The following is a 115,343-nucleotide window of genomic DNA, read 5'->3' as shown; positions in this document are numbered from 1 at the left end:
CTAGGAGTCACGACCGGCCGGGGGTTTTTAAGTGCTACGCCCCAAGAGCAGGTCAGCATCTAGGATCTCGGGGCATGTGATCGCGATCACAATAGGGAGTGACTTAAGGCATAGTGCCGGGTCCGTGGGAACGTTAACATTCGCAAGATAGTAGTGGAGTAGAGATGACACGCATTCGGAAATTCGCGGCTGTCGTGGCTAGTATCGCAGTGTTCGCGATGCCGGCGGCCACGCTCTCTCTCCACTGCGTGCTCATGACTCCCTTGGGGGGCAACCCACACCACCAGTGCCACATGATGGGAATGTACCCCTCCGCGGACCAGGTCAAGGCGGCGCCTTCCGTTCGCCCTTGCTGCGAGGTCTCAGCGGCCAGACCTGAATCGATCACTGTGCCGCAGGCATCGGTTGCCAGATCAGTTGCGCCAACGGCGTCGCAAGCGTTCTTGTCTGATCTTCCGGCTGCCCCCGTGGTCCACGGCTCTTTTGACTGGAATGTGAAATCGCCCGGTGGCCCTCCCCAAGCCGCTCTCTGCACTTTTCTAATCTAGTCCTCTCTCCAACCAAAGAAATTCCTTAGCAGCAAAGCGGCGGGTAGCTCCGAGGAAGTAAGCAAGAAAATTGCCCTCGGACCTTCCGCCGCTCCGAACCAACAACCAAATCAACCAAGCAGAGCTCTACGGGAGGAATTATGAAGACCGCGCGCCTCAATTCGCTAGTCGTTCAAATGATCGTCTTCCTGACGCTGTTGTCCCTTGCCCCTGCTTATTCCGCAGCCGCAGAGACGAATCCAACCCTGAGCAAGAAGGAGCTGAAGGTGCTGCTGAAAAGGGCCAAAACACCAGCAGAGCACCTGAGCATCGCGGCCTACTATCGGCAAGAGGCCCAGCAATTAAACGCCAGCTCAAAACAACATTCCGATTTGGCCGCGACTTACGCAAACAACCCACCCTTCCCAGCCCTGGAGGCGAAGCACGGGTTTGCGTTTGGCCAAGGCGTTAGCCACTGCCGCCATTGGGCCCAGGCAGACGCCGAGCAGGCAGAAAAGGCAACAAAACTGGCTGGGTTGCACGAAGACATGGCCAGAAAGGCCGAGCTGAAGGCAGCTAACTCGCAACCGCTAGCGCCTGTTGCGCGGGCAGCGACGACGTTTTCGAGCATGGGTAAATAGCTGAATGAAAACGATCGCCAACTGCGCTCCCAGACCGATAAACCGAGAAGGCCGTCTTTCCCGAGCGGAAGCAACGCTAAGGAAAGACGGCCCTTGGACAGAGAGAGAGAGAGAGATTCATGATGAGGAAAGTACTATCGCTGGTTGTTGGCTGCCTTTTGGTTGCCTTTGCGTACGGGCAACAGACACCAGTCCCGATGACTGTGCAGTCGCCCTCCACTGAAACGCCGACACAGACTGCGCAGCCGCCATCTGCCGATCTCGACGGCTTGATCCGTGAAGCCTTGCAGAAGAACCCCGGAGTTCAGAGCGCGCAGCGGCAAGTGGAAGCACTAAGGCACCGCGTGCCCCAGGCAAGGACGCTACCGGACCCCACGGTTTCGGTTGGCTGGGCAGGGAACATCACGCCCTTCAGCGTGCAGAATGGAGATTCATCCAGCAATCGGGCGATCACCGCCAGCCAGGGGATACCTTACCCCGGCAAGCTCAAATTACGCGGCGAGATTGCTGATCGTGAAGCCGAAGCAGCCCAGTGGGATTACGAGGCGGCCCGGCGCAAGCTAGTCGCCGATGTGAAGTCGGCTTACTACGACTACTTTGCCGCTTCCAAGGCGGTTGGGATCACACAGAAAAACAAAGATTTGCTGCAAAAACTGTCAAGCATTGCCGAAGCACGCTATCGCGTCGGCAAAGGTGTCCAGCAGGATGTTCTAAGGTCGCAAGTAGAAATATCACTTCTCCAGCAGCGACAGACCGTTTTCGAGCAGCAGCAGAGAACCGCTCAAGTCAGGTTGAATACGCTTCTGCTCCGTGATCCGGAGGCGCCGTTGCCTTCGCCGGCGTCGTTCGAGCCTGCCAAGCTCGCACACTCACTCGATGAACTCTACACTTTAGCCCGTGAACAAGACACGGGATTGCAGCGCGAACAACGAATGATCGAACGCAACCAGTATGCGGTCAATCTGGCCCAAAAGGACTATCGACCTGATTTTAACGTGGGCTACATGTACCAGCAGCGGCCGGACATGAAGGATATGCACGGGTTCACCGTGACAGCAAACATTCCGATTTATTACCGGACCAAACAGCGGGAAGCTGTTCGGGAGCAAACCGAGCAACTCGCCAGTTCGCAGCGGAGCAAGGAAAATCGGCAAACGGAATTGTCCTTCGCGGTCAAACAGCAGTACCTGTTGGCGAAATCGTCAGAGCAGTTGCTGGAGCTCTACTCGCAGGCAATTGTGCCGCAGTCCTCGCTGGCCCTGGAGTCCTCGATGGCTTCCTATCAGGTAGGCGCGGTCGATTTCCTCACCATTCTCACGAACTTCACGGTCGTACTGGACTACGAAGTGAGCTATTACCGCGAGTTGGCCAATTACCAGATGGCCCTGGCGAACCTAGAGCCGCTGGTCGGCGTGGAGCTAACGAAATGAAGGAGCAAAGAACCATGATTCGCAAGTTTGCAACGTATTTCGCACTGATCCTGGCGGTGGTAATCGTTTTCGGCATTCTGTTTCGTGGTCGCATCGGCACTTGGCTCCAGGACGACAAGGCGATGGCGTCCCGAACTGTCGACAAGCAGACGAGCACACTTCCGGAACGCACGGTTCTCTACTACTACGACGCCATGAACTCGAAGAACCACTATGACAAGCCAGGCAAGGCGCCGGACGGGATGGACCTGGTGCCGAAATATGCAGACGAGAGCAATGCTTCGCCCAGTAGCGGCAGCATGGCCAACATGCCGGGCATGGCCAGCACGCCAGGGACAGATAAGTCCACCCCGCCGGGAGAGCGCAAGGTTCTCTATTACTACGACGCCATGAACCCGACTTTCCAGTCGTCCAAGCCGGGCACCGCTACCGACGGTATGCCGCTGGTTCCCAGGTACGCCGATGAGGAAGAAGCGACGGCGAACATGCCGGTTGGCACCGTGAAACTGTCCCAAGGAAAGCAGCAGCTGATCGGTGTCCAGACGGCGACCGTGCAGCGTGAGTCGTTGTTCCGCACGGTTCGCGCCGTGGCGCAGTTGACCGCTGACGAAACCAAGTTGGCACACGTCCACGTGAAGGTCAACGGCTGGATTGAGCAGGTATATGTCGATTACGTAGGGAAGCTGGTCAAGAAGGGAGATCCACTATTTACGGTCTACAGTCCGGATCTCGTCGCTACCGAGCAGGAATACCTGATAGCTCGTCGTGGCAAACAGTACCTCGGGGATTCAAGCTTTCCGGAGGCCTCTCGGGGGGCAGAGTCGCTGTTGAGTTCCACCCGCGAGCGCCTCCGCCTGTGGGACATCAGCGACCAGCAAATCAAGGAACTCGATGAGACTGGGAAAATCACCCGAACGCTAACTTTCTATTCCCCAGTCACGGGCTTCGTGATGGATCGCAAAGCATTTCCCCAAACTGCGATTACGCCAGACATGGATCTCTATGTGATCGCCGATCTTTCCACTATTTGGGCCAACGCCCAGATTTACGAATACGAAGTGCCGTACGTCCACGTAGGTCAGATGGCGCAAATGGAGCTGAGCTACTATCCGGGCAAGAAATACAACGGACGTGTGACCTACATTCTTCCCACGTTGGATCCTCAAACCCGCACGGTCAAAGTACGGCTTGAATTTGCAAATCCTAATTTCGATTTGAAACCTGACATGTACTCAGAGGTCAATCTGAAGATCGACTACGGCACCCAGGTGGTTGTGCCGCAGAGCGCAGTGCTCGATTCCGGCGAGCGGCAGACCGTCTTCGTCGCCCTGCCAGACGGATACTTCGAGCCGCGCGAGATCAAAATCGGCGTGAAACTGGACGACAAGATAGCAGTGCTCTCCGGCCTGCGAGCGGGGGAAACCATCGTCACATCCGGCAATTTCCTGATCGACTCGGAGAGCCGGCTGAAAAGTGCCATGGGCGGAATGAAGCACTAAGCGACAAGGAGAATGAGAATGGCGAAACGCGCATGGATTGCGACAGCGGTATTAGTAGTGCTGGCAGGGCTTGTAGCCGCCGGTTATCGCTTGATGGCCAACCGCGAAGAAACGTTTTGTGGATTCTGCCACCGTTCGATTCACGCGAATACCAAGGTAATCGCTGAAATCGACGGGCGGCGCCGCACGGTTTGCTGCGCGCGTTGCGCGGTCAGTGAGGCCTACCAGGAGAAGAAGCCGTTACGTCTGATCGCAGTCACCGATTACGTCTCGGGCAACAGCCTCAACCCCGAACAGGCCTACTTCGTCGACGGCAGCCGCAAGGTGCTCTGCGCTCACGACGAAACGATGGTCGATCAGAGTAAGCACATGCAACAGATGACTTACGACCGTTGTTTTCCCGGGACCTACGCCTTTGCTCATCGAGACGATGCAGAAGCATTTGTACGAGAGAACGGTGGGACAGTTATGCAATTGCAGAAGCTACTCCAGGGAGTCAGTGCCCAATGATAAATCGAATCATAGATGCCTGTGCTCGTAATAAGTTCCTGGTCTTCCTCTTCACCGGCGTAGCAGCGATGATCGGGTGGTATTCCCTGAGCAACACCAAACTGGATGCGATCCCCGATTTGTCGGACACGCAGGTCATCATCTACAGCAGATGGGACCGCAGCCCCGACATCATGGAGGACCAAGTCACCTATCCCATCGTTTCCTCGCTGCTGGGACTGCCGAAAGTGAAAGACATCCGTGGCTTCTCTGACTTCGGTTACTCGTATGTGTATGTGATCTTCGAGGAGGGCACCGACCTCTATTGGGCGCGTTCCCGCACCCTGGAGTACCTTAGCGCCATTCTGCCGCGACTGCCGCAAGGCGTACAGACGGAGTTGGCGAAAGACTACACCTCCGTTGGTTGGATCTACGAGTATGCGCTCGTCGACAAGACGGGTAAATACAGCCTGGCGGACATGAAGACTTTTCAGGACTGGTATTTGCGCTATGCCCTGCAGGCCGTTCCGGGCGTGGCTGAAGTGGCGCCTTTGGGCGGCTTCGTCCGCCAATACCAGGTTAACGTCGATCCCAACAAGCTCTTGGGTTACAAGATCCCGATCAACAAAGTTGTGGACGCCATAAAGGGCAGCAACAACGATATCGGCGCACGGCTGGTCGAATTCACCGGCAGGGAATACATGGTCCGAGGCCGGGGCTATATCAAGTCGCTCAAAGACATCGAGAAATCGGTAGTGGGATACAACCCGGCTACCGGAACGCCCGTGCTCGTGCGGGACTTGGCGACAGTTACCCTCGGCCCGGAGTTGCGTCGGGGAGTCGCGGAACTGGACGGAGAGGGAGAGGTAGTCGGGGCGATAGTAATTATGAGATTCGGCGAGAACGCCCAGAAGGTCATTGAACGGGTGAAGGCGAAGCTGGAGGAGATGAAGGTTAGTCTGCCGCCAGGTCTGGAGATTGTTCCCACTTACGACCGTTCTGAGCTGATCGATCGCTCCATCGAGAACCTGAAGGGCACGTTAATCGAGGAACTTATCATTGTGAGCTTGGTCATCGTGATATTCCTCTGGCACCTTCCAAGTGCCATGGTCCCCATCATCACGATTCCTCTGGCTCTCCTATTCTCGTTTATTCCCATGCATGCTTTGGGTTTGACTGCGAACATCATGTCGCTGGGGGGGCTGGCGATTGCCATTGGTGCCATGGTCGACGCATCAATCGTGGTGGTGGAACAAACCCACAAAAAGCTGGAACACTGGCAAGCTGAAGGACGACCTGGCGACTACAAAGACGTAATCATCGGCGCCATCAAGGAAGTCGGAGGCCCAAGTTTCTTTGCCTTGCTGGTAATCGCGGTTTCTTTTCTGCCGGTATTCACCTTGGAAGCGCAAGAAGGGCGGCTCTTTAAGCCCCTGGCTTTCACCAAGAATTTTTCCATGGCAATCGCCGCAATTCTGGCGGTTACCCTGGTGCCTCCTATCTTGCTGCTATTCATCCGGCTGAAGAAATTCGAGTTTCGGCCGGCTTGGCTGGCAAAAGTGACCAACGCGATAGTGGTGGGCGAGATCCACAACGAGGAAAACCACCCCATCAGCCGGCCGTTGATGAAGATTTATCACCCCGTCATCGAGTTTGTGCTCGAGCACAGGTGGAAGACGATCGCGGCTGCAATCATCGCGATGGCGGTCACCATCCCAGTGTATTTCCGTCTGGGGTCTGAGTTCATGCCTCCACTCGATGAAGGTGTTCTCCTCTACATGCCCACGACGCTGCCGGGCATGTCGATTACCGAAGCCAGCCGGATTCTCCAAATGCAAGACAAAGTTCTCCGGAGCTTCCCAGAGGTAGACCGAGTATTTGGAAAGGCTGGACGGGCCGAGACCGCGACCGACCCGGCTCCTTTCTCCATGATGGAGACAGTGGTGGTCCTCAAATCCCAGACGGAATGGCCCAAGAAGAAGCGCTGGTATTCAAGCTGGGCACCAGAGTGGACGCAGAAGGCCTTGCGGCGCGCGTGGCCGGATCACAAAAACACTCAGGAACTCATTTACGGAACGGGCGGCCTAAACGAAGCCATGCAGTTCCCCGGTATCTCGAACGCTTGGACCATGCCGATCAAGGCCCGCAACGACATGCTTACGACCGGCGTCCGAACTCCTCTCGGCATCAAGATTCTCGGCTCCGATCTAGGCAAGATCCAGGAGATTGGGGAAAACATCGAGATGGCGCTGAAGGGCATACCGGGAACCACCAGCATTTTCGCAGAGCGTACAGCAGGTGGGTATTTCCTGGACTTTGATCTGAACCGGGACCAGCTTGCCCGTTACGGAATCACCGTTGGCGATGCCGAAGACGTGCTCATGTCGGCAATCGGCGGCGAAAACGTGACCACCACCGTAGAAGGGCGCGAACGATATCCGGTCAACGTTCGCTACCTGCGCGACTACCGCAGTGATCTTAGCGCCATGCAGCGTGTTCTGGTTGCCACGCCGGATGGCACCCAGGTCCCGCTGACCCAACTGGCTGACATCCGTACTCTCACCGGTCCCAGCATGATCCGGGACGAAAATGGCCGGCTGAGCGGATATGTGTATGTGGATGTGTCTGGGCGAGATATCGGAGGTTACGTACAAGATGCCAAGAAAGCAGTTCTGGCGAATGTGAAGCTTCCAGCGGGCTACCAGCTCGTCTGGAGCGGACAGTACGAGTTCATGCAGCGCGTCCGGGAGCGGCTCAAAATCGTGATCCCGATCACTCTCTTCATCGTGTTCCTGCTGCTCTACTTCAACACCGGCTCGATCGTGAAGACTTTCATCATTCTCCTGGCAGTTCCGTTCTCCGCGATTGGAGCCATCTGGCTGCTGTACCTGCTCGGATACAACATGAGCATTGCCGTTTGGGTGGGCTTGATCGCGTTGCTCGGTGTGGACGCCGAGACAGCGGTGTTTATGTTGCTCTATTTGGACATCGCCTACCATGACGCGCAAAAGAAAGGGCTGATGCGGAACTGGGATGATTTGCGCGAGGCCATTGTGCAGGGTGCGGTCAAGCGGCTGCGCCCCAAGATCATGACTGTGGCGTGCATGCTATTTGCTCTGCTGCCGATCCTGTGGTCCGTGGGAAGCGGAGCCGACGTGATGAAGCGTATTGCGGCGCCGCTCGTGGGCGGAATCTTGATCTCCTTCTTGATGGAACTTGTGGTTTATCCACCCATCTTTGCCATCTGGAAGTGGAACTTCGAGGTGAAGCCCGGGCTGAAGGCACAACCGGCGTTGGCGAGTGGAGAAACCAATGCCTAAGCCGTGTTCTGCTGTTGCCTGCCCTGCGCTATTGAAGAGGTTGGCTGGCGCCGCTATCTTCCTGCTCCTCACATCCGCATGGGGCTGGGCGCAGGAATCCGTTTCCCGGACATCAGCCGCTTCGGTTGACGAAGCCTTTTTGACTTTTCACCAGGTGATGAGCGTCACGGCAACCGACCTCCTTGCCAGCGCTCAGCGCCCAACCGAAGCAGTGCGCCCGCAGCTCGAGGCGTCGCTAAGTTCAGACCCTGAGTTCGTTTCGGCACTACGCCCAGAAGGAAAGACAGGACAGAACATTCAATTACAGAAGGCAGTCCAACGAGTGCAAGGGCTACGGCCGGTGCTGGAACCGATTCTGAGAGAAGAAGGAGTTCCTCAGCAAATGGCGGCGGTTGTCTTGGTGGAAAGCGGTGGGCAAAGCACCGCTCTATCTCCCAAAGGGGCGCGCGGTCTCTGGCAATTCATGCCGGTTACCGCACGTCGCTACGGCCTGGTCGTGACAGCCGCTCTGGACGAGCGACTCGATCCTTATAAATCAACTCGTGCGGCGGCGCGTTATTTGCGTGACCTACATACCCAGTTCGGCAACTGGCCTCTGGCTTTGGCGGCCTATAACGCAGGCGAGGACACCGTCCAGCGTGCGGTCGACCGTACCTCGACGCGTGACTTCAGTTCGATTGCCCGCGCGGGCATGCTGCCTCTTGAAACACGCAGCTATGTGCCTGCGGTGCTGAACGCGATTGGCTTCCTGGCAGGCAAGGGAATAGACCTCACACCGGCTATGGGGCAATCTGCAGGTCGTGCGGTGGTTTACACGCGAGCCGAAATGGAGAACTAAGAATGCGCGGACAACAAATTACGGCAAACAGTGACCTGTTCGCTCAGGCAAGGCCGGGTAACGAAACCGATATCAGAAATCAGTTGAGATGGAGAACTCATAGGGAGAACTCATTATGACTCATAGATCCAACGACAGACGCACAGAAAAGAGAGAACGATTTGCACACGGCCACGCTGGGCCGCGAATCAAGCCCAATCACATACTTGGCGTACTCGGCACACTCGTGGTTCTAGCGTTCATCTACCTGGCGTTTGCTGGCACGAATAAATCGAGCGCGGTCACCGCAGTGAAACCGGTTCCGGCAGGCGACTCATCGTCTGGCCAGATCCAGATCCCACTCACCGAAGTCAGCACCGGCGACCCAAAGTTCTACGAATACAAGGCGTCGAACCAGAAGACCGTTCGCTTCTTCGTGATCAAGAGTTCCGATGGTGTGTACCGGGCCGCAGCCGACGCCTGCGTCGTTTGCTTTCGGGAAAAGATGGGTTATCACCAACAGGGCAACGACATGGTCTGCAACAAGTGCCGCAAACACTTTCCGTCCGCTTTGGTCAACGAGGTCACAGGAGGCTGCAATCCGGACGGGATCCCGCGAACGATTCAGGGAGACAAGCTGCTGATCGCCACTAGCGAGTTGGAGGCCCGTGCCGAATTGTTCTAACCGAACAAGAGGCTTGGGGGACTTATGCGAATAAGCACGCTGGCTTTCGCCAATCTGAACCGACGCAAAGGCAAGGCCATGTTCCTGACCGTGGGCATTGCCATTGGCGTCGGCACCATTGTAGCGCTGTTGAGTTTGAGCAACTCCATCCAGGAAGAGATCGGGGCACAGTTGGACCGCTTCGGGGCGAATATCGTGATTGTGCCGGAATCGAACAGCCTGGCCTTGGACTATGGCGGGGTCTCTGTTCCGGGCGTCACCTTCGACGAGCATGAGCTGAGCAATGAAGATATCGAGAAGATCCGGCAGATTCCCTATCACAAACGTCTGAGTGTCATCGCTCCGAAGGTCTTGAGCGCAGCGGAAGTCGAGGGCCAGCAGGTACTCCTGGCAGGCGTCGACTTCAAGAATGAGCTCAAGCTGAGGCAATGGTGGCGCATCACGGGAAGAAACCCGGAGACGGAAGGAGACGTGCTCGTCGGCTACGAGGTGGCGCGGGCGCTCTCGATTGTCAAGCCCACGGAACAATCTCCTCAGAAAGGCGCCGAGATGGGCGAGCACCACTCCGCGGAAGAACAAATCCAGTTCAAGGTCGTCAAGGGAAGCCTGCAAATTGCTGGGCAGCCGCACAGCGTGGCAGGTGTGATTGGGGCCACGGGTGGACCGGAAGACCGGATGATTTTCGGGGAACTCCTGCACGTTCAGAAGCTGGTGAACAAGGTTGGCCAGCTGAATGTGATCGAGGTCAGCGCTTTGTGCAAAGGCTGTCCGGTCGAGGACATCGTCGGGCAGATTCGCGACAAACTTCCCCACGCCAAGGTCTCGGCCGTACAGCAGGCGGTGAAGGCGCGGACAGAGATGGTAGCGCGGCTTTCACGCTTTTCGGCAGCTGTCGCGGTTGTGGTTCTGATCATCGGAGCTTTGATGATCTTTACGACCATGATGGGTTCCGTCGTCGAGCGCACCAAGGAGATCGGCGTGCTGCGAGCAATTGGTTTTCGCCGGACTCACATCATCAAAGGCCTCATCCTGGAAGTGGCAACGATCAGCGCTGCCGGGGGCTTCTTTGGCTGGGCGGCAGGTCTGGCGGCAAGCTGGGTGGTCCTTCCCTATTTCAGTGAGACCGGGGTTGGGCGTGAGCTGAACCCAACCCTGCTGCTCGCGGCATTGTTCGGAGCCATGCTGATTGGCACGCTGAGCAGCATCTACCCGGCGGTTCGGGCAGCAAGGCTCGATCCGTCCGAGGCAGTGCGCTACATCTGAGGAGGATGCAAGTGGCATTCATTTCGATAGAAAACGTCAGCAAAACCTATAACGAGACCGAACTCGACTCAACTGTGCAGGTACTCACCGACATCAGCGTCGAGATCCAGGAAGGCGAGTTCATTGCGCTAATGGGTCCCTCAGGATCGGGCAAGAGCACACTCCTGACGACCATCGGCGCCATGAATCGCCCATCGACGGGCAAGGTCCTGGTCGACGGAATCGATGTGTACGGCCTGTCTGACGAGCGCCGTGCCGACTTTCGCATGGAATACTTGGGCTTTGTCTTTCAGCAGCATCACCTGATGCCGTATCTCACTGCTCTGGAGAACGCAATGCTCCCGCTAACAACCTCCCCCGTTCCCGCGAGAGAGAAGCGTGAGCGCGCCATGGTTGTGCTGGAGAGCGTGTCGCTGGGGAACAAGGCTTCGCGACTTCCCAACCAGCTGTCGGGCGGCGAACAGGGCCGGCTCGCGATCGCCCGGGCTTTGGTCAATCAGCCTCCGCTGCTGCTTGCGGATGAACCGACCGGAACGCTCGACAGCAAGACCGGGAGCGAAATCATGGAAGTCTTCATCGATCTCAATCGCCGGGGGCAGACGATTTTTATGGTTACACACAACCGGAACAACGCTGGCCTGGCCGACCGGGTGCTGGAAATCAGGGATGGTTCTCTGATGGGTTGTTGTGCGTCACGCCGAGACGGTACGAAGCCCATACAAACAGAGGGCCAGTTGCCAAGCGAAGTGGAACTCGTGGGGATGGATCAGCAAGATGTTTACCCATGAGGACCTCAAGGCTTCGTGGCCAATATCGGGCAAATCGAAGGAGAACTTCCCGTCGAGGAATTCGAAGCAGACATGAGTCCAGGTGAGAGGGAGATGGTAATGACTTACACCGAACAACGACCGCCGGTTTTGGTTGATCTTGTGAGGCAGTACACGGTCTGCTCGGAAGTGTGGCGGGAATATTTGATGATCGACGGGCAAGAAAGGCAGGCCGGATTTGACCTTGAACTCTCGGGAACTCACGAGTCGGCAACACAGCACATCGGGCGAGGGTGTCCAACGTGCCAGCTGATCTACAGTGCACTTCATTCCGTGACCGAGTGGGTCCTCCCTAAGCAAGCGCAGCCTTCGATGTACCAGATAGGGCCATATGCAGCGGCCCTCCGCTACTCGGCAGTGCGCGGCAGCGGCTCCAGCGCGACCCTCACCGTGAAGATCGATCTCGCTCTGAAGGTGAAAGTCGTTCAGCTGAGCGGTTTTGACCAGGCGGTAGGTCGGTGTGAAATGCGCGTTCTCCGCGAAACGAAAGAACTTTTGTTAAAACTCGGGGTCGGCGAACGCCAATGGAGTCTTGGGACACAGCAGTGGCGTGAGGGGATTCGGAGAGAACCCGAGCCAGGGCAATCCGGTGCGGCGTTTGCCTCGTCGGACTTGAATGCGTGGAAGTTATTGGAAGGTTTGCATTGCTTGCCGGGCCCAGGAGAAGGAAGGACTTGGCCAACTAGGAGTCCGCAAGAAAACGCCAGAGGCGCGGCAATCGAGAAGGGATGGGGGCTTTCATGATTTACACAGAACAACAATCGCCGGCCGGCGGTTCGCTAAATGATGAATCGCAGACTTTGGTTGATCTCGTCAAGCGGTACAAGGTCTGCTGGGAAGTGTGGCCGGAATCCTTGATGGTTGGCGGCAAACAGCAACAGGTGGGGTTTGAACTGGAGCTTTCTGGTACTCCCGAGCCTGACATTGATCACGTCGGCCCTGGTGGTCCCGCGTGCCGGCATGTTTATGCCGCTCTGCATGCCATATCCGATTGGATTCTTCCAAAGGACGAGCGGCCTTCGATGTACGAGATCGGGCCGTATGAGCAGGCACTTCGCTATTCGGCAGTACGCGGCAGCCGTCCCGATGTCACTCTGAGCGTGAAGATTGTTCACCGCCGAGGTTTTGACCAACCTGTAGACCAATGTGAAACGCGCTGCCTCAAGGAAATGAAAGAGCATCTGTCAGAGCTCGGAGCCTGCGAACGCCAATGGAGCTTCCGTAAGGCATCGCCGGCGTGAGCGGTAGTGGCCCTCGTCGAAGCCTATTTGCGCGTAAATGGATTGCACCAGGCGCAATTCAAGGATCCGGTATTCGGGTCCCTGGTGATGTTGGAGAAAGGACACCGAGGGCAGGTCGCTGCTCTCCGGAGAACTTAGATGTGGCGTTCACGGCATCACGTGTTAGGACGGAGACGAAAGCGGGTAGAGGCACTCACCCGCCAAGGCTGGCGCGTCTGGGGATTGATCGCTGGATTTTTGCTGGCGGTGTGGGGAGCCGCGGCATGGTTTGCAATCTCCCAGGAAAGAAAGGCGACCGCGTCAGACCATTTACCCGAGATCGTGCTCGAAGCAGGAGAGAATTTCCTATACGACCTGGCGCAGCTCCAGCCGGGCCAGACCCGCTTCTTCACCTACCCGATCAGATCTTCGGAGCGGTCCAAACTGCTTGTGAACCGGGACTCCAAGGGGGTGGTTCGAGCGGCATTTGCCTCTTGTACCACCTGCTATTCGTTCCGTAAACAGCACCACTTAAAAGAGGGGAACCTGATCTGTGGACAATGCCAAAGTGCGATGCGCATTGGCGATCGGAACGAGCGCATGACCGCCGACAAGAGTTGTGTTGCAGTCCCCGTCCCGTTCTCGGTGGAGAACAACAACGTTGTAGTGCGCCCCGATGCAATCACAAAAGGGTTCGAGATGTTCAGCAGTTCAGCCAAGGGCACACTTCAAAAAGACGGTGATTCGAGAGATTCACAGAGCCGCCCCTAACCGCAGGGTGGTTGGCTCCCAAACATTAACCGCAACTGCCAAGGAAGGTGGAAACCATGAAAGTGACGCGACGGTTCCTTTGCCCGAAGCGCTCAGTGGTAATCATGTTCGCAGTAGCGCTGGTCTTCCTGCATTCGGTGGACGCCGCAGCGCAGACCGGCTCAGATGACCTACGTGCCGAAGTCAAAGCGCTGTTAGAGCGCGTCCGTGCACTAGAAACCGAGGTACAAGCTCTCAAGGGCGCCTCCGCAGGGCCGACGCAATCTGCCATGAACGCTGCCCCTCCGGCTCCGCAGCTTCCTCCGCCCGGAACACCGGCGGACAGCAGCACTCAGCTGCCGGTATACGGCGGTGCCAGCGCCGCAGCCAAGGCACTCAATCCTGATATCGGAATCATCGGCAATTTTGTGGGGGCGGCGGGTCACAACTCGATCAATCCGCTTCCCGCACTCGCATTGCAGGAAAGTGAGATCTCGCTCCAATCCATTGTGGATCCGTACGCCCGGGCAGATTTCTTCCTGGCGATCGGGGAGAACGACATTGAAGTGGAGGAAGGCTATGTCACTTTCACTTCGGTACCTTGGGGTTTTGTTCCCAGAGTCGGGAGGATGCGGGCCGCATTCGGACGGGTGAACACCTTTCATAATCACACCCTTCCCTGGGTCGACAGGCCTTTGGTCGCATTCAACCTGATGGGTGGCTCACTCACGGAGGCTGATGTGGGCATCAAGGACACAGGCATTTCCATCAGCCGAATCCTGCCTGCGCCGAAGGGGATCTTTTTGGAGGGTACCGGCGAGGTCTTCCGGGGAGACTCTGGCAGTCTATTTCATTCCAGCCGCCGAACGGATGTCAGTGTAGTCGGCCATCTCAGGGGCTATCGAGATCTGACGGAGTCAACGAATATTGAACTGGGAGGGTCCTACACCCGTGGGCACAACGACTTGGGCAGCAACTTCATTACCCAGCTCTACGCGATGGATGCGACTCTCCGCTGGAAGCCCGTGCGAGGTCCCAGGCTACACTCCTTCGCAGCTCGTACGGAACTAGTCTGGAGCAACCGCGAGCAAGTGGCCGCAACACAGCGGGCCTTTGGTTTCTTCGCCTCGGCCGAGTATCAATTGGGGAGAAGGTGGTTCACGGGCGGTCGCTACGATTGGTCGGAGCGAGCCCAGAATGCCTTGCAGCAGGACAGTGGCGGTTCCTTGGTTTTGACCTATTGGCCGAGCGAGTTCAGCCAGATTCGTGGTCAGCTCCGCCGTACGCATTATGCTGAAGGGCAAACCGCAAATGAACTCTTGCTTCAGGTCCTCTTTACTATCGGAGCGCACGGGGCTCATCCGTTCTGATAACGGAGATTGCCTCCAATGAAGGCACAGCAAAGACAACGACGTCTGCGAATGCAAGTCGGTATTTGACTTGGCATCGCAACGGACATCGTCACGGGGCGGTTGGAAAAAAGAGGAGCGCGCATGAGAAGAATACTTGAGTGGCATCTTTGGTTTACGTTGCTTCTGGCTTTGTCGCTCGCCGGCGCGGCAGCAAGTCCCCTCTTCGCGCAGGCCACTTCCAAATTGAAGGTCCTCGCCTCCACCGCCGACCTTGCGGCACTTGCCGCGGAGGTCGGGGGTGAGCGTGCCGAGGTGCAATCCCTGGTCCGCGGTAATCAGCACCCGCACTTCGTGCAAGCGAAGCCCAGCTACCTGCTGAAATTGCGAAAGGCCGATCTCCTGATTATTGTTGGTCTGGAGCTGGAGAGCGGCTGGCTGACGCGGAGCCATCACACACCGTCTCTGGTCAGCCAGTCCGGCAACGCTCGAATTCAGCCAGGGGCTCCAGGCTATTTCGACGCTTCGCAGTATGCCGAGATTGTCGACATGCCATCCGGCCCTATCACGCCAAGCATTCAGCCTTTCGGCAATCCCCATTATTGGCTCGACCCGGAAAACGGTCGGAAGATCGCTCAAGCACTTGCCCACAAGCTAGGCGAGCTACGGCCAAGTGATGCTTCCTATTTTGACGATCGTTTTCGAGTGTTCAGCAAGCGGCTCTCGGACGCAGAAGAAATCTGGAACGCCGAAATGCGTCCCTACCGCGGATGCAAAGTGGTCACCTATTACCGGTCGTGGTCCAATTTTCTGAAGTACTTCCAACTTGTCTCGGTCGGCGAAATCGAGCCGCAGCCGGGCATCCCGCCCAGCCGGGACCATGCATCCGAACTCGTCAACCTCATGAAGAGTCAGAACGTGGGGATCATTCTAGTGGAGCCCTACTTTGAGCTAAAGACACCGAATAACATCGCTCGGAAGACCGGGGCGAAGGTGGTGGTCCTGCCTTCTTCGGTGGGAGGTGAAAAGGGAATCACCGACTACTTCCAGCTTTTTGACTACGATTTGGCGGTGCTGACCAAGGCTTTTCGCTCGAAATCATGAATCGGGCGTTGTTCCGTTTAGCCTTGATGCAATCCAGAGTTACGGAACGGACGACAAAAACGACACGCTACTTTTTCGCGTGCAACCATACGGATCGGGGAAAAATGATGTCAACCAATCGCGCCGATTTGAGCGAGGCCATGAAGGATCCGGTCTGTGGGATGTCCGTGAACCCCGCTACCGCGAAGCATGTACACACTCACGCCGGGGAGACCCATTATTTCTGCGGTGGACATTGCGAAGAGAAATTCAAAGCCAGTCCTGACAAATATCTCAACCCCGGCGCAAAGGCTCCGTCCGCAGGATTGACCATGCTGGCAATGCCGAGTCCCGAGAGTTCCGTAACTGGCGACGCCAACACCAAAGACCCTGTTTGTGGCATGGATGTCAACCCGGGCACAGCCCGGTATAAATCGGAGCACACTGGCAAGGCGTACTATTTCTGCAGCGCTCACTGCCTGGAGAAATTCCGCGCCACCCCGAACTCATATCTGGCGCCGCGTCCGATCGCTGCGCCCGGCACGCCGTTAGCACACATTGCAGCGGCTCCGGCGAAAGCTGCCCCGCAACCACCCGTCGGCAACTACATCTGCCCGATGTGTCCGGAAGTCCGGGAGACGAAGTCCGGGCCGTGTCCCAGTTGCGGCATGGCACTTGAACCCGAGCTGCCCGCACCGACCGCCCGTATTGAGTACACCTGCCCGATGCATCCCGAGATCGTCCGGCCAGGGCCGGGCTCGTGCCCGAGCTGCGGCATGGCACTCGAACCGCGCACTGCGGCGGCGGAAGAAGAGAGTCCGGAACTACGCGACATGACGCGGCGCTTTTGGGGCGGCGTCGCGCTAACCGTCCCGTTGCTGGTCATCGCCATGGCTGACATGTTGCCCGGCATGCCGGTCCAGCGCGCACTTCCCAACGGCTGGTTGCCGTGGATCGAACTGTTCCTGGCGACGCCAGTCGTGCTTTGGGGAGGCTGGCCATTCTTCCAGCGAGGCTGGGCATCCATCGTCAACCGTTCCACCAACATGTTCACGCTGATCGCGATGGGCACGGGGGTGGCCTACGGGTACAGCCTGATCGCGACCATCTTTCCGCGGATTTTTCCGCCATCGTTTCGCGAGATGAACGGCACGCCCGCTGTGTACTTTGAGGCAGCGGCTTCCATCACGACGTTAGTCCTTCTGGGACAGGTGCTCGAATTGCGCGCCCGCACCCGCACCGGAGCCGCGATTCGTGCCTTGCTCGATCTGAGCCCGAAGACTGCGCGCATCCTGCGTGACGGTGCAGAGCACGACATCCCGCTTGATCAAGTGAAACTGGGAGACCATCTGCGCGTGCGTCCGGGCGAGAAAGTTCCGGTGGACGGTGTGGTTCTGGAAGGCGCCAGTGCCATCGATGAGTCGATGATCACCGGTGAATCCATGCCGGTCGAGAAAGCCGCCGGCAGCCGGGTGATTGGCGCAACAGTGAATGGAACGGGCTCGTTCGTGATGCGAGCCGAGCGTGTGGGTAGTGAGACCTTACTAGCGCAAATCGTCCAAATGGTAGGCAAGGCGCAACGCAGCCGGGCCCCGATCCAACGAGTGGCGGACCGGGTAGCCACGTGGTTCGTGCCCGCTGTCATCGCAATCGCGGTCCTGACCTTCATTCTCTGGAGTCTATTCGGCCCCGAGCCGCGTCTGGCGCACGCGCTGGTGAATGCCGTGGCGGTGCTCATCATCGCCTGCCCGTGTGCTCTCGGACTGGCGACGCCCATGGCTATCGTGGTCGGCACCGGACGAGGGGCGCACACCGGCGTTCTCATCCGCAACGCCGAAGCGCTGGAAATTTTCGAGAAGGTGGATACGCTGGTCGTCGACAAAACCGGAACTCTGACCGCCGGCAAGCCGAGCGTCGAAGCGGTGGCGCCTGTCGCCGGACAGAATGACTCTGAGTTGGTGAGGCTGGTGGCAAGCCTGGAGCAGGGAAGCGAGCACCCGCTCGGAGCCGCCATCGTGGCAGCCGCCAAGGAGAATGGTCTTGCGCTTGCGAGCGTTGCGGAATTTCAGTCTCTGACTGGCAGCGGCGTCAGTGGCAAGGTCGACGGCAAAACCGTGATTGCCGGAAATGAAAAGCTGTTTCAAAGCTTGGGCCTTAGCCTCGGTTCACTGCAGCTAGAGGCCGATGAACTCCGCCGCAAAGGCCAGACCGTAATCTTTGCCGCCGTGGATGGGCGGCTCTCCGGCATAATCGGCATCGCGGACCCAATTAAGCCATCCACACCACAGGCGATCCGTGATCTCAGGGCCGAGGGTCTGCGCATCGTCATGCTGACCGGTGACAGCCGCGCCACCGCCGAAGCGGTGGCCCGGAAGCTTGGCATCTCAGAGTTTGAAGCCGAAGTCTTGCCGGACAAAAAATCCGAGGTTGTTCAGCGCTTGCAGAAAGAAGGCCGGATCGTTGCGATGGCGGGCGATGGGATCAACGACGCGCCCGCCCTGGCGCAGGCTGACGTCGGCATCGCCATGGGAACCGGTACCGACATAGCGATGGAAAGCGGCGGCGTCACTCTCGTCAAGGGAGACCTGGCCGGGATCGTACGCGCCCGCAAGCTGAGCCGGGCCACCATGCGCAATATTCGCCAGAACCTGTTTTTCGCGTTTATTTACAACTCGGTGGGTTTGCCGATTGCGGCTGGCGTGCTCTATCCGTTCTTTGGAATCCTGTTGAGCCCGATTCTTGCCGCCGCCGCAATGAGTCTCAGCTCAGTGTCCGTGATCACCAATTCGTTGCGACTGCGAAACGTGCATCTGTGATGACTGCAACTGCAGCAACCACAGCTTCTCTTTGTCGCACTAGGAGTCAAGATGCTTCAAAAATACAAAGAAATCTTCTATGGGATCCTGTTTGGCTTAGGCGCATGCACTATCGACACGGTAATGCACGCCCGGATGGAGAACACGAGTTTCTGGATTGAAATGCTCCAGCCGCAGCCAGCGATGATCTTCTATCGCGCCTTGTTCATCTTTTTTGGAGTCGCTCTTGGCTGGTTGCTCTGGCAGAAGAACAAGCGCGAGCGCGATTTTCGGCACTTGGCCGAAACTGTGGAGAAATTTCACCGAGACCTATGCGCGCCTGCCATCCTGATGCATACAAAGTTGCAGGTCCTGTTAACCAGACAAGATTTGCAACTTTCACGCGAAGCAGAAGAGGTTGTCCGCTTCGCCTATGAAAGGTCGCGGGAGATCCAGGCGCTCGCCAAAGAACGATTTCCGCCGCAAGGCCGTTCGTAGCCCATCCAGTCCCCGTTTTGCGTATCGAGGAGGGGAAGGGATAAAGTCATTTTCCAATGCCTTGCAGTCATTCACCAGTCACTGTTCCGATTCTGCGGAGCGAGATTAGGCTTACAGAGCCGGGGCGGTCCGCCCTGGCGAATCCGTCCTGTAGATTCAGGTTGCTATTCAAAGCGTCAGCGATCTTCCTACTTCCCGTTGAGCCAAGGTAGGGAAAAGCTTAGGGTCAACGGTGGGGATGGCTTTCACCTGCGCGTCTTTGAATGTTAACTGCAGCAACCATGGCCACTCTTCGGCGCTCCCGCAGACGTGCCCAAGTATTGCTCAGGATTAGCATCGAACTTCTCTTTGCACTTGGCGCCGCAGAAGTAATACGTTTGCCCCTTGTGCTCAGTTTGTCCAGCGGCGGTGGCCGTCTCTACGTCCATGCCGCACACAGGATCTTTCACAGCTGTTGTGCTATTCATCATGATTTCTCCTTCGAATGATGGCTCCGTTGGTAAAGGTGGTTCAAAAGTCGATTGGCCGGTTTCCCGCAGCTCATCATCCACTGCCCTGAAGACCCGTCACGCTCGCAAATGGTTCTAACCGAAATGGTTCTAACCGAAACTTTCTCACTAAGGAGATGCCAGAATCTGTTCAAAACAGCTCAGGGCGAGCATGCGTCCCATCAATTCCCCGGAGTGGAAAAAGTGTGCAGTCTTGACCAGTCGCGGTGTTGTGAATGGCGCTACCATTGGCCACTTTCCGAGGGAAGATCAATGACAATCGCTGAGCTCGAGGTGGCGACCACAAGTACCGCAATTCTAAGAAACGGCACTACGATGAAAGCGCTGGTCTATCACGGTCCCGGCAAGCGTGCATGGGAGGACAAGCCGCGCCCCACCATCCAGGATTCGGGCGATGCCATCGTGCGGATTACCACTTCGACAATTTGCGGAACCGATCTTCACATTCTGAAGGGAGATCTCCCAGTGGTGACCGATGGACGCATTCTTGGGCACGAAGGCATCGGTGTAATTGAACAAGTCGGACCCGGGGTCACAGACTTTCACGTTGGAGACAAAGTCATCATCTCGTGCGTCACTGCCTGCCTGAAATGCGACTTCTGCAGACGGGGCATGTATTCCCATTGTCGGCACGGCGGCTGGATTCTGGGCTACACCACAGACGGAACTCACGCCGAATACGTGCGCATCCCCTACGCCGATGGGAGTCTCTACAACTTTCCCGCCGACGGCGATGAAGAAGCCATGGTAATGGTAAGCGATATTTTGCCAACTGGTTTTGAGTGCGGTGTTCTGAACGGGCAAGTGAAACCCGGGGACACGGTTGCCATCGTGGGCGCCGGGCCTGTCGGGATCGCCGTTCTGCTGACGGCGCAATTTTATTCACCGGCAGCGATCTTTATGATCGACTTGGACGAAAACCGCCTAGCGGTCGCCAAGAAGCTGGGCGCAACCACTCTGATCAACAGCACGGATGGGCGCGCCGCCCATCGCGTGATGGAACTAACGCAGGGGGCCGGCGTCGACGTAGCCATTGAGGCGGTCGGAGTTCCTGCTACCTTCGATATCTGCCAGGCCATCGTTGCGGCCGGCGGGCGCATCGCGAACGTGGGCGTGCACGGCAAGCCAGTGGAACTGCACATGGAAAAACTCTGGGACCGTAACATTTCGCTCACCACACGGTTGGTGGACACGATCACGATACCGATGCTGCTGAAGGTCGTGGAGTCGGGCAAGCTGCAGCCCAGCAAGCTCGTGACTCATCGCTTCGCGATGAACGACATCATGAAAGCGTACGACACGTTTGGAAACGCAGCAAAAGAAAATGCCCTCAAGGTTGTTCTCACGAATGGGCCTCGTGGCTGAGACACGATCTAACCGAAAGGCTGCCATGGGCGATGGTTGCGAGGAATGAATGGGGATCGAAACCGCTCCCCTTCCTGGCCGCAATACTTGGATTTATGGCACTACCCTCTGTTTGGGTTGGCGGGTCGATTGGGTTTGGGCGTGCGATTTTTCTTCTGCCTGGAGAACCGTTGGATTGGCGCGCAGGAGACATAGGCACCCCCGTCTGCCTGAACAACGACACGTCTATTTTACCGTTTTCCTGGACAGCGTAAACATCCGAAAACCACAGCCCGCCATGCGCTGGACGGTTCTAAATCAGGGAGAGCCCGCATTGGGGCTGATGGCTCATGACATGAGCCATTCCGCACAGTATTGCTAAAGCGAGTGAGTGAATCTATTGGTGTCGCAAAAGGGTCGCTTGCCCGCCAAACCTGACGGCCTACCTACCCTCTTGAGGCAGGGCCGTCCCAAGACATGGGCTCGACGTGATAGCGGCGCTCGGCAACACGGACCAGTTCGGCATCGACAACGTCAGCAGCAAAATCTGGGTCCTGTCTTCAAATATTCCTTATCGAACTTCTACATCGGCGATCACCGGCTCCGTGAGCGACGATGCAGGCTTGGCTCTGTTCCGGATGAGTTGAAACGAGCCGTGGTTGCTGCAGTAGCGCTGATCTGGTCTTTATCAGCAATCGATTTGAGAACACCAAGGAGATGAAGCAATGACAAAACTGCTGTTCGTATCGATTCTCGCACTATCCCTACTGGGCTTTTACGGTTCACCACTGCAAGCCCAGAACGCCATGCCAAGTTCCGGCATGGATATGAAGAACATGAAAACGCAGATGGAGCAGCTGCGTGCGCAGATGGAACAGATGCAGACTCTGATGAAGGACAACATGGCGAAAATGGCTGCCGCTGATGCCGCCATGAAGAGCCACATGGAAACGGAACAAGCCAGCATGAAGGGGCAGATGGAACTGCAGCAGGCGATGCTTGACCAGTTGCAAGCCATGACGGATCACATGCAGACGATGACCGACCACATGGCCATGATGCCGGAGCCAATGGACATGCACAAGAAAAGCGGGGCGACGAAGAAGAAAGACAAAGGGATGGTGGACGATCAGAAGAAATGAGTCTGACAGTGTCCCGTATTCTCAAACAGCAATTCCGGAGGCGGTTCTGTGCACGGATATGGTATGGACGGGTGGAACATGAGTTGGATGTGGATGTTCGGGGTGGTGCTGATCATCGCTCTGGCCCTGATATTCCGGGCACGCAAGTGAAATCTGTGTGCTCCACATGTAACGTTTAGAAGCAGATGCGGCAGGTGAAAGAAGGGACACTATGATCTACCAGAAATCATCGAAGCACTCGCCACAGGAAGTTGAGCAAAGTCTCCACGAAGCCGCGCAGCGTCATAAATTTGGCGTTCTTCACGTTTTGGATCTTAAGAAGACTCTGCATGACAAGGGGATTGATCTGGCCAACGAAGTTCGAATCTACGATGTCTGCAACCCGCTGGCAGCATCGCAGGCCCTGCACCAGGACATGGCCACGGCGACGGTTCTGCCGTGCCGGATAGCAGTCTACAGCAATGCCGACGGCAGTACGATTGCCACGGTGAAACCGACGGATATTTTCGCTGCAACCGGCCTTCGGCATGCGGATACTCTGGCGCAGGACGTCGAACGAGAACTTCTCGCCATTATTGACGAAGCGGCAGCGTGAAAAAGTGGGGACCACCGCCCGAGGATTCTTTCGAAGAAGGTTCTCCCTTGGAGGGTCGCACCCTGCAGCTTCAGTCGCGACGCAACTGCGCGTTCGCGGCTAGAATTTAACGACGCGAGTCTGGCCATGAAACATCATGCGGAGGAGTTCGTGCCGGATCTAAGACAAGGATGCACGACAGGAAAACCCGGGGACGATACGGCGCCAGCCGATGCTCTGGTTCTCTTCGGAGCAATGGGAGACCTAGCCCATAAGAAGATCTTCCCCGCTCTTTATCATATGGTCCGGCATGGTCATCTGGATGTGCCCGTGATTGGCATAGCCAGGTCGGGGCGGACGGAAAAAGATCTCCAAGAGCGCGTGCGCGACAGCATCCAGCAGCAAGATGACAACATCGATCAGCAAGCTCTGGCTAAGCTGTTGAACTTGCTTCGCTATGTCAGCGGCGATTATGGGGAACCTGCGACCTTCGACCTATTGAAGAAAACGCTTGGCTCAGCCAGCCGCCCTGCACATTATCTGGCGATTCCACCGAGTCTTTTTACAAGTGTTGTCAAGTCTCTCGCAAAGTCGAACTGCATCAACAAAAATGCACGAGTCATTGTCGAGAAGCCCTTTGGACACGATCTTGCCTCGGCCCAGCAGTTGAATGCCGCACTTCATGCGGTGCTTCCGGAATCAAGAATCTTTCGTATCGACCACTACCTCGGTAAAGAGGCCGTTCTCAATCTTCTTTTCTTTCGCTTCGCCAATAGCTTCCTCGAACCGATTTGGAATCGGAATTACATCGAGAGTGTGCAGATCACAATGGCGGAGAAGTTTGGCATTGAGGGTCGGGGTAAGTTTTACGATGACACCGGCGCGGTCCGCGATGTAGTAGAAAACCACATGCTTCAGGTCGTAGCGTTTCTGGCCATGGAGGCCCCCACCGGGTTACATTGCGATGCGATCCGCGATGAACAGGCCAAAATATTCCGCACAATTCCACCGCTGGACCCAAAGCATCTGGTCCGAGGGCAGTTCAAGGGCTACACAAAAGAAAAAGGAGTCGGATCTGATTCCACGGTGGAGACGTTTGCCGCTGTGCGTCTGGAAATTCAGTCATGGCGCTGGTCGGGCGTGCCATTTCTGATTCGAGCCGGAAAGTGCCTCCCGGTTACCACCACCGAAGTGCTGGTCAAACTCAGGAAACCTCCGCTCGATAATTTGGCCGGCGAATCAAGTAATCATTTCCGCTTCCGTCTCGGTCCCGGTGAGCTTTCGATCAACCTCAGCGCCCGCGTGAAGCGTCCCGGCGAAGAACTGGTTTCCATGCCCGCGCAACTTTCGGCCGTCGAGGAACACACCGCCGACGAAGTTGATGCCTATGAGCGTCTTCTAGGAGACGCCATGCGTGGAGATGCGATGCTGTTCGTTCGGGAAGACGCGGTGGAAGCGGCTTGGGCCATTGTTGAGCCTATCCTCGCGAATGCCACAACTTTGCATCCATACGAGCCAGACTCGTGGGGACCTCCTGAGGCGGATCGTTTGGCTGTAGATGTGGGCGGCTGGCATAATCCCGAGGAATACAAAGAAAGCACAGTCCATGTCCCGAACCCAACGTAGGACCAATGCTACGTCCGATCACGGACCACGTTGGCTCCGACCAGCAGCCGACCAGTCCGCCAACCGTCCCAGCGTGCCAAAGTAATCAGCCACACATTTCTGAATGGCCTTGGTTGTGAGGTTGTGCGCAAGATCAAAGCCTGCCCTGGGGCTCAAGCGATCTCCACGTCGTTGCTATGAAATCAGGCACAATCCCGAGAGGCAACCGCCAAGCGGGCGCAACGGACCGGCCTATTTGCCACAGTGCGCAGACACCATCTTCATGCTGCTTACCTTCATCATGCCCATCATCGGCATTTTGTCGTCGGGTTTCATGGAATCCCCGGACATACTTTCCATCATGCCAGTCACTTTGACCTTGTGCCCCACATGCGGTTTCAGATCTTCTGAGCTCATCAGTTGAACACCGTCCGGATGCTCCTGGTTCGTCATCATGTACTTGCCGTCTTTTTCCGCGATGCAACCCGTCATGGACATCTTCTTACCAGACATTTGGTCTTTCTTCATCGAAGAATCATGGGACATGTCTGTTTGTGCCATCACTGACATCGAACTAGCCAGCACCAGCATAAGCATCAACTTCATTGAAGTATTCAAGTGTTTTCTCCCTTTTGTTTTGACTACTGCTGTTGATTGAGAGGCCTGCTTTTGATCTTTGTGCAGGCCTAGTTGGATTAGAAGTTACTGACTCTACGCAACCAGAATTCGATCTCGATTTCTCATCGAACTACATACAGGCGGGCAAAACCGAAGAATACCGTGTGAACATTCGGGTCGTCTGGTCAAAACCGCTCATTTCACAATCTTGCTTGTGACGTCCTCTCCCCGCCACCTAATCGAACGCGTCGGCTGCCTCAAACGACATCGTGTCCCGTTACGGCATCGCGCGCGATGGCCGGCGGCAATCCAGCCTCCTTAGGAAACCCTCCAAGATCTCTGAATCTGAGATGGAGATAGATGAGAAGACTCAAGATAGCCGCGAAGAAGCACCAAATCGAGACCAAGGCCATCACATGAACGAGGTACGCTGCGATGAATGACAACAACGCCAACACTCCAAACAGTTTCACGTATCCATGACTCGAGAAGAAACAACTGACGCACGTCGCCGCTAGGTAGAGCACCATCACGGGAATCAAGTAGAAATGTGGCGAAGCGTAGACGATATGCCTGCCCACGACTTCAGCGACTACCGGGCGGGTCACGATGAAATAGAGCAGGTAGAGGCCAACGGCGACCCCCGCGGCTTCGAACGCGAAGATTGCTTGCTTACGCCAGCGTACCGATTCCAGGATGCCCATAGCGAACGGCACGTACATCGGCCACAGTACGTGCGAGAATCCTGAATACAGATACGTCATCGCTTGCTTGAGCAGCGGCGCGTCATGGTGGAATGTCAGCCAGATGACGCCTTCGGTCAACTGCTGGAGCCCGAACAGCAACGGAATCATCGCGAAGGGTATCTCAGTTGTCCTCTGCGTTTTCTTGATGGCCGCTATGCCGACCGCGGAAAGTGAAGCACCGGCGATGAAACTAGCCGAGGCCGAAAAACACATTGGACACGATCCTTTCGTCGCACGTACGAGCGTCCATCCTACATCCAAGAAGCTGCAGGCGAGACGATAGCTGGGCCATGCGGCAGACGTTGGAACTCCATGGGAGAAGATCAATCGAGCAGAGCGTGCGAATTTGAACAGTGGGAACGTTAAGATTCCTGCGATTGTCTTGAACAGTGAGCAATTCTGAACAGTAACTCCATTTGTTGGAGCAGTATTGTGAAGGCTGTTCTGAGGCGGGGACAGCCCTTTAGGGGGCAGCCATGGGCTAGTGTCGGCGATCTGGCGACGTCCGGACCCTCACGCCCGCTTCAGTGTTTCCTATTTAGGCAAAGCGGACCGCCGCCTCAACTTGGCACACGGGTCGCGGAGGAACGCTGTGACCCTACACGAGCCCGCGATTTGGACCTACGCCTACCTCAGCCTGAGCATAGCCTTGTCCTTAGTGTGGGCTACATTGCACGTACTCCGTCACGACCTCAACGCCAGTATGTTGCGAGTAAGCGCCTGTACGGCATTGTTGGGGCTAACTGAGCCAATATTTGTCCCACGCTACTGGAATCCATTCACTATTCTGAATCTTGCACGCCGGACCGGTTTTGATCTGGAAAGTCTGCTGTTTTCATTTTCCATCGGCGGCATCGTGTTCGCCGCATACGAGCTCCTGTTTCACGTTAAACCCGTCGAAGTCATCGCGGCGGAGCACGAAAAAGGACGCCACCGACAGCACACTCTTGCCGTCCTTTCGGCACCGCTGCTGTTCGGAATACTCAGCGCCACGACACGATTGAATCCCATCTACTCGTCGGCAATCGCGCTCATTGTCGGATTCTTTGCCACCCTGTATTGCCGTCGAGATCTATGGTTGAAGATGATCGTCAGCGGCGTCCTCTTCTTCGGGGTCTACTTCTTAGTATTCGCTTTATTCAACGTTGTTTTTCGAGGATACGTCGAGGCGGTGTGGAACCTGAAAGCAATCTCAGGTGTTCGAGTGATCGGCGTACCCCTGGAAGAGCTGATGTTCGGTTTCACTTTCGGCCTGTATTGGTCGAGCGTTTACGAGCACCTGACATGGCACCGCCAGGGCGCGCTCTCGGCGGGGATGGTCAAACTCGAACGATCGCCTATATAGAAGGCCGGGAATCTGTCTCACAGGACACCCAGATGCGCGGACTCCTGGTCAGCAGAGCCCGAAATGTGACCGTGAGTAAGCAATGAATGGAGAAAGGATGTCTATGGGGCGACATGGGAGCTCTGGAACACATGAGGCTCGTGAAGTGACAGTCGGTAACTGTAACTTAAGAAGCGGCAAAACAATTGCAAAAACACGGGCTTACTCAATAGCGTTGGTTTGTTTGATCATGTTCGCCGCGTGGGGGCTTCCAGCCTACAGCCAACAAATGCCACAAAACACCACCGCCGCGGCACCAGGGAAGAACCAGGATAACCAGACCGACAAGGTGGGCATGGAGGAGGAAGAGGTGGCTCACCCATTCTTCACACACATGGGAGTGCCGGAAGGGGTGGGCGTCTACAATCTTCGGCTTGCTGGCCTAGCGACTCGCACCGACGGCCATACCGACGGCGATTTCGCTTTCCACTTCGAAACAGGATTGACGAAGTTCATCGGCCTTCACGTAAGAAATGACAGGTTCCTTACCAATACACGCACGGAAGCCATGTTCCAGTTTGCCGCGGTCAGGAGCAAGAACGGGATGAGCGGGTTTTCACCGCTGATCGAGTTTGAATTTCCGACGCGATCAGGCGGCGGTAAACGTATCAACACGCTTGTCGGCTTCTCGACGGCGCTCGCAAATTCACGGGTATCTTTTAATCAGGTGCTACATTACAACCCCCGAGAAGACATGGTCGACGGCAGCGCATCGTTCGTCTTCAAAGCCGGCTCCCGCTTTTACCCTGTGATGGAAGTTCTAACAGAGGCAGCGCGCGGCGAGCGACCCATCATAAGCCTGCTGCTCGGGTTGAAGGTGCGCGTGAACAAGTTCATGATGCTTGGCGTTGCTTTTCAAGTACCGACAACCACACGCAAGGACTTTTCCTCGCAAATGGTGTTTCAACCGGACATTGAATGGAGACGAGCGCGATGAAGTCGGGACCGGCTACAGCTTTCAAAGTTGCGACCTAAGAGGAGATGCAGCAATGGCGACACATACTGATGCTGTCTGCGGCGAGAAGATCGATGATCAAATGGCCACGTTACAAGCCACCTACCAGGGGGATCGTTGCTACTTCTGCTCCGAGGGCTGCAAAACGGTGTTTGATAAACACTCGTAGTAATGCGCGAGCTAAAACGCAGGAAGTTGAATCTCGTATGGCAGCGGTTTGCAGGCAGAGAAACCGGAACAGCATTTGTCGGAGTTGGTGAGGCTCGAATGAACCGACAAGCGAGCTCGCCCAAGGTGAGAAACATTGTCCAAATCGACTGTTCGGACAGAAGGAACATCAATGGAGAAAGCAAGTGGTATCGCCCTAGTTTCAGGATCCAATGGAACGATTGGCTCAGCCGTAATGCGGCGTTTCGTCGGTCGCTTTGACAGCATCGTCGGCTTCGACCTCAAGGCACCGAAAATACCAAGCCCCGGATGTGTAGGTATACCCGTCGAAATCACATCGGACGAGAGCGTGCAGGAAGGGCTCCGCACCGTGCGTGAACACCACGGAGATCACATCGCCTCGGTAATTCATCTCGCTGCGTACTACGACTTCCTCGGCGAGCCGAGCACGAAATACGACGAGATCACGGTGAATGGTACTGGACGCCTGCTGCGCGGACTGCGAGATCTCGGCTTCAAAGTCGAGCAGTTTGTGTTCTCGAGCACCATGCTCGTGCATCGCCCGGCTGAGCCGGGACAGTTCATCAATGAAGAATGGCCGCTGGGGCCAACATGGGCGTACCCGGAGTCGAAGGTTCGCACCGAGAAGCTCATCCATGAGAAGCGCGGAGAGATTCCTGCGGCGCTGTTGCGCATCGCCGGTGTATACGGCGATCGCTGTCATTCCATCCCACTGGCGCACCAGATTCAGCGGATTTACGAGCGCCAGTTGACCAGTCACGTTTACTCCGGCAGCACTTCGCACGGACAGTCCTTTATGCATATGGACGATTTAGTGGATGCCATCGATCTGGTGGTCGAGCACCGAGCCACGTTGCCGCCCGAACTGCCGATACTGCTGGGCGAACCGGAGCCCCTGAGCTACGACGAAATTCAGCATACGCTGGCGCGCCTGATCCATGGCGAAGACTGGGAGACACTCGAAGTTCCCGGCCCGCTTGCGCCGCTGGCAAAAGCGGGGGCCTGGGTGATGGAGAAACTACCTGGGGCCGATCCGTTCATTAAACCGTGGATGATTGACCGTGCGAACGACCACTACGCGCTTGACATCACGCGCGCCCGCACGCTGCTCGGCTGGGAGCCGAAGCGTTCGCTGCGCGAGACGCTGCCGAAGATGATCGCGGCACTCAAAGCAGACCCACTCGGCTGGTACCGCGAGAACAAACTGGAACCATCATCCGAAATGCAAGAGCAAGCTGCAACGCTGGTAAAGGGGTGAGTCTCATGTCGCCTGCCCACGCGCATCCAGAAGTCCACGAGCCACCCGCGCATCCCGGCTCAATGCCGGGCGGCGAGGCCACGCAGATGCACATGCAGAGTGCCCAGCCTGCGGCGGCCGGCGCGCAGATGGAGCATATGGCACCAACTTGGCCTCACTTTGCCAACATGGTTGTGGGACTGTGGCTGACCACGAGTATCTTCGCGCTCGGATACCGCAGTACGGCGCTCCAGGCGAGTGATGCGGTGAGCGGTGTGCTGATCATCATTCTGAGCATCCTCTCGCTGTCGCATCGCCCGTGGCTCAAGCTCTGGGCGCCGTGGACGAGCTCGCTCGTCGGCCTCTGGCTGCTCTTCGCACCGCTTGTCTTTTGGGCGCCGACGTCTGCGGTCTACTCCAACGACACGCTGGTCGGCGCGCTGGTGATCGTCTTTGCGATTCTGGTAGCGATGCCGGGGATGCGTATGGTGCCCGGTCCGGACGTGCCGCGCGGTTGGTCGTACAACCCATCGAGTTGGCCACAGCGCGCGCCGATTATCGTGCTCGCGCTCGTCGGGTTCTTCCTGTCGCGGCAAATGACTTCGTTCGAACTTCACTACATCACGTCGTTCCGCGACCCGTTCTTCGGACACGGGACGATGAGCGTCCTTACATCCGCCGTGTCGAGCGCCTTTCCAATCCCCGATGCCGGACTTGGGGCAGTCGCCTACATGGTCGAATTCCTCATGGGCTTCATGGGTGACAAGACCCGGTGGCGCACGATGCCGTGGATGGTTACGTTCTTCGGGATCCTCGTCGTGCCGCTGGGCGTTGTCAGCATCACGCTCATCATCCTGCAGCCGCTTGCCGTCGGGGCATGGTGCACACCTTGTCTCATCGCCGCCGCCGCGATGCTCATCATGATTTCGCTCACGCTCGACGAAGTTGCGGCAATGCTGCAATTCCTCGTCCAATCGCACCGGGAAGGTCAGTCGCTCTGGAAAGTATTCTGGTCGGGAGGCGCGCTGCGCGAGACACGTGAAGCTGGCACGATTACAGTCCATCCCGACGTGATGCATCCCATGGCAATGTTCTGGGGAGTGTCGCTACCGTGGAACTTACTCATCGGCGCGTCGCTGGGGCTGTGGCTGATGTTTGCGCCCTCCACACTTGGCAGTACTGGGAAGGCTGCCCACAGCGACCACCTTGTCGGCGCTCTTATCCTGACCGTCGCCGTAATCGCGCTCGCCGAAGTGGGTCGTGCCGCGCGCTTTGTCAACGTGCTTTTTGGCGCATGGATAATCGCTGCCCCGTGGCTACTGGCCGGTGCCACGACTGCCGCGACATGGAACGACATGGTTGCCGGTACCCTGGTGATACTGCTTAGTTTCCCACGCGGTCCCGTCATCGAGCGATACGGCAGCTTTGAAGGATACATACGATGATTCCCGATCCGCCCGCTGCGCCCAAGGTGCCTTTCAAGAAAACGGCAGCGGTGATAAGAGCCCGTCGCGCGAGAGTTTCATCGCCGCTGCCGGCTTCAAGTCTTAGCGAGGAGGGGCGGGACGACAAACCGGAGGGAGAAAAGTCATGGCATGGGTTACGGCAAACTGGTTCTGGGTGTTGATCTTCATCGCCTTTATCGCGATGCACATGTTCGGGCACGGTGGGCATAGTCGCCATAGTGGAGATAATCGTCAACGAAGCGAGGATGAAAAAGACGAAGCGCAAGGTCGCGTCGTGAACACGAGTTCAGGCGGGCATCAGCACTGATTGCGAGCGGACGTACGAAGTTAAGCGAATGACGAAAAGTAAAAATGAAACGTCTGATTGTTTTCGACCTCGATGGCACGCTTGCCGAAAGCAAATCGTCTCTTGATGTCGAAATGTCCGTCCTGCCGCATGACCTTCTCGGGATCGTCAAAGTGGCCGTGTTTCCTGGTGAAAACGACTATCCGGCTAGAGAAACAGGCGTTGTCTCCATCCAGGTGAGAGATCCCAATGAGACGAAACGGATTATCGAAACGATTACCGCTTGTTTGGCAGATCGCGACTGGGAAGGCGTGACCTTGTGAAAGGGATTTGATGAGTGAACTCACGCTGCAGCGCCTGGGAATAGTGATGGAGCCGGAGCCGGGCAATCCGATGGAGGTGGAAGGCGTGTTGAATCCGGCATCGGCGCGTGGTCGCGATGGGCAGCTCTATCTCTTTCCCCGGTGGGTGGCGCGGGGCAATTACTCGCGGATTGGCATCGCGCGCGTGCGCTTCAACGAGGCCGGTGATCCGGTGGGAGTCGAGCGACTCGGTATCGCGCTGGAGCCAGAAGCTGATTACGAATTACGGGCCGATGGCGGAGGTTGCGAGGATCCGCGCATCACTTTCATCGAGCCGCTCCAGCGGTATGTGATGACCTACACGGCGTTTTCATCACGGGGACCACGTATTGCGCTGGCCGTCTCGGAAGATCTGTTTCACTGGGAACGGTTGGGGCTGGTGACCTTCCAGCCGTATGAGGGTGTGGATTTCAACGATGTCGCCAACAAAGATGCATCGTTCTTTCCCGTCGCCATCCCCGATCCAGACGGACAACCTGCCATGGCGCTCATCCATCGTCCGCTCTTCCCAGGCACCGGGCCGGACGAAAAACTTCATAGCCGCGGTCCTCGCGTGGTGGATATCCTTCTGGAGAGCATCTGGATATCCTATAACTCTCTGATCAAGGAATGCTGCGAGAATCAGCTCTGTCGTCACCTCTGCCATTTCGATTCGCACCACCGGCTGGCCGCTCCTGTGTCGCCCTGGGAGCGGCTCAAGATCGGCGGTGGCACGCCGCCTGTCCTGACCCGGCACGGCTGGCTAATCTTTTACCATGGCGTGAGCGAAATGGCGGCGCCAAACAACGAACGCCAGTTGCGATACTCGGGAGGGGTGATGGTGCTCTCGGAGAAACATCCGAGCTTTATCCGTTATCGTTCCCCGGAGCCAGTGTTAACACCTGAGTTACCGCAGGAGCGACAAGGGACCATCGCCAACGTGGTGTTTCCCACCGCCATCGACCGGCGCGACGATATCGACTCACCCAATCGCTTCGACATTTATTACGGTATGGCGGACAACCGGATCGGTGTGGCACGGCTTGACCTGCCGGAACGCCTGCCCCCAGGAATACTCGCCGACCCTCCGGAAGCTAAGGTCTATGCGAAGCCCGGATGAGAGGGAAACGACTGTCGCCCGCGAGAAGCACGAACAACCGCGAAGCGGAAGGGAGTAAGAGCAATGCTGAATGTCAAAATCGTGAGCTGGTCACTGGGAATCTTTACCGCTATCAGCTTCGTCCTGTGCGTCATCTACGGATTGATCGTGCCGCCGAGCTTACACATGGCTCAATGCCTCGAAATGGTTCTACCTGCTTTCAAGTGGCTGACCTTCGGGGGCTTCTGCTTGGGGTTGATTGAGAGCTTTCTCTACGGCGTATATGCCGGACTTGTGTTCGTCCCCATCTATAACCTGCTCACCCGCCGGTGGGGTCTGCCGGCAAAGCAGTAGTCACACCTCGGCCCGCCCACATTTTTACTTGGCGCGTGCCTAGAGACGCTATAAAGGCAAACGGAAGGGTGCTGGCGTGATCAGTAAACATCTGTTTGTGCTTCTCGCATGCTTGTTCGTCGTCATGATCGGCCTGGGCATTACGGTGCCAGTACTGCCGTTCTACGTCGAGCGTCTCGCACTGGCAGAAGGTGTATCGCGCCAGTCGGTGGTGATGCACGTCGGCTTTTTGACTGGCGTGTACGCGGTGGGGCAACTCATCTTCGCGCCCGTATGGGGGCGCTTGTCAGATCGAACGGGAAGGAGACCGCTCATCTTGATCGGCATTGCGGGCTACGTCATCGCGCAGGTCCTTTTCGGCCTGGCCACATCGCTCTGGCTGCTCTACGCGGCACGCATTCTCGGTGGCATCTTGTCTTCGGCGACGCTGCCGGTCTCGGGAGCTTACGTTGCCGACATGACGACGGATGAGGAGCGCGGTCGAGGGATGGCGTGGTTGGGCACGGCGGTGAGTCTCGGCTTCGTCGTCGGTCCGGCGCTCGGCGGAATATTGTCTCGCAGAAACCTGCATTTCACCGCGCGCTACGGGCACTTCATGATTGATAGTTTCTCGGTCCCGTTCTTCGCGGCGGCCTTCCTGGGCGTGCTCACGCTTTTTGCGGCGATGCGGTGGCTGCCGGAGTCGCTGCCCGCACATCGGCCGCGAGTCGGGGGCGAAGAGACGAAGACGGACTGGCGAGGCCTAGCACGAAGTCTCGGTGCGCTCCTCGGTCTGGCGCTCGCCGTACAATTCGGGCTTGCGATCTTTGAAGGGACATTCGCGCTTTATGCGCAGGCGAAATTCAACTACGGTCCCACTGAAGTGGGGGCCGTGTTCGTGGTATGTGGATTGGTGATGACCGTTTTTCAAATCGGGGCGGTCGGTTTGCTAGCAGGACGTATCCGCGAGATTTACCAGATCGGAGCGGGCTTCGGCTTGATGGGAACTAGTCTTACGCTTCTGGTAATGGTACGCGCAAGGTTCTTTGTCTTTGCCTTTGTTGGGCTGCTCGCTTTGGGAACGGCGTTTGTTTCTCCGAACCTCGCGGCTTTGATCTCGAAGCGCGGGGGAAACAGCCGGGTAGGTACTGCGCTCGGCCTTCAAAATGCGGCCAACAGTCTCGGTCAGGCCAGCGGCCCCATATTGGGAGGCGCGCTGTTCGCCTGGCAGATGAACGCTCCATACCTTCTGACGGCGGCATTGTTGGCTGTGGTCGCCTTAGCCATCGCTTGGAAGGCATGGGATGGCAGGAGGCCACCGAATTTGTCCAATCATGCCCGGACTAGCCATGCTTAAGGTTACGAGCGGAGTCGGCAGGTTCATTCGCTATTTCTTCTTTGCCGTTCTCAATAGTGAGTGGCTGGCGGAATGTGATTGAGATGTTCCTTTGGCTTGTAGCTATTCGACGAAACGCTGCTTCCCGCACCTTGTTTCGTCGACCACAAGCGGTGGCCGCCGAGGAATGCGTTCCCATTCGCGCCCAAACGTGTTTTCGGTGGTAGTGTTTTGATTTTCTTCACATTTCAGCCGCCGAGCACGACGCAGTCCGCGTCCAAGGCCGTCTGAAAGTCCTGCACGATGCGAGCAACGTAGTGGCGCCATTTCTTTTTCCCCATGCGTTCGAGGCCTCTCAATCCCAGGTAATCTTCGTAGGTTTTGCCGTTTCTATAAGGGAGATGCGCTAGCTCCATCGGTTCTACGATGCCGTCCACGATCATCTTGTGCCCGCATACTCCGCGGCCGTCGACAAGAAACCGGTCATCAGTAAGAAGGAATTGAAGGTACTGCTCAAGACGGCAAAAGAGCCAATGGAGCACCAGAAGATCGCTGCGGTACGGCGCACGCTGCCTGGGAAGGATTCACTTGCCCTCCATCTCCTTCGCACGGAGGCTATGAAACTTGGCCGATTCGGCAGCTTCTGCCGCCAAGGCTTCCGCAGCTTTGATGTACTTTTCACAGTGGAGCCGCTCAGCCTTGACGTGGGGGTTTTCACCCATCTTTGGGTTCTCGACCGCACCCTTTTTGTATTCGGCCAACATTGCCTTGTGAGCTTCGATATCGGCGTGATATTCCGCTGCCTTCTTCTGGTAATGCTCTGCCATTGCGGAGTGATCCATGGCAGTTTGCGGAACCTTCATTTGCATTTTGTCGCTGGACTGATCCTCGGCTGAGCTTTTGCTCTGTAAGACTACGGCCATGCCAATCACCAGCAAAAGGGCCATCGCGCCGGTCAAAATTTTGGTTCTCGGTTTGCTTTTCATGGGTGTATCGAGCATTTTCATGTCCTCATGTGCTTGTCGCAATCGCAACTCGCATTGAAATTGCCTGCGCGTCAGAGTACCCCGCTGAGGTTCGACACTCCAATTCAAAAAACGAATAGGAGCAATAACCAGTTTCTTAAGCGCGGTGGCTCCCGATTAGATGGGAGCCTGCAAAGTTCTGTGTGTTTCCGCCTCCGCCTAGCATTTTCCGTCCGTGAGGGAAAGTAAGGCTAAAACAGCCCGACGAAACGGTCGAGATTAAGACTGCTACAAGGTGGGGAATCGGGAAAGCCTTTAAACGAGTTTGCGCATCTCATAGTGTCTGAGGTAGAGTTTCGAGAAGTGACCTCGCGAACCGCAACGTCGAGCGTACTCTTGGTTGTTCTCCTTGGCGGGATTTTTACTCCGACTGGGCTCTGCGTACTCATGTGTCAACGCCACGCCCAAACGGAAATTCAGACCCACTGCAGTGAGCCCTCGGGTGCTATGCCGGGAATGGTTCACGATCACTCCGCCATGAATCGTCCAGCGCTTCAGGCCATGAGTCTGGTGATGATGTCGCCATCGTGTCAGCCGAATTGTGTCACCGCCGAACGTCTCAACACGTTGAGAGAGGTTCTCCCACAGGTGACGGCAATCGAGAGCGGCCCCATGGTCCTGGATGCTACGGTCGAGCTTCTGGCGCCCGGTGCCGCAGCGTGGAGTTCGGATAGTGGTCCCCCCGCTCCTCCGCCTGCATATTCTGCTTCCTTCAACATCCTTCGCATCTGAGTTTCTCCATCTCCTTCTAGCTACGGCATAGCCAAAGCAGCGACTTGTGTCGATTGCCTGGCTGCGCATCTCTCTTTGATCCAATGTCCATTGAGTTCATGAGGGCAATTGGGTCCGCCAACGCTTGAAAAGGAAGAGCCATGAAGAACAGACGTGATTTCCTGAGAAACACTTTTGGCCTGGGTGCCGGTCTGGCAGCTGCACCTCGCCTGTTTGCAGCCTCTACGCAGGCGAGCGGAAAAAGCATGGATATGGAGCACATGGACCACGCTAGGCAGGGCAGCGGCCGGATCGTTTCCGTGGAGACGCCGGATGTTCCCGAACTTCCGTGGCGCATGGCCGGGGGGGCGAAAGAGTTTCACTTGATTGCCGAGCCTGTGAAGCAGGAACTGATGCCCGGAAAGATCGCAAACCTGTGGGGCTATAACGGCAGCGCTCCGGGACCCACCATTCAGGTGAACCAGGGTGATCGGGTGAGGATCATCGTGGACAACCATCTTCCTGAGCCCACCTCGATGCATTGGCACGGATTTGAGATTCCAATCGACATGGACGGCGCGCCGGGAAGTAGCCAGGATCCAATGCCCCCCGGCGGCCGTTTTGTTTATGAGTTCACTCTGCATCAGGCGGGAACTTTCTTTTATCACTCCCACATGGCGATGCAAGAAATGATGGGGATGATCGGGACCTTCATCATGCATCCCAAGAAGATTTACGATCCCCCGGTCGACAAAGATTTCGCGATCATCTTGCAAGAGTTCGCAATCCTCCCCAACAATCCCATTCCAAATTCCATGAACATGGAATTTAACTGGCTGACGTTCAACGGCAAGGCTGGTCCGGCCACCACTCCGCTGATTGTCCGGCACAACGATCGCGTTCGCCTTCGCTTCATCAACCTGGGAATGGACCATCATCCGATTCACCTGCACGGGCACACTTTCGTGGTAACCGGTACCGAAGGGGGACGACAGCCCAAGACCACTTGGGGTCCGAAGAACACCGTTCTCGTGGGAGTGGCCGAAGCCGCCGATGTCGAATTCATCGCCAATAACCCGGGCGACTGGATGATCCACTGCCACCTGCCCCACCACATGATGAACCAGATGTCGTCGGTGGTAGGCCCGATGACCCGAGGTAGCAACGGCATGCCCGCGGGCTTGGGCATGGAAGAGGGTATGGGCATTTTGCGCGGGGGACATGCCACTTCCGAGGACAAAGGTCCAAGTCTGGGTCGTGGAATGGGTGTGGGTTCCACGCGCGATCAGACGTTGGGTAACGCACCTCTCAGCGCGCAAAAGGCGGAGCACTCCATGGACAACATGCCGGGAATGCAACACGAAGGGATGCAGATGGTAGCGCCGGAAGTGGCGAAAGACGCTAACTCGGTTCCCGGATTTCCGCAGGATGCCTTCATGGAGGGGCCGGCAATGGCGATGGACAAGATGGTGGAGAAACCGGAGAACTACGGGCTTCGGCCCGGCTGGAGCGGATTCATGCAAGGGATGATGACCTTTTTGCGAGTGCTGCCGCCTGACATGTACGACAAGGTGATGGCGTTGCGCGAGCAGCAGAAGGGCAAGCCCGAGTCCATGCCCGGCATGGAGCACCCGCACCACGGATAACAGGCATGGAGGAGGAGAACGCAATGAATAGATATTTTTCGCGGACGTCACGGTCCCTGGTTTTCGGGACTTTGCTGGCAGCGGTAACGTTCGGGTTCGGTCAAGACCAGTCGATGCCAAACATGCCGATGCCAAATGCAACGGTGGCGAGTCCGCCGCAGCAAAAGGGAGCCGACCAAACCGGACTCACCTTGGGCGAGTTGGAGCAAATGGCTCTGAGTAGCAATCCCACTCTGGCCCAGGCTGCGGCCGAGATTCGTGCCGCCGAAGGACGGAAACTGCAAAGCGGACTCTATCCCAATCCCACGGTTGGGTATCAGGGTGAACAAATCCGAGGCGGAAACCAAGGTGGAGGGGAACAGGGTTTCTTTGTAAGCCAAGACATCGTCCTCGGCGGGAAGCTCGGACTGAGTCGCCGCGTGTTCGAGCAGGAAAAGAAGCAAGCAGAAGTCGAGGGAGAAGAGCAACGGCTGCGGGTGATCAACAGCGTGCGTTTGTTTTATTCCCAGGCGCTGGCCGCTCAAGAGATGGTGGATCTACGTCGCAAGCTCAGCCAGTTGGCCGCAGACGCGGTGAATACTTCCCATCAGCTTGGCAACGTTGGACAGGCGGATCAACCCGACGTCCTGCAAGCCGAGGTCGAAGGGGAGCAAGCGGAACTGGCGGTGGTCGCGGCGGAGCAAAAGCAGCTACGGGTGTGGCGCTCCCTGGCGGCGACAGTCGGAAAGCCAGTGATGCCTCTGACACAGCTTGCCGGAAATCTCGAAGACTTACCCGAGGACAATCCCGACCAGTGGCTGCAGGCGATCTTGCAGGATAGTCCAGCTGTCAAGATCGCGGAGTTGGGCGTGCTCCGGGCAGAGGCATCGCTAGCTCGGGCGAAGCGTGAACCGATCCCTGATCTGCAACTTCGGGGCGGGCTTCAGCAAAACCGCGAACTGGACGCGACTACAAACCGGCCGATCGGTTTGCAGGGATTTGCGGAGGTCGGCGTGCAAATTCCCATTTTCAACCGTAACCAGGGCAATGTGCAGGCTTCCCGGGCCGACATCGAACGTGCCCAGCGCGAAGTGGAACGCGTCCAGTTGGTTCTGCGGGAACGTGCGGCAGCATTGGTTCAGAACTACCTGACATCACGCGCGATGGTGGAGAAATACCGAAATCGGATGATCCCGCGTGCTCAGAAAGCTTACGACCTCTACGTGAAGAGCTATGGCGGAATGGCAGCTGCCTATCCGCAGGTGCTGATCTCGCAGCGGACATTGTTCCAGCTTCAGACCGACTACATCTCGGCCCTGGAAACTCTTTGGGGGAATTCGATCGCACTGAAAGGCTTTCTCTTGACCGATGGTTTGGAGGCACCCAGCCGTCCGGGGGAAATGGATCAGCCGGTGCGCGAACTCAATGTGCCTTCGTCCACGAATTCCATGCAGCCGCAATAAATACGTGAGGAGGAGCAATGCGAAGAAATCGACTTGTGGGGCTGTTGGTGCTCGTCGCCGCGATGCTGGTAATTGCGGCAGCGATATCTGCGGTGCGCCGCGGTTTCAGCGCCCGTGACCAGCCTTCGGCGCTGGAGAGCTACGTTGCCCGCACCGCGCGGAAGCTGGCTGTTCCGTCGAAGGCCATGAGAGAGAAAAATCCGTTCCCGCCGTCCCCGGAGTTAGTGACCGAAGCGAGAGCACATTTCGCCGATCACTGTGCCATCTGCCACGCCAATAACGGGAGCGGGAATACCGAGATCGGACGGAATTTGTATCCGAAGGCTCCTGACATGCGGTTGCCGCAGACGCAGAACCTGACCGATGGAGAGCTCTACTACACCATTCACAACGGTATCCGGCTCACCGGAATGCCGGCCTGGGGCACGGAAGAGAAAGACGACGCCAGCTGGAAGCTGGTGCATTTCATACGGCATCTGCCTCAGCTCACGCCAGCGGAGGAACGTGAAATGGAAGCGCTCAATCCGAAGGGTCCAGGAGAGAAACAGGAGGAAATGCAAGAAGAGCAGTTTTTGAATCAAGGCCCGCCCCGCAACCAGGCACCCAAAGCATCAACGCACCAAAATCATTGAGGAGAAAACTATGAAACGCACAGTCGCAGTCGTTACCTTGTTGTTCGCATTTTCGCTAATGGCTCTTGCCCATGAAAAGGAAAAGCATGTAATGGGCACGGTCACCAGCATTTCCGATACCTCTATTACTGTTAAAACTACGGTCAAGACATCCGTAACGGTAGATGTGAGTGACAAAACCAAGTTTGAGAAGAGTGGTGCCGCGGCCGTCCTGAAAGACCTAAAAGTTGGTGACAAGGTTGTAATCCATGCAGATGTCTCGGGCGATAAGCTGGTCGCGAACGAAGTGCATTTTGGAGTCATGAAAGGGAAACAACCCATGGATGGGATGAAGGGCATGGAAGGCATGGACCATAAGTGAGGGTGTGCGCGTAAGTCAGCACCGGAATAGCGATCAAGATGTCCACCAAACGACGACGTAGATGTCCTTCCCCAAAAACACGTCGAGCGTCTCGGTGGAGAGGGCAGACGGGTTCCTGAGAGACCGGCTGCGCTCGACACGGGCTGCAGAGCGAGAAATCTAAGGATTCCTCGCTTTGCGCCCGTGTTCGAAAGGTTATTTGGGCAACAAATGAAAACATCGTCGAACTCATACATTCCTGCACTTGGATATCGCTGGCTGACGCGGTTCTACGATCCGGTTGTCCGGCTCACTACCCGTGAAGCTATGTTCAAGGACGCGTTGCTTCGGGAAGCGAACATTCAAGATGGATACCGAGTCCTCGACTTGGGCTGCGGAACCGGTACTCTCGCCGTCTTCGCAAAGTACGCTCATCGAGGTGCTGAAGTGTTCGGGTTAGATGGAGATCCGGAAGTCTTGAAACTTGCAAGAGCGAAACTGGAAACGGCCGGGATCGAGGTGCAATTCGATCAGGGGCTGGCATCGGCACTGCCGTATGCTGATGAATCGTTCGACCGAGTTCTCTCAAGCTTGTTTTTTCATCACTTGCCGTCCGAGATGAAGTTGGAAGCGATGCGAGAGGTTCTGCGCGTCCTGCGTGCGGGCGGAGAATTTCATATCGCTGACTGGGGAAAGGCAACAAGTCTAGCCATGAGGGTCGCGTTTGTCGGCGTTCAGCTCCTCGATGGCTTCGCTACGACGACCGACAACGTAAGGGGGCTGCTGCCGGATCTCCTCGGGCTCGCAGGATTCGAAGAGGTACAAACCACAAACTCATACGTAACAATTCTCGGAACGTTATCGCTGTACCGGGCACGCAAGCCATCTACTTAGGAGAGAGAAATGTGGAGACTCTTGAATCTGGTGCTGTTACCGGTCGCCCTTGCGACTACCGGTTTTGCTGCTGGTCCTGATGAGGCCGCTGTCAAGGGCGTGATTCAGCAATTCCAGCAAGCAATCGAGCGCCGCGATGTCGGCGCAATTGAAACACTGGTTTCGCCTGATGTTGTTGTCTTGGAGAACGGTCATCGCAACGATGGTTGGAAGGACTTCCGTGATAATCACTTGGTTCCGGAGTTCAAGGAGCCCGCAGCCCCTTCGACATGGGAGTTTGTGAAAGTCGTCGCGGGTTCCGAGATGGCATGGGGCTATACCAAGCAGACGATCGACGTGGCCGGGAAAGATGGCAAGAACGCCGGTTACTTGGTTTGGTCCGCCTACGTCCTACAGAAAACCGGACCTACGTGGAAGGTGGCTTTGCTGGACTGGAGCGTAAGGCGCCTCGGTTCGGCTGACTAGCGGCATCTCTAATCTGCCAAGTAACGTTGTGTCCTTTGAGCGCAGCATTGAAAGAGAAGCACCGGACAAGCCGTGTTCACTCAGCCCATTGACCGCCTAGCCCGGAGGGGCTGGCAAGGGGCTGTTCATTGTGACATTCCACATTATACGGATAATGGCAAAGTAGAAAAGCGAGTAGAAAATCAAGGGATCGGACTGATGATGACTATTGACAATACCTGAGATCGAATGGCCTCCGAGGCAAAAAGGCCTGCGCAGCGGAGGCTTTCTGCAATTGTTACTCCCGCACCAATTCCTTCTCGGTCTCACCCGTCATGGTGACGAACTGAATCGCGCCGTTGCTATCCTCGAATACAAGAGCCGTAAGTCCGTGGTTTACGACCGCGGCTACGAGATGTCCATACGATTTGGGTATGTCGCCGCGAGTGGGAGTAGCAGCGTAACGAGGTATTTCTCCTTCGTTCATGCCGGTGACACTCACGAACCGAATCGTACCCTCCTTAGTCTTCAAAAATCAGACCTGTGCCGATCGAGTCTGGAATAGCCGTTACCAGCCGGCCATACGATTTCGGGACGACGCCTGGTGCGGGTGCTCCCGCATATGCGACGGTCGTGTGATGACTTCCGGCAAAATATCCGGCTAGCAATAAGAGTGCTCTGCCAAGGAAAATCCGCATTCGTTCGCGCATGTGCCGTATAACCTTTCTTGATCTCGGGAAAGGATTATGGTTCTACAAGGATCTTGTGCATCATGCCGAGATCTTCATGCAGCAGGATGTGGCAGTGAAACAAAAATGTGCCTGCGATCGTCGGATCGCGGAAATCCATGCGCACTTTGACGCTATGAAAAGGTCCTGTGCCTTCCCAGAAGGGAATTTCGATGGTGTCGCGCATGTCCTGGTTGGCCACTGGTTTTCCATCGATTTCCAGCATCTGGAAATGAATCTGGTGCATGTGGAAGGCATGGGTTTCAAGAGCGCGGTTTTCAATGGTCCAATCTTCGACCGCTCCTACTTTGGTGGTGATCACTGGCTTTTCGTTGGCTTCGAAGACCTTCTGCTTTTGTCCTTCCACAGTGATGTAGAACTGGATGGGGCCGTTGGTGCCGGCGAATTCTTCTGAGAAAAACAACTTCCGTTCCGCGGTGGGCTTCTGTGCGGCCAAATCTGCAAACTTGAGCTTGGCCGGCGAACTGAACCCTAGCGCCTTGGGCATATGCGAGAAATTCGCGTTGTTGGTTATTTGGATCGCGCCGAGCGACTGCTGGAGGTCGGCATTTCCGGTCGGGCCGGTCGAATAGTCCTTTAAAAAGACATATGCAGTAGACCCCACTGGAGGCGCCTGCACGATAAACTCAGCCCGGCCAGCTGGTGGGAGGACAATGGTGTCCTGAGTTCTGATCTGAGCCAGCGGATAGCCGTCGAGGGCAACGACTTGCAGCGGTTGCGGCTGGTTGTCGACGATCACCTGCAATGGCATGAAGTCCTGGATAGTGGCGTTGGCAACCCGCCAAAACTGTTTTTCGCCGGGCTTCATCTGAATAACAGGCTTCGCCCCACTGATGACGGGGGCGACTTGATAGTTAATTGTTAGCTCATACGGGCCGGGGACCCACGGGACTAGGAACTGCTGGCGGATAACGAAAACCCGTTCTGTGAGGCCTGCAACCTCGGGGTGAACCTTTTCCATTCCTTCGACGATCAAAGCGCCCGCAGCACCGCCGTTCACCTGGAATTCCGTGAACCCGTGGACGTGCGGGTGGTACCAGTACAACCCCGGCGGCTGCGTGGCAGGAATCGGAATCTTGTATTGGAAACCCGCGCTGCCGGGCTGAATCAGGGTGTTGATGACGTCGTCCTGATGGCATTTCGGAGAGATATTCATGCCGTGGTAGTGAACGTTGGTGGCATCGATGGTCATATCGCCGCCGTCTCCGCAGTTGGCATCGGGCGATTCCGGTATCGGCATGGTCATCTTCGTTTTGTTCCGGCCCCTGGCATTAGTCTTGGCGTTGGTCTTGGGCTTGGTCTGCCCAAAATCGTTCTGAATGCGGTTGAGGATTTTGAGATCCAGCTCGTCTCCAGGACTAACACGCAGAGTCGGGGCTTCAAAGACCTGATCGCCGGCAGTGTAGTTGTAGCAGTAGTGCGTAAAACTGTTGCCATCCACGGAGTGCGCCAGTGTCATTTGCGCGGAAAGCACACCGTTCTGCGAGGAAAGAGCGAGTGGGTCGTCGACCACCGTACCGGAAATGGGACGATCGGGGCATTGCGCCGCGAGCCTTAGAAAAGAACATCCGCAAACCACAAAAGCAAACAGCCACCTCGACACCGAGCGCATATCCAGCTCCTTCACCTTCAGGAAGATCAGTATAAAAACCTTCGCCGGCTCTACGTTTCTAAAAGGACCGTGGCGGATAAGTACCGATCGACAGCAGCCCCGAAGCGTTCTTATCCTCGAAGGGAGACTGCGGCACTTCACGCCACGAACAGACCTTGCCCTTGACCTTGAGTTTCATCCGTGCGATACCCGAGGGAAACTCCGCTACATAGATTCCGCTGCCGTTTCCAGTGGAGCTCATCAGCGCTGCTCCCGCGAGATACGAGAAATTCGAAGAGTGGCCACGGATCGGGTCGGAAGTGCAACCCTTGGTTAGCACGCCCGTGGTCTTGTGAAAGAACAACGCCGTGACCGAATCGCCCTGCGTATTGACCACGTAGAGTATGCTTTCGTCCGGACTCAGCATGACGTTGCTAGAACTGATGCTCGTAGTCGAAGTGTAAACCCTGGTCTTGGTCAGCTTGCCGGAGGAAATGTCCGACACTTCCACCACCATGGAAGTGGAGGTGTCGCCAAAAATCGCGAAGCGGCCATCGCTCGTAATGTCGATTGAATTCGGAAAGGTCGCGCCCTTCGAGCGCACGGTCCCAGTGGAGAGCTGTTTGTCGCCGTGAGAGACCGGAGGACCGTTGGCAATGTCGAAGGATTCGATGGTGCCGTCGGTGTAGGTGGCGACCAACATATTTCCGTGAGCGGCAAGTCCATTGATGCCGCCGTCCTCGGCACCCACAACCGAGACGCTGCTGACAAACATCAGGCCGCATCCCGACAGAACTCTGAAGGTCCCGATGGTGTTGGAGTCGGTGAAATCGGCGTACAGATACTGAGCGTTCGCCGCCAGACCAATACCGTTGCCCGTGCCCGCATCAGTGTCGGATCCGCTGGCACTCCCGCCCACGGACAAGGTGTTGATATCGATTCCCACGACGTCACCGCTCCCCGCCTCGGAGGCAAAGACGCAAGCCTGACTTGGGCTGTTGAGGACGATGATCCGGTTCGCCCCAAAATAACCGCCGCCGATGCCAGTTCCGGGGGTGGCGACCTCTCCCTTGCGCGTCAGTCCGCCGTTCGGACCCACCGCAAAAAAACTGACGCCGGTAAAAGGAAACGAAGAGTCGTCATTGGCAACTACGTAGGGAGTTGCACCGGCGGCTGTCCCGCTCACAGCGACAAGGCTCACAATGAGCAATGCGGCGCACAGCAAGGATTCTGGTAGTTTCTGCATGCGATGTACCTTCGGAGGGGGGCTTGATCTCTAGTTTTGCAGTAGACCACAGGCAGGATACGGGTTCAAGCGCTTTGTCTAAACTTATCGCGCCAAGGAACTACTATGCAAGTAGTTAGCGAAAAGTGGAAAGCAGGTTCCAAACTGGAGGCGTTGTGCTTTAATCCTCCCATTCTCTGGACTAGGTGTTATCAGGCACGCGGCGCAAACTCCTTCGTCTCTGAACCCGACACCTCGATGCACGGGTGTCGATGATGGTATTTTGCAACCAAACTTGGAACCAAAGCGGCCTTGTGCTTCGTTCGCGCCGGTCTTCAGGTTACCGTGACGGCCCTCACAGAGAACTCAGGTACTAGGGAGCGCGGCAGCAAGGTTTGGTCTCTAAGACTTGTACAAGTTGAGTGGCCGGTCGTCTGGTAACAAATCCTTGATCGCAGTCCCACTGGGCGTTCGGGTCGCTAATTTCGGAGTTCAAGATGGATCACACGACACACCAACCCCATGAAGAAGTGACCGACCTACATGCCGGTCACAAGATGTCCCAAGCTGACGCGAGTCACGACCGTCACGCCGGACACTCTGTCGCTATGTTTCGTGACAAGTTTTGGTTAAGCTTTGCTCTCACTATCCCAGTGGTCTTCTGGTCGACCGATGTCCAACACTGGCTTGGGTACAGCGCACCTTCCTTTCCCGGCTCGAATTTAATCGCTCCAATCCTGGGGACGGTGGTGTTCGTTTACGGCGGCCTCGTTTTCATCCGTGGGGCCTGGAGCGAACTCGCGGACCACAAGCCCGGCATGATGACCCTTATCAGCCTGGCGATTACGGTTGCCTTTGGTACGTCGCTCGCCGCAACATTCGGCCTCTTCGAGATCGAAGTCTGGTGGGAACTCGCAACGCTCATTACGATCATGGTTCTCGGCCACTGGCTGGAAATGCGAGCCATTTCTCAAGCTCGTGGCGCGCTCAATGCACTTGCCGCGCTGCTCCCAGACACAGCCGAACGTGTCAGTGGTGCGGAGACTCAAACCATTCCGCTTTCTCAGTTACAAGTGGGAGACGTTGTCCTAGTCCGGCCCGGAACCCGCGTCCCGGCGGATGGCAGGGTCGTTGAGGGCGCCGCTGATGTTGACGAGTCGATGATTACCGGCGAGTCCCGGAGCGTTTCGAAGGGGCCAGATAGCACCGTCATTGCGGGAACGGTCGCCAGCGGCGGAAGCCTTCGAGTCCGCGTCACGGCAGTCGGGGAGAAAACCGCTCTGTCCGGCATCATGCGGCTCGTTGCCACCGCACAGGCTTCTGGGTCTCGCACGCAAGCCCTTGCCGATCGTGCCGCCGCAATCCTTTTCTACGTGGCAGTAGCGTCCGGTGCGATCACGCTCACCTACTGGTGGTTTTCGGGAGACAAAGAACACGCTCTGATCAGAACGGCAACCGTCCTCATCATTGCTTGCCCGCACGCCTTGGGGCTTGCGATTCCGCTCGTGATTGCAATCTCGACCTCGCTCGGGGCTCAGAACGGTCTCCTCGTCAAAGACAGACTCGCGCTCGAACGCGCGCGCAATTTGGACATGGTGATTTTCGATAAGACCGGAACGCTCACACGCGGATCCCCTGCCTTGTCCGGAGTCGTGGCTGCGCCGAGCAGCAATGAAAGTGATCTGCTTGCCCATGCCGCTGCTGTCGAAGCCAACTCCGAACACCCGCTCGCTAAGGCAATCGTGGCCGAGGCCAAGCGTCGAAGCCTGGCCACGTTAGAAGCTGCCGACTTCGAAGCGCTGCCGGGTCGAGGGGCACAGGCGCGCGTAAACGGCAAGAGCGTCACAATCGGTGGGCCGCGTCTATTGACCGAGCGCAAGGTAATCGTACCCTCAGAAGTTGAAAGGCTGGCGACGCAGTGGGCATCCGAGGGAAAGACAGTTCTCTATGTTGTCGCCGAAGGGAAACTGCTGGGTGCTTTCGCCGTCGAGGATGAGATTCGGCCCGAATCAAAGGAGGCGGTCACCGAGCTTCATGGGCTTGGTATCCGGGTTGCGATGATCACCGGAGACGCGAAGACAGTTGCCGATTCGGTTGCCCGCCGCATCGGCATAGACGAGGTTGCAGCCGAGGTTCTCCCTGCCGACAAGGCTGCGGCAGTAAAGCGCTTTCAGTCGGGGGGCAAGCGGGTCGCAATGGTTGGCGACGGCGTGAACGACGCGCCGGCGCTGGCGACCGCGGATGTCGGAATCGCGATTGGCGCTGGAACCGATGTGGCAATTGAGTCAGCCGGAATCGTCCTGGTGCGTAGCGATCCACGTGATGTTGTGGGGGCGATCAAACTGTCTCGGGCCACCTACCGAAAGATGATTCAAAATCTCGTTTGGGCGACCGCGTATAACCTCGTCGCGATCCCCGTCGCGGGAGGCCTTCTCGTCCGATGGGGACTTGATCTGCCCATGAGCGTTGGTGCAGTCGCAATGAGCCTCTCCACCATCATCGTGGCTGCGAATGCACAGTTGCTTCGCCGGCTAAAACTACAAAGCGCGGTCCCATAACGAAGACTGAAACGCTTTTCTCAATTACAACACTATGGAGGTAATGAGGAATCCGTCCGCACCCAAGGTAGGAAAGGATATCCGCCATGGCAGTCCGACATATTTACCTGAAAATCGAATCGATACCTGACTACTCTCCTGTTTGTCCCGATCCCACCTTTGCTCCTCCTATTCGCTATGGGCGCGACTGCATGCGCAACATGGGACATGACGATGGGACGATTCCGACGGCGGAGATCAATGCGCGAACTGTGTCGGTGCTGGTTTACCGCGAGTATCTTGATCCGGCATACCTGGTGCCAAAACCTGACAAGATTGTCCTGGCTGACATCAACGAGCCTCCGTATCACCGCCGTGTACCGGGCACGGTGATCTACACGCGGCCTGGGGACCGCCTCAAGATTCATGTGGTAAACGCCGACAGCGCCCCGCACAGCTTCCATCTGCATGGCTTGCAATACGGCATCGACTCGGACGGGTCGTGGCCGTTTGGTACGCAGTCCAGCGATGGCCGCCGGTCAGACGAGATCTGCCCCGGCCAGCACTGGACTTACACTTTTGACGTGACTGATAAGATGCTCGGCGCCTGGCCGTTCCACGACCATTTCCAGAATATCGGCGCGAATGTGAATCGGGGATTGCTCGGCGGTCTAATCGTGCTGCCGAAGGACGATTGCGACCCTCCCCCGCGGATGAAGCTTCCGCCCGAAGTGGAAGAACTGTTGCGCGATCTGCGCAAGCATCTGCCACCGGAGCCGGAGGACCACGTCGCCCGGATGCCCGCCGAGAACGCTGGCATGGCAATGAATATGCCGATGCCCATGCCCGGAGGTGGCGGCCACGAAGGTGGAGGCCACAACCCCTTACCCATGCGGCCGGTGGAGTTTGAGGGCAGGCAAATCGATTGGGAGGAGTACTTGCATCTTCCCGGGATACACCCGTGTCCTGATCCGAAAAAACCGTTGCATGTTCCGCTGTTCTTGCACGCCATGCAAGGAGCGAGCGGGGTTCCGGCGTTCGACAGCGGGCCTATCCCATTCAATGGCACCTTTGAAGCGACATTCGGCACCGAAGGGACATTCGACTATCACTGCAACATTCACACCCAGATGCAGGCGACGGTTACGGTCGCCATGGGAGAGCCTATGCTGGCCACAGTGAATATTGACGACTCGAACCCGCTGGACATGAAGTTTGTTCCCAACAACGCCAAGGTTGGTCCTGGTGGAAAGGTTCAGTGGAACAACGGCAACAATAATGTCCATACGGTTACCGAAGATGGTGGGGGACTGCCGTCATTCTGTCTGAATGGCCGGTCCTTTGTTGGGAATACCCCGACCGTCCTGGCAGAGGCGGGGCAGAAGATTCGTTGGTACGTTTTCAATTTGGACTTGGGCATGATGTGGCATAACTTCCATACGCATGGGCAGCGCTGGCATTTTGCCGGCGAAGCCTATGATGGACGCAGTCTTGGTCCGGCCGAATCCTTCGTGGTTGAGACCACCGCCCCGCCGGTGTTGCTGTTACCCGCGGACATCGCCAAGGCTCAAGATCCGGAACACCGGCCCAAACACGCGAAGAAATATCACGTGCGCGGAGACTTTCTCGTGCACTGCCACGTGGAGATGCACATGATGGCCGGTCTCGCCGGCTTGGTGCGATCGCGGCAGACACTGTGGCTCACTCCCGAACAGGCAAAGCGCCTGTCTCATGAAACCGGCCTTCCATTGGATCATGGGGATAACAACTGTCCTGCGATCGACCCCAATCACTGCGAGAGCCTGGACTGCGGCAAGTGGGAAGAGGTCGCTGGAAGCCCTTCTGTGACTTTCATGCACGCTTGTCTGCTTCCAAAAACGGAAAAGGTTTTGTACTGGGGCTACGGGGACGCGCGCGACGACATCAGCCGGATTTGGGACTACTCAACTCCCGCAGGCGCCTTCTCCGCTCCGGCCAACCAGCCTTTCAACGTAACATCTCCACCAAACGATCGCGGATTGGCGAACCTGTGGTCAGCCGAGCATGCGTTCCTGGATACTCCGCAAGGGACACTGCTCATTCATGGCGGCTTCACACCGCGCGAGTCGTACTTGTTCGATCCTCCTTCTTTAATGTGGTCGAGAGTTGCGCCCACGGCGGAACAGCGCTTCTACTCAACCAGTCTGACGCTGGCCAACGGCAAAGTGCTCACCATCCTAGGCGGCACACCGACACAAATTGTCGCGAGATCGATTGAGATCTACGAGCCTGGCACCGGCACATGGGATCCGGCGATTGCATTGCCTCCCACGTTTGACTACCTGTACTATCCCTGGACCTATGTGATGCCCAATGGTGAATTGTTCATCGCTGGGCCACGCGGAATCACTCGGCGCTTTGATCCGCTGGCGCCGGTGGATGATTCTGCCAAGACATGGCCGACCATCGCCGGCAACCGCAGCAGCAGCGGCGAAAAGGGAACGTCGGTGCTCTTGCCATTGCTGCCGCCGGACTACAAACCTCGCGTGCTGATTGCTGGCGGAGATATTTTGCCGAACGCACCGCAGTCCTCAGAAATGATCGATCTCTCCGATGCCGTACCTGCCTGGAAGGCGCTGCCCAATCTGAATCAGCCTCGCGCCCACCAGGTGAACACGGTCCTGATGCCGGATTCACGGGTGTTTCTAGCTGGCGGCATTCCCAACACCGGCGGGCCGGCGGAGATCCTCGACACCAAGAATCTGGCTGCGGGATGGGTGCCCTGCGCGGTGATGAAATACTCGCGCGGTTACCACTCCACCGCGATCCTCCTCGCCGATGGCAGCATTCTGATGGGCGGCGATCAGGACATCAATGGTGGATGGAAGTCGGGCGAGACCACACCACACGAACGCTACTTCCCCTGGTATTACTTCCGGGCGCGGCCGGTTATCACAAACTCGCCCGCCAGTGTGACTCACGGTGCCGTCTTCACGGTGAACACGCCCAGCGCTACTTCCATCGCTGAAGTCCTGCTCATCCGCCCAGGCGCTGTGACGCACGGCTTTAACCAGTCGCAGCGCGTGATCGGCTGTGAAATCACCGGACGCGGAGCGACCTCAGTTCAAGTCAAGGCGCCGCCCAACGGAAACATTGCGGCTCCGGGGCATTACCTGCTGTTCGTCGTGGACACGGCACGGGTGCCGAGTGTCGCTGCATGGATACGCGTAACGCCGTAACAGCTTTTGATGATGTGTGCCCGCAGCCTTACCATGGCAGCAAGCGCGACCCGAGCAGGGCGCCGACAAAGGCGCAGAGCGCGACCATGGCACCGTACCATACTGCGATGAACGGAATCGAATCGTCTGGTCAGTGAAAAGTGCAAGCAGTAGCGCCCAGCGCCCCGACCGACAAGCCCCACAATTGCTCCCGTGCGCCTCAAGTCAGTGGGCGCTCCCCCGCGCGATGAAGATGAAGTGACATGGTGTCGATGGAACAGGAGGGATACGGGGCCGCCCTTTCTGTGTCCCGGCGCCAGATACTGGTGCGGGTCACAGACTCGTAGGTTTGTGCGACGGTAAATGCCTGCGCTTCGGGGGGCCACGTGTCGAACGGGCAGGCATCCACCCGCAAGTGATTGTGGTTATAGGACACCTGCCAGTGCACATAGCAAAGGGCTGTTCTTTACAAATATTTACCATCAGTAACGGTTTTCAAACGTCTATAGATTTGAGCGAGAGCGCTCGTGGGGTATTATTCGAACATGCGGTTTTCGATGCACAGACCGGCTTGGCAGACGTGGATGGCTAGCCTTTTGTTACTTTGGACGCTAGCGGATCTCAGCGTGCCGGGTCTTTGCCAGAGCGACAATGACGGATCGCCGGTTTCGCCGGTCGCTTCTCAATCGGCAAACAGCTCTCAGGTTGGACAGGTGGTACCTTCGGAAGCTCAATTCCGGATGGCGGCGAATGCGGGACAGCCGACCGCCCCGAGTGCGCAGGAAGATTGTTTCTGCTGCTGTGCCCACATCGTCCCTTCCTCCCATTTCCACGTTGCTACGTTTCAACGCGCTGAGGAAGCGCTGACGTTCTATCATTTCAATCAAGTTACTGCCGCCGCACCGCCACTGTACCACCCCCCTCGTAGTTAATCCTTTTCTCCGTGAATTCCTGAGGACTAGGTGCCCAGGAACTCCCATTCCAATGGCCGCCCTTCGTCTGATTTGGGGTGCTTATGTCTGTTGCTGTCAATGTGCACGACCTGCACGAGGCTGAGGCGTTTTACAAACGCTGGGGACCTGATGTCTTTGTTTTTTGTCGTCTCTTTCTCGGCGACGAACAACAGGCTGAGGCAGTGTCTTCAAAGGCCTTCGTGGAGTTCTACCGTCACTCGGGCAAGTTGTCCGTTACCGGCGAAGTTCCAAGTCGGCTGATGGCCCTTGTGTTTCAAGCGATGCAGCCCTGTCGAGAAGGACCGCGACTAGATAAGGACAGCGACACATTGGAGAACTGCATTTTGCGCCTGAACTGCCGGCAGCGGGCGGTGTTCATCATGAGGAACGTGATGGCCATGTCCTGGCCCGGCGTTGCGGCGGCTACAAGTCTGTCAGTGGAAGACGCCCGCCAGACATGGTTGAAAGGGATGCTAACGGTGCGAGAGCTGTTGCCGCGCGATTTCTTCGAGCACTAATTACGCGATGACGATGGCTGGAGCGGTTGGTTGTTTGTTCTAAGCGTGTCGTGAGGAATCTATGTCCGCCGCCACTACTCATGAAGTCGAGGAATTTTGCGCCAAGTGGAAGAAGGATGTGGTCGCCTTCTGCCGCATGTTCCTCGGAGCTGGAGCAGCGGCGGAAGACGCAGCCTCTGATGCCTTTACCGCTTTCTATCGAGAGCGTGAACTTCCAATGACTCAGGAGATCCCGCCGCGTCTCCTCAGCCTGGCTTTGCGAGCGACGGAGAAATATCGAAATGGGTCTTCGCAGTCTTTGCAAAGTGCTTCACGACTGGAGCGCGCGATTCAACAGTTACCTCGGCTAGAGCGTGCAGTTGTGACCATGAGAAACCTCCTGCGTATGGAGTGGGGAGCGCTGGCCGTGGCCTCTGACTTATCGCGGGCGGAAGCTCACAAAGTGTGGATGCGCGGAATCTTTCACCTCAACGATCTGCTGCAAAAAGACCGTCCCAAGGAGCGTCATTAATGCGTTTCAATTCGATCCCTTGTTACTTGCTGTTCTGCTTTGCTTTCTGTCCAGCATTCCTTCACGCGCAAGAAACGACGCCGTCCACTGCACCTCCGACTCGATTAAGCCTCGACATGGCAACCGAAATCATGATGGCTAAAAACCCGACCTTGCTACGTGAGCGCCAGAACATTGCGGTAGCGCGAGGCGGCTTGGTCGGAGCGCAGAAACGCCCCAATCCAGAGTTCCAGCTTTCATCCGAAAGTTATCCGCTGTTCGACAGTCATCCCGGTCCGTTGATTAACAACTCAGAAACCATCCTTGCCTTCAGCCAAACGATCGAAACCGCTGGGAAACGGGGCAAGCGGACCGCAGTGGCCATGCAGGACGTGCAAGTTTCGCAATCCTCGCTGGAAGACGTAATTCGGCAACTCAAACTGGAACTGAAGAGCCGCTATTTCGCCGTAAGCCTAGCGAAAGCACAGTACGATCTGGCCCAGGGAATCGTGTCGGAGTATGACAAGGTCGTAAAGGTGAATGAGGCCCGCTACAAACAGGGAGAGGTTTCGGGTTTTGAGTTCAGCCGATTGCAGACGGAGAGACTGCGGTTCTTCAATGATGTTGTAGAAGCGGAACTTCAGCTGAAGAACTCAAAGGTCGCTTTACTGGAACTTCTCGGCGCAGATCCGGGGATAACAGATTTTGATGTTACTGACACTCTGAACTCTGCGTCCCCCTCGATAGCGCTCCCTGATTTACAGCAACAAGCGCTTCAAGCGCGGGCGGACTTGATTGCGCAACGTCAGCGCGTGGAAAGGGGTTCACAGGAGATTAGACTGCAGAAGTCCGAGGCCGTTCCGAACATCACTCCTTCGTTCGGGTACAAGCGGACCTTTAACCAGAACACAGTCGCCTTCGGCGTCAACATCCCCATCCCGCTCTTCAATCGAAACCAAGGAGGGGTTGCCCAAGCCAACGCTCAACTTGAGCAGCAACGGTATGAACAGACCCGTGTGGAATTGGAAGTCCGTCGGGATGTCCAACAGGCATTCAACTCTGTCCAGGCGCAGAACCAACGAGTGGAAGCTTTGCAAAAGACGTATGTTCCCAGCGCTCGGAGGGCCCGCGATATCGCCGAGTCTTCCTACCGGCTGGGCGCCCTGGAACTGATCGGCTTTTTGGATGTTCAACGTGCCTACCGCGAAGCACTGCGGACCTACAACCAGGCTTTGTTTGACCAAAGAGCAGCGGTAGCTCTGCTCGAAGCCGCCATTGGAAAGGACCTTCCTAAGTGAAGAAACGCTACTTCATCGCCGCCTTATCGCTCATGGGGCTCATTCTCGCCGGAGTATTCCTCTTTCGTGACAAGCCCGCCACGTTGGCCAAGGACCCAAAACCCGAAGATCCGAATGTGGTCGAACTTAACGTGGAGGCCCAGAGAAACGCGAATCTCGGCCTGGCGTCAGTTCGGGAGCAGAAGATTCAAGAAATGATTAAGGCAACGGGGGTGGTTTCTCCAGACGAAACGCGCGTTGCCCACATCTATCCGCTGGCCCAAGGAATTGCGGAGAAGCCGTATGTCAGACTTGGCGACCACGTTCAGGCGGGCCAGCCTCTGTTGCTCTACGACAACATCGAACTCGGCGAAACCGTGGGAGAACACCTTAGCATGCACGGTGAAGTCGCCAGGGAAAAGGCCCAACTGGAGGTTGCCCGCAAGTCGGTGGAGCGCGCGAATACGTTGATAGGAGTGGAGGCGATTTCTCCGCGAGATTTTGAACTGCGCAAGGCCGAGGAATTACAGGCGGAAGCTGCGGTTCAGAGCAAAGAAGCGGAACTTGCCAGGTCGGAAGAAAAACTCCACCGGTTTGGATTGACCGAGGAGCAAGTTCAGCGACTGAGGATTTCCGGTGAGGGTCATCGCACGGCTTCCCACAACACTCTCCGGGCTCCCTTTGCCGGAATCATTATCAAGTATGACGTTTCCCAGGGCGAGTCCGTGGCTCGCGACAAGGAATTGTTCACCTTGGTGGACACGTCATCTGTGTGGGTGCTTGGGGATATTTACGAAAAGGACCTGGGCAGGGTTCCGGGGCAGGGCGATTGTCTGGTGACGGTTTCATCCTATCCCAATGAGCGGTTTCGGGGGCGGATCACTTACTTAAGCGATTTTCTTGACCCGAGCTCACGTACAGCGAAGCTTCGCTGCGTCGTTCCAAACAAGGACGGCCGGTTGAAGCTCGAAATGTTTGCCGACGTTTTCATTCCAACTACGTCGACTACCGCAGCCGCGGTTGTTCCCGGTGCTGCCCTTCAGGACATCGAGGGGAAGCCTGTGGTTTTTGTGCAGCGGGACGCTACGCATTTCGAAAAGCGCGAGGTCACGCTTGGAGAACGCGGAGAATTGGAAACACAAATTCTTACTGGAGTTCGTCCCGGAGAGAAAGTCGTGACCGTGGGGAGTTTCTATTTGAAGTCCGCCTCGATGCGCGAAGAAATCGGGGGGGAGGACTAGAGATCAATGAACGGCCTAGTCGAATTCTCGCTCAAGAATCGGTTCTTGATTTTGGTAGTCACGCTGGTGGTCATCGGTGTCGGCATTTGGGCGATGCAGGCCCTACCGATTGATGCGGTTCCCGATATCACCCCCAACCAGGTGCAGATTTTGACCACAGCCCCCGGCTTGGGGCCAGTGGAGGTCGAGAAACTCATCACGTTTCCTGTCGAAACATCCATGAGTGGACTGCCGGGAATCAAGGAGATCCGTTCCATTTCCCGCTTTGGTCTTTCTGCCGTCACCGTCTTCTTCGATGAAGGTTTGGATATTTATTTCTGCCGGAGCTTGGTCTTGGAGCGCCTTTCTCAAGCCAAAGAAATGATCCCGCCGGGATTTAGCTCGCCTGAAATGGGCCCGATCAGTACGGGTCTTGGGGAAATTTATCAGTTCGAGGTGCGTGGAGAAGGTTACTCGTTGATGGATCTCCGCAGCATTCTTGAATGGAACATCTCTCCGCAATTACGCGGAGTCAAGGGTGTTGTGGAGGTGAATGCCTACGGAGGCGAACTCAAGACGTACGAGGTTCAACTCGATGCTGATCGGCTCACCAGCTACAACATCCCCCTGGCGGCGGTGTTCGAGGCACTGGAGAAGAACAACGCGAATTCCGGTGGCGGCTACATTGAGCACAACCAGGAGCAGTTTGTAATTCGCGCTGAGGGCCTCATCGGAAGTCTGGAAGATGTCGGCAACGTCGTGGTCGGTGCGAGCAAGAGCGGCACGCCGATCTACATCAAGAATCTCGGGCTGGTACGTTTCGCTCCGATGATTCGCCAAGGAGCCGCAACGCGCGACGGACGTGGTGAGGTGGTGACCGGCGTTGTGATGATGCTCATCGGGGAAAACTCCCGCGTTGTCGCCGAAAGCGCCACAGCAAGACTCAAGGAAATTGAAAAGACGCTTCCCCCGGGCGTCAAGATTGAAGCCTTTTACGATCGCACCGCGCTGGTGCGCAAGACGATTGGCACCGTCGAGCGAAATCTCATCGAGGGCGCCATCCTTGTCGTGGCTGTCCTGCTCTTGCTGCTGGGTAATTTTCGCGCTTCCTTGATTGTTGCCTCGGCGATTCCTCTCTCGATGCTGGTGGCATTCACCGGGATGGTTCAGGGAGGCATTAGTGGAAATTTGATGAGCTTGGGAGCAATTGACTTCGGGCTAATTGTCGATGGCTCCGTGGTGATGGTGGAAAACATCGTCCGCCTTTTGGCGGAGCGGCGCGATCAGAATTCGAGTAACCCCACGGCAACGATCCTTGAGGCCTCACGGGAGGTCGCTCGTCCGGTCTTCTTTGCCGTTCTGATCATCACGGTCGTTTACGTGCCTATCCTTACGTTGCAGGGCGTGGAAGGCAAGATGTTCCGGCCCATGGCGTGGACCGTGATCTTTGCCCTCGTTGCCTCACTGGTGTTTGCGTTGACGCTGGTTCCGGTTCTCGCCTCGTTTTTCCTTGGAAAGAAAGTTTCTCATGAAGAGCCCCGGATCATTCGGTTCATGAAAGGCCGTTATCTGCCCTGGCTGCGAAAGACAATGGCGAAGCCGTTGTTGACGGGCGGGGTTGCCGCAGGCCTTTTCGTGATTGGTTCGGGCGTCGCGATGTTCTTGGGGGCCGAGTTCATTCCCCGGCTGGATGAGGGATCTTTGGCTCTGCAAGCTTGGAGGCTTCCGAGCGTTTCCCTCTCGGAGTCCGTCCAGAGCACTACCTTGATTGAAAAGATATTAAAACGCTTTCCGGAGGTATCTACGGTTGTTTCCAGGACTGGCAGGGCTGAAATCGCCACTGATCCGATGGGGGTCGAGACTAGCGACATTTACGTCATTCTGAAGCCGCGTGAGCAATGGAAGACGGCTCAGACCCGCGAGGGTCTCATTGCGGCAATGGACGACGCGCTGAGGAAAGAGGTGCCGGGAAACATATTCAGCTACTCTCAGCCGATTGAACTGAGAATGCAGGAACTCATCGCGGGTGTGCGTTCAGACGTTGCGATCACCCTGTACGGTGACGATTTGGACGCGCTACGGACGAAAGCAGACGAAATCGTTCGTGTCGTGTCTGGAGTCAAGGGTGCCGCTGATGTTAAGGCTGAACAAACTGGAGGTCTCCCGTATTTGCGTGTTGAGATACGGCGCGATCAGATCGCACGCTATGGAATCAACGCTCGCGATGTGTTGAACGCCGTTGAGGCGATCGGCGGCAAGGAAGTAGGGGAAGTGCTTGAAGGACAAAAGCGATTTGCTCTCCAGGTCCGGTTCGAAGCCGACGACCGTAGCGACATGGGAAAGATTCAAAACATCAAGGTTGCAGATCCGCAAGGTCGGTTGATCCCGCTCAGCCAACTGGCTTACATCCACACCGAACCAGGGCCCGCACAAATCAGCCGTAGCAACATCCACCGTCGAATCAGCGTCGAGGCCAATGTCCGAGGCCGAGATCTGGCTGGTTTTATCACCGAGGCGCAACAGGCGGTCGCGAGCAAAGTAAAACTTCCAACCGCGTACTGGATCGAGTGGGGCGGGCAATTCGAGAACCTCCAGCGCGCCACCAAGCGTTTGGCCATCGTGGTTCCACTGGCCATGTTCTTGATTTTCGTTTTGCTCTACACAACCTTCAATGCGGTAAAGCCGGCATTGCTGATCTTTCTTAACGTGCCACTGGCGGCAAGTGGCGGAGTTTTTGCTCTTGCCCTTCGCGGTATGCCCTTCAGTATTTCAGCCGGCGTGGGGTTTATTGCAGTTTCTGGCGTAGCCGTCATGAATGGTGTTGTTCTCTTGAACCACATCGTTGAGTTGCGTCGGCAAGGGTTGGGGGTGAACGAAGCGACGGAGCGTGGCGCGTTGGAAAAAATGCGAACCATGATCATGGCGCCTCTAGTCGCCGGCCTGGGCTTCTTGCCTATGGCCATTTCCACTGGGGCGGGAGCTGAAGTCCAACAACCGCTCGCAACGGTGGTGATCGGTGGACTCGTCACTTCCACTACTTTGACGTTGTTTGTCTTGCCGTCCCTGTATCGGTGGTTTGAAGCGCGTGGTGCAGAGGTCGAGATTTAGTGAGGTCCTATGAAGGAAATAAAAGCGATCATGCAGCCGTTTCTGATTTCGAAGGTGGTGGAAGCTCTGAAGCTGATCCCGGGCCTGCCGGGCGTGACCGTGTCTGATGTTCGCGGTTTTGGCCGGGCACAAGCCGTCGGCGCTGTGAATACTGTTGCGGAAGGAGCAGTCGAGTATGTAAAGAAATCGAAACTCGAAGTAGTAGTTCCCGATGAGATGGCCGAGAAAGTCGTCGAAGCCATACAGCGGAACGCGCACACTGGCAACGCCGGCGATGGCAAGATTTTCGTGTACAGAGTGGATGATGTTGTACGCATTCGAACCGGCGAGCATGGAGACTCTGCCATCTGAACCACGCGTGGCTCACGGGGTGCACTGGCTTGCGGTCCAGAAAACAAGAGCGTCAGGAAAGACAGCGACGCCAAGACAAAGTGATGCTTTGTTGGCTGGTATTGCTTCTGCTCTCGGTGGTCGCATTCGGCATGTACCTGGCATCACAAGGCGTGCGCAAGGCGCCGCGTCGGCCTATTCCTCACGCACGGCCGTGAGACATGAACGATTCGGCTCGTTCGGCACACTAAGGACATTCGACCTGGAGGGAATCTTCACGATGAAAGAAATCAAAGCAATTGGGCAGCCCTTCTTCTTGTTGAAAGTCATTGAGCGCCTTCGGAGTTTGCCAGAACGGTTGAGTGTCACGGTTTCCGAAATTCTTGACTTCGGGGGACTGGCGCCTGTGTGTACGTCGCAAGCTGACGGCGAGTTTGTGAAGAAGTGGAAGCTGGAGGTCATTGTCGCGGACTCCGCGTGCCAGAGTGTTATCGAGACCATAGGCGACTGCTCTCAATCCGAGAATGGCAGCGGGACAGAATGTTTTGTGTCAGAAATCACCGAGGTTCTGCGCGGTGACACGGCTTCGCAGTTCCACGGTGACTCAGGGAAGTTGCGATGAACACTCGCTCGTCGAGTTACCGATCTAACGTAGTTCTGCCAGCACCCTTGGCAGATTGCGGGGTCGAATCGCGGAATCTCCTAGAAGACGTTTCGGGTCAGAACATGAACCATCGAATAAATTCAAGCCTACATATCCTCTCGGCGTGCTATTGGGCATTGGCGACGGTATTGGGCAGTCTCGTCGCACCGCAACCCTCTCACCGTCCCCTAGAGGTTAGTTTATGGATTACTGCCGGCTTGGCTTTGATCACGCTCGATTTGGTTGCGGGAGTAAAACAATGGCGGAGCGCTGCTGGTGGTAAGGTTCTTAGCATTGTGCTCCACTTCGTTGTGACCGTAGTGGCGACAGCCCTAATTACGTTTGAATATCTGCAGACAGAACCCCGATCAATGCTTGGCTGGTTCCGAACTAACAACTACTGGTTCATCATTGGGCTTGTATCGGTACGCCTGGGTACCGGCGCCGCCGTGCTTCTGAGTAAAAATGATCCTTAAGGCTGCCGCAGTTCAATCAACGAAGCGCGCAGCGTTCGGCTTGAAAGAGATTGTGTTCGCGAGTGGGTGATGAAGATCTTGGAATTCAAAATTCGAGGCATGGACTGCGCTGAAGAAGTAGCCGTATTGAAGCGTGAGGTCGGCCCGATCGTCGGCGGCGAGAACCATCTCATTTTCGACATTTTACGCGGCAAGATGACCGTGAATGGATCGCAAGTGACGTCCCCGGACATCATCCGCGCCGTGAACAACACGGGCATGCGCGCGGAACCATGGGGCGAGAAGCCTACGACGGGCTCGGGGCAGGATTCTGGTCTTGGGTTCCGGAACGGCCGCACGATCGCGACCATCATCAGCGGCGCGTTGACGTTCGTAGGTTTCCTTACGCATGGAATTCTGAGCGGCGGTTTCGCTCGGGCATTGGGTTCGGAAGGACTGGGCCTAGCGCATAACGTGCCCTTGGCCGTTCGCGTCATTTATGTCGCTGCCATCGTGGCTGGTGGATGGTATGTCGCGCCGAAAGCACTGTTTGCGCTCCGCCGAATGCGTCCCGATATGAATTTGCTGATGACGATCGCAGTCATCGGCGCGGGCATCATCGGTGAATGGCTAGAGGCAGCCCTCGTTGCCTTCCTTTTCGCTTTGAGTTTAGCTCTTGAGGCGTGGAGCGTGGGTCGTGCGCGAAGAGCCGTCGAGGCGCTGCTCGACTTGGCTCCGCCGACTGTTCGCGTTCTGGTGGATGGGCGAGAAACGGAGGTATCCGCCGACCAAGTTTCTCTTGGAACAGTGTTCCTCGTCAAACCTGGCGATCGAATAGCGCTGGACGGTGAGGTGCTGCGCGGAAGCAGCGAGGTCAATCAGGCGCCCATTACAGGCGAGAGCGTCCCAGTGTTGAAGGAAGCCGGCTCCCAGGTGTTTGCTGGGACCATCAATGGCAACGGCGCCCTAGAAGTTCGCTCGACCAAAGTGGCGTCGGACACGACGCTTGCTCATATCATCCAGTTGGTTGGAGCGGCGCAAGCGAAAAAGGCGCCTTCCGAGCAGTGGGTGGAAAAGTTCGCCCGCTATTACACACCCATCGTCTTTATGTCAGCCGCCCTGGTGTTTCTAGTGCCGCCGCTTCTACTGGGCGGTAGTTGGCAGGAGTGGACCTACCGGGCGCTCGTGTTGCTGGTGATTGGATGCCCCTGCGCTCTGGTGATTTCGACCCCCGTCAGTATTGTTGCGGCCCTGGCGGCATCAGCCCGAAACGGCGTGCTGATAAAGGGAGGAGCTTACGTAGAGGCGCCTGCACGGCTAAAAGCCATCGCGATGGACAAGACGGGAACGCTCACGGAAGGACGACCTCGTGTGACTGACGTGCTTCCTGAACCTGGCATATCCGAACACGAGCTTCTGGAAACGGCTGCCACGATGGAGCTGCAGAGCGATCACCCGTTGGCGCGCGCCATTCTGGATCACTGCCAAAGAGTGGGAATCCGTTTCCGTTCGGTTTCTGATTTCAAAATCATCCAGGGCAAGGGAGCAGAAGGCGAGATCGAAGGCCGTCGGTATTGGCTCGGCTCACATCGCTATTTGGAAGAGCGGGGAGAAGAAACTCCTGAGGTCCACGAACGGCTGGAACAGCTGGCTCGTTCCGGGCAATCGGTTGTGGTGATTGGTGACGAGTCGCGCGTGGTCGGGATGATTACTCTGGCCGACGCAGTGAGGCCCGCAAGCCGTGAGGCCCTGCGGCGACTGCGCGCAGAAGGCATCGAGCACATTGTGATGTTGACCGGCGATAACCGGCCCACAGCGGAGGCCATCGCCCAGGCAACCGGGGTGGACGAGGTACACGCAGAGCTGTTACCGCAGGACAAGGTCGCGGTAATCGAAAAGTTGGTGGACAAGTATGGACAAGTTGCGATGATCGGGGATGGCGTTAACGATGCCCCCGCGATGGCTCGGGCCACGCTGGGTATTTCGATGGGAGCTATGGGCAGCGATGCAGCGATTGAGGCTTCTGATGTTGCCTTGATGTCTGACGACCTTTCGAAGATCCCGTGGCTGGTGCGGCATTCCCGCCGGGCGCTGTCTATCATAAGGCAAAACATCTCTCTTTCGTTGGCCGTAAAAGCCCTCTTCGTTGCGCTTACATTTGTGGGATTTGCATCTCTGTGGGCGGCGATCGCGGCCGATATGGGAGTATCACTGCTCGTCATTTTCAACGCGCTACGTTTGCTGCGCGGGACTGAATAATACGATTCGTACTTGCTGGTGTAACGGCACACGTTACAACCCTCTTAGGGTGAAGTAGAGGAGCACATCTCATGAATATTGGTCGCATTTCCTTGCTTGTATTAGCAGGTTGCGTTGTGCTCTTGCTGGTCGGTTGTCACGGTCGTGAAGCGCACGCCGGCATTCCCGCTGGTCCCGAAGCCTACGACGAGCGATTCCTGAAATGGCTGGTCAATCATCACAATGACGATGACAGGATGATCGACCCGTGTACAAAGAATGAAACGATCCGCAAAGAACTGCGTGACTTTTGCACCAGTATTGACCAACAACATCGGGAACGGATTGAACGAATGAAAGCATGGTTGAAGGATTGGTACGGGGAAGAACTCCCGCGCACTGACAATATTCCTTTGTGGCTCGGAGGGCTAAAGGGCGAGGAATTCGAACGAGAATTCTTTAAGGAGTACGAGCACCATCATGCCGATGCGGCTGAGTCGATTAAAGAGTGTTCTAGCAAAGCCACGCACCCGGAACTGCGCGAGTTGTGTCAGCGAATCGCTCCGGGGCAACAGAACCAACTCAAACAATTGCGGCAATGGCGCTGCGTCTGGTTCAAAGACTGCAACTGACGGTCACTCCGTTTGTTTGTCGTTCCGCAGAATGAGAAGTGCTAGCAACCACTTCTTGCCCGGCGTCACGGCCTCTAATGATGGCGTTTAAGATGTTTTCGAAGGAGGATCTCTGACAGTGAGTATCATTCCCGAGGTAGTCCACAAACGACGAGTTTCATCGAAACTGCTTGCTGCGATTGGGATCGTACTGGTGATCGCTGGAGGTGTAGCCTTCGTGAATTCATTGGGTTCGGGCGGAGGTTACTTGGCCGCACTTTCGATCATTTGCGGCGCCCTGCTAATCCTAGGTGCCATAGTGAACAGCATTATCAAAGTGGCCAGGAGAGGCTGAGGTCTGGAGCACGTCGCAATTGACCCTCGGAAAGGGTGGAGGTCAGCATGAAACCGGCAACACTATTGGTTGCAGTTCTGGCGGTAGTGAGCGTAATAGCGGCGGCGCAAACCGAAGCTGACCAAACAGAAGTTCGGAGTGTGATCAGCGAGTTTGAAAGAGCCCTGCAAACACGAAGTATTGAGAAAATCGAGAGACTAGTCTCAGCCGATGTAGTCGTTTTTGAAAACGGCTACCGGAACGATGGCTGGGCGGATTTCCGTGACCGTCACTTGATACCACAATTCAAAGCATCTCCCACGCAGTACAAAAGTGAAATTGTAAAGATCGATGTTGGCCCCTCAATGGCATGGGGGTATTCGAGAATGAGCCGTGCCATCATCCATGATGGAGACAAGCGACCCGATCTGTGGGCGATCTATATTCTGAAGAAGGAAGCGAACAAGTGGCGGATTGTCGAACTCAGCTGGAGTGTAAGACGAGTCGGTGAATAGCGGGCGTGTAAGGGATTGTCGCAACGATATTTCTAGGCAGCGCGACCCACAGGCCAAACCGAGTAAAATCCATGCAAGAGGGCTACGAGCGCATGTCAGCTGACGATCCTCAATTACGTAGTGAGCGAGCTTTCGAAGAGATCGGAGCTCTCAAGCACCAGGTTGAGGGTCTGAAAAAGGACGTTGAGAGCCTGAAAACCGAGAGTAGAAGCTGGATCAGGACTTGGGGCGTGTATTTAGGCATCCTCGCTAGCGTCTTTGCAGTGCCGAGGGCGGCCAAGGAGGCATACGACAGCTTTTACCAGCACCCGAAGTTTTCTGTTCTTACTCCGGTTCCCTTGACCCTTTTCTATGATACCCCGCACCAGAAGGTCACATTCAGCTTTCCTGTGCTTGCCTCGAACTACGGCAACCGTGGCGGAGTCATCGTTGGTGCTACGGCCCACTTTGAACCGCCTCCAATGGACGCAACTGATCCTCAGTTCAAGTTCGTCGACGAAACTAGACATACGGTCGACATTCCATTTCCGGTTCCGGTCGGAGTCTCGAAGTCAGTCGTTGGATCGGTCTCGTTCACCGGAAATGGCCTCATGGTACCTGGTCGACATCGGCTGGACGTGACCTTGATCGGGGATGACCGAAAGCCGTTGCCAATGATGCCGATGCAGTTCTGCTTTGATATTACCGATGAGCTCATTGCCGTCATCTCACAAGAATCTCAGAGATTGCTCAATACGCCATGCGACTGAGGGGCAGTGATTCATGCCATCGGGAGCCAATCCAATTCTCAAAGGAAAGAGGGTGCAAAGCCTATGAAAACAAAGACCGTTCTGTTAGCCACGTTTCTCTTCATTTTGGTAACGGTTGCCTTCTCGCAAGCACCACGGACGCCGACCGAGGCGCGGCAGGGAGATATCGCCAGTGGGGTCGTCGAGAGTGAAAAGGAAGGCAAACTATATCTAAATACGACGCCGTGTAAACCCGCGCAGGAGGCAGACACCGTGGTCTTCCACAAACCCTACACAAAGACAGCCGCGGGCGAAATCGTCTGCAACGGGCACCACTTCGACAAAGTCAGCGTGCGACAACAATAGTTCAAAAGCCTGCGACTTTGGGACTTGCCGGCCAAGCCAGGGTGAATGGTAGATGAAATTCTGTTTGACCACCGGCGGCCATTTGACGGTCAACCCGGAAATAGTAGAACATTGCGCAACCGTGACTCGTCATGTGGCGATCGTCGGATTGCTGTCTTTGCTGCCATCTTTCGTGGCGGCACCGCTGACGCACGAACACGCGAATAATGCCGGTCAGGGGCGGGGAACGTTCATCCATGCACACTTCTCCCCACATCTGAAGAGTGGCCACGGCGGAAGCGAGATCGACCACAAAGAAAAGGGCGAGGTCAGATACCTTGATCTTTTCCAGGCCCAGACGGCGTCCCCGAGCATTCCACACTTTTGCTTAACATCAGCATTCCGTATTTCCAGTGAATCGTCGAGCTATGGTTTTGTTCTTCTCATCGAACCGAATGCGCATGCTCCGCCTCTAGTCATGTCCGTCCCCGCTCGACCCCCACCTGCGTATCTCCTCTCGCACTTAGCCTAAACCGCTGGGGTGGCGGTTCCTTCCCTGTAAAGAATTCGTTGTACTCATCGGCTTCAAGCTGCGCTCGCCGAAAGCGGGCATAAGCCGTCCTGCACATGCATGGGGAGTTCTACACTTTGATGATCGACAAAGTTACGCTAGCAGCCGTGCTGCTGTTCTCTGGTTTTTCTACTGCGCAGACCCCACTGGGGCTCGATGATGCCGTAAAACTGGCATTGTCTCAACGGCCGGAACTCCAGGCCTCTGCGGCGCGCGTCGAATCTGCCGAGCAGCTACGAAGGCAATCGGCGCTGTTCCCAAATCCGCGGTTGATTTTCCAGGCGGAGAACATTCGATCTTCTGGTTTTAACTACGGGCAGGATGCGGATACGTTCGCCTACGCCTCACAGGTAATCGAGACCTCTGGACGCCGCAAGAATCGTATCGCAGTTGCTCAGGGCGCCGTGAGTCGCAGTGAACTTGAAGGCCAGCTGGGCCGCCGTGACATTGCGGAACGGGTGCGCGACGCATATTGGAACGCTCTGGCGGCTAAGACAACACGCGTTCTCTACGACGAGAACCTGCAATTCTTTGGGGAGATCCTTCAGTATCACGAAGCGCGACTAAAGGAAGGCAAAGTGGCAGAAGTCGATGTCCTTCGGGTGCGTCTGGAGAGTGGCCGATTGCGCGCCGCGGCTGACAACGCCCGGCTGGACGCAGAAGGGACCCAGTTGGAGTTGGCTCGTGAACTCGGCACTCCTAATGGCGGACCGTGGAAACTAACTGAGGATATTGGCCAACTTGAGACACCCCGAACAGCCGCCCAGCAATCGAGCGTTGGGGAAACCCGTCCCGAAGGACGTCTAGCAGAACAAGCGGTTTCTCAGGCCCGTAGCGTCATTGGATTGGAGCGTGCCAACGGCCGTCCGGACTTGGAGGCACTATTCGGATACAAGCGCACTTCAGGTCTCAATACGGCGATTGCCGGGCTGCAATTCAACATTCCGATCTTCAACCGAAACCAAGGCGCAACTAGAGCAGCCATGGCGAACCTTCGCGCCGCGGAACACGATCTTGCCGCGACGCACGCCATTCTGGAGACGGATCTTGCCTTGGCCCGCAAGCAATATGACGCACGACGCCAGCAGGTGGAACACATATTCCGGCCTTTGAGGGACCAGGCCGTCGAGATTTCCGATATCAGCAGGGCGGCCTATCGTGAAGGCGGACTGGACTTGCTTCGTCTACTCGATGCCGAGCGGCTACGTGTGGATGCGCAGATTTCGTTGGTGCGCGCCCTCAATGAGTTTCACCACAGCGTGACGGCTCTGGAGCGAGCAGAAGGAGTGCAGCCTTGACACATCGTTCGGGAATGATTGTCGTACTCATGAGCATGATGTGGTTGGCGGCTTGTGATCGCGCCAGCAAGACTGCCGCGGCCACACTAGAGCAGGGCTCACAGCATAAGCGCGACGAAGTCCTGCTGCCGATTGCTGAACAAACCCAAAGCACTTTTCAGGTGGAAACCCTGGCCGCGAGCAATGAGCCAGAGTTATTGCGGGTTCCTGGAAGGATCACGCTGACCGACAACGGCAGTTGGCGCGTAGGCGTGCTCACCAGTGGCCGGGTGGAAAAGGTGTTTGTAAATTCAGGAGACTTCGTGGAGAAGAACCAGGTTCTGGCCGGCATGCACAGCCGTGACGTACAGGAGGCCCGCGCAGCCTACCAAACATCTCGTTCCGATCTCTCTCGCGCTGAAGCGGCGGCCGCCCTGGCCCAAAAGAACTACGACCGCACGCAACGGCTGTACTCGCTGAAAGCGGCGTCTCTGGAAGAAATGGAACGTGCCCATCAGGAACTGGTGAATGTCCAGGCCGCCGTCCGGGATGAGCAGATCGAGGTAGAGAAGGAACGCGTCCATCTTAAGGTCACTCTCGGAGTTCCCTCCGACCCAGGTCCAGAATACCGAGGGGATGATGCCGATCTGATTCCCATCCGCGCCCCTGGCGCGGGATACGTTCTGGCAAAAAATGTATCGTCGGGAGCGGTGGTTGACCCTACCAAAGACATTTTTGTGATTGGTAATCTGAAGCGCTTGTGGATGATCGCATCCGTCAATGAAACCAATATCGCGCGCTTGCGCGTCGGCCAGCGCGCCAGCGTGGCGGTAAACGCTTTTCCAAACGAACACTTTACGGGCACAATCACCAACCTTGGGCAGGAACTTGATCCTGTGACTCGCGTCATGCGGGTGAGAATCGAACTTGAGAATCCATCGATCAAGCTTCGCCCGGAGATGCTGGCCAACGCAGAAATCGCGGTGGGCGGCCTCAGGTCCCTGTTGCTCCTACCCGCCGAAGCCGTGCAGCAAATCAATGACCAGGACGTCGTCTTTGTGCGGAAATCCGCAGATCGCTTCGAGGTGCGACCCGTCCGGGCCGGTGAAACAATCGACGGGCGCCTCGCAATCCTGGAAGGGTTGAAGGCCGGAGATGCGGTCGTAATCCGAGGTAGTTTCCTGCTGAAGTCGCAACTCTTGAAATCTTCGATGGAAAGCGAGTAGCCCAGGCGATGCTGAACCGAATCATTGATTTCACGATCGCCTACCGCTGGTTTGTGCTGGTCAGCGCACTGATACTGGTGGGAGTAGGCGGGTACGCACTCTATACCATCCCCGTCGAAGCTTTTCCTGACCTGACTAACAACCAGGTGGTCGTTGTGACGGAAGCGCCTTCGCTGCCACCCACGGAGGTCGAGCAACTGGTCACGTATCCGATTGAGCAGGCCATGCTCGGATTACCCAAGAAACAGGAAGTGCGTTCGCTGTCGAAACTGGGGCTCTCGATGGTGACGGTCATCTTCGACGACTCGGTACCAATGTATTTTGCCAGGCAAGTGGTGAATGAGCGTTTGCAGCAGATTGCCTCACGTTTGCCACAGGGCATCCAGCCCGTCCTCGGTCCTCCGTCAACTGCCTTTGGAGAACTCTATCAGTACACCCTCAGCGGACCGATGAGCGCGATGCAACTCAAGGACGTGCAGGAGTGGACGATTAAGAATCAGCTTCGCACCGTGCCGGGTGTCAGCGACGTGAATACCTGGGGTGGTGAGACCAAGCAGTTCCAGATCAAGGTCGACCCCACTCTGATCGGGCAATACGGACTGACCTTGCGAGACATCGCGACGCGGGTCGAGCAGAACAACACGAACTTTGGCGGCGGTTACATCGAACATGCGTCTGAGCAGTACACAGTCCGAGGGACAGGACGGACCGTCACAACCGACGATATCGGAAGCATTGTCCTGATCGCCAACCAAGGGTCGTCTGTGCTGCTGCGCGACGTGGCTGAAATAGCGATAGGGGCCGCGCCCAAGCAAGGTGCTACATTGCGCGGCGGTGAGACGGTGTCAGGCATGGTGATCATGCTTAAGGGCGACAACGGAAAGCGTGTTCTCGAACTGGTGAAAGAAAAAATCGCCAGCATGAGCCTCCCCGTTGGCGTCAAGATCGTGCCTTTCTACGACCAGTCGTCGGTCATCGACGGGACGATCGCTACAGTCAAGAAGAATCTCTTCGAGGGTTTCGTTCTGGTGACGGTCGTGCTGTTGCTTTTTCTAGGCAACATCCGGGCCGCGCTCATCACGGCATCCATCATTCCCTTATCGATGCTGATCAGTTTTCTGGGCATGCGCCTCTTCGGGATCAGTGCAAATCTCATGAGTCTCGGAGCAATCGACTTCGGGATGATCGTGGATGGAGCGGTGGTCATGATGGAAAACTCCGTCCATCGGCTGGAGGATGAACACGGTCAAGAATCACCGCTGGACTCTGTCCGGCGTGCTGCCAAGGAAGTCGCCCGTCCGATGACCTTTGGGGTCGCCATTATTATCGCAGTCTATCTGCCCATCTTGTTCCTAGAAGGGTTGGAGGGGCGCATGTTCCGGCCGATGGCGATTACGGTTTGCGCCGCATTATTTGGCTCGCTCCTTCTCGCGCTCACCGTCATCCCGGCGCTGGCGTCGTTGATCTTTCGTCATGGCCTTCCCCGCGGCGCTTCCCATCAAAAATGGCAGGGGTGGGTCGAACGTCTTAACAATCGGTATGGTCGGTTGCTCGAATGGCACATTCAGCACCGAAGGCTGACGGTCGGCACCGCTCTACTCATTTTGGCAGTCGCAATCGGTTCCTTATTCTTCATTGGCACGGAGTTTATGCCGCAGCTCGATGAGGGTTCGATTCTGGTGGAGACCCGAAAGCTGCCTGGTGTTTCGCTGACAGAATCGGTGGAGATGAGCAAACGTGTGCAGCAAACCCTGCGGGCATTCCCAGAAATCCAAGACATCGTTATCAAGATCGGTCGCCCCGATTTTGCGACTGAGGCAATGGGAATTAACGAGGGTGACACCTATGTCTTACCCCGCCCGATCAACACTTGGACCCGGTTCCATACCAAGGAAGAACTGATTGAGGCCATGGACCAGGAACTCTCCAAAATCCCTGGTATTTCCTACAGCTTCACTCAGCCCATGGCAATGCGCGTGGACGAGACGGTTTCGGGTATCAAAGCGGACTTGGCAGTCAAGATTTTTGGCGATGACTTCCGCACCCTCGAATCTCTTTCGCAGCAGGTACTGCACTATGTTGCGAGCGTCCCAGGCGCAGCTAATCCTCAAATTGAGGTCACGTCAGGCGTGGCGGAGCTTTCTGTTCGCGTCGATCGGAGCGCATTGGCCCGATACGGGCTCAATGTTTCAGATGTACAACAGGCGGTCGAGGCTGGCGCTTCTGGTTCCGTGGTATCCGAGGTCATTGATGGGCAAAAGAGGTATACGGTGGCGCTCCGCATGCCGGACCGCTACCGCAGTGACCCGGATGCCATCCGCCGCATCGTGCTCCGCGCACCCGGAGGAGAACAGGTCATGTTAAGTGAGTTGGCGCGGATCGAAGTGAATCGCGGCGCCGAAAAAATCAACCGTGAGGAGGGCCAGCGGCGCGTGGTCGTCATGGCGAACGTGCGTGGCCGGGATTTAGGTGGTTTTGTAAGCGAGGTTCGCTCAAAGCTCGGTCGCGAACTGAAGCTCCCACCCGGCTATTTCCTCGAATACGGTGGCCAGTTTGAAAACCAAGAGCGCGCAACTCGCCGGCTCATGCTTGTCATACCCTTGGTGGTCGGCATCATCTTCGGGCTGCTCTATATGACCTTTATGGCCGTAAAACAATCGATTCTGGTGCTCGCGAACGTGCCTTTCGCGCTGGTTGGCGGAATTGCTGCTTTATGGTTGCGGGGCATGAATCTAAATCTGTCGGCCTCGGTGGGGTTCATCGCTCTCTTCGGAGTTGCGGTTTTGAATGGGGTGGTACTTGTCACATCAATCAATCAACTGCGGCACGAAGGCCTCTCGGTGCGAGCTGCTGTGGTCGCCGGTTCAAGGCGCCGACTCCGCCCGGTGCTAATGACGGCCCTGGTTGCCAGCCTTGGTTTCGTGCCCATGGCTGTTTCGACTTCTACGGGTGCGGAGATACAGCGTCCACTGGCCACAGTTGTCATAGGCGGCCTATTCTCTTCAACGATCCTGACCCTGTTCCTGCTGCCGATTTTCTACGAGTGGATGATGAAGGGCGGGAGGGAGCCAGCCGTTGAAAGCCTGAAAGAACAGCCTGCCTTGCAGTAGGTGAGTAGGGCCCTATTCGGAGAGTCACTGGAAGCGCGTGAAATGACCGACTTCGGGCCGAATGCTAGCGAGCATGTCCGGTCACAACGTCCGGACGCGCCACACCCCAATAGAAATACGATCCCGACTTGGGGAATGGAGCAAGGTACGCTTCGTCTATCGTCTCGATCTTGAATCCGCCAGCCTTAATGAGTGAGGGAATGTCGCGGGTCACGTGACAGCCTTCAAACGCCCATTTGAAAAGCGGCTCTGTCCGCTCCTGCCACCGTCGCACTCGTGCATCAGGTGCGAGTCCGTGCTCAAAGAAGATGAACTGGCCGTCTGGCTTCACGACTCGCCCGATACCTCGAATCGCCTCCACGACGCCGGGGATTGTGCAGAGGGTGAACGTGCTAACCACCGTATCCACACTGGCGGCCGCAACAGGAATGCGTTCTCCGGGCAGATCCAGAAATTCGATATCCAGCTCAGTTCGCCGCCCCTGCTGTTCTGCACGCGGAATCATCCCAGGGTTGGGTTCTAGCGCATATAGCTTGCTCACTTTTGCGGGATCGTAGTGAGCGAAGTTCACCCCCGGCCCAACACCGATCTCAAGCACTTTCCCACGGGCCAGCGGGACGAGGCGCTGGCGAATCGTCTGGACAGGTTTCGGGTTCCCCAGGACGCGCACAAGGTGGGGATAGACGTGATTTCTGTAGAAGGACATGGCCGCCTCGGTGTCAATCTCCAAACTCGCTAGAACACTTTCATGTTCGCCGCGTTTGTCACGGGCTTATCATTGGCTTGAGTCTATCAATGCGGGAGCCTTTGGTATGAGTGTGCAGAGTCATTGGGAAAAGATTTACGCTGAGAAAGCGCCGGATGCTGTCAGCTGGTACACCCCGCACCTCAGGAGATCCCTTGAACTGATAGAACGAGCTGCTCCCCAGCGCTCGTCCTCCATCATTGACGTTGGCGGTGGCGAATCCACGTTAGTTGATGATCTGCTGGCTCGTGGATATCAGAACGTCGCTGTCCTTGATGTTTCTCAGATTGCCGTCGATGTGTCCAAGAAACGGCTCGGACCGGCCTCGGAAAGCGTCCAGTGGCTCGTCTCGGACATTGCCAAAGCCGAACTGGCGTCCAACGCATACGATGTGTGGCACGACCGCGCCGTCTTTCATTTTCTTACCACGATGGAAGAACGTGTTGCCTACGTCCGCCAGGTGGCGAACGCGGTCAAGCCCGGAGGGCACGTGCTGGTTAGTACGTTCGGGCCAGAGGGGCCGACCAAATGCAGTGGCCTTGACGTTGTTCGGTATGACGCGGAGTCGTTGCACAGCGAGTTCGGTGTGCGCTTCCATTTACTAGAGAGTTCTGAGGAGCTACATCGCACACCATTTGGGACCGAACAGCAATTTCTTTACTGTTTGTGCCGCGTCGAATAAGAGAAGTGCTTGATCGCAACATCGGAATTTGAAGACAACTAACGGTCGATTGGCATCTGAGTGCACTTTTCCAGCGCTGGCGCCGATCTGGGGGAGAGCCTGTACTGATCTGAATTCGGTCTGTTACAATTTGACTACGGTGCATGGACAGATGCGCTGGGTCGTGAGGTCGTGCAACAGGATTTGGGCGTTGGCTTCCTGTCCATTTCCTGTCCATTAACCCCCGGAATTCGGTTATATGGGGTGGAAATGGTTGCAACAGGCGACGCTGTGGACAGTAAGAAAAGACAGGAAAATCAAGGGTTTCCCAGTAACCCGGTGAAAACAAAGTGGGGACGTAGTTCAGTTGGTTAGAACGCTGCCCTGTCACGGCAGAGGTCGCGAGTTCGAGTCTCGTCGTCCCCGCCATTCATTTCCAAGGAGTTATCGGACGTGACACCGAAAACTCCAACCCAACCCTCATCGCTAGATCCCGTGGTGATTGCGGCGCCAACCCTGTGTTTCCCGTGGTTTTGAGGTATCTTTTGTGAGTAGGGATATCATGGCAGCCGACATGAAAAGCAATAAAGCAAAAACAGGTTTGTCACCAGCACAACGCGAAGAACTGCGCAGCGCATTACAAGCGCGCTTCGAGAAGAACATGGACCGCCACGAAGGTCTTGCATGGGCCAAGGTCAATGCGAAGCTGGAAGCGAATCCCGAGAAACTGTGGTCACTCGGCGAAATGGAACGCACTGGCGGGCAACCGGATGTTGTCGGTCTCGATAAAAAGACGGGCGAATACATCTTTTTTGATTGTTCTGCGGAAAGTCCTAAAGATCGTAGAAGTCTTTGCTACGACCGCGAAGCGCTGGATTCCAGGAAAGAAAATAAACCGAAAAATAGCGCGATGGATATGGCAACGGCCATGGGCGTTGCAATCCTGACGGAAGAAGAATATCGAGAATTGCAGAAACTTGGAGAGTTCGATACGAAGACGTCGAGCTGGGTGAAAACTCCTTCTGATGTTCGAGACCTCGGAGGCGCTCTCTTTTGCGATCGCCGCTTCGGACGCGTCTTTACTTATCACAACGGCGCGGAATCTTACTATGCCGCCAGAGCATTCCGCGGCTCGCTCAAAGTCTGAACAGGGGATGGCGAGACTCAGCGTGCCTTGGGTGCCGCGGTTCTCGCTGCGATCCGACCTACCATCGTGAAGACGACGGGCCAAATCAGATAAAGAAGAACCACCAGGTACATCACTTCCAGCCCCTCGGAGAATGCCCACATTCCCGACGAGGCATTCTGTTGATCGATGATTTGCGCGGTCGGAACTCCTGTGGTGGCAGACTCGTACTTGATCATCAGATTGCGTTTGAGAACCATGGCCTGATCGGCAACCATCCAAATCACTACGAAGATACACACGTGGTAGCCGAGGCGCACAAATCGGTTCAAGTTGCGCAGAAATCGTTCATACAGGTCGGTGTCCGCCGGCGCTTGGTCCCGTAGCATCGCCAGAACCGCGAACCCGAAGGGTCCGAAGGCTGCGAGGCACAGCCACCCCAAGGATCGCTTCTTGGACTGAATCACCAGAAAGCACGCGCCCAGCCACAAGCTCGCCACCACCGCGAACATTGCGAGAAATGACGTGTGCTGCAAAAAGCTGAGGAGCTGGTAGTTCCGCACATAATTCGGGTGACCGGCCGCATGTTCGGGATTGATCAGGCTGAACAGCAATCCTCCCAGCTTGAAGACAACGGGAATCAGTAACAGCAGGCCAAGCGCGACGATGGGCTGTTTCTTCATTTTTCGTATCGTGGCATGGTTGTCCTGGGATTGAATAGTTACGAGCGTGTTCCCGGGGGAGCCCGAGTGGTCTAAGTCCCCAGTCAAGTCAAAGACGATCTTGAGGGCGCGGTTTGTCCCGTATAAGTGTCCTCTGAAATCCCGACTACAATATTTCCGGCGGCGCGAACATCATTTCTTATGCCCGCTAATTTGCTTTACAGAGGAGAATCTGTGACGAGAACCGTCAGGGCAGGGATCATCTGCTTGGGTTTCATGGTTGCTTCGCTAGCCGTCCCCATCGCTGGAGCGAAGCAAGGCCCAGAGTACCCGCGGGGTCCGATACCCGTGCAAGTCACTGCGGGCAAGAAAGTGTTCATCTCATATATGGAAAGCGACGCCGATCCGGGCTCACTGGACCTGACGTACCACGAGTTCTATGCGCTCGTTAAGAGTTGGGGAAAGTACGAGTTGGTGCCGGCGCCGGCCGACGCCGATCTGGTTTTCCAAATCCGTTATGTGAGTGGCATTACAGACTCACAGCTCTTGATGAGTATCGTCGATCCTAAGACGCATGTTGTGCTTTGGCCATTCGTCCAGCATGTGGAAGGTTCCAGCCGGGAAAAGGGGCGGCGAAAGAAATTTGATGCGGCGATGTCGGATTTGGTCAACGATTTGAAGACGGTGACGACACCGGCCGTAGCACCCTGAGTGTTTTCGGATTTGCGGGGTAGTCACTCGATTCACGAATTCGCCTTGTCATATACTCCCAAAATGAAACGCGCCGTCCGAAGTCGCCGCAAGGTATACGGGCAACTGCTGAAGCATGCCCGCCGCCAGCCACATCGGGAATGCTGCGGAATTCTGGCGGGGCAGGACGGGTTAATCACGCAGGCGTTTCCGGCGAAGAACATCGCTGCTGATCCGGTTAGGAACTACGAGATTGCACCCACGGAAATCGTGCGCCTGATGGAGGAGCTCCGCAAGCGGCGGCTCGAATTCCTCGGCATTTATCACTCACATCCGAATTGGATGGACACGAACGAACCTTCGCCCAAAGATATTGCGTTGGCCCACTATTCGGAAGCGATCTATTTCATCGTGACGCCTCGACCATACGCAACTGCGCCAATCCGGGCATTTTCAATCCGAGATCGGCGTGCGATGGAACTTGAAATCAAGATCCTGCCCTAACGTACCCGCCTTGTCCAAATCCAGCCCGAAGGCGACCGCCGGCTTATGAGTTGCCCCTCTGGACACTATGTCCTCGCGACCTTACCGGTAGACGAACGCCTAGAAATTTCATGGGTGGATACGGGTTTCCCGCTGGTGAGAGACGAGCACGGTCCAGGCCCGTCACGGTGGCCTGTGATAGAGATCACAGCAATATCCTTTGTCGCGCAGCAGAATGTTTTGCCTACCTACCTCGACTTGACCCGTCCTTCGGGACGGGCGAATGTCTCACCCGTGTCGGAAAAGAAATCACATTCGGCAAGTGCCGATTCTATCTAGTCAAGGCCCGAGAGGATTCGATATGAGGAACAACACTCCCCTGTTGTACCGCTGGGCTTGTGGCTTTGGCGTCCTATTGTCCATATGCCTCACATTCGTGAGCCTGCCAGCACTTGGTCAGAAGAATGGCAACGGGCAACTTGACCAGAAACTTCAGAAGATCCTCCATCAGTCGGGATTCACGGGACGGGTTGAATTCACCCTGGAAACGCGCCTCCACCGGAAGCTCAATCCGCAACTGGCGGATCTCGGCCGTTTGCTGTTTTTCGACGTAGCGGGCGGCCTTCATGATGACAACACCTGCGCGGGTTGCCACTCTCCCAGTTCTGGCTTTGGGGATACTCAGTCAATCGCGATTGGTGTCCAGAACAATCTGATTGTCGGCGGGCATCGCACCGGGCCTCGCAACCAGCGACGTACTCCTTCCGTCGTTAACACTGCCTTCTATCCGAAACTCATGTGGAACGGTCGTTTTCTCTCGCTCTCCGGCGACCCGTTCGACAACTCGGAAGGTTTCCAATTCCCGCCGCCCGAAGGAACGACGCTTTTTCCTCCGAATGATCCGATCGTCAAACAACTGCTGGTGGCGCAAGCACACATTCCGCCGACCGAGTTGGTGGAAGTCGCGGGTTTTACCGGTACAGCGGGTCAAATCGGACCGCGTTTCGATCAGTTTGACGACGGCTTGGGCGGCGTGGTCCCGCCTCCGGATGGCAGCGGATTTCGCAATGAACCGATTCGTCAGGAAGTGTTGAAACGCCTCAATGGCAATGGGATCTATCGTCAGTTGTTTGGCGCGCTTTTCCCGGAAGTAGCCGATGGCGCCCCAATCGACTTCACGATGTTTGGACGCGCCATTGCCGAGTTCGAATTTACGCAGGTCTATGCCAACGCCCCCCTCGACAGATTCGCCCGCGGCAACACCCATGCGATGTCGAATACGGGAAAAAGAGGTGCGCTGATTTTCTTTGGCAAAGGAAAGTGCTCCTCCTGTCACAGCGTGGGTGGCCAGTCTAATGAGATGTTCAGCGATTTCCAGATGCATAACATCGGCGTTCCACAAATCGCTCCCTTCTTCGGAGTGGGGAAGGGGAACGTGATTTTTGACGGCTCGAACGAGGATGAAGATTTCGGACAGGAGCAGATCACGGGCGATCGAAACGATCGTTACAAGTTCCGCAGCTCCCCTCTTCGCAATGCCGCTCTACAACCGGCGTTTTTTCACAACGGAGCGTTCACTCGGTTAGAAGACGCCATTCGGCATCATCTGGATGTTGAAGAGTCACTGCATCATTACAACGCTGGGGAGGCCGGAGTCGCCCCCGACCTGAGGCATCGACTTGCCTCTTCCGAAGCGATGATGGAAACGTTAGATCCAGTTCTGAAGAATCCCATCCGCTTGAACGATCGGGAATTTGCGGACGTTGTGGATTTCGTGCGCAATGCATTGCTGGACGGCCGGGCACGCAAGCGCCATCTCTGCCCTCTGATTCCCGACTCGGTGCCGAGTGGAATGCCCCTGTTGGAGTTTGAAGGTTGTTCCAAAAGGTAATCAGCGCGGAAGTAGCACGGAGTACAGTCGAACATGCAAGAGGAGAAATGTATGGAGATGAAGAGGTTCTCAGCCGCTTTATTGGTTATCGCCTTTGCTCTCGCCGGAACGGTTACGGTTCGGGCAGAAAGCCCCACCAACGTCTACGCTCCGGACTTCGTTTCGGCAGTTGCCTACGGCATTGCGATGAACGACGTGGGCGATATGGTCGGGACCTCATACACAGACCCTGGGTGCGGACCCTTCTGTCTGGCGCCGCTCGAAACGGTCGTATGGAAGGCTGGCGTACGGACCGTCCTGCCCTCCGTGCCCGGCTTCACGGGAACGGCTGTCTCCGCGATTAACAATCAGGGCTGGATCTGTGGCTCTGCGGGTTTCTTCGGTTTTACCGACGCGGTGGTATGGAAGCCGAACGGCAATGCCTACACTGCCATTGACCTGGGCGTCCTACCGGGAACCGCTCACTCGGTGGCTATCGGCATCGACGACACCAACCGGGTGGTTGGCTATGCTACTGCTTTATCCGGCTTCCAGACCCCGTTCATGTGGACCAAGGACGGCGGCATGGTTGACCTCACGAAGCAGGGGTTTCCAAACGAGATCCCGCTCGGAATCAGTTCCGGTGGGACTGTGGCCACATACAGCCACTGGTATCGCCTCGGCGATCCCACGAGCGTGACCGCTATGGCTCCTGCTCCTCCGGGGGGCTGGTTCGTGTGGAACTCCGCGGTTGCGATCAACGACGCGGGAGACCAGGCCCGCGGCTTGGGCATCGGTACAGAGCATCCCTTCACTTACATGTTCCGGTATCACCACGAAGGGACAGGCACGTGGCAGCAGATTGATTTCACGGGCACCGGTCCGCAATCGCCCGGTGGCATAGGCTCGATCAACGACGCCCAGGACATAACGAACACCGTTTCGGGCTCCGCGCGGATCGCCTACGGGCCGGACGGACTGAACCAGTCGCTGGACGCGTTGTTCTCACCCGCCTACAAGAGCTCGATCACAAGCGGCGGACCGATGAACGCATCGAGCCAGATCCTGGCCAAGATTTTTGTGGGTCTGGCGGGAAGGCTGGTGCGGCTCACGCCGGTTACGGCTTGCGGGACCTCCTGCATCAAGGTGAGCAAGCTGGTGGTCAGCGCCAAGTTCCATCAGGACCCGAGCGATCCGGGCCATTGCACGCCTGGCAATAAGAAAGAGTACAACCTGACCCACGCGCGGGCGGTTGTCACCAGTGAGACGGGTGCGCGGCTGAGCGGAGTCTTAGTCAGCGGCAGGTTCATGGACGAGTATTGGACAAACACGCGCGTATCGGGCACCACGAATGCCAAGGGAATAGTGCAGTTTAACTTCAAGGGGCCCTGCGGAGTGGGGACAGAAGCGTTCATCGTGGAGAACGCGACGAAGGAGCCCCTGGTCTTCGACAAGACGGTGGGCGTGCTAGCTGGTTCCGCGCTCCCAAAGTTCTAGCGAAGGCATTGGGTTGGGTACCGCGAGATTGACCTTGAAAGCCACACACTCAGAACCCTGCCGGAAGGCCGTGCGGGGAGCGGACTGGGCGGCACGGCTGAAGCCGTGCCCTTTCCACAACAAATTCCGCTTATCGCAGCGGTAAACCGCTGCGCCACCCAGAGGCAATCTTGTGGGCTGTCACATCACGGAAACTCAGAGGTCGTGACTGCCAGACTTTTTCATGTCGGCTATTAATTCGTAAATGGTGGCGCGGGATATGCCCAGGATCTCTGCGGCTTGAGACTTGTTGCCTCCGACGTGGTCCAAAACACGGGTGATGTGCCGTCGTTGCATTTCGCGCAGGGGAAGGAGAGTATCTTCTTCCGCAAGAGTTTCTCGCGCTTGGCCGCGAACGGGCTCTGGCAAATCGCGGATGTCGATTACCGAGCCCTCCACCATAATGCAGGCATTGCCAATGACGTTCTCAAGTTCACGCACATTGCCGGGCCAGGAGTACATCGCCATACGGTTTTGCGCTCTACGCGTAAATCCAGTTACTGGTTTTTTGTAGAGCGCCGCGAATTTCTCCAGGAAGTGGCGCTGCAAAAGTGGCATGTCCTCTCTTCGATCAGCCAGTCCCGGCAGGGCGATCTCCACCATGGCTAGCCGGTAATACAAGTCCTCGCGGAACTTGCCTTCCGACACGAGGGAACGCAGGTCGCGATTGGTGGCCGCGATCACGCGAACGTCCACTGCTCTAGCAACGGGCGAACCGACTCGCTGGATTTCGCTATTTTGCAAAACACGCAGAAGCTTGCTCTGTGCGGTCAGCGGTAACTCACCGATCTCATCGAGGAATACCGTGCCGCCATCCGCGTATTCAAAAAGGCCTATCTTGTGCTGGACCGCTCCAGTAAACGCACCCCGCACATAGCCGAACAGTTCACTTTCAATCAACGTTTCCATGATCGCCGAACAGTTACAGACTGCAAAGGTGCCCGCAGCGGAAGGGCTCAGGCGATGCAATGCACGGGCGACCAGTTCTTTCCCGGTTCCGGTGGATCCGGTCACAAGGATATTTCGAAAATGGGGTCCGACCCTTCGAATCTTGGCGAAGACATCCAGCATGTGGGGACTGCGCCCAACTATTCCTTGAAATTGACACGCATTGAGGAGTTGTTCATCAAGTTCGTGCGTCTTCCGCCGGTTTTCCGCTTCCGAAAGCAGTTGAGATATCCGGCGCCGGAGTTTCTCCACGCTGAGGGGTTTGTTGAAATAGTCACATGCGCCTTTTTGGATGGCCTCGACCGCAGACTCCGTGGAGTAATGCGCTGTAATGAGGATCACCTCGGCTCCGGGATCCGCAGCAGAGATCCACTCCAACATTTCGAAGCCATTGATCTCTGGCATCATGAAGTCGAGCAGCACGATCTGAGGGCGAACGCGCTTAAACAACTCAAAGCCAATTCGGGGATCGCTTGCGGTATGAATCTCCAGCCCAAGACCCGCCAGTACATCCTTGATGAGTTCCAGACTCTGTGGTTCGTCATCAATCGCTAAAAGCCTGGGGACTTCGATTCTCGCCATACGCCCACCGTTTTAAACGAAAATACTCCAATCATGCTTTCTGAGTAAGTAGAAATCGCAACAATTACACTCCGAGCACCTCGCGCACTTTCACTAGAAGCTCCGATACAGAGAATGGTTTTGCGAGAAGAGCTATGTCCTGGTCAACGCCTCGCTGTAGCATTGCAGTGCCGACATATCCAGACATGTACAACACCTTCAGTTCGGGCCATTTTCCTTTCAAGGTCTCGACCATCTCTGGCCCGCTCGTTCCGGGCAGAATAACGTCGGTAAGAATCAAGTCGATATTGTGTTCAAACTGTTGGATCAGAGCTAGCGCACTCATGGCGCCGTCGGCGGCAACGACGCTGTAGCCGTTCATTTCGAGAACACTCGTCACCAGGCTACGCAGCGCCTCTTCGTCCTCAACGACGAGGAGGGTTTCAGTCCCTTTAGGGCGCACGGCTGGAACAGTTGTCGGAGCCAAGTTTTCAGCCAACTGATCTACGCGCGGAAGGCAGATCGTGAATGTGGCTCCCTTGTCTGGTTCGCTTTTCACCCAGATATATCCCCCGCTTTGCTTCACAATCCCGTAGGCCGTCGAGAGGCCAAGGCCGGTCCCCTTACCGGGTTCTTTGGTAGTGAAGAATGGTTCGAAAAGGCGTGCTTTGACAGATTCGTCCATGCCCACGCCATTGTCAGTCACGGAAATCGTGACATATGGACCGGGACTGACAGCCTGTTGCCGCTGTGCGGAGCTGGGTTCGAGATCCGTGTTCGCGGTTTCGATTACGATGGTGCCCCCCTTGGGCATTGCGTCCCGCGCGTTCACTGCCAGGTTCATCAGCACTTGCTCGATCTGGCCAAGATCAGCGCACACACTCCCCAACGGTTCTGTGGGCCGCAGAACAAGTGAAATATCTTCGCCGATCACAGCCCGCAACATCTTGCTGACGTGATGAACGACAGAGTTGAGGTTCAACGCTCGTGGAGAGAGCACTTGCTGTCGGCTAAAAGCTAGGAGTTGACGAGTAAGGTCAGTTGCCCGGTTTGCTGCTTTTCGGATTTCCTGAAGATGCTTTTGCGAGGGATGCTCGGCTGGGACTTGTTCCCTGGCGATTTCACTGTAGCCGATTATGACTCCGAGCATGTTGTTGAAGTCATGCGCGATCCCGCCAGCGAGTCTGCCAACGGCCTCCATTTTTTGCGATTGCCGGAATTGCTGCTCCAGAAGCTTGGCCTCGGTGACATCCTGAGTGATGGCGAGGATGCATGGTTCATCGTTGACCAGAATGCGTTCGGCTGCGATTTCGACCCGCCGCAGCTCCCCGGATCGGGTTCTGAAACTAGCCTCGACTGGTTTTGTGGGTTGGGAACTGTTTAACTGAGAAAACAAGAGGTTACGCTGTTGCGGTTCTTCCCAAATCTCCAGTTCTTCAACGGTCCGACCCAGCAGTTCATCCCTGTCATATCCCAAGAGCGTCAGAAAGGTGGGGTTCGCATCGAGATAGCGTCCATTGGCTTCGCTGCTGATCGTAATTCCGATTGGACTGGAGCGAAATGCCTTTGAAAATCTCTCCTGTGACTGGCGCAGTTGCTCATCACTTCTTCGTCGTTCAGTAATGTCATGGACTAGAATGAGCTGCGCATCCACGCCATGAAAATTAATGTCGTGACCAGTAACCTCCACATCGATGAGCGTGCCGTCTTTCTTCTGGTGTCTCCATATTTTGAGGTCGTTAAAACCTGCTTTGAGCCTGGAGATTTCAGCCAGCAGATTTGGAATTTCCTCAGGACGTCGAATGTCGGCGATACTCATGCGGAAGAACTCCGCTCGTGAGTACCCGTAGTGCCGGACAGCAGCCTCGTTTACCGCGAGGAATTGCAGGGTCTTGCGGTCGAACACCCACATCGGCAATGGATTGCTTTCGAAAAGCAGCCGGTATTGCGTTTCCGATTCCATGAGCGCTGTCTGTGCTCGCTTGAATCGGGTTATGTCACGAGCGATCGCTGACGCACCCACAATTGTTCCGTCGCTCCCTTTGATGGGAGAAATCGTCAAGGAGATATCGATCAGCTCTCCCTGCTTCGTCACACGTTGCGTCTCGTAGGGTTCGACTCCTACGCCGAGCGCTACACTGGACATGATCGCTTCGAGTTCGTGCTGACGCTCTGCCGGAGATAGGCTTGCCAACCACTTCCTGGGCGGTATAGCCGTAGAGCCGTTCGGCGCCTTCATTCCAAGTGGTAATCATGCCCTCGAGATCTTTGCCGATTATGGCGTCATTCGAGGACTCCACGATGGAGGCGAGTACGGCGAGCGACGCGCGTAATCTTCTACCTTCTTCGATCTCATTGCGCAGTGATTCGTTCGCTCGTTCGAGTTCTGCGGTGCGGTATCGGACTTGTTGATCCAGACGATCGTTGGTCCTTTCGAGCGCCACTTGCATCGTGTCGTGCTGGTAAAGGGCGTGTTCAAGTGCCAATCGATTGGATTCCGATGCTTTGGCGCTTCGAATCATGTCTAGTGCCCGCGGGATCGCGGCCGGAAGGGAGATCGCTGTCGCTACCGACGCAAATGCCGTGAAGCTTTTGACCCCTGCGGCGAGAACATACATCGGCACCCACACCGTCAATACCTCCATGAAATGGGTGCCACCGCACGCAACGATGAATAGTCCGAATTGCAGAATGATCCAGAGGAATGGGACATCGCGACGTCCCCGATAGATGAAATATGCAAGAGCGGTTGAGATAGAAAGATACGACAGGCCGATCAGGGTGTCGCTGATGACATGAGTCCAAACAAGTCCTGGCTTTTTGAGATAGCAGTAGGCATGAGGGAGATAGCCCTTCGAGAAGACATCGTTCGGCCAATAGACGAGCGTGACAGCGACGAAAAAAGTGATTCCAATCGTCCACAATATAAGTTGGCGTCGTTCGGAACGAGAGGGGTTGAAAAGTGAGGATCCCAGGTCAGGGGCGGCCACGATCAGTCCTCCACGCCGCCTCAGTTACAAAACTATTATTACCTTTAGCACCCTGGCGGCTCACCGTGAGACGGCTATATAACGATGGCGTCGCCAGTAGAAAACGATCTATGTTGAAAAACCTGAATACTTTGCCCCTTCTGATCGCCTATGTCAAGAAGGAACGAGGTTTATGACGGCTTTGCCAAAGGCAAGCATGCCCGTCGTGCGGCTGCTGAAGGTTGGACACAACGAGGGGCTTTCGTCTTTAGAGCAGAACACTATGTAGGGTCTAATACTTAGTTGGGGCTCTTGCCAAAAACTGTAGCTGCGAGCAGTCGAAGGGACAAAAGCAAGTGGCCATGTGCGCTTTAGCAAACAAATCCCACCTATCTGCAGCGGTAAGCCGATGTGCCATCGAAAAGGAATTCGAGTTGGCTATTTTCGATAGTCGACCAATCGAGCCCTTGGAAGTCCCACGCCCTGTGCGCTAGACTTTCTTCGACGCTCCGAGGTGCGTTGAAATGTCGATGTTGCGAAAAGCGCTGTACGCCCTCATCACTGCCAGTCTCTTCGGCGCATTCATGGCAGGTTGCGGAGGAGGCAGCGCCGGCACCAACCCTCCGCCTCCACCCCCTCCGACCGCTCATGAAGTTTTGTTTGCGAGCAATTCCGCGGGCATTCAGGCTTTTTCGATTAACAGCAGCACCGGGATGCTGACCGCTCTTGCGTCCACCCCGGACGCAGACCTTGGCCAATTCATTACTGGCAATATGCTCAGTGCCGCTTCTGGGAAATTCCTGCTCGCCATTGATGCAACTGCCGACCACATCAAAGTCTTTTCAATCAACCAAACTACTGGGGGCTTGACTCCTGTAACCGGCTCGCCTTTTGCGATCGGCGGCGGAGGTAGTGGAAGTCTCGCGATGGATTCTTCAGGCAAGTATTTGTATGCCCCGTTCGCGCTCGGAGTAGCCGCGTTCAGCTTTAACAGTTCCACAGGCTTTCTGAGTCCATTGGCGAATTCCCCTTTTTCCGACGGGAGTTTTCCGTTTGCCGGTGCCGTTGATCCATCTGGCAAGTTCTTGTACACGACCGGGAACACCGTCGATACTGGCTTCTCGGTCTACGCGCTCAATCCGGGGACAGGCGCACTCGCTCCGGTGGTGGGGTCACCTTTCGCGACGCCGTTGAGCACGGGACCTTACAACCTTGTGGTCGCCCCAGCGGGCCTCACTGTTTATGCGACTGTTCCCAGCAATAATGCGGTGATCGGAATGACCATCGATCCCGTGAGCGGAACTCCGACTCCGGTTGCGGGTTCCCCGTTTTCGGCAGTCGATGGAGATATGTTTCTTGGCCTGGCCCCTTCGGGAAAGTTCCTCTACACCTGCAACAATAGCAATGGGACGATATCCGCATTTAGTGTGAATTCGGCCGACGGCTCGCTGACTCCGATCGCAGGCACTCCGTTCGGTTTCAGCAACTGCAGCGCAACTGTCGCTGTGAATCCCGGTAAATACCTCTATGCGGCGAATCCGGGAGGGAATGCGATTACCGGCTTCAGCATTGACGCGACGACCGGGGTGCTAACCATGCTCAGTGGATCACCTTTCCCGGCGGCCGGTGCGACACTGATTACGATTGCCACCTTGCACTAGCGGGTCCGCCCATCGCAGCGGTAAACCGCTGCGCCACCCAAAAGCAATTAGGTGCCGCATCGCAAGGCGCACGCGGCGGGCAGCGGGCCGAGAAACTCTGATGTGCAGATGTTATCGGTTTCGCAGGTTTGTCCGCACGTGGATATCCCAAAAGCCCCGATCTGCATCCTACGGTTGGGCCCGTCTTTTCTCCTGCATTTCAAAACATCCTTGAAGGAGCTGCTATGTTCGGTTCCAGTCTTGCGCCAGCCTTGGTGTTTGTTTTGAGTCTCTCCGCACCGTACAAACGTCCGATCGCACCGTCGGCGATGCCGCTGTCCCAAACGACATTGGTGGCGAGGGCTTCTTCAGCAAAAGGTCAGTCTGCCAGCGAAGATACGCCTTCTGTCACTACCTCGACACAGCCCGTAGCCGGCGAGGGCGATGCTCTAAAGCGGTCTTTGCCGGGAAAGAAGAAGACTAACAAGGCCAGGCTCTCCGAGGAAGGTTCGGCATACAAAAACTGGTTAGATCAGGAAGTGCCTTGGATCATCACGGAAGAAGAGCGGGCAGCCTTCAAGTTGCTGAGCAACGACGAAGAGCGGCAGAAGTTCGTCGAGGGATTCTGGGGCCGGCGCGATCCTACGCCGGATACGGTCGAAAATGAATTTCGCGATGAGTACTTCCGGCGCGTCATGTATGCCAACGAGCGTTTCGGCTCCGGCATTCCGGGGTGGAAAACTGACCGCGGACGGATCTACATCGTTTACGGGCCACCGGACGAGATTGAATCGCATCCTTCTGGCGGAACGTATGATTACCCGGTCAATCAGGGTGGGGGCGCAACCCAAACATTTCCGTTCGAGCAGTGGCGCTATCGGTACATCGCGGATGTCGGGCAGGATATCGTGATTGAGTTCGTAGACCCGTGCATGTGCGGCGATTACCACATGACGATGGATCCGAACGAGAAAGACGTCCTGGCGCATGTTCCATCAGGGCAGCAGCGATTGCAGAAGTTCCCGAGGGACAATAGCAAACTATTTGACGACCTCGACCGCTTCTCCAGACTGAATCACCCACCCAAGTTCAAGGATCTGCAGTCCATCGTCACTCACAAAGTTGACTATCACACCATGCCGTTTGAGGTGCTGGCGAATTACGTGAGAGCAACCAGCAATGTCGCGTTGGTCCCGGTCACAGTCCAGATCCAAAACCAGGACATGACGTACTCAAACGAGAACGGAGTGGCGCGTGGAGCGGTCAACATTTACGGTCAGGTCACGACCATTGGCGGGCGCATTGCGCAGACGTTTGAGGATACCGTCCAGATGGATGTTGCTCAGAATTACTTGCCACAAATGTTGGGTAAATCCTCCGTCTACGGCAAATCGCTTCCGCTGGCGCCGGGGCGGTACCTGCTGGAGATTGTCGTGAAGGATCTACACAGCGATCATGTCGGGACATGGCGCCAAAGCTTGGACGTGCCGAACTTCGATGAAGAACTTTCCGCGTCTTCAGTGATTCTCGCGGACAAAATGGAACGCGTGCCCGCCAAAGACATGGGTCACGGTCCCTTTGTGATTGGGGATACGCTAGTGCGGCCAAGGGTGCATAGTACGGCGTCCAAAGCTCCGGTTTTCAAGCGCGGCGAAACACTTAACGTCTGGATGCAGGTTTATAACCTGGTGGTGGACGAAGCGAGCGGCAAGTCAGACGCGAGCGTGGAGTTCGATGTCATTCAGGAACGAACGAAGAAAACGGTCCTGCATGGAACACAACTCGTGGACAAGTCACATCCGCCATCGGGTCAGTTAACGCTCGAAAAGACATTCTCAGCAAATGAGCTGGAGCCCGGAGTCTACCGGTTGAAAATGCACGTGCGCGACCAGATCGCGAAACAGGGAATCGAGCCCGAGACCACATTCGCAATCGAGTAGAAAGACGGGTCCGGGGACGGGGTGCTCCCGGAATCTCAAGGGAACGAGGTTCCGGAATCCCATACTAGAGTCGCGAAGAACGCGACTTCAGGGTGGGGCAAGTTTGAGAATTATCCCGGACCAAACGAGTTGTTTGTCTGAGCCAGCCGCAATTTGCCCCGGCACTCTTCAACAGATCCTTTTTCCCTACACATTTTCCAGTAGGAGCGTAGTCCATTTTGCCGATGAGGCGAACTGGTTCTAATTCTTTTCCTGCGTCAGCCATCCTCTATGGAACATTTGCAATCTTAGGGTGGACGGTGACAACAGCACATTCATACGCAAAATGCTCTCGGCGGCTGCGCTAACGGAACGCGCCACTTCGTCGCTAGCTCGCCGAGTTTCCACCCGTCATAACGACGTAGTCAATTGAAAGGAGCCTTACATCATGGATAACGAAAAACAGTCCGGACAGCAGACAGGTCAACAGAATCCAACCAACAAGAATCCGCAGCAAGATCAGCAGGGTGAGCAGAACGAACAGCGCCGCCAGGGCGGCACGCAACAGGACAACCAGAACCGCCGGCCTGGACAGAGCGACGAGCAATTCGATCAGGACCAGCAGAAGAACCGCAAGTCCGCGTAGATGACCGAGGGGGAAGATTCGCCAAGGCGAAATGTTCCCCTCTTATTTTGTCAGGCAGGTTTAGAAACTTCTCGCCACGGCGGAGATACGTAATCCTGCTCAGCCCTTTGGCGAAATTGATGCCGTCAACCTCGCAACCCGCAGAAGCAAGGCAAGACCGGGTAAATCGAAGGGCGACGGGTAGAGGAAATCGGATGGCTATGGATTCCTTTCGTTCATTTCGTGTTGTGCTTTTCGCAGTCGCACTTCTTGCATTGGCCGCGCCCGCTTTTGCGCAGATCTCGATCGCGGTGTCGTTCGGTCCCCCCGCCCTGCCGATTTATGAGCAGCCGCCTTGCCCGGAGGAAGGGTATATCTGGAACCCCGGATATTGGGACTTTGACAACGACTATGACGACTACTACTGGGTTCCCGGTACCTGGGTAATGGCGCCGGAACCCGGCTTGTACTGGACTCCCGGATATTGGGCTTGGGTCGGCAACGGCTATCGTTTCTACGATGGATACTGGGGACCGCAAGTCGGATTTTACGGCGGGATCAATTACGGATTTGGATATTTCGGTGATGGGTATCAAGGCGGACGCTGGGATCGCGACCACTTCTTCTATAACCGGTCCGTGACGAACGTGAACGTCACCAACATTCGCAATGTATACAACACTACCGTGATCAATCGGGCAGTCAATCGCGTCAGTTACAACGGTGGAAATGGCGGCGTGAGTGCGCGTCCGACGGCGCAGCAGGAAGCGGTTGGGCGAGAACGGCACATACCTCCGGTCGCAGCTCAAACCGAGCATATCCGAGAAGCTCGGTCTGACCGGCAATTGCGGGCGTCGGAAAATCGCGGAAAGCCTCCGATTGCGGCTACAGACAAGCCAGGAGCGCTGCGCGATCGATCGGCCGTGCCGGCTCGGGAAGCAGGTGGAGCGTACAATCCGCCCGCGAATCGACGGGACACCCGCTCGAACGGGAACTCGCCGGCTTCAAATCCTGCAGACAACAGAAACAACGGCAACGACAACAATCGGGGGAACAGTTCGCATGCGAATGATCTTCCGCGCCGTGATCGTCCCGAGCCTGTGAATAGCGGGAATGCGAAGCGGGATACCAAATATCAGCAGGACCAAGACAAGTTGTTTCGCCAGCAGGAACAGGATCGACAGAAGCTCCAGCAGAGACAGGATAGGGACCACCAGAAAGAAGCTCGCCAGAATGCCGACGACGCGAAAAAACAGCAGGTCGAACAGCGGCATCAACAGCAGACACAGCAGCTCCAACAGCGCGAGGAACAACAGCAGCAAAAATGGCAGCAGAAGCATCAGCCGCCTCAGCAGCAGGGAAGATCTCAGCGAGACGATCGTCCACCGGCTGATAAATCACAGAAGTAGGAAATATGGGTGGGCAATGGAGATCTCTTCACTTGCCCACCCTTGTCTTTTCCAAACTTTTCCTGGCTCGACGGTGCAACCATGAGTGCTATCGGTACGGAATGGATCGGCGCTCGCGGGAAGACAATTCTTGTCTGGATTTTCGTCTCCATACTTGTCTTCCTCATCTTTATCTCATTCCTCGCTCATCACGCAGAGCCCCTGTTCCGTGCGCGGGTGATTGACACGCTATCGACTCGCTTCCAGAGTCGAGTCGAACTCGCTAGCCTGAAGGTATCGGTGGCGCAAGGCCTGGTAGTGATCGGCACCGGTGTTCGGATCTACGGACAAAGCGATCCCAATATTCATCGGGAAGGGATTCAGCCGCTGATTGGCGTCGACGAATTCCGGTTTCGAGTGGGAGTGCTAAGCCTCCTGCGTTCACCGATGCATATTCGAACTGTTTACCTCAATGGCCTGCAGTTGAATATTCCTCCCAAGGAAGATCGTGAACAGTTTCGCAGCCTGGCACCGAAGGGCGGCAAGATCAAAATTGTCGTCGACGAGTTCCGCTCCGAGCATGCAGAGCTTGTGATTAATACGGTTCGGCCGGACCGGTTACCCCTCGAATTCGAGATTCGTGATCTGGTAATGAAAGATATTGGCCCGGACCGTCCGCTCTCATTCAATGCCACACTGGTCAACCCGAAGCCCGTGGGAGATATCGTGTCGAAGGGGGAGTTCGGTCCTTTTCATCCCGAGGACCCGCGTGCGACCCCGGTTCGGGGAGACTACAGTTTCAGCCATGCGGATCTAGGGACGCTGAAAGGTATCGCTGGGATCCTGTCGTCTACAGGCCGATACGAGGGAGAACTGGGCAAGATTGTTGTGGACGGCCAGACGGACACGCCGGACTTCCGACTTAATATCAGTGGCCGCCCTGTGCCGCTGAAGACTTCCTTTCACGCCATCGTTGACGGTGCAAGCGGCGACACTTATCTGCAACCTGTCCATGCCACGATTCTTTCGACTCCGCTGACGGCGACCGGATTCGTTGTGAAATCGGCGACTCCCAAAGGGCACCACATTCTTCTGGATGTCACAATCGACGGAGGAAAGATCGAGGACCTTTTGCGACTGGCGGTTCGAACCGATCCTCCTGTGATGACAGGTAAAATCCACCTGCGAACCAGACTGGATCTGCCTGCAGGCGACGACGATCTCGCTGATCGACTATCTCTGAAGGGGAAGTTCCAACTGACCGGAGCCCATTTCTCGAACGACAAAATACAGGAGAAGGTCGATGCTCTGAGTATGCGGAGCCGGGGCAAGCCACAGCTGGCCAAGGACGAAATCCCCGACAATGTGCTTGCAACAATGGGGAGCGATTTCACGTTGCAGAAATCTGTCGTCGATCTTCCGAACTTGTTTTTTGAAATGCCGGGCACCCAGGTAACGCTGGCTGGCGACTACAGCCTGGATGGCAATATGTTTGATTTCCATGGTCGAGCTCGATTCGACGCCGCCCTTTCAAAGATGATGGGCGGGTGGAAGTCGGTGCTATTGAAACCGGTGGACCCATTCTTTAGAAAGAACGGAGCGGGTACCGAACTGCCAATCAAGATCACCGGCACAAAGTCAGAACCCCATTTCGGCCTTGATCTTGGCCACAAAGGTAAGAACGAACAGGCGTCAACCTCCGACGCTAAGACAACTCCCTGAAGGAAACACGATCTTACGCTGCACTCACGCCGCACCATCTACTTGCGGGCGAGCTTGTGTGCGAGGAACAGCAATCGCGCCAAAATGCGGCGGACGGCTCATCTCGTTCGCGACGCTGACCAGGATCTGTAGTTTATTCAACGCATCCTTGAGATCTCGTGCTTCGCGGTCCACGGCAGGCTCGCCTGCCTCAAGGGTCCGGATACGATCAACAATCGCTTTGCGCGCCCGGGCGACGCGTTCCTTGATCTGTTCCTGATCGGCCTCTAAAAACGCGGCAGCGTAAACATCGAACCACTCGGGACGAACGCGCATATTGATTTCTCCAAAGTGAGTCTGGAGTATCGCAATCTGGCTGGCGCCTGAGGTTGCGTCGGCATTTGCGTAGTAGACGACGGCGAGCCATCCGAAGCAATACAGTATTGTCGCTATCGCGCAACGCGATTTGCGAGTTTAGACTCGCCATCTTCTAGAGGTAGACAGGGTCCTGTCGGGTGCCGAACATAATTTGGCGTACCCGAGCAACAGTATGGCGAGTTCCAGCAACAAAAAGGGCGCAACCACAACGACGGTTGTGGCGACCGGATTGTTGGCAGACTACAAAGCGGCGACTCCATTTGAAAGATCGCCGGAATCGGAGGCTCTACAAACTATGCTTTGGACCATTTTCGTAATCTTGCTCATCTTGTGGTTGTTGGGATTGGTGAGTTCCTACACGCTAGGTGGCTACATTCACATTCTTTTGATTTTGGCCGTGGTAGTGGTTTTGATTCGAGTGATCCAGGGACGGAATCCGGTCGCTTAAAAGGAGAAATACCGTTCATGAAGAATATGGTGCTGGTAGGAGTGGTACTGCTGGTCCTGGGGCTGTTGTCCTTTGTCGTGCCCGTTCCTCACAGTGAAAATCACGGCGTAAAAGTAGGTGACACCAAAATTGGAGTCACCACCCAGAGCAGCGAAAAATTACCTCCCGCCGTCGGCATCACGCTGTTGGTGGGCGGAGTGCTGGTTCTCGCTGTTGGGTCACGCAATACCTAATCTCAATGGTCGTGCCACGGTACTGACCCAGATCCAAGAGTAGGAGAGAGCACCATGGCTGAAAATCCGAGCGTTACGCTGCCTGCGGTGGTCGAGAAGATTATCCCTTCCGCAGATCCTGCAGAACCTGAGACGGCGCAAATCAATATCGTGGAAGGTGCAGAGCCTCTGTATCAGGAGATTCGTATTGAAAATGAATTGACCGACGAGAACGGCAAAGTGGTCAAGTTAAAAGAAGGCGCCGAAGTGCAAGTGACAGTTGAGGTCGCACAATCGGATGTCGAACCTGTGGCAGACTGAGGTCTTAGCGTATTGGTTGGAGTGCAAAAGGTTTGGGAGTGACAAGCCGGCGATCTGGTTTGATCGCCGGGCTTGGATATCACGCGATTCGTCTGCCCGCTACGAAATGCAGAAGCAGTGAGATCAGCGCAAAGATCAGCAACACATGAATGAGTCCACCTGCCACGTGAAATACCGTAAAGCCTCCCAACCATGCGATCAGCAAAACCACGAAAAGGATCGTCCAGATGCTCATAGTTGTTGTTCCTTCCTGATTCATCCCTGATTCATCGAGTCTGACAAGCGACCTGGTGCAAGCCTCTGCGGCTAGCAACCTGATGAGCGTAATGCCGGGCGATGCGAGTGTCATTACGCTGTAATAGGTAGGAGTCTTCCAACATATCTGTAGCGTAGGCCGGCAAAACCTGCACCCTGTCAGTTTGACTTCGGCGGCCGCCAGATAGGGTCGTTGTCGTCCAAAGTGTTACCCGTGCCTTCGGGAGGACTCGGAGGAGCAGTGGGCGAATGGTTGCGATCCTGGGACCAGAATCGTTTCTGCGCATAGTAGAAACCGAGCGCGAACAGTACTGTGACCGCCACGACAAACACTGCGAAAAGAGAAATGTACACGCGGAACTCCTGACTCGGGTTGGATGCGGATCTTCGCGTGGGGAGTTCTACAGGATTTGTGGTACGAAGGAATTCCAAAAGAAAAGAGGAAGTTACGCAGTAATGGGAAACCCGCGCGCAATGGAAGCTGCAAGCTGTTGAGATTACGTGCGAACTGCAACGGCATCGGTCTTGCACTGATTCAACTTGCGCAAGTCGCGAACTTCAAGATTGGAGAAAACGTCACCATGAAAAAGAACAGCCTAGTTCTCGCTTCTATTTTTGCTATCGCCACTCTGCCGGTAGCTTTCGGCCAGAGCACCACGTCGCCGTCGCAGCAGACCCCGACAGAGGCCAGCCCCACTCAGGCGCCCGGCACGAGCGATCCGTCAACCGCAGCCCCATCCGGAAATCCTTCGGACGCGCAGCGCGCGTTTGTGGGTAGCATTCGGAGCAAGAGCGGCAAGTTTGTGCTGCACACTGGTGGCACCGACTACGAACTCGATGACCAAGCCCAAGCTAAGAAGTTCGACGGTAAGGATGTGAAGGTCACTGGTCAGCTTGACTCTTCTTCCAACACGATCCATGTGCAGTCGATCGATCCAGCGACTTCGATGTAGATGCCGCGATGAAAATGAGAGTGGAAATGGGGCGCGAGGAATCGCGTCCCATTCTTTTTGTTCCCAGGTTGTTTCCGAGAGTCGTTGAGGGAAGGGGCAGCAGTCTGCAGGATCAACCGGCGGTCTGCAGCAAGCCGCGAATACTGACGCAGAGGGACTCCGCGCTTTCTGACTTGGACACGACAGCGCTAGCACCCATGGCTAGTGCTTCCCGTTCGACATGGGAGTTACAGAAAGTGGTGTACATGAGAATCCGCACGTTGGGCCGAAGCCGGTGAATCTCACGCGCTGCCTGGAGACCGTTCATCACGGGCATCGATAGATCCAGCAGTACAAGGTCAGGGCTGAGGGCGAGAGCTTTCTCCACTCCCTCGAGGCCGTCGCCGGCTTCGCCACAAACCTCTAGATCGTGCTGCAGATCCATCAACGTCCGTAACGCACGCCTCATCACGGCACTATCATCGACAATCAAGATACTTTTCAAGGGCCCCCGGCTCTCTTAGTAATGTAATTCTGTCGGGACCAGTAGTGCTCGCGCAATACCGCCGATGCTGTACTGTGCGGTGCAAACAATTGGTCGACGCAAGTATGCGCTTGACGCAACCCTCTGACAAAAACGAGATGCGATCATTATTGACCATTCTTCTACGCGATCGAATGGCATACTCCAGCCGTGAAACAGACAGAAAGATGGATGGAGTTGGCACAACGCGCTTCCGTCGAGCAGGATTCCACAAAGCTACTGGAGCTTACTGCGGAGATTGACCGTTTGCTTGGGGAGAAGCAATCTCGCCTCGACTATCTTCGGATTTCGTCCAAGCCCTCCGAGTAGAGCTTATTTCGGCCAGCCTTCTGCCGGTCTCCGGTGGGGAGATCACGCCGCCGGCATGCTGCGTTTCGAGCCGTTTTCCGTGATTGGAACGACGGATTGGGGTACTTCGACAATGGGGATTCTCACCTTGATCGTCGTACCGGGCGACGCCGAAGCAATCTCCAAGGTGCCGCCGAGTTCGCGGACTCGTTCCCGCATACCCGCTAGCCCGACACCTGTCGCGGCGTCAGCCTCGGACAAACTGCGCAAGCGATCGTGAGGAATACCTTTGCCGTTATCGCTCACCTGCAGGTGAACTTCCTCGGCGCCAATCTGAAGGTTGATCTGCACGACGGTACCACCGGAGTGCCGATGAACATTGGTAAGGGATTCCTGCAGAATACGAAACAGTGTCGTTTCCACGTCCCGGTCGAGGCGGCGCAGATCCTGCGGAATGTCCAGGCTGACCTGCAGACCACTGCGTTCTGCAAACCCTTCGCAATACCAACGTGCGGCCGACGCGAAACCGGCTTCGTCCAAGAGTGGCGGATGAAGCAAATACGAGATCGTGCGAGTCTCGCTTAGACAGTCCTGCACCGACCGCAGACAGTCGGAGAGGAGCGTAGCCTGCTCCTGACGTTTGCTCTCGTCTCGGACCCCAGCCATTTCTGACAACAGGTCGAGATTGATCTTGATACTCACCAGGTATTGGCCAAGGCTATCGTGCAGTTCGCGAGCGATCCGCCGGCGTTCATCATCTTGCAGGCTAAGGATGCGGCCGCTCAGGCGGCGAGCGGCGTCTTCGGCATTCCGCCTGGCCGTGATGTCGGTATTGATTTCGAGCCAGCCATCAAACTCTCCCTCGCGGTTTCGCAGCGTGGTCCAGCGGCTGGCGACCACGATGGGAGTGCCATCACGCTTCACCTGGAGCAATTCTCCTTGCCAATGTTCCACCTCCCGGATGGCTGACAACGGCACTGTGAATTTCGTACGCAGCAAATCGTGGGTCAAGCGTCCAAGAGCTTCCGCTTTCGTCCAGCCGTACAATCGCTCGGCGCCTTTGTTCCAGTAGGAAATTCGGTCGCGCGCTGTGCGGACGAAAATTGCATCATTGGCGAGATCCAGCAATCGGGCTTGTTCCTTTGCCTGTTCGGTCTTTTGTTCGATTTCGGAAGTGCGCCGCGCAATTTCATCCTGCATCTGAAGCACTCCCAGGCGGAGTCGCGACTCGCTCTCCCGAAGAGCCTGTTCGGTCTGGCCCTGCTTGGCGTGGGTGCGTCGAGTGGCTTCTCCGAATCCGATGACTAGGACAGAGAAGAGCAGAAAGGCAAGCAGAGCGAACAAGTCGGCAGGTTCCGCGGGTGACCCGGAAGGGGACACAAGCCAGAACCAGATTCCCGCCAGGGAGGTCGCCAACGCAGCGATGGCCGGGCCCAGGCCGAAATAGCGAGCCACAAACAGGAGCGTCGCAAAAACGGTTACGTACGGTGTGCGGTCGCCGAGCAGCGGTGACATCACAATACGGGCCGCTACGGCGAGCACGGCCGCAACGATTGCAGCGCCGTAACGAAACATGCTGTTCGTCGAAATGAATCGCTCCAAACGGGTCTGCGGCATAGGTTGTCTACGAGATATTCGATGACAGCAATCTTCAGGCGTTGCTGATCGTACAGACTAGTCTAAGACTCCACTCTCGGGAAAGCGACCGTTCTCGATAGTTCCTCGACCGGATGGGACAGATTGTCCTTGGCGTCGAGCGTTTCGATGAGTTCTGAAATGATCTTGAGCAATTCCCTTGAATCGGCCTCTCTGATGGCGGCTTCGCAAAGAGATTGCCATGTTTTGGGATCATTTTTCACGTTTAGCCTCCGATCTCGTGTCTCGCTGCATGGGTCATTGGAATCCGATTCGAGATACATCGGTTGTCATGCAAACGACAGTCCATTCTCGGCTCTCCGCAGCAAATCAGTGATGGACAGGCATTTAGCACGATCGACGTCTGATGGATAAAGTCGCCCAAGTCTCGGATGGCGGTAATTTTGTCCGATCTGGCGTTGCAGGCATCGAGTGCGTTTGCGGCAAACCTACAGGCTTCTCCTGATATGCCAGCGAGTTCATCGCGATTACAAGTTAAGCTGGATAGTTTTCTGATAGCGGATGGGTCGCAACGTACTGGGGGCTTCGAATTCAGAATCTGCGCATATTGATTGCTGACGACCATGAGATCGTGCGCCAAGGGCTGCGGTCGCTGGTCGAATCTCATCTGGGATGGCAAGTGTGCGCGGAAGCCGTCGACGGATTGGACGCCGTCCACAAGGCGCGAGAGGCAAAACCCGACGTGATCGCGCTCGACATCGGCATGCCAAACCTTAACGGACTCGAGGCGGCTCGTGAAATTCTGAAGGATAATCCGAAATCAAAAATTCTCTTTCTCACCATCTACGATACGGAGCAGGCTGTGAAGTCGGCCGTGCAGGTTGGTGCGAAGGGCCTGATCCTAAAGTCCGACGCGGCCCGCGAATTGCTGGTTGCAATCGAAGCCATTCAGCGAAATTCGACATACTTCAGTTCCCAGACCAGCCAAGCCATCTTGAGGCCGGATTTGCGCGGCAACCGCCGTTCCGCTGACAAAAACACGCTCACGAAGCGTGAGACACAGGTCATTCAACTACTGGCGGAAGGGAAGAGCACGAAAGAAGTCGCTGGCCTGCTCGAACTCAGTGTGAAAACAGCTGAGACCCACCGCAGCAACATCATGGGGAAACTTGGATTGCACTCGATCAGCGAATTGGTGTTGTACGCAGTGAAGAACGGATTGGTGAAACCGTTTGACTCTGGCGCCGCGGAGGGTAGCTCCTCTACAGGATTGCCGGAGGTATAAGAAACCTTTCTGAGCAAAACCTACCGTGAAGACTGTAGATACAGCCTGAATCCGCAACAGTAACCCGTTAATCAAGGTTCGTTTACATACGACTTTCCTCAGAATGCATCTCAATCGTCGTGCATTCAAAATTGAAAACATTTCCGCAAGAAGTTATGAACGCCGAACCTAAACCCTATCTTGCAGGCGAGCGAAGCAGTGGCGAGGGGAAGCCGGTCAGCAACCGCATTTTGCTGGCTCTCCCTGATGCGGAGTTCCACGCGATCCGGCCATTTCTATCCTACGTACCCCTGTCGCCGCACATGAGCCTGCACAACCCTGGGGAGCGTATCGAATTCGCGTACTTACCCAACAACGGCCTGGTCTCCCTGGTTGTCGCCATGAAGGAAGGGAAGACGGTAGAAGTCGGTGTCGTGGGGAATGAAGGCATTATCGGGACGCCGGCCCTGCTTGGACTGGACTCAAGTCTGCTCCGCGCTGTGGTACAGATCCCTGGCGGCGGGTTTCGAATTCCCGTCGAGACTCTGCGAGGGCTCCGATCATCCACAAGACAGTTCCATTACCTGGCCAGTCGCCACGCAGTAATTCAGGGGATGCAGGCGGCGCAGTCCGCGGCCTGTAACCGGCTCCACGGAATCGAGCAGCGTCTTGCGCGCTGGCTGCTGATCATGCAGGACCGAACGGATGACGAGATACTCAGGATTACCCATGACTTCCTGGCCACCATGCTCGGCACCGATCGGCCCAGCGTGAGCTTGGCGGCTGGGCTACTCCAGAGAAAAGAGACGATCCAATACACTCGCGGGGCAGTAAGAATCCTCAACCGGAAGAAGCTCGAAGAGTCGGCATGCGAGTGCTATCGCATCATCCAGCAATTTAACGGGCCGCTCGGCCTGCCAAACGGAGATCGAAACGACGGCCGCTAACCCTCCACAGGTGTTTTCTCCTTGATTGAATCAGAGGGCGATGTACTGGCCCGTGACTAGAACCTGACACTAGAAGAACCGACGATGGACTCCCAAAATCGAGGGAGTCCACCGTCGGTTGGGGAAGGGCCGCAGTACTACATCTATGCTTGCGACCATGTCGAGGAACTGAGGTTCACAAGCGTCCCGTCAAAAGTAGAACAACCAGCACGAGGACGACGAGCCCTAGCCCGCCGCTTGGGTAATATCCCCACCCGCTGCTATAAGGCCAGGACGGCAAGGCGCCGATCAACAGCAGCACCAGGATAATAATGAGAATGGTTGACATGAAATTCCTCCTCAAGTGTGGACTTGCACGAACTTCAGATGCTTTCTGTGCGGTAGCGTCTGTATAGGAAACTGTTCCTGAAATAGAAACGGGCTGGCCCTTAACAGGCCGCCCGCTCCATCGGTATACGCTAGCGAGTGGAATCGGTGTTGGGGCTCGTGGCAGGCTCTACTGCACCACGTTCCTGTTTCGCTTCGGCGGCATACTTACGTACCGTAGCCATGAAGTGCTGGGAACCGGCAGGAGGACTTACCTTGCCGCGAAGAATGTCCTGAAATGCAACTTCCTTGCCGTAGAGAATGTGCGTGTCGTCGTCATCTTGTTTCACGACCGCGCCGCTCAACTCGAGGCCGGCAAAGACGCCTCGCGCACGCGAGTAGGTGAGAACTTCAGCACGCATCTTCCAATCGGTGTTGGCTTCGCTCTGGCGTCCCACCGGACCTGCGGCGGCTGAGGCTTCGGCGCCCAACTTGAACTTGCTCGAAAGCAAGCGCTCCATACCCTTGTCGTTCATCACGAGCATGACGACGTCAACGGCCGCGCCGCCGATCTGAAGTCCCCAGCTTCCACCAGCAATCGTAAACGGGGCGGGTGCACTCCAGCCCGCTGCAGTGCGGCACGTTGCAACGCCCTTGCCATATCTTGCGCCGACAATGAAACCGGCTTTGACCATCGAGGGCACAACGGCGACGCACTTTGCGGACTCAAGTAATTCCTGGGGGATCCCTTTGTCCGGGGCACCCATGATTTCGTCGAGCACGGTGGCGGACGCATCGATCCGCTTCACCTGGTCTGATTCTTTGTCGTCATCTTTATCCTTCGCGAACGAGGTGCTCCCCATCGCGATGATCAGTGCTCCCATCAGTGTTAATGCCTTTAGTGATTTCATGAAAATCCTCTCTACTCGGAATCAAACATAGTGTTCGCAGTCATCTTGGCGCGGGGCCGCGCGGGGCGCCATCAAGCGGAACCTGTAGGCGGTGCGCGATTGTTCCTTACACGGCTTGGGAAATAAGGGGATTTCTGTCAGTAGTCCCACAAGAGAAATGCGAGCCAGCAGCGCGGTGAGGCGGCTGCCGACTCGCATCTGTAGCTTCCAGTAATTATGCGATTGCTTCGCTGACCTGAAGGGGTACACGAGTTGCGGACTCGACCGGCATTTCCCTGACTCCGCGGGTACCTGCCGATTTCGGAAAGCCCAGCAATTCCCGCATTTTCATCTTTGCCTTGTGCAGTTGCGACTTGGAGTTTCCCACCGAGCATCGCAACAAGCCCGCAATCTCGTGATGCTCGTAGCCTTTGACTTCATGAAGCAGGAAGATCCGGCGGTAACCGACAGGGAGTTCCTTGATAGCCCGGGTCAGCGCAATTCGATCCACGGACGTGGAGAGACGGCCGTCAATTTTTCCGTACTCGCGCTGGGGCGCTCCTGTTTCACGGTTCGCTGGTTCATCGAGCGACACCTGGCGCAATCCTTTCTTGCGAAAATGCATGAGAACGGTATTCACCGCTACGCGATATAGCCAAGTCGATAGCGCGGAGTCTCCACGAAATGTGTCGAGCTTGCGAAAGACCTGCAGGAAGGCGTCCTGCGTCAAATCTTCCGCCTCGGCGGTATTGCTGGTCATTCTGAGACACAAAGAGTAGATCTTAGTTTTGTGGGCGTTAAAGATCTCAGCAAAGGAAGCTTCGTCGCCCTCTCGTGCGCGTTGCACGAGTTGCGCGTCTGCCAAACGTTGGCCGGTGGTATTGATATCGGTTTTCACCAGGTTGCTCCTTTTCAGTCGTTCCCGACTGCATGCATTGGCTTCGTTCTTCACCATGCACAGTAGAGTTCGTGGCGGAATGAATCTATCCGGTTATGCCCGTAGCTGATCTGGTAATGGGCTGTAAGGACCATGGGAGGAAATGTTGTATGACCGCCCTACCGCCGCGACATGGGTTCTGTAGGGGAAATCACGAAACTGACTACAGTGCTGCCGGGATTGTCCGCGTTCCTTCTCGCCCCTATGCTCGCGGAAGTCGAATATTTTCCTTCCGACACCCACCCCCCCAGGCAGGTGCTGGCGCTCAGAAAAAGGGCTGGCACTTGCCTCTCGCCTTATATGGGCTGGAATGAATGCAACTGACCGAGTGTTCGATGTCGAACTCAGCGCACTATCTACAGGGCATGTGGTATGGACTGTGGGAATCGAGCCATTTACTTTTGGGGCGGTGGCGCGTGACCACTTCGTCGGAGGGTTACAGTCATGAAGTTGCATTGCATTGGCGAAGTCATATTCGGTCTCTTGATTTGCGTCAGCTTCGCTGGTGCTGATTCTCTCCAACTCAGGAATGGGCGACAGCTTCAAGGCAAATACATCGGGGGCACTTCTACTGTCATCGGATTCATGAGTGGCGCGTCGGTCGCGTACTTTTCAACAGCGGATATTCTGGCGGTGATATTCGACACGGGTACTGAGTCTTCGTTAGGCGACATGCGTGCACCGCAACCGATGTCCGGCGCGGATACTGGCGCAAGGATTGCCTTTCGTGCACACGCAGTGCGGGCTGGGCAAGCGCGGTCGACGAAATACGTCGCGGGATATGTACGCCCCTCTTCATCTTCCATCCCATCGATTCGCAAGCCGAGAAATGCCGCATTGCTTTTGAGCACATCATCCACGGTTTCCACGAATTGATTCGATCTTGATCCGTGTGCGGGATTCTCCAACGCGAACGTACAGAGATCGCCGGATCGAAATATCCAGCCACGCGGAATAGCTTCACAACTGGTTGCAATTTCAGAATCTGGAGGACAAGCCATGAATTCGGATCAACTGCAAGGAAAGTGGAAACAGGTAAAAGGAACTGTGAAAGAGCGCTGGGGAAAATTGACCGATGATGATGTCGATGTCGTCAACGGCCAAAGCGAACAGCTGATTGGAAAGGTCCAGGAACGATACGGCATCGCCAAAGAAGAGGCACAGCGCCAGGTGGATGACTGGATGCGCTCTGGATCTGAATCGGAAAGCGCAGATGAGCTTAAACGCCGTCGCGCCAGTTAGCTCTGAAATCGTTTTTCACTGAGCACTGTGGGGAGCCAATGGCTCCCCTTTTTTGATTGGCGGATGGTCACGCTCGGCAGATTCCACCTAGACCTTTAACAAAATGCGCAGCAAGAGCAGCCACCTGCGCACATTGGTGGTCATCAGGAAATTCTCTTTCACATGCTCGTGCCCGTTCTTGCCGAGGCGCGCCGCAAATTCCGGATGCGTCAGCAGGTACCGAATTTGATAGGCACAGCCTTCTATCGAATGAACCAGCGCGCCGGTGAGCTGATGGATGATCTGGTTCGGTATTCCACCCACGGCCCCACCGATCGTGGGTTTGCCCTTCCAGAGTGCTTCCGTCACCGTAAGGCCGAAACCTTCGCGGAGAGACTTCTGCACAACGATAGTGGACGCCTGCTGCAGCGCGTTGATCTCCAAGGCGCACCAGGGCGGCAGGTCGAGAATAATAATGTCCGGATCATTTCCCGCCACCTCCCTGACTTCCTGAAGTACGATCGCGCCCTCCGGGTCGTCGCTCGCTCCGCCTCCGGCCAGAACCAACTGGCAATCGACATATTTTCGGGCCAGCTTAAAGGCCTGCACCACACCGACCGGATCTTTCAGGCGATCAAAACGAGATACCTGGGTGACGATGGGCCGGGAACGATCGACACCGAAGTCGTCGCAGACTCTCTGCACGGTGCTTTCCTCCAGCGGCTTGTTCTTTTCCGAGAGCGGATCGATGCACGGATAGAAAAGATATTGAGGAATCGGCAACTGGCGCGCGAAGGATTGCGACGAGAAAATAGCCGCGTGGTAACGCTCGATGAACGGCCGCAAAAGACCCCACACTTGCGGATTGGGATTCGACAGGTCGATGTGACAACGCCAGACCCAGCGCGCCGCGCTCTTTTCGGGAGGCAGGATCAAGGCTGCGGGCTGCGGGTCGTGAATCACGACCACGTCCTCATTGAACTGCATGCGCTCACGATTCTGCTCGTTGTACATCAGGAATATTTCCCGTGCTTGCCGAGTGAGTTCGTACGGCGCGCCGTGCAGGGCATTGTGGAATGCTTTCGTAACCTCGAAGAAATCGTTCCCACCTGTGATCACGTCCCAGTGAGTCTCCACTTGAAGCTCTGTGAGCAAGGGAACAAGGCGGTTGAGCATTTCGGCGACGCCGCCACCTACAGCCGTGGAGTTCACCATTTTCACGGTTCGATGCTTCAGGTCGCGCGCGAGGTATTGGAGTTCGTCGATGGAGGCTTGCCCTACGATGGCTGCGTAGTCGGCAAGATGAGGAGGCGGCGCCGGCGCCGGCGGCACCTCCCATGTTCGAGCTGCCTTGCGCCGTTCCGACGGGCGGGAGACGGTTTCGGCCATCGTCGCGGATTGCTCACGTTGACTTTCGTTTGCGGTTTCGTTCGTGACTTCTTCTTGCCTTACCGGGTCCATATTAAGAGACTTTCCAGAAATGCTTGGTTTTGGAATCAGGCTAATGCGCGTTCGACAATGTGAACGATCTTCAGACGGACTTCTTCCAGAGACGCGGTGTAGATATCGATCCGATTCAAAGCCCGCGCAGTATCGGTGAGTCCAACATCTTCATAGAGCCACTGCGAGAAATCATTGGACATGAGTTTGATTCGCAGGCGCGCCTCGATGAAATGGTGGTGAATGGAATGCAGGCTTGCGCAGCGTAGTCCTTCAGCAAATTCCTGCAACGTGCCGGCCACGACCGACGTCGGCAAAACGATGATGTCCGACGCACAGAAATAGAACGTGTCTTCAGCCTGCTTGCCGGCAACTGCAGGATCGTTTTGCAGGAAGGTGCTGAGTATCTCAACGAAACGATCGCGAAGGTGCGAAACTGATGTGTATTCGCGGATGTCCACGCCGGCGAACTGCTCTGCCAGTCCAGGCTCGTTGCATGCCGAGAATGCCCAATGCGCGAAGTCGTTGGAGAAGCCTTCTCGGATAAAGTGATGCTCCTCCAAAGTGCGGAACGTGTGCTGAAAAATGGAATCTTCCGGACACTCGCGCAAAGCTTGAAGAAAATCACTTAACGTATTCGCTTTGTAGCGCGTTATGCGCAGCAAATGTGCCGATGTATTGAAGTAGAAAGGTTTCACCTGGGCGTGTTGGCTGATGGGCGTGGTGGATGTTGCGCTCATGAATTGGCCGCTGCTTTCGACTCGCTGCCCAAACCTGTATTTGCTGACGACGCGGCGAGCCACTGGGTTAAGAACAGAATCAGATCCTCGGGGGGATGAATCCAGACTTGGGCGGAGCTCTTCCGGTATCGCTGCCGTACCAGTACGCTCAGTCCGCGACCAGCTAGGGCGCGGAACGCGCATTCATCCGTGACATCGTCACCAAGGTAAGCTGCCGGCGTGTCAGGTCCGACTTCTTCCAGCAAGGCACGTACCGCGATCCCTTTATCCGTGTGTCTTGCGCAGATTTCCAGACCGCCATCGAAGTCAAGCAGGCGAAGGCCGGATTGATGTGCGATCGAACTCCATCCCATCAACACGCGTCCCCTGCGTTCCTCCGCGTCAGATGGGTCCAGTCCCCGCCAATGCACCGCTACGCTGGCTCCTTTTACTTCGGTCGCATGCTGGAGTTGCTGGTAGTCGATCCACCGTTGTGCATCGCGTAACCCGATGTCCGTTTTCTCGTCCGGAATGTATGTATGAATATTCCCGTCAGGCGTTCGACGTTGGAGGCCGTGGAGTCCCCAAATGTCGGGTGCGGGATCAATCCGGAGCAGAGGGACAACGTCAGAAGCATCGCGGCCAGAAACGATCGCGAGTCGGGTATGCCCCTGGTCCATGATCTCGCGCAGGAGTTCGGTCACGCCCGGATAGGGGAGAGCGAGAGACTTGTCTACCTGGAAGGGCGCCACAGTGCCGTCATAGTCGATCATCAGCAACGACGCAGGAGACGCAGCGACCGTCCGCAAGAATGAGTCAACCTGGAGTCTGGCTTCCGGTTGCAGGGATCGCACTTCCTTTCGCTGTTCAGGAAACTGCACTGGTGGCGCGGCTCCTTTCGGAAGACTCTTCTGTTTGGTCCAGACGAAGCTCGCAAAGCTCCGAAATCAATGTGCCGGCCCAACGGTAGATATTGTGTTCCTCGATGGTCTTGCGCATACGCTGGACCCTCATCTGCTTGTCCTCCGGCTGCATTTCGAGTGCGGTTCGAATGGCATCGGCGGTTTGATCGATGTCATAAGGATTAATCAGCAGGGCATCGCGCAATTCGCGAGCAGCCCCCGTGAACTGACTTAGGATGAGAACTCCGCGTTCATCGTTTCGCGCAGCCAGAAATTCTTTTGCTACCAGGTTCATGCCGTCGTGCAAAGAGGTCACGAGACACAAATCCGCGGCTTTATAGAAGGGAATGATCTCCTTGTGGCTGTGCTGGCCTTTCAGAAACACAATCGGCTTCCATTTCGCCGACTGAAAGCGCTGATTGATGCGCTGCGCTTCACTTTCCACCTCAACAAGGAGGTCGTGATAGCGCTTGATGTGCGTCCGGCTCGGTGCTCCAATCTGGACAAAAGTGAATTTGCCCTGATAAGACGGCCATTTCTCAAGGAATCGCTCGACTGCAAGAAAGCGCTCGAGAATCCCCTTGGTGTAGTCGACACGATCAACACCCACTCCCAGGTAGATTGCTTCCACGCCGATCTTGCGTAGCAGAGCAGCCCGCTCCATCGACGACTCTTCCCATGTGGGAGGCACTTCCACCTCTTCCGCAGAGAGACTGACGCTGATGGGGAACGGACGAACAATGGTCGAATGATCGCGCCGCATTACAGAAAAGTGCTCCCAATCGACTCGCGATTCGACCACGCGGTCCACGGTCTGCAGGAAATTGTTGCAGTGAGACTGAATGTGGAATCCGATCAGATCTGCACCGAGTAGTCCGTCGATCAGTTGAAGCTGCCACGGACAGATCGCGAAGGCTTCCGGATTCGGCCATGGGATATGCCAGAAGATGGCGACCCGAGCTTCGGGACGGCGTTCTTTGATGAGCCGCGGCAGGAGCGCGAAATGATAGTCCTGCACGAGGATGACGGGGTTGGAAACGTGCTCAATTTCCTGAAGAACGGTGGCTGCAAATTTCTGATTAACCTCTTCGTAGTACTTCCAGTCCTGCGCACGGAATATCGGCCGGGTATGGGCAATGTGACAGAGAGGCCACAGTCCTTCATTGGCGAAGCCGTAGTAATAGCCTTCCTCCTCTTCCTTGCTGAGCCACACCCTGCGTAAGGTGTAATGCGGGTCGTCCGGAGGAACCCGTAACCGATCGTGGGAGTCGACAGTTTCGAAGTCAGCGTCGCCGCTACCCTGAGCGATCCACGTTCCGTCGCAGGCTGTGAGGATCGGCTCGAGAGCCGTGACCAGACCGCTGGGCGGTACCACGACATCGATTGATTTTCCGTTGCGCTGGTGCATATAGGGCTCACGGTTGGACACGACGAAGAGCCGGCTACCCTCAAGGTGGTTGCTAACCTGCACTGATAGTCGTTCCGCCGTCCAGACCCGAGCCCCGGCCTCTCGAAGGCGGGCTTCTTGTTCCGCAGCCGTGCGAGCCTGGGTCAGGCTTTTGGCAAGAGTCTCGAACTCGCGAGCCAACGGCTTGAGAATCTCGAGGTCCGGCATTTCGTGACGGGAGTGAGCCTTGTCCGTGCGCAATGCGCGCATCCATTTGGCTGCCCGCGCGATGGGGCCAGTGATACTCCAGCGCACAATCACGACAGTGATCAGAACGATGAAGAAGACTTGTGCAAGCACGCGGAGGAAGGACTCGCGCCAGACACGCATGCTCTCGGCGCGGATATATGCGACATCGTGCACCACTGCCAGTCCACCGACGATCTCGCCCTTATCGTGCAGGGGCACCGACATAAGGTGAACTGGTTCTGCGGCGAGCCGGAGGAACTGACCCCGCACCTCGCCCTTGGCCATACTAAGCGGAAGATCAAGAGGAGCGTTGGCAAGGAATGTGTTCAGGCCCGGACTGATCGCCAGCACCTTGCCGGTGTGATCCAAGACAACGATACCCAAGAGATGTTCACGACTACCAAATCGCTTAACTAATCGCTGTAACTCCCGAGGAGGATCTCCGGGGTCCCATGATTGCTCGATGGCGCTGGCTAGACTCTCGCTCAGTTCTTCTGCCCGGCGCTGCACTTCACTACGCAGGCTTTGTTTTTTCCGGATGACCTCATAGTAGGAGAAAGCCGTCGAAACGAGAGTGATCCCGAGGATCAGCGAGACAATGAGACGAAGACTCAGTAGTCGCATGCATAGGCCTCGAGTGCAAACCGTTCAACTCAACTCTCTCGGACAGAGGGGAACCCAACAGCGGCTAATCGCAAACGAATTGAGTGCACGCTCTCTGCCAGAAGACACAACGGGCTAACTTAATGAAATAGTTCACGGGAACGCCGTTCAGATGGATGTTCAGGCTGCAAAGTTGCCCCATTGCCCGGAAAATTGTTCATGGCCATGTGAGATCACAACCCATGACAAAACCTACCCAAAGTATTTTCTCGGTTCTACACGAGTCCACTGATAGTTCCGCGTCGCCCTAATGTCTATCCTCAAAATCAAGTCAGATCTGAATAAAGGAAAGGGACATTCATGCGACGTAATTCGTACAGCAAGAGAGCGATGGACTGGTACCGGCTGGCGGCGAAAGTGGGCCTCGTGCTCACTGATCCGAAACTGCGGGCGACGATCAATGATGAAGTGCACTCGCGAGCGAGCCGGGCTGCCGACAACATCAGCAGCACTTATGACGAGGCGGTTGATCGCCTGGATGCCGCGGGCGATGCGCTGCGAGGCCGAGCCAGCTGGCTCTCTCCGACGGTGGGCTTCTTGTTAGGGGTCGGGGTTGGAGCAGGCGTTGGCATTCTGTTCGCGCCGGCTGCAGGGTCCGAGACGCGTGACGCCATTCGCGGCAGAGCGGTCGAAATGAAGAACAGAGTCGTCGACTCGGCTTCCGAAACTGCCGGTTCGATGCGGCACGCAGTGAGCAACCTGCGATCCACCGGCACGGAAGGGTAGTTTTCTAACATTTCACCAAAATTCCAGAGTTGCAACGCGGCTTGCCGGCTAGTGAAACACCGGCAAGCCGTATTTTTGTTGCGATTTGTGACGCCATCGAGCAGTTTCCGCCATATCCCGCCCGCCGGCTACAGCATTTACTGTATTGCCCCCGACACCCCTCGCAGACGATAAAAGTTACACTCAGTTGTGAAGACTGCGAAGAGAATGAGATTCTCCTCTCAGTGCCAATCCAGCCGGTTGTAGTTCCGGTAAAATCAAGGAGTGTGTCATGAATAAGTTACGCATTCTTGTTGCCGACGATCACGAAATTGTCCGCAGGGGATTGGTTTCGCTTATTAAAACCCAACCTAATTGGGAAATATGCGGAGAAGCCGACAATGGCCGGCAAGCGGTGGAACTTGCGAAACAACTGCGGCCGCAAATCGTGATTCTGGATATCGGCATGCCGACCTTGAATGGCCTGGAAGCCACCCGCCAGATTCTGCGCGAAAATCCTCAAGTCCGAGTGCTAATTCTTACGATCACCGATACCGATCAGGCGGTTCGCGCCGTTCTGGATGCAGGAGCGCGAGGCTTCCTGCTGAAATCCGATGCGGCTCGCGATCTGGTGTCGGCGATCGATGCGCTGCAATACAACAAGACCTTCTTTACCGCCCGGGTTGCTGAGATGGTCCTCTCCGGCTATCGCGGCATTTCAGGGGTACCGAAGAAGGATCTGCTTTTGCCCAACCTCACTCCGCGGGAGCGTGAAGTCGTCCAGTTGCTGGCCGAGGGCAAGTCCACGAAGGAAGTGGCGTCTCACCTGGATATCAGCGTCAAGACAGCGGAAACTCACCGCAGCAACATTATGAGGAAGTTAGGCCTTCATTCCGTGAGCGAACTAGTGCTCTACGCGGTTCGCAACAACATTATTCAGGTCGCGACCGGCTCTTTGGGGACGATGGAGCCGGTTGCCGCTCCCGCCGTGGAAACTCCAGCATAGTTGTCATCGCAACATCGATGGCCGCTCACTAGCCTATCCGTGAGTGCGGGCGAAGTGGATCCACGCACGTGCTGGGTTCTCTCGCCCAGTTCTATGCCGGAGCGCGTTCGGGCTGCAACCGTGCAAGCGACTTGGTCGAAGTAATGTGGTTGCGAGAGCGCCTACAGTAAGTTCTGTATGTTGTCAGACGCGAATTTCCCGTTACCATCACACACTTGCACGCGGAACGCATGAACCTGCAAGGGCAGGTCCAAAGCAGGGAAACAATGGCGGGCCAGATACTGATCGTCGATGATCACGAGGCGGTGCGGCGAGCGATCCGTACGCTGCTTTCTGTGCGTCCTGAGTGGAGTGTCTGTGGCGAAGCGGGAGATGGCCTGGAAGCGATCGAAAAGGCGAAAGCTCTTCGACCCGACGTTATCTTGATGGACATTTCCATGCCGCGCATGGACGGACTGCAAGCCACACAACAGATTCGCAAGGCACTGCCCTCTACCAAGGTCATCATCGTCAGTCAAAACGACCCTACTGTAGTGCTCCGACAGGCTCGAGAGGTGGATGCCGCCGGTTACGTGGCTAAGGGTCTCCTTTCCAAAGAGTTGATACCGGCCATCGAGAGAATCATCGGCTCTTTTCCGGTTGGAAACGAAAGTGTGCCGGAATCCCGGCCATCAGAACCCGCTGCTCCAGGCTGGTTGTCCGGAGGCGGCGAATTAGGGCACCTGATTCTGACCCATGATTGGTCGAAGACTCCACTCGGCTCCATTGACAGCTGGCCGCAGAGTCTGAAGACATCCGTCAATCTTATCCTCAATTCCCAACACCCGATGTGGATCGGATGGGGCCCCGAGGCGACATTCCTCTACAACGACGCCTATATCCATGTGCTCAGCATGGCGAAACATCCGTGGGCGCTTGGACTGCCGGCGGCCAAAGTGTGGGCCGAGATCTGGGATATCTGCGGACCGCTCGCTGACAAGGTTTTCAAAATGGGGGAAGCCTCGTTTGTGGACGAGGTCCGTCTCTTCATGAACCGTGGCAACTTCCTGGAAGAAACATACTATTCATTTTCGTACAGTCCTATCCGAGACGAATCAGGAGAAATTGCGGGACTCTTTTGCCCCTCGACGGAAGTTACTCCAAAGGTTATCAACGCGCGTCGCCTTCGTACTCTTTCGGAACTCTCTGCTCGCGCATTGATGCAAAGAACGACGGACGGAGCCTGCGCCTCTGCGGTCGCCACGCTGGCCAAGAATGCAGACGATGTTCCGTTTGTCGCCCTTTACCTGATCGACAGCGAAAATAAGACCGCACGGCTGGAGCAAGTGGCTGGCATTGCCAGAGGGATCGATACTCTTACTCCCCTCGTGGTCCCGTTGGATCAAGCCGCAGGGAAGGTCGTTTGGCCCATCGCCGGCGTAGCCCAATCCGTTGCATCACGGGTCGTGCCCGTCCAGGCTCTCGATGGATTGCCGTTAGGGCCGGCACAACAGCGTCTGTCCGAGGCTATTGTTCTACCGGTAACTACGCGCGGGCAAGAGCGGCCCTTGGGCGTATTGGTTGCTGGAGTCAATCCAGCGCGGCAACTGGATTCTGAATACCTCACCTTTTACGAACTTGTTGCGGGTCAGATCGCGACGGCGGTTCAGAACGCAAGCACTGCCGAAGAAGAGAAGAAACGGATCGAAGCGCTCGCCGAGATTGATCGCGCCAAAACCATTTTCTTCAGCAATGTGAGCCATGAATTTCGCACGCCCCTGACTTTGATGTTGGGTCCGGTCGAGGAATTGTTGGCAAGAAGCCACACCGACCTGACTCCGGCGGCCAAGACTCAACTCGAACTTGTGAACCGCAACGGCTCGCGGCTGCTGCGTTTGGTGAATACGCTGCTGGATTTCTCGCGTATCGAAGCGGGCCGCATGCAGGCGATGTATCAGGCGACGGACCTTCCGGCGTTCACCGCCGAACTGGCCAGCGTCTTTCGATCCGCTACCGAGAAGGCGGGCCTGAAACTCGAATTGGACCTGCCCCGGTTGAGCGAGCCGGTGTATGTCGACCGCAACATGTGGGAGAAGATCGTTCTCAATCTCATCTCCAACGCGTTCAAGTTCACATTTGAAGGAACAATCCGGGTTGGGTTGAAGCCGGTTGGAGAGAACATCGAGCTGCGGGTGCGCGATACCGGAGTCGGAATTCCGGCGGAAGAAATTCCACATCTGTTCGACCGTTTCCATCGCATTGAAAATGTCCGCAGCCGAACCCACGAAGGAAGCGGGATCGGTCTGGCATTGGTGCAAGAACTGGTGAAGTTGCATGGCGGGACGGTGCGCGTGAAGAGCACGCCGGACAAGGGCAGTACGTTCATTGTCAGCGTTCCGAGGGGGAGCGCGCATCTTCCCGCCGACCGGATTGGGGGAGTCCGCCTATCAGCGTCTACTTCGGTCAGCGCTGCTCCGTTTGTGGAGGAAGCGCTTCGTTGGCTTCCCGGTGCTGGGGAATCGGACGCAGACGCAGAGACCATCACCGACTACGATCTGGTTCCAGTTCCATGTCCACCGGAGGCACCGAGCGCAGCTTCGGCGGATCGCCCTTTCATCCTGCTGGCGGACGATAACGCCGATATGCGCCAGTATCTTGTCCGTTTGTTGTCCGAGCGATACGAGGTTAAAGCGGTCGCCGATGGAAGCGCCGCCTTGGAGGCAACTCGCGAGCGTCTTCCTGGCCTGGTGCTGACGGACGTGATGATGCCGATTCTCGATGGGTTTGGCCTGCTGCGCGAACTCCGCGCAGATCCGAGGACGAAAACGCTCCCCGTCATTCTTCTGTCGGCGCGGGCGGGTGAGGAATCCCGCGTGGAGGGAATGGAGCACGGGGCGGATGATTATCTTATCAAGCCGTTCAGCGCCCGCGAGTTGCTGGCCCGTGTGCAGACGCACCTGGAAATGGCGCGCATGCGCCAGGAATCCGAAGATGCCTTACGGCAGAGGACCGCACAATTTGCCACGCTGCTGAATGAAGCTCCGCTCGGCGTGTTTCTGGTGGACGAACAGCTTCACATTCGCGAAGCAAATCCGCTGGCGGTGAACGCCTTTGGCAAGGTCCGTAACCTGATTGGCCAGGATTTTAAGGAAATCACTGGTCTTCTGGCGCCTGATGACTATGCCGATGAGATCGTCTCCAGATTTCGGCAGACGCTCGCGACCGGGGAGCCCTATGCCGTCGCTGAGCGCGTGTCACAACGGCGCGATCGCAGAGCTCGTGAGATCTACGAGTGGCAGATCAACCGCATTTCACTCCAGGAGGGTGGCTACGGAGTGGTCTGTTATTTCCGGGAAATCTCAAGCCAGGTGCAGTCCCGCGAAGCGATTGCGGAATCGGAGCAGCGTCTGATTCGCGCTCTCGATGTCGGAGGCGTGGGTGCCTGGGAATGGGATCTCAATACTCAGAAGGCGTGGCGCTCGCCTTTACACGACCAGATCTTCGGCTACAAGTCTCCACGGCCCGACTGGTCGTTTGAAATTTTTCTTGAGCATGTCCTGCCGGAAGATCGCGAAGAAGTTAACAGAACGTTCAAAGCCGCCATAGCGGGAAATCACGAGTGGCATTTTGAATGCCGCATTCGCCGCGCCGACAATATCGTGCGCTGGATTTGGAAGAAAGGCGTTGTGGATGTCGATGAACAGGGTAATCTTTGCGGACTGAAGGGCATGGTTCGCGACATTACGGAATATAAGGAGGCTGAGCGCGAGTTGAGCGCTCACCGGCAGCGTTTCGACCTGGTGGCAGAAGCGGCACAGGTAGGATTCTGGTTCTGCGATCTCCCTTTCGACAAGCTTATCTGGGACAACCGGGTGAAGGAACATTTCTGGCTGGCGCCTGATGAAGATGTCACGATCGAAACATTTTACGAGCGCCTGCACCCCGACGATCGGGAGCGCACGCGGCTGGCGATTTCCGAGAGTAATGTCAACGACACGAAATACGATATTGAATACCGTACCGTTGCGGATGATGGCCGGGAGAAGTGGATTCGCGCTCTGGGCCGCACATTCTACAACGCTGCCGGCGAACCCACACGTTTCGATGGCGTGACCCTCGATGTCACCGAGCGCCGACATATTGAAGATCGCGAACGGGCCATGCGGGAAGAATCGGTCGCCACCACCGCGAAATTCCGTGCGATTTTCGAGCAGACTCCTGTTTTTGCCGGCATCATGGCGCTCGATGGCAAGCTCGTCGACGCCAATCGACTCTCCCTGGAAGCATGCGGATATCGGCCGGAAGATGTGCTCGGCCGCCCTTTCTGGCAAACGGGGTGGTGGCGCTTGTCAGACAAGACAATGCAGAAGATCAGGGAAGGCACGATTCAGGCTGCCCAGGGCACTCCCTATCGCGAGACTCTCACCTATTACTGGGCGGATGGAAGCGAGCACCTTGTGGATTTTTCTCTGCATCCCATTCGAGATCCGGAAGGCAACATTCTGTTCCTGCATCCCACAGGGATCGACATCACGGACCTGAAACGCGCCGAGGAAGATTATCGAGTGCTCGCAGAAACGCTAGAAGGCGCGGTGCAAAGCCGTACTCGAGAGCTGGAAGTCAGGAATACTGAAGTGTTGCTGCAGTCCGAACAGCTTCGCCATCTTTCTCGCCGCTTGTTGCAGGCGCAGGACGAAGAGCGGCGCCGCATTGCGCGAGAACTGCACGATAGTGCTGGTCAGATTCTCACGGCCCTGGCAATGAGCCTGGCGCGAATCGTCCAGAATGCGAAGAAGGACGCCGCTGCGTGGAGCGAAGACGTTGTGGATAGCGAGCGTTTGGTTCAGCAGTTGAGTCAGGAAATCCGAACCATGTCCTATCTGCTGCACCCTCCGCTGCTGGATGAGGCGGGACTTCCCGGCGCGCTGGATTGGTACATCCGCGGCCTCATGGATCGTGGCAATCTCGACATCGGGCTCACAATTTCAGAGGACCTTGGACGGCTTCCGCGCGAAATGGAGTTAGCCATGTTCCGCCTGGTGCAGGAATGCCTCACCAACATCCATCGGCATAGCGGAAGCAAGAAAGCGATGATCGAGGTGAGCTGCGAAAATGACACGGTCGTCCTGAACGTGCAGGACGAAGGGAAGGGAATCTCACCGGAGAAATTGGCGGAGATTCAATCGCGAGGCGCCGGCGTGGGAATTCGTGGGATGAGGGAACGAGTCCTGCCTTTGGGCGGCGAGATGAGTATTCAGTCCAATGGTCAGGGCACCACAATCTCGTTCCTATTCCCGCTCGACGCCGAGGATGTGGAACGTGCGGAGAAGACTCGCTTGGAATACCGCTTGCAGTAACATGTCCGGCGAATACTTGGAGATTCGTTGCGTAGCTACTTCATGCCCGACGCTCTCGCGCTCAAAGCCTGCCTGAAAAGAATCTCGATCTTTTTCGATTCCACTTCGCCTGAGGAGTTGTAAATCGCCCTGGCATTTCCATCCAGGACGACCACGTGCGGAATGTAGCCCTGATAGTACTGTTGGACCAGTTTTTCCTGCTCGGGAGAACGCCTTACGTCGAGATCCACGACCACAAAATGTACTAGGCCACGATACTTTTCGTAGAGGTCAACAGTGCGCTGTGCCTGCCGTTTCGAATTGAAGCAGCCTTCGCCGTAGATGATGACGTAGTTTGGCTTGTTCGCAACGAAGCCGGATCCAATGTCGTCGCCTGTAATGAGAAGCCCGTCATGGCTGTCGCTGGTGTAGTCGGGCTTTGCGTTGAGCTTAAGATTGTCGATCCCAAACGCAACTTGCGCGCCGATCGAGAGCACGAAACCAAACAAGATCGTTTTCATCGTTACTTTGAGGCTTCCTGCAACCTGAGCCGTCTCTATCCGGAACAATGCCAGGCTCATGGCAAGTTAGAGACTTCACGGAGCAAGAAGTTTCAAGGAGGGTCGCCACCTGATGCCGGGGCCGATTCTAGTCCACTCGCACCCATAGCCGATTGCGTGCGCTCTGTCCAATCGCTTCGCAGAGAACGAGTTCGTCATGTCCCGTTTGGAAAGTTGGGAAGGATGGAGCAAGCGAGAACTCGCCCTTCTGAATGTAGCTGTAGAAATCGCGAAACAAGTTAAAGAAAGTGTCGGGATAACCTTCTGCATGGCCGCCCGGGTAGTTGGAATAGGTACGGCTGTCGGCGCGCATGAGAGAGGGATCTTTCAGCAGAATTCTATTGGCTTCGTTGCGGCGTCCGATCCATAGTTCGTTGGGCGATTCGGAATTGAAGGCGAGGGAGCCTTCCGAACCATTGATCTCGAATTCGAGCATTGCCTTGTGGCCGGCGCTAACCTGGGAGACTGTCATCACCCCGCGCAGGCCACCTTCGAAATGCAAAAGGACCGATGCGTAGTCGTCCGTGGCGATGGATACGGGATCGGTCGCGCCCGCAGTGGACTTAAATGTTTCCATGCGGCCTCGTGGACGTTGTCGCACTGGAATCACGGTTGCCAGGTCGGCGCACACTTCCTGTACGCGGCGGCCGGTGAGCCAGGTTGTGAGATCAAGCCAGTGCGTGCCGATGTCCGAGACAGCGCGCAGATCGCCTCCGAGCTGCGTTTCCAGACGCCAGTTCCAGTCGGTTGGATAAAACAGCCAGTCCTGCAGAAAACCGCCGCAGACTAAGCGAGGCTCTCCGATGGCACCGCTTGCGATAAGGGATCGAGCCTCTTGGCAAAGCGGGTAGTAGCGCAGGTTGTAAGTGACTCCGCCAACTCGGCCCAGAGTTCTAGCCAGTTCAATCAATGCAGCACTCTGCTTCGTGTCCATGGCCAGGGGCTTTTCGCACATCACGTGCTTGCCCGCCCGCAGGAGCGTGCTGACCTGTTCGAAGTGAAGATGATTTGGAGTACATACGTGAACAACATGTACATCGGGATCGGCTGCGAGTTGTTGCAGAGAGGCATAAGCTCTCGGCAGCCCAAGAGATGCTCGGGTTTCCTCGGTCCGCTGCGCAGAGCTGCCCAAGACCCCGGTGATCGGAACACCAAGACGTCGTATGGCATCGATGTGAGCACGCCCGACAAACCCCGCACCAATCAATGCAGATCGCAGTTCTGTCATCTGACTTCCCCTCGCTCGTGAGCTTTAAACATCCAGGGTAGCGGAGATTCTACACGTGATTGCGAGCAGCGAACTGCTTCTTGCCGCTAAACTCTCGAGAGAGGCCACCAGCGATGACTACACGCCCGCCGTTACCGCCATTTACGCGGGAAACTGCAATTCAAAAAGTCCGCCTCGCCGAGGACGGATGGAATTCACGCGATCCTGAAAAGGTTTCACTCGCCTACACACTCGATTCCGGCTGGCGCAACCGGGCTGAGTTCGTAAATGGCCGAGTGGAGATTGTTGCGTTCCTGCAAAGAAAGTGGACAAAGGAACTTGAATACCGCCTGGTTAAGGAACTGTGGGCATTTAGCCAGAATCGGAT

104 protein-coding genes, 1 tRNA gene and 2 pseudogenes (1 of these 107 only partly in view) are annotated in these 115,343 nt (G+C 56.2%); 77 read left to right on the top strand and 30 right to left on the bottom strand.

What is annotated here, in order from left to right:
• The first annotated feature begins 688 nt into the window (after positions 1–688).
• From HY010_11675 to HY010_11605, 15 genes are all read left to right on the top strand, one after another.
• Positions 689–1,168, top strand: coding sequence for a hypothetical protein (locus tag HY010_11675; GenBank protein MBI3476383.1), 480 nt, complete (start codon positions 689–691; stop codon positions 1,166–1,168).
• 119 nt (positions 1,169–1,287) lie between these two features.
• Positions 1,288–2,598, top strand: a complete 1,311-nt coding sequence (locus HY010_11670) for a TolC family protein (GenBank protein ID MBI3476382.1) — start codon at positions 1,288–1,290, stop codon at positions 2,596–2,598.
• The gene (locus HY010_11665) at positions 2,595–4,097 is read left to right on the top strand and encodes an efflux RND transporter periplasmic adaptor subunit (GenBank protein ID MBI3476381.1); all 1,503 of its coding nucleotides are present in this window, start codon (positions 2,595–2,597) and stop codon (positions 4,095–4,097) included. The genes HY010_11670 and HY010_11665 overlap by 4 nt, the downstream gene beginning before the upstream one ends.
• An 18-nt stretch (positions 4,098–4,115) precedes the next feature.
• Positions 4,116–4,607, top strand: a complete 492-nt coding sequence (locus tag HY010_11660) for a nitrous oxide reductase accessory protein NosL (GenBank protein ID MBI3476380.1) — start codon at positions 4,116–4,118, stop codon at positions 4,605–4,607.
• Positions 4,604–7,906: an efflux RND transporter permease subunit gene (locus HY010_11655; protein ID MBI3476379.1), complete on the top strand. Its 3,303-nt coding sequence runs from the start codon at positions 4,604–4,606 to the stop codon at positions 7,904–7,906. Before HY010_11660 ends, HY010_11655 begins: the two co-directional genes overlap by 4 nt.
• Positions 7,899–8,744, top strand: a complete 846-nt coding sequence (locus HY010_11650) for a lytic transglycosylase domain-containing protein (GenBank protein ID MBI3476378.1) — start codon at positions 7,899–7,901, stop codon at positions 8,742–8,744. Before HY010_11655 ends, HY010_11650 begins: the two co-directional genes overlap by 8 nt.
• A 115-nt stretch (positions 8,745–8,859) precedes the next feature.
• Positions 8,860–9,408: a DUF2318 domain-containing protein gene (locus tag HY010_11645; protein ID MBI3476377.1), complete on the top strand. Its 549-nt coding sequence runs from the start codon at positions 8,860–8,862 to the stop codon at positions 9,406–9,408.
• A 24-nt stretch (positions 9,409–9,432) separates the two neighbouring features.
• Positions 9,433–10,671 (top strand): ABC transporter permease, encoded by a 1,239-nt coding sequence (locus HY010_11640; protein ID MBI3476376.1) that lies wholly within the window; start codon positions 9,433–9,435, stop codon positions 10,669–10,671.
• A gap of 11 nt (positions 10,672–10,682) precedes the next feature.
• On the top strand, positions 10,683–11,459 hold the full coding sequence (locus HY010_11635) for an ABC transporter ATP-binding protein (GenBank protein ID MBI3476375.1): 777 nt from the start codon (positions 10,683–10,685) through the stop codon (positions 11,457–11,459).
• Positions 11,460–12,238: 779 nt separating this feature from the next.
• Positions 12,239–12,739: a hypothetical protein gene (locus HY010_11630; GenBank protein ID MBI3476374.1), complete on the top strand. Its 501-nt coding sequence runs from the start codon at positions 12,239–12,241 to the stop codon at positions 12,737–12,739.
• Positions 12,740–12,961: 222 nt separating this feature from the next.
• The gene (locus HY010_11625; GenBank protein MBI3476373.1) at positions 12,962–13,489 is read left to right on the top strand and encodes a DUF2318 domain-containing protein; all 528 of its coding nucleotides are present in this window, start codon (positions 12,962–12,964) and stop codon (positions 13,487–13,489) included.
• A gap of 56 nt (positions 13,490–13,545) precedes the next feature.
• A complete protein-coding gene (locus HY010_11620; protein MBI3476372.1) occupies positions 13,546–14,838 on the top strand; it encodes a hypothetical protein in 1,293 nt (430 codons plus the stop codon).
• A 123-nt stretch (positions 14,839–14,961) separates the two neighbouring features.
• Positions 14,962–15,921 (top strand): zinc ABC transporter substrate-binding protein, encoded by a 960-nt coding sequence (locus tag HY010_11615; GenBank protein ID MBI3476371.1) that lies wholly within the window; start codon positions 14,962–14,964, stop codon positions 15,919–15,921.
• Between the two features lie 140 nt (positions 15,922–16,061).
• Positions 16,062–18,716, top strand: coding sequence for a heavy metal translocating P-type ATPase (locus HY010_11610; GenBank protein ID MBI3476370.1), 2,655 nt, complete (start codon positions 16,062–16,064; stop codon positions 18,714–18,716).
• 51 nt (positions 18,717–18,767) lie between these two features.
• Positions 18,768–19,193, top strand: a complete 426-nt coding sequence (locus HY010_11605; protein MBI3476369.1) for a hypothetical protein — start codon at positions 18,768–18,770, stop codon at positions 19,191–19,193.
• 266 nt (positions 19,194–19,459) lie between these two features.
• Here the strand turns inward: HY010_11605 and HY010_11600 are convergent, their stop codons facing one another.
• Positions 19,460–19,663, bottom strand: a complete 204-nt coding sequence (locus HY010_11600; protein ID MBI3476368.1) for a YHS domain-containing protein — start codon at positions 19,661–19,663, stop codon at positions 19,460–19,462.
• 354 nt (positions 19,664–20,017) lie between these two features.
• Between HY010_11600 and HY010_11595 the strand changes: the two genes are divergently transcribed.
• From HY010_11595 to zwf, 4 genes are all read left to right on the top strand, one after another.
• A complete protein-coding gene (locus tag HY010_11595; GenBank protein MBI3476367.1) occupies positions 20,018–21,067 on the top strand; it encodes a zinc-dependent alcohol dehydrogenase family protein in 1,050 nt (349 codons plus the stop codon).
• 704 nt (positions 21,068–21,771) lie between these two features.
• A complete protein-coding gene (locus HY010_11590) occupies positions 21,772–22,188 on the top strand; it encodes a hypothetical protein (GenBank protein MBI3476366.1) in 417 nt (138 codons plus the stop codon).
• Between the two features lie 211 nt (positions 22,189–22,399).
• Complete coding sequence (locus tag HY010_11585) at positions 22,400–22,783, top strand: DUF302 domain-containing protein (protein ID MBI3476365.1); 384 nt, start codon at positions 22,400–22,402, stop codon at positions 22,781–22,783.
• A gap of 126 nt (positions 22,784–22,909) precedes the next feature.
• Positions 22,910–24,388 (top strand): glucose-6-phosphate dehydrogenase, encoded by a 1,479-nt coding sequence (zwf, locus tag HY010_11580; GenBank protein MBI3476364.1) that lies wholly within the window; start codon positions 22,910–22,912, stop codon positions 24,386–24,388.
• Between the two features lie 231 nt (positions 24,389–24,619).
• Here zwf and HY010_11575 read toward each other — a convergent pair whose 3' ends face one another.
• Both HY010_11575 and HY010_11570 read right to left on the bottom strand, forming a co-directional pair.
• On the bottom strand, positions 24,620–24,973 hold the full coding sequence (locus HY010_11575) for a hypothetical protein (GenBank protein MBI3476363.1): 354 nt from the start codon (positions 24,971–24,973) through the stop codon (positions 24,620–24,622).
• A 371-nt stretch (positions 24,974–25,344) separates the two neighbouring features.
• Positions 25,345–25,944 (bottom strand): annotated as a pseudogene (locus HY010_11570) (hypothetical protein).
• Positions 25,945–26,434: 490 nt separating this feature from the next.
• Here HY010_11570 and HY010_11565 point away from each other — a divergent pair.
• From HY010_11565 to HY010_11520, 10 genes are all read left to right on the top strand, one after another.
• Positions 26,435–27,076, top strand: a complete 642-nt coding sequence (locus HY010_11565; protein MBI3476362.1) for a hypothetical protein — start codon at positions 26,435–26,437, stop codon at positions 27,074–27,076.
• 145 nt (positions 27,077–27,221) lie between these two features.
• Positions 27,222–28,052, top strand: coding sequence for a hypothetical protein (locus HY010_11560; protein ID MBI3476361.1), 831 nt, complete (start codon positions 27,222–27,224; stop codon positions 28,050–28,052).
• A gap of 52 nt (positions 28,053–28,104) precedes the next feature.
• Positions 28,105–28,239 (top strand): YHS domain-containing protein, encoded by a 135-nt coding sequence (locus tag HY010_11555; protein ID MBI3476360.1) that lies wholly within the window; start codon positions 28,105–28,107, stop codon positions 28,237–28,239.
• A 171-nt stretch (positions 28,240–28,410) separates the two neighbouring features.
• The gene (locus HY010_11550; protein MBI3476359.1) at positions 28,411–29,517 is read left to right on the top strand and encodes an NAD(P)-dependent oxidoreductase; all 1,107 of its coding nucleotides are present in this window, start codon (positions 28,411–28,413) and stop codon (positions 29,515–29,517) included.
• Between the two features lie 128 nt (positions 29,518–29,645).
• On the top strand, positions 29,646–30,941 hold the full coding sequence (locus tag HY010_11545; GenBank protein MBI3476358.1) for a vitamin K epoxide reductase family protein: 1,296 nt from the start codon (positions 29,646–29,648) through the stop codon (positions 30,939–30,941).
• Between the two features lie 145 nt (positions 30,942–31,086).
• The gene (locus tag HY010_11540) at positions 31,087–31,269 is read left to right on the top strand and encodes a DUF2933 domain-containing protein (GenBank protein ID MBI3476357.1); all 183 of its coding nucleotides are present in this window, start codon (positions 31,087–31,089) and stop codon (positions 31,267–31,269) included.
• Between the two features lie 44 nt (positions 31,270–31,313).
• Positions 31,314–31,571, top strand: a complete 258-nt coding sequence (locus tag HY010_11535) for a hypothetical protein (protein ID MBI3476356.1) — start codon at positions 31,314–31,316, stop codon at positions 31,569–31,571.
• Between the two features lie 10 nt (positions 31,572–31,581).
• The gene (locus HY010_11530; protein ID MBI3476355.1) at positions 31,582–32,709 is read left to right on the top strand and encodes a glycosidase; all 1,128 of its coding nucleotides are present in this window, start codon (positions 31,582–31,584) and stop codon (positions 32,707–32,709) included.
• A 63-nt stretch (positions 32,710–32,772) separates the two neighbouring features.
• Positions 32,773–33,042 (top strand): hypothetical protein, encoded by a 270-nt coding sequence (locus HY010_11525; GenBank protein ID MBI3476354.1) that lies wholly within the window; start codon positions 32,773–32,775, stop codon positions 33,040–33,042.
• 124 nt (positions 33,043–33,166) lie between these two features.
• Positions 33,167–34,378 (top strand): MFS transporter, encoded by a 1,212-nt coding sequence (locus tag HY010_11520; protein ID MBI3476353.1) that lies wholly within the window; start codon positions 33,167–33,169, stop codon positions 34,376–34,378.
• A 227-nt stretch (positions 34,379–34,605) separates the two neighbouring features.
• Here the strand turns inward: HY010_11520 and HY010_11515 are convergent, their stop codons facing one another.
• Both HY010_11515 and HY010_11510 read right to left on the bottom strand, forming a co-directional pair.
• On the bottom strand, positions 34,606–34,800 hold the full coding sequence (locus tag HY010_11515) for a hypothetical protein (protein ID MBI3476352.1): 195 nt from the start codon (positions 34,798–34,800) through the stop codon (positions 34,606–34,608).
• A 141-nt stretch (positions 34,801–34,941) separates the two neighbouring features.
• The gene (locus HY010_11510; protein ID MBI3476351.1) at positions 34,942–35,364 is read right to left on the bottom strand and encodes a hypothetical protein; all 423 of its coding nucleotides are present in this window, start codon (positions 35,362–35,364) and stop codon (positions 34,942–34,944) included.
• A 495-nt stretch (positions 35,365–35,859) separates the two neighbouring features.
• On the opposite strand from HY010_11510, the gene HY010_11505 reads away from it, so the two are divergent.
• The 7 genes from HY010_11505 to HY010_11475 all read left to right on the top strand — a co-directional run bounded on the left by HY010_11505 (position 35,860) and on the right by HY010_11475 (position 41,512).
• Positions 35,860–36,114, top strand: coding sequence for a hypothetical protein (locus tag HY010_11505; protein ID MBI3476350.1), 255 nt, complete (start codon positions 35,860–35,862; stop codon positions 36,112–36,114).
• A 140-nt stretch (positions 36,115–36,254) separates the two neighbouring features.
• Positions 36,255–37,739, top strand: coding sequence for a copper oxidase (locus HY010_11500; protein ID MBI3476349.1), 1,485 nt, complete (start codon positions 36,255–36,257; stop codon positions 37,737–37,739).
• 23 nt (positions 37,740–37,762) lie between these two features.
• Entirely contained in the window at positions 37,763–39,181 is a 1,419-nt protein-coding gene (locus HY010_11495; protein MBI3476348.1) for a TolC family protein, read from the top strand.
• A gap of 17 nt (positions 39,182–39,198) precedes the next feature.
• Entirely contained in the window at positions 39,199–39,813 is a 615-nt protein-coding gene (locus HY010_11490; GenBank protein ID MBI3476347.1) for a c-type cytochrome, read from the top strand.
• A gap of 10 nt (positions 39,814–39,823) precedes the next feature.
• Positions 39,824–40,174 (top strand): hypothetical protein, encoded by a 351-nt coding sequence (locus HY010_11485; protein ID MBI3476346.1) that lies wholly within the window; start codon positions 39,824–39,826, stop codon positions 40,172–40,174.
• 210 nt (positions 40,175–40,384) lie between these two features.
• Complete coding sequence (locus HY010_11480) at positions 40,385–41,047, top strand: class I SAM-dependent methyltransferase (protein ID MBI3476345.1); 663 nt, start codon at positions 40,385–40,387, stop codon at positions 41,045–41,047.
• Between the two features lie 9 nt (positions 41,048–41,056).
• Entirely contained in the window at positions 41,057–41,512 is a 456-nt protein-coding gene (locus tag HY010_11475) for a nuclear transport factor 2 family protein (protein MBI3476344.1), read from the top strand.
• Positions 41,513–41,789: 277 nt separating this feature from the next.
• On the opposite strand, the gene HY010_11470 is transcribed toward HY010_11475, so the two are convergent.
• The 4 genes from HY010_11470 to HY010_11455 are packed head-to-tail and all read right to left on the bottom strand — an operon-like array spanning position 41,790 to position 45,077.
• On the bottom strand, positions 41,790–41,993 hold the full coding sequence (locus HY010_11470) for a hypothetical protein (protein MBI3476343.1): 204 nt from the start codon (positions 41,991–41,993) through the stop codon (positions 41,790–41,792).
• Between the two features lie 19 nt (positions 41,994–42,012).
• The gene (locus HY010_11465; protein ID MBI3476342.1) at positions 42,013–42,201 is read right to left on the bottom strand and encodes a hypothetical protein; all 189 of its coding nucleotides are present in this window, start codon (positions 42,199–42,201) and stop codon (positions 42,013–42,015) included.
• A gap of 34 nt (positions 42,202–42,235) precedes the next feature.
• Positions 42,236–43,852: a multicopper oxidase domain-containing protein gene (locus HY010_11460; protein ID MBI3476341.1), complete on the bottom strand. Its 1,617-nt coding sequence runs from the start codon at positions 43,850–43,852 to the stop codon at positions 42,236–42,238.
• Between the two features lie 58 nt (positions 43,853–43,910).
• Complete coding sequence (locus HY010_11455) at positions 43,911–45,077, bottom strand: beta-propeller fold lactonase family protein (GenBank protein MBI3476340.1); 1,167 nt, start codon at positions 45,075–45,077, stop codon at positions 43,911–43,913.
• A 476-nt stretch (positions 45,078–45,553) separates the two neighbouring features.
• Between HY010_11455 and HY010_11450 the strand changes: the two genes are divergently transcribed.
• Both HY010_11450 and HY010_11445 read left to right on the top strand, forming a co-directional pair.
• Complete coding sequence (locus HY010_11450) at positions 45,554–47,614, top strand: heavy metal translocating P-type ATPase (protein ID MBI3476339.1); 2,061 nt, start codon at positions 45,554–45,556, stop codon at positions 47,612–47,614.
• Positions 47,615–47,700: 86 nt separating this feature from the next.
• The gene (locus HY010_11445; protein MBI3476338.1) at positions 47,701–50,811 is read left to right on the top strand and encodes a DUF1929 domain-containing protein; all 3,111 of its coding nucleotides are present in this window, start codon (positions 47,701–47,703) and stop codon (positions 50,809–50,811) included.
• Positions 50,812–50,839: 28 nt separating this feature from the next.
• On the opposite strand, the pseudogene HY010_11440 reads toward HY010_11445, so the two are convergent.
• A pseudogene (locus HY010_11440) lies at positions 50,840–51,191 on the bottom strand (DUF1109 domain-containing protein).
• 614 nt (positions 51,192–51,805) lie between these two features.
• Between HY010_11440 and HY010_11435 the strand changes: the two are divergent.
• The 16 genes from HY010_11435 (at position 51,806) to HY010_11360 (ending at position 70,739) form a co-directional block, all read left to right on the top strand.
• Positions 51,806–52,261, top strand: a complete 456-nt coding sequence (locus tag HY010_11435) for a hypothetical protein (protein MBI3476337.1) — start codon at positions 51,806–51,808, stop codon at positions 52,259–52,261.
• A gap of 61 nt (positions 52,262–52,322) precedes the next feature.
• Positions 52,323–52,772, top strand: a complete 450-nt coding sequence (locus HY010_11430) for a hypothetical protein (protein ID MBI3476336.1) — start codon at positions 52,323–52,325, stop codon at positions 52,770–52,772.
• Between the two features lie 116 nt (positions 52,773–52,888).
• Positions 52,889–54,049, top strand: a complete 1,161-nt coding sequence (locus HY010_11425) for a TolC family protein (GenBank protein MBI3476335.1) — start codon at positions 52,889–52,891, stop codon at positions 54,047–54,049.
• Positions 54,046–55,269, top strand: coding sequence for an efflux RND transporter periplasmic adaptor subunit (locus HY010_11420; GenBank protein ID MBI3476334.1), 1,224 nt, complete (start codon positions 54,046–54,048; stop codon positions 55,267–55,269). Before HY010_11425 ends, HY010_11420 begins: the two co-directional genes overlap by 4 nt.
• Positions 55,270–55,275: 6 nt before the next feature.
• On the top strand, positions 55,276–58,356 hold the full coding sequence (locus HY010_11415; protein ID MBI3476333.1) for an efflux RND transporter permease subunit: 3,081 nt from the start codon (positions 55,276–55,278) through the stop codon (positions 58,354–58,356).
• 9 nt (positions 58,357–58,365) lie between these two features.
• The gene (locus HY010_11410) at positions 58,366–58,707 is read left to right on the top strand and encodes a P-II family nitrogen regulator (protein ID MBI3476332.1); all 342 of its coding nucleotides are present in this window, start codon (positions 58,366–58,368) and stop codon (positions 58,705–58,707) included.
• A 259-nt stretch (positions 58,708–58,966) separates the two neighbouring features.
• Positions 58,967–59,308: a hypothetical protein gene (locus HY010_11405; protein MBI3476331.1), complete on the top strand. Its 342-nt coding sequence runs from the start codon at positions 58,967–58,969 to the stop codon at positions 59,306–59,308.
• 566 nt (positions 59,309–59,874) lie between these two features.
• Positions 59,875–62,043, top strand: a complete 2,169-nt coding sequence (gene cadA, locus HY010_11400) for a cadmium-translocating P-type ATPase (protein ID MBI3476330.1) — start codon at positions 59,875–59,877, stop codon at positions 62,041–62,043.
• Positions 62,044–62,114: 71 nt separating this feature from the next.
• Positions 62,115–62,654 carry a DUF305 domain-containing protein gene (locus tag HY010_11395; protein MBI3476329.1) on the top strand — a complete coding sequence of 180 codons (540 nt, stop codon included), beginning with the start codon at positions 62,115–62,117 and terminating at the stop codon, positions 62,652–62,654.
• A 381-nt stretch (positions 62,655–63,035) separates the two neighbouring features.
• Positions 63,036–63,482, top strand: coding sequence for a nuclear transport factor 2 family protein (locus HY010_11390; GenBank protein ID MBI3476328.1), 447 nt, complete (start codon positions 63,036–63,038; stop codon positions 63,480–63,482).
• A gap of 92 nt (positions 63,483–63,574) precedes the next feature.
• Positions 63,575–64,231 carry a hypothetical protein gene (locus tag HY010_11385; GenBank protein ID MBI3476327.1) on the top strand — a complete coding sequence of 219 codons (657 nt, stop codon included), beginning with the start codon at positions 63,575–63,577 and terminating at the stop codon, positions 64,229–64,231.
• A 63-nt stretch (positions 64,232–64,294) separates the two neighbouring features.
• Positions 64,295–64,576: a hypothetical protein gene (locus HY010_11380; GenBank protein MBI3476326.1), complete on the top strand. Its 282-nt coding sequence runs from the start codon at positions 64,295–64,297 to the stop codon at positions 64,574–64,576.
• Between the two features lie 64 nt (positions 64,577–64,640).
• Positions 64,641–65,087, top strand: coding sequence for a hypothetical protein (locus HY010_11375; protein MBI3476325.1), 447 nt, complete (start codon positions 64,641–64,643; stop codon positions 65,085–65,087).
• 119 nt (positions 65,088–65,206) lie between these two features.
• On the top strand, positions 65,207–66,424 hold the full coding sequence (locus tag HY010_11370) for a TolC family protein (GenBank protein ID MBI3476324.1): 1,218 nt from the start codon (positions 65,207–65,209) through the stop codon (positions 66,422–66,424).
• Positions 66,421–67,629, top strand: coding sequence for an efflux RND transporter periplasmic adaptor subunit (locus HY010_11365; GenBank protein MBI3476323.1), 1,209 nt, complete (start codon positions 66,421–66,423; stop codon positions 67,627–67,629). Before HY010_11370 ends, HY010_11365 begins: the two co-directional genes overlap by 4 nt.
• A gap of 8 nt (positions 67,630–67,637) precedes the next feature.
• Positions 67,638–70,739 carry an efflux RND transporter permease subunit gene (locus tag HY010_11360; protein MBI3476322.1) on the top strand — a complete coding sequence of 1,034 codons (3,102 nt, stop codon included), beginning with the start codon at positions 67,638–67,640 and terminating at the stop codon, positions 70,737–70,739.
• Positions 70,740–70,803: 64 nt separating this feature from the next.
• Here the strand turns inward: HY010_11360 and HY010_11355 are convergent, their stop codons facing one another.
• Positions 70,804–71,445 carry a class I SAM-dependent methyltransferase gene (locus HY010_11355; protein MBI3476321.1) on the bottom strand — a complete coding sequence of 214 codons (642 nt, stop codon included), beginning with the start codon at positions 71,443–71,445 and terminating at the stop codon, positions 70,804–70,806.
• A 106-nt stretch (positions 71,446–71,551) separates the two neighbouring features.
• Between HY010_11355 and HY010_11350 the strand changes: the two genes are divergently transcribed.
• The 3 genes from HY010_11350 (at position 71,552) to HY010_11340 (ending at position 73,292) form a co-directional block, all read left to right on the top strand.
• Positions 71,552–72,166, top strand: coding sequence for a class I SAM-dependent methyltransferase (locus tag HY010_11350; protein ID MBI3476320.1), 615 nt, complete (start codon positions 71,552–71,554; stop codon positions 72,164–72,166).
• Between the two features lie 331 nt (positions 72,167–72,497).
• Positions 72,498–72,574: transfer RNA gene (locus tag HY010_11345), tRNA-Asp, on the top strand.
• 145 nt (positions 72,575–72,719) lie between these two features.
• The gene (locus HY010_11340; protein ID MBI3476319.1) at positions 72,720–73,292 is read left to right on the top strand and encodes a DUF4256 domain-containing protein; all 573 of its coding nucleotides are present in this window, start codon (positions 72,720–72,722) and stop codon (positions 73,290–73,292) included.
• 17 nt (positions 73,293–73,309) lie between these two features.
• On the opposite strand, the gene HY010_11335 is transcribed toward HY010_11340, so the two are convergent.
• Positions 73,310–73,954, bottom strand: coding sequence for a hypothetical protein (locus HY010_11335; protein ID MBI3476318.1), 645 nt, complete (start codon positions 73,952–73,954; stop codon positions 73,310–73,312).
• A gap of 213 nt (positions 73,955–74,167) precedes the next feature.
• On the opposite strand from HY010_11335, the gene HY010_11330 reads away from it, so the two are divergent.
• The 4 genes from HY010_11330 to HY010_11315 all read left to right on the top strand — a co-directional run bounded on the left by HY010_11330 (position 74,168) and on the right by HY010_11315 (position 78,473).
• Positions 74,168–74,644, top strand: a complete 477-nt coding sequence (locus HY010_11330; protein MBI3476317.1) for a hypothetical protein — start codon at positions 74,168–74,170, stop codon at positions 74,642–74,644.
• A gap of 45 nt (positions 74,645–74,689) precedes the next feature.
• The gene (locus HY010_11325; protein ID MBI3476316.1) at positions 74,690–75,127 is read left to right on the top strand and encodes a M67 family metallopeptidase; all 438 of its coding nucleotides are present in this window, start codon (positions 74,690–74,692) and stop codon (positions 75,125–75,127) included.
• A gap of 340 nt (positions 75,128–75,467) precedes the next feature.
• Entirely contained in the window at positions 75,468–76,997 is a 1,530-nt protein-coding gene (locus HY010_11320) for a hypothetical protein (GenBank protein MBI3476315.1), read from the top strand.
• A 57-nt stretch (positions 76,998–77,054) separates the two neighbouring features.
• Positions 77,055–78,473: a hypothetical protein gene (locus HY010_11315; GenBank protein ID MBI3476314.1), complete on the top strand. Its 1,419-nt coding sequence runs from the start codon at positions 77,055–77,057 to the stop codon at positions 78,471–78,473.
• A gap of 195 nt (positions 78,474–78,668) precedes the next feature.
• On the opposite strand, the gene HY010_11310 is transcribed toward HY010_11315, so the two are convergent.
• Positions 78,669–80,042, bottom strand: a complete 1,374-nt coding sequence (locus tag HY010_11310) for a sigma-54-dependent Fis family transcriptional regulator (protein MBI3476313.1) — start codon at positions 80,040–80,042, stop codon at positions 78,669–78,671.
• A gap of 64 nt (positions 80,043–80,106) precedes the next feature.
• Positions 80,107–82,167, bottom strand: a complete 2,061-nt coding sequence (locus HY010_11305; protein MBI3476312.1) for a PAS domain S-box protein — start codon at positions 82,165–82,167, stop codon at positions 80,107–80,109.
• A gap of 1,347 nt (positions 82,168–83,514) precedes the next feature.
• Here HY010_11305 and HY010_11300 point away from each other — a divergent pair.
• From HY010_11300 to HY010_11280, 5 genes are all read left to right on the top strand, one after another.
• On the top strand, positions 83,515–84,651 hold the full coding sequence (locus HY010_11300; GenBank protein ID MBI3476311.1) for a beta-propeller fold lactonase family protein: 1,137 nt from the start codon (positions 83,515–83,517) through the stop codon (positions 84,649–84,651).
• A gap of 224 nt (positions 84,652–84,875) precedes the next feature.
• On the top strand, positions 84,876–86,570 hold the full coding sequence (locus HY010_11295; GenBank protein MBI3476310.1) for a GWxTD domain-containing protein: 1,695 nt from the start codon (positions 84,876–84,878) through the stop codon (positions 86,568–86,570).
• Positions 86,571–86,997: 427 nt separating this feature from the next.
• Complete coding sequence (locus tag HY010_11290; GenBank protein ID MBI3476309.1) at positions 86,998–87,195, top strand: hypothetical protein; 198 nt, start codon at positions 86,998–87,000, stop codon at positions 87,193–87,195.
• Between the two features lie 194 nt (positions 87,196–87,389).
• The gene (locus HY010_11285) at positions 87,390–88,583 is read left to right on the top strand and encodes a YXWGXW repeat-containing protein (protein ID MBI3476308.1); all 1,194 of its coding nucleotides are present in this window, start codon (positions 87,390–87,392) and stop codon (positions 88,581–88,583) included.
• 81 nt (positions 88,584–88,664) lie between these two features.
• Positions 88,665–90,284 carry a hypothetical protein gene (locus tag HY010_11280; GenBank protein MBI3476307.1) on the top strand — a complete coding sequence of 540 codons (1,620 nt, stop codon included), beginning with the start codon at positions 88,665–88,667 and terminating at the stop codon, positions 90,282–90,284.
• A 24-nt stretch (positions 90,285–90,308) separates the two neighbouring features.
• Here HY010_11280 and HY010_11275 read toward each other — a convergent pair whose 3' ends face one another.
• A complete protein-coding gene (locus HY010_11275; GenBank protein ID MBI3476306.1) occupies positions 90,309–90,599 on the bottom strand; it encodes a hypothetical protein in 291 nt (96 codons plus the stop codon).
• Between the two features lie 337 nt (positions 90,600–90,936).
• On the opposite strand from HY010_11275, the gene HY010_11270 reads away from it, so the two are divergent.
• The 3 genes from HY010_11270 to HY010_11260 are packed head-to-tail and all read left to right on the top strand — an operon-like array spanning position 90,937 to position 91,622.
• Complete coding sequence (locus HY010_11270; protein MBI3476305.1) at positions 90,937–91,089, top strand: lmo0937 family membrane protein; 153 nt, start codon at positions 90,937–90,939, stop codon at positions 91,087–91,089.
• Positions 91,090–91,106: 17 nt separating this feature from the next.
• Positions 91,107–91,322: a hypothetical protein gene (locus HY010_11265; GenBank protein MBI3476304.1), complete on the top strand. Its 216-nt coding sequence runs from the start codon at positions 91,107–91,109 to the stop codon at positions 91,320–91,322.
• A gap of 54 nt (positions 91,323–91,376) precedes the next feature.
• Positions 91,377–91,622: a hypothetical protein gene (locus HY010_11260; GenBank protein ID MBI3476303.1), complete on the top strand. Its 246-nt coding sequence runs from the start codon at positions 91,377–91,379 to the stop codon at positions 91,620–91,622.
• 79 nt (positions 91,623–91,701) lie between these two features.
• Here HY010_11260 and HY010_11255 read toward each other — a convergent pair whose 3' ends face one another.
• Together HY010_11255 and HY010_11250 are read right to left on the bottom strand one after the other, a co-directional pair.
• Entirely contained in the window at positions 91,702–91,857 is a 156-nt protein-coding gene (locus tag HY010_11255) for a lmo0937 family membrane protein (GenBank protein ID MBI3476302.1), read from the bottom strand.
• 179 nt (positions 91,858–92,036) lie between these two features.
• Complete coding sequence (locus HY010_11250) at positions 92,037–92,231, bottom strand: hypothetical protein (GenBank protein MBI3476301.1); 195 nt, start codon at positions 92,229–92,231, stop codon at positions 92,037–92,039.
• A 137-nt stretch (positions 92,232–92,368) separates the two neighbouring features.
• Between HY010_11250 and HY010_11245 the strand changes: the two genes are divergently transcribed.
• Positions 92,369–92,830: a hypothetical protein gene (locus tag HY010_11245; protein ID MBI3476300.1), complete on the top strand. Its 462-nt coding sequence runs from the start codon at positions 92,369–92,371 to the stop codon at positions 92,828–92,830.
• 112 nt (positions 92,831–92,942) lie between these two features.
• Here HY010_11245 and HY010_11240 read toward each other — a convergent pair whose 3' ends face one another.
• The 3 genes from HY010_11240 to HY010_11230 form a co-directional block, all read right to left on the bottom strand.
• Positions 92,943–93,278, bottom strand: coding sequence for a response regulator transcription factor (locus tag HY010_11240; GenBank protein MBI3476299.1), 336 nt, complete (start codon positions 93,276–93,278; stop codon positions 92,943–92,945).
• 426 nt (positions 93,279–93,704) lie between these two features.
• The gene (locus HY010_11235; protein ID MBI3476298.1) at positions 93,705–95,258 is read right to left on the bottom strand and encodes a PAS domain-containing protein; all 1,554 of its coding nucleotides are present in this window, start codon (positions 95,256–95,258) and stop codon (positions 93,705–93,707) included.
• Between the two features lie 62 nt (positions 95,259–95,320).
• Entirely contained in the window at positions 95,321–95,500 is a 180-nt protein-coding gene (locus HY010_11230; protein MBI3476297.1) for a hypothetical protein, read from the bottom strand.
• Between the two features lie 344 nt (positions 95,501–95,844).
• Here HY010_11230 and HY010_11225 point away from each other — a divergent pair, with 344 nt between their 5' ends.
• Both HY010_11225 and HY010_11220 read left to right on the top strand, forming a co-directional pair.
• Positions 95,845–96,522, top strand: coding sequence for a response regulator transcription factor (locus HY010_11225; protein ID MBI3476296.1), 678 nt, complete (start codon positions 95,845–95,847; stop codon positions 96,520–96,522).
• A 155-nt stretch (positions 96,523–96,677) separates the two neighbouring features.
• A complete protein-coding gene (locus HY010_11220) occupies positions 96,678–97,448 on the top strand; it encodes a Crp/Fnr family transcriptional regulator (GenBank protein ID MBI3476295.1) in 771 nt (256 codons plus the stop codon).
• Positions 97,449–97,623: 175 nt separating this feature from the next.
• Here HY010_11220 and HY010_11215 read toward each other — a convergent pair whose 3' ends face one another.
• From HY010_11215 to HY010_11200, 4 genes are all read right to left on the bottom strand, one after another.
• The gene (locus HY010_11215; protein MBI3476294.1) at positions 97,624–97,776 is read right to left on the bottom strand and encodes a DUF3309 domain-containing protein; all 153 of its coding nucleotides are present in this window, start codon (positions 97,774–97,776) and stop codon (positions 97,624–97,626) included.
• A gap of 130 nt (positions 97,777–97,906) precedes the next feature.
• Complete coding sequence (locus tag HY010_11210; GenBank protein MBI3476293.1) at positions 97,907–98,665, bottom strand: lipid-binding SYLF domain-containing protein; 759 nt, start codon at positions 98,663–98,665, stop codon at positions 97,907–97,909.
• A gap of 214 nt (positions 98,666–98,879) precedes the next feature.
• The gene (locus HY010_11205) at positions 98,880–99,599 is read right to left on the bottom strand and encodes an RNA polymerase sigma factor (protein MBI3476292.1); all 720 of its coding nucleotides are present in this window, start codon (positions 99,597–99,599) and stop codon (positions 98,880–98,882) included.
• 524 nt (positions 99,600–100,123) lie between these two features.
• Complete coding sequence (locus tag HY010_11200) at positions 100,124–100,582, bottom strand: hypothetical protein (protein MBI3476291.1); 459 nt, start codon at positions 100,580–100,582, stop codon at positions 100,124–100,126.
• On the opposite strand from HY010_11200, the gene HY010_11195 reads away from it, so the two are divergent.
• Positions 100,581–100,823, top strand: a complete 243-nt coding sequence (locus HY010_11195) for a CsbD family protein (GenBank protein ID MBI3476290.1) — start codon at positions 100,581–100,583, stop codon at positions 100,821–100,823. The genes HY010_11200 and HY010_11195 overlap by 2 nt on opposite strands.
• Before the next feature lie 87 nt (positions 100,824–100,910).
• Here the strand turns inward: HY010_11195 and HY010_11190 are convergent, their stop codons facing one another.
• The 4 genes from HY010_11190 to HY010_11175 all read right to left on the bottom strand — a co-directional run bounded on the left by HY010_11190 (position 100,911) and on the right by HY010_11175 (position 106,123).
• On the bottom strand, positions 100,911–102,191 hold the full coding sequence (locus HY010_11190) for a glycosyltransferase (protein ID MBI3476289.1): 1,281 nt from the start codon (positions 102,189–102,191) through the stop codon (positions 100,911–100,913).
• 107 nt (positions 102,192–102,298) lie between these two features.
• On the bottom strand, positions 102,299–102,982 hold the full coding sequence (locus HY010_11185; protein ID MBI3476288.1) for a hypothetical protein: 684 nt from the start codon (positions 102,980–102,982) through the stop codon (positions 102,299–102,301).
• Positions 102,979–103,815: a trehalose-phosphatase gene (otsB, locus tag HY010_11180; GenBank protein MBI3476287.1), complete on the bottom strand. Its 837-nt coding sequence runs from the start codon at positions 103,813–103,815 to the stop codon at positions 102,979–102,981. The genes HY010_11185 and otsB overlap by 4 nt, the downstream gene beginning before the upstream one ends.
• A 13-nt stretch (positions 103,816–103,828) precedes the next feature.
• The gene (locus HY010_11175) at positions 103,829–106,123 is read right to left on the bottom strand and encodes a trehalose-6-phosphate synthase (protein MBI3476286.1); all 2,295 of its coding nucleotides are present in this window, start codon (positions 106,121–106,123) and stop codon (positions 103,829–103,831) included.
• Positions 106,124–106,492: 369 nt separating this feature from the next.
• Between HY010_11175 and HY010_11170 the strand changes: the two genes are divergently transcribed.
• The 3 genes from HY010_11170 (at position 106,493) to HY010_11160 (ending at position 113,209) form a co-directional block, all read left to right on the top strand.
• Complete coding sequence (locus HY010_11170; protein MBI3476285.1) at positions 106,493–106,888, top strand: YtxH domain-containing protein; 396 nt, start codon at positions 106,493–106,495, stop codon at positions 106,886–106,888.
• A 271-nt stretch (positions 106,889–107,159) separates the two neighbouring features.
• A complete protein-coding gene (locus HY010_11165; GenBank protein MBI3476284.1) occupies positions 107,160–107,873 on the top strand; it encodes a response regulator transcription factor in 714 nt (237 codons plus the stop codon).
• A 266-nt stretch (positions 107,874–108,139) separates the two neighbouring features.
• Complete coding sequence (locus HY010_11160; GenBank protein MBI3476283.1) at positions 108,140–113,209, top strand: response regulator; 5,070 nt, start codon at positions 108,140–108,142, stop codon at positions 113,207–113,209.
• A 35-nt stretch (positions 113,210–113,244) separates the two neighbouring features.
• On the opposite strand, the gene HY010_11155 is transcribed toward HY010_11160, so the two are convergent.
• Positions 113,245–113,709, bottom strand: coding sequence for a hypothetical protein (locus tag HY010_11155; GenBank protein MBI3476282.1), 465 nt, complete (start codon positions 113,707–113,709; stop codon positions 113,245–113,247).
• Between the two features lie 127 nt (positions 113,710–113,836).
• A complete protein-coding gene (locus HY010_11150; GenBank protein ID MBI3476281.1) occupies positions 113,837–114,976 on the bottom strand; it encodes a Gfo/Idh/MocA family oxidoreductase in 1,140 nt (379 codons plus the stop codon).
• Positions 114,977–115,089: 113 nt separating this feature from the next.
• On the opposite strand from HY010_11150, the gene HY010_11145 reads away from it, so the two are divergent.
• Positions 115,090–115,343 carry the 5' portion of a nuclear transport factor 2 family protein gene (locus HY010_11145; GenBank protein MBI3476280.1) on the top strand. The gene runs 214 nt beyond the window's last position, so the window shows 254 of its 468 coding nt (coding positions 1–254); it begins with the start codon at positions 115,090–115,092; its stop codon lies off the right edge, out of view.

This window comes from Acidobacteriota bacterium, from assembly GCA_016196065.1.
Taxonomy (GTDB): Bacteria; Acidobacteriota; Terriglobia; order Terriglobales; family Acidobacteriaceae; genus Acidiflorens.
Note: the sequence above shows the minus strand (reverse complement) of the source record. Positions and strands in the feature narration are given on the sequence as shown.

Bases quoted from the DNA above. Each gene is read 5' to 3' on its own strand.
- HY010_11240 (MBI3476299.1), bottom strand. From the start codon at position 93,278: ATGAGGCGTGCGTTACGGACGTTGATGGATCTGCAGCACGATCTAGAG.
- HY010_11290 (MBI3476309.1), top strand. From the start codon at position 86,998: ATGGATAACGAAAAACAGTCCGGACAGCAGACAGGTCAACAGAATCCA.
- HY010_11480 (MBI3476345.1), top strand. From the start codon at position 40,385: ATGAAAACATCGTCGAACTCATACATTCCTGCACTTGGATATCGCTGG.
- HY010_11465 (MBI3476342.1), bottom strand. From the start codon at position 42,201: ATGCGCGAACGAATGCGGATTTTCCTTGGCAGAGCACTCTTATTGCTA.
- HY010_11360 (MBI3476322.1), top strand. From the start codon at position 67,638: ATGCTGAACCGAATCATTGATTTCACGATCGCCTACCGCTGGTTTGTG.
- HY010_11495 (MBI3476348.1), top strand. From the start codon at position 37,763: ATGAATAGATATTTTTCGCGGACGTCACGGTCCCTGGTTTTCGGGACT.
- HY010_11485 (MBI3476346.1), top strand. From the start codon at position 39,824: ATGAAACGCACAGTCGCAGTCGTTACCTTGTTGTTCGCATTTTCGCTA.
- HY010_11285 (MBI3476308.1), top strand. From the start codon at position 87,390: ATGGCTATGGATTCCTTTCGTTCATTTCGTGTTGTGCTTTTCGCAGTC.
- HY010_11220 (MBI3476295.1), top strand. From the start codon at position 96,678: ATGAACGCCGAACCTAAACCCTATCTTGCAGGCGAGCGAAGCAGTGGC.
- HY010_11645 (MBI3476377.1), top strand. From the start codon at position 8,860: ATGACTCATAGATCCAACGACAGACGCACAGAAAAGAGAGAACGATTT.
- HY010_11475 (MBI3476344.1), top strand. From the start codon at position 41,057: ATGTGGAGACTCTTGAATCTGGTGCTGTTACCGGTCGCCCTTGCGACT.
- HY010_11260 (MBI3476303.1), top strand. From the start codon at position 91,377: ATGGCTGAAAATCCGAGCGTTACGCTGCCTGCGGTGGTCGAGAAGATT.
- HY010_11500 (MBI3476349.1), top strand. From the start codon at position 36,255: ATGAAGAACAGACGTGATTTCCTGAGAAACACTTTTGGCCTGGGTGCC.
- HY010_11525 (MBI3476354.1), top strand. From the start codon at position 32,773: ATGCTGAATGTCAAAATCGTGAGCTGGTCACTGGGAATCTTTACCGCT.
- HY010_11650 (MBI3476378.1), top strand. From the start codon at position 7,899: ATGCCTAAGCCGTGTTCTGCTGTTGCCTGCCCTGCGCTATTGAAGAGG.
- HY010_11275 (MBI3476306.1), bottom strand. From the start codon at position 90,599: ATGCGCGTTCGTCCCGAGTGGTTCGATGTTTACGCTGCCGCGTTTTTA.
- HY010_11385 (MBI3476327.1), top strand. From the start codon at position 63,575: ATGTCAGCTGACGATCCTCAATTACGTAGTGAGCGAGCTTTCGAAGAG.
- HY010_11425 (MBI3476335.1), top strand. From the start codon at position 52,889: ATGGCAACCGAAATCATGATGGCTAAAAACCCGACCTTGCTACGTGAG.
- HY010_11295 (MBI3476310.1), top strand. From the start codon at position 84,876: ATGTTCGGTTCCAGTCTTGCGCCAGCCTTGGTGTTTGTTTTGAGTCTC.
- HY010_11160 (MBI3476283.1), top strand. From the start codon at position 108,140: ATGGCGGGCCAGATACTGATCGTCGATGATCACGAGGCGGTGCGGCGA.
- HY010_11590 (MBI3476366.1), top strand. From the start codon at position 21,772: ATGACAAAACTGCTGTTCGTATCGATTCTCGCACTATCCCTACTGGGC.
- HY010_11430 (MBI3476336.1), top strand. From the start codon at position 52,323: ATGTCCGCCGCCACTACTCATGAAGTCGAGGAATTTTGCGCCAAGTGG.
- HY010_11490 (MBI3476347.1), top strand. From the start codon at position 39,199: ATGCGAAGAAATCGACTTGTGGGGCTGTTGGTGCTCGTCGCCGCGATG.
- HY010_11585 (MBI3476365.1), top strand. From the start codon at position 22,400: ATGATCTACCAGAAATCATCGAAGCACTCGCCACAGGAAGTTGAGCAA.
- HY010_11515 (MBI3476352.1), bottom strand. From the start codon at position 34,800: ATGATCGTGGACGGCATCGTAGAACCGATGGAGCTAGCGCATCTCCCT.
- HY010_11350 (MBI3476320.1), top strand. From the start codon at position 71,552: ATGAGTGTGCAGAGTCATTGGGAAAAGATTTACGCTGAGAAAGCGCCG.
- HY010_11615 (MBI3476371.1), top strand. From the start codon at position 14,962: ATGAGAAGAATACTTGAGTGGCATCTTTGGTTTACGTTGCTTCTGGCT.
- HY010_11185 (MBI3476288.1), bottom strand. From the start codon at position 102,982: ATGAGCGCAACATCCACCACGCCCATCAGCCAACACGCCCAGGTGAAA.
- HY010_11340 (MBI3476319.1), top strand. From the start codon at position 72,720: ATGAAAAGCAATAAAGCAAAAACAGGTTTGTCACCAGCACAACGCGAA.
- HY010_11520 (MBI3476353.1), top strand. From the start codon at position 33,167: ATGATCGGCCTGGGCATTACGGTGCCAGTACTGCCGTTCTACGTCGAG.
- HY010_11155 (MBI3476282.1), bottom strand. From the start codon at position 113,709: ATGAAAACGATCTTGTTTGGTTTCGTGCTCTCGATCGGCGCGCAAGTT.
- HY010_11410 (MBI3476332.1), top strand. From the start codon at position 58,366: ATGAAGGAAATAAAAGCGATCATGCAGCCGTTTCTGATTTCGAAGGTG.
- HY010_11390 (MBI3476328.1), top strand. From the start codon at position 63,036: ATGAAACCGGCAACACTATTGGTTGCAGTTCTGGCGGTAGTGAGCGTA.
- HY010_11355 (MBI3476321.1), bottom strand. From the start codon at position 71,445: ATGTCCTTCTACAGAAATCACGTCTATCCCCACCTTGTGCGCGTCCTG.
- HY010_11415 (MBI3476333.1), top strand. From the start codon at position 55,276: ATGAACGGCCTAGTCGAATTCTCGCTCAAGAATCGGTTCTTGATTTTG.
- HY010_11530 (MBI3476355.1), top strand. From the start codon at position 31,582: ATGAGTGAACTCACGCTGCAGCGCCTGGGAATAGTGATGGAGCCGGAG.
- HY010_11310 (MBI3476313.1), bottom strand. From the start codon at position 80,042: ATGGCGAGAATCGAAGTCCCCAGGCTTTTAGCGATTGATGACGAACCA.
- HY010_11270 (MBI3476305.1), top strand. From the start codon at position 90,937: ATGCTTTGGACCATTTTCGTAATCTTGCTCATCTTGTGGTTGTTGGGA.
- HY010_11450 (MBI3476339.1), top strand. From the start codon at position 45,554: ATGGATCACACGACACACCAACCCCATGAAGAAGTGACCGACCTACAT.
- HY010_11405 (MBI3476331.1), top strand. From the start codon at position 58,967: ATGAAAGAAATCAAAGCAATTGGGCAGCCCTTCTTCTTGTTGAAAGTC.
- HY010_11675 (MBI3476383.1), top strand. From the start codon at position 689: ATGAAGACCGCGCGCCTCAATTCGCTAGTCGTTCAAATGATCGTCTTC.
- HY010_11435 (MBI3476337.1), top strand. From the start codon at position 51,806: ATGTCTGTTGCTGTCAATGTGCACGACCTGCACGAGGCTGAGGCGTTT.
- HY010_11320 (MBI3476315.1), top strand. From the start codon at position 75,468: ATGAGGAACAACACTCCCCTGTTGTACCGCTGGGCTTGTGGCTTTGGC.
- HY010_11455 (MBI3476340.1), bottom strand. From the start codon at position 45,077: ATGCAGAAACTACCAGAATCCTTGCTGTGCGCCGCATTGCTCATTGTG.
- HY010_11235 (MBI3476298.1), bottom strand. From the start codon at position 95,258: ATGCCGCAGACCCGTTTGGAGCGATTCATTTCGACGAACAGCATGTTT.
- HY010_11610 (MBI3476370.1), top strand. From the start codon at position 16,062: ATGAAGGATCCGGTCTGTGGGATGTCCGTGAACCCCGCTACCGCGAAG.
- HY010_11600 (MBI3476368.1), bottom strand. From the start codon at position 19,663: ATGATGAATAGCACAACAGCTGTGAAAGATCCTGTGTGCGGCATGGAC.
- HY010_11175 (MBI3476286.1), bottom strand. From the start codon at position 106,123: ATGCGACTACTGAGTCTTCGTCTCATTGTCTCGCTGATCCTCGGGATC.
- HY010_11210 (MBI3476293.1), bottom strand. From the start codon at position 98,665: ATGAAATCACTAAAGGCATTAACACTGATGGGAGCACTGATCATCGCG.
- HY010_11315 (MBI3476314.1), top strand. From the start codon at position 77,055: ATGAAGAGGTTCTCAGCCGCTTTATTGGTTATCGCCTTTGCTCTCGCC.
- HY010_11605 (MBI3476369.1), top strand. From the start codon at position 18,768: ATGCTTCAAAAATACAAAGAAATCTTCTATGGGATCCTGTTTGGCTTA.
- HY010_11300 (MBI3476311.1), top strand. From the start codon at position 83,515: ATGTCGATGTTGCGAAAAGCGCTGTACGCCCTCATCACTGCCAGTCTC.
- HY010_11370 (MBI3476324.1), top strand. From the start codon at position 65,207: ATGATCGACAAAGTTACGCTAGCAGCCGTGCTGCTGTTCTCTGGTTTT.
- HY010_11630 (MBI3476374.1), top strand. From the start codon at position 12,239: ATGATTTACACAGAACAACAATCGCCGGCCGGCGGTTCGCTAAATGAT.
- HY010_11205 (MBI3476292.1), bottom strand. From the start codon at position 99,599: ATGGTGAAGAACGAAGCCAATGCATGCAGTCGGGAACGACTGAAAAGG.
- HY010_11540 (MBI3476357.1), top strand. From the start codon at position 31,087: ATGGCATGGGTTACGGCAAACTGGTTCTGGGTGTTGATCTTCATCGCC.
- HY010_11505 (MBI3476350.1), top strand. From the start codon at position 35,860: ATGAATCGTCCAGCGCTTCAGGCCATGAGTCTGGTGATGATGTCGCCA.
- HY010_11555 (MBI3476360.1), top strand. From the start codon at position 28,105: ATGGCGACACATACTGATGCTGTCTGCGGCGAGAAGATCGATGATCAA.
- HY010_11265 (MBI3476304.1), top strand. From the start codon at position 91,107: ATGAAGAATATGGTGCTGGTAGGAGTGGTACTGCTGGTCCTGGGGCTG.
- HY010_11535 (MBI3476356.1), top strand. From the start codon at position 31,314: ATGAAACGTCTGATTGTTTTCGACCTCGATGGCACGCTTGCCGAAAGC.
- HY010_11170 (MBI3476285.1), top strand. From the start codon at position 106,493: ATGGACTGGTACCGGCTGGCGGCGAAAGTGGGCCTCGTGCTCACTGAT.
- HY010_11280 (MBI3476307.1), top strand. From the start codon at position 88,665: ATGAGTGCTATCGGTACGGAATGGATCGGCGCTCGCGGGAAGACAATT.
- HY010_11575 (MBI3476363.1), bottom strand. From the start codon at position 24,973: ATGAAGTTGATGCTTATGCTGGTGCTGGCTAGTTCGATGTCAGTGATG.
- HY010_11195 (MBI3476290.1), top strand. From the start codon at position 100,581: ATGAATTCGGATCAACTGCAAGGAAAGTGGAAACAGGTAAAAGGAACT.
- HY010_11255 (MBI3476302.1), bottom strand. From the start codon at position 91,857: ATGAGCATCTGGACGATCCTTTTCGTGGTTTTGCTGATCGCATGGTTG.
- HY010_11510 (MBI3476351.1), bottom strand. From the start codon at position 35,364: ATGAAAATGCTCGATACACCCATGAAAAGCAAACCGAGAACCAAAATT.
- HY010_11215 (MBI3476294.1), bottom strand. From the start codon at position 97,776: ATGTCAACCATTCTCATTATTATCCTGGTGCTGCTGTTGATCGGCGCC.
- HY010_11380 (MBI3476326.1), top strand. From the start codon at position 64,295: ATGAAAACAAAGACCGTTCTGTTAGCCACGTTTCTCTTCATTTTGGTA.
- HY010_11620 (MBI3476372.1), top strand. From the start codon at position 13,546: ATGAAAGTGACGCGACGGTTCCTTTGCCCGAAGCGCTCAGTGGTAATC.
- HY010_11565 (MBI3476362.1), top strand. From the start codon at position 26,435: ATGTTGCGAGTAAGCGCCTGTACGGCATTGTTGGGGCTAACTGAGCCA.
- HY010_11545 (MBI3476358.1), top strand. From the start codon at position 29,646: ATGGAGCATATGGCACCAACTTGGCCTCACTTTGCCAACATGGTTGTG.
- HY010_11595 (MBI3476367.1), top strand. From the start codon at position 20,018: ATGAAAGCGCTGGTCTATCACGGTCCCGGCAAGCGTGCATGGGAGGAC.
- zwf (MBI3476364.1), top strand. From the start codon at position 22,910: ATGAAACATCATGCGGAGGAGTTCGTGCCGGATCTAAGACAAGGATGC.
- HY010_11640 (MBI3476376.1), top strand. From the start codon at position 9,433: ATGCGAATAAGCACGCTGGCTTTCGCCAATCTGAACCGACGCAAAGGC.
- HY010_11335 (MBI3476318.1), bottom strand. From the start codon at position 73,954: ATGAAGAAACAGCCCATCGTCGCGCTTGGCCTGCTGTTACTGATTCCC.
- HY010_11550 (MBI3476359.1), top strand. From the start codon at position 28,411: ATGGAGAAAGCAAGTGGTATCGCCCTAGTTTCAGGATCCAATGGAACG.
- HY010_11305 (MBI3476312.1), bottom strand. From the start codon at position 82,167: ATGTCCAGTGTAGCGCTCGGCGTAGGAGTCGAACCCTACGAGACGCAA.
- cadA (MBI3476330.1), top strand. From the start codon at position 59,875: ATGAAGATCTTGGAATTCAAAATTCGAGGCATGGACTGCGCTGAAGAA.
- HY010_11190 (MBI3476289.1), bottom strand. From the start codon at position 102,191: ATGGCCGAAACCGTCTCCCGCCCGTCGGAACGGCGCAAGGCAGCTCGA.
- HY010_11445 (MBI3476338.1), top strand. From the start codon at position 47,701: ATGGCAGTCCGACATATTTACCTGAAAATCGAATCGATACCTGACTAC.
- HY010_11150 (MBI3476281.1), bottom strand. From the start codon at position 114,976: ATGACAGAACTGCGATCTGCATTGATTGGTGCGGGGTTTGTCGGGCGT.
- HY010_11165 (MBI3476284.1), top strand. From the start codon at position 107,160: ATGAATAAGTTACGCATTCTTGTTGCCGACGATCACGAAATTGTCCGC.
- HY010_11665 (MBI3476381.1), top strand. From the start codon at position 2,595: ATGAAGGAGCAAAGAACCATGATTCGCAAGTTTGCAACGTATTTCGCA.
- HY010_11655 (MBI3476379.1), top strand. From the start codon at position 4,604: ATGATAAATCGAATCATAGATGCCTGTGCTCGTAATAAGTTCCTGGTC.
- HY010_11460 (MBI3476341.1), bottom strand. From the start codon at position 43,852: ATGCGCTCGGTGTCGAGGTGGCTGTTTGCTTTTGTGGTTTGCGGATGT.
- HY010_11395 (MBI3476329.1), top strand. From the start codon at position 62,115: ATGAATATTGGTCGCATTTCCTTGCTTGTATTAGCAGGTTGCGTTGTG.
- HY010_11200 (MBI3476291.1), bottom strand. From the start codon at position 100,582: ATGGCTTGTCCTCCAGATTCTGAAATTGCAACCAGTTGTGAAGCTATT.
- HY010_11670 (MBI3476382.1), top strand. From the start codon at position 1,288: ATGATGAGGAAAGTACTATCGCTGGTTGTTGGCTGCCTTTTGGTTGCC.
- HY010_11660 (MBI3476380.1), top strand. From the start codon at position 4,116: ATGGCGAAACGCGCATGGATTGCGACAGCGGTATTAGTAGTGCTGGCA.